This window comes from Acidovorax sp. FG27 (genome assembly GCF_040365715.1).
Classification (GTDB): Bacteria; Pseudomonadota; Gammaproteobacteria; order Burkholderiales; family Burkholderiaceae_C; genus Paracidovorax.
The window spans coordinates 320,001-406,315 of sequence record NZ_BAABVY010000012.1; the positions used below are offsets into that span (position 1 = coordinate 320,001).

Consider the following 86,315-nt stretch of genomic DNA (forward strand, 5'->3'; position numbering starts at 1 on the left):
CGGATCAATCGGCTGTTCTTTAAAAATTCATAGAGTCGAATCAGCGTTGTCAGAGGAAACTGCACAAACGTATAAGGTTTAGTGCAGACCGTGCCTCTGATGACAATTTTTTGATTGCGTCAAAACGAATATTCAATGAGCGAAAGCTAGTTGAAATTCAGTAATGACGAATGTTTCTTGATAGTGATATCGAGGAATTATTCACATTACGGCATAACGCGCGAGGTGAAAGACCTCGCAAGTCCAGACAACAGCGGAGACATCTCGCAAGAGAGGTCAAAGTTATAGGGTCAAGTGACTAAGAGCATGTGGTGGATGCCTTGGCGATGATAGGCGACGAAAGACGTGAAAGCCTGCGATAAGCTTCGGGGAGCTGGCAAATAAGCATTGATCCGGAGATTTCTGAATGGGGAAACCCACCTCGCAAGAGGTATCGCATGATGAATACATAGTCATGCGAGGCGAACCGGGTGAACTGAAACATCTCAGTAGCTCGAGGAAAAGACATCAACCGAGATTCCGAAAGTAGTGGCGAGCGAAATCGGAGGAGCCTTCTAGTGATAGCACGACTGTTAGCAAAACGGGATGGAAAGCCCGGCCATAGCAGGTGATAGCCCTGTATGCGAAAGCGGACGTGTGGTACTAAGTTAGAGAAAAGTAGGGCGGGGCACGAGAAACCCTGTCTGAATATGGGGGGACCATCCTCCAAGGCTAAATACTCATCATCGACCGATAGTGAACCAGTACCGTGAGGGAAAGGCGAAAAGAACCCCGGGAGGGGAGTGAAATAGATCCTGAAACCGCATGCTTACAAAAAGTAGGAGCCCGCAAGGGTGACTGCGTACCTTTTGTATAATGGGTCAGCGACTTACATTCAGTGGCAAGGTTAACCGAATAGGGAAGCCGTAGAGAAATCGAGTCCGAATAGGGCGTCCAGTCGCTGGGTGTAGACCCGAAACCAAGTGATCTATCCATGGCCAGGATGAAGGTGCCGTAACAGGTACTGGAGGTCCGAACCGACTAGTGTTGCAAAACTAGCGGATGAGCTGTGGATAGGGGTGAAAGGCTAAACAAACTTGGAAATAGCTGGTTCTCTCCGAAAACTATTTAGGTAGTGCCTCAAGTATTACCTTCGGGGGTAGAGCACTGTTTTGGCTAGGGGGTCATGGCGACTTACCAAACCAAGGCAAACTCCGAATACCGAAGAGTACAGCTTGGGAGACAGAGCACCGGGTGCTAACGTCCGGACTCAAGAGGGAAACAACCCAGACCGCCAGCTAAGGTCCCTAAAATTGGCTAAGTGGGAAACGAAGTGGGAAGGCTAAAACAGTCAGGATGTTGGCTTAGAAGCAGCCATCATTTAAAGAAAGCGTAATAGCTCACTGATCGAGTCGTCCTGCGCGGAAGATGTAACGGGGCTAAGCCAGTTACCGAAGCTGCGGATGTGCAATTTATTGCACGTGGTAGGAGAGCGTTCTGTAAGCCTGTGAAGGTGTCTGGTAACGGATGCTGGAGGTATCAGAAGTGCGAATGCTGACATGAGTAGCGTTAAAGGGGGTGAAAAGCCCCCTCGCCGTAAGCGCAAGGTTTTCTACGCAACGTTCATCGGCGTAGAGTGAGTCGGCCCCTAAGGCGAGGCAGAGATGCGTAGCTGATGGGAAACAGGTCAATATTCCTGTACCGATCAATAGTGCGATGTGGGGACGGAGAAGGTTAGCTCAGCCAACTGTTGGATATGTTGGTTCAAGCCTGTAGTCGTGCCTGGTAGGCAAATCCGCCGGGCTTAGATGAGGGGTGATAACGAGTCTGCTTGCAGACGAAGTGAGTGATACCCTGCTTCCAGGAAAAGCCACTAAGCTTCAGCTATTGACGACCGTACCGCAAACCGACACTGGTGCGCGAGATGAGTATTCTAAGGCGCTTGAGAGAACTCAGGAGAAGGAACTCGGCAAATTGATACCGTAACTTCGGGAGAAGGTATGCCCCTAGTCAGTGAAGTTGTACAAACGGAGCTAAACGGGGTTGCAAAAAATCGGTGGCTGCGACTGTTTAATAAAAACACAGCACTCTGCAAACACGAAAGTGGACGTATAGGGTGTGACGCCTGCCCGGTGCTGGAAGATTAAATGATGGGGTGCAAGCTCTTGATTGAAGTCCCAGTAAACGGCGGCCGTAACTATAACGGTCCTAAGGTAGCGAAATTCCTTGTCGGGTAAGTTCCGACCTGCACGAATGGCGTAACGATGGCCACACTGTCTCCTCCTGAGACTCAGCGAAGTTGAAATGTTTGTGATGATGCAATCTCCCCGCGGAAAGACGGAAAGACCCCATGAACCTTTACTGTAGCTTTGTATTGGACTTTGAACAGATCTGTGTAGGATAGGTGGGAGGCTTTGAAGTGAGGACGCTAGTTCTCATGGAGCCAACGTTGAAATACCACCCTGGTGTGTTTGAGGTTCTAACCTAGGTCCCTTATCGGGATCGGGGACAGTGCATGGTAGGCAGTTTGACTGGGGCGGTCTCCTCCCAAAGCGTAACGGAGGAGTTCGAAGGTACGCTAGTTACGGTCGGACATCGTGACGATAGTGCAATGGCATAAGCGTGCTTAACTGCGAGACTGACAAGTCGAGCAGATGCGAAAGCAGGACATAGTGATCCGGTGGTTCTGTATGGAAGGGCCATCGCTCAACGGATAAAAGGTACTCTGGGGATAACAGGCTGATACCGCCCAAGAGTTCATATCGACGGCGGTGTTTGGCACCTCGATGTCGGCTCATCTCATCCTGGGGCTGTAGCCGGTCCCAAGGGTATGGCTGTTCGCCATTTAAAGAGGTACGTGAGCTGGGTTTAAAACGTCGTGAGACAGTTTGGTCCCTATCTTCCGTGGGCGCTGCAGATTTGAGGAAGCCTGCTCCTAGTACGAGAGGACCGGAGTGGACACACCTCTGGTGTATCGGTTGTCACGCCAGTGGCATTGCCGAGTAGCTAAGTGTGGAAGAGATAACCGCTGAAAGCATCTAAGCGGGAAACTCGTTTCAAGATGAGATCTGCCGGGGCCTTGAGCCCCCTGAAGAGTCGTTCAAGACCAGGACGTTGATAGGCTGGGTGTGGAAGCGCAGTAATGCGTTAAGCTAACCAGTACTAATTGCTCGTGCGGCTTGACCCTATAACTTTGACTCAACACCACCCGCGTGTTGCAGACAAAGAGTTATGCCAGGTGACGCAGTCAAAAACACAAAAAGCTGATGACCACTCTATGAATTCGCCGCCCTGTCTCCAAACACGAGACTCGGCAGCAACCCTTTATGCCTGATGACCATAGCAAGTTGGCACCACTCCTTCCCATCCCGAACAGGACAGTGAAACGACTTCGCGCCGATGATAGTGCGGGTTCCCGTGTGAAAGTAGGTCATCGTCAGGCTCTTACAGCCCAATCCGCCCCGTGCACCGCAAGTGCTCGGGGCGGTTTGCTTTGGGGGAACGGTTTCAGTCGAGGTGATGGCGATTCTGCCTGGGATGGTGAATCTTTCATCGGCTCGAGAGGCTTGCGTTCTCTGATCGGTGTGTCGTGTGTCGTGTGTCGTGTGCCGCTTCTGCAAGGCGTAAGGCAGCGGCTATTGGGTGGCAGAGTGCAGTTGGACTGGCCTCGATCACTCGTACGGGGAAGGCTCGAAGGGTGAGGTTCTGTACTGCGATAGTAGGTGGGCCTCAGAGGGCCTATCCATGACGACGAGTCAGTGCAGCAGAAGATGTCCACTGCTCCAAGGCGGTCCCAAGCGCGCAGGTCGTGATCGATCAGCTATGGGCATCCTCGGGTCAAGCGCTCAGAAGAAAAAGTGCGAAATTTTGCGCGAGGCCTCGTTTTTGTCGCTATAATTTGAGATTCTCCGGAGGGGTGCCCGAGTGGCTAAAGGGGGCAGACTGTAAATCTGTTGGCTTACGCCTACACTGGTTCGAATCCAGTCCCCTCCACCAGATTTGAGTTGTGCGCTGGGCGCTGCTGTGAAGGCCTTTGGTCGATGCGGGAGTAGTTCAATGGTAGAACCCTAGCCTTCCAAGCTAATGACGCGGGTTCGATTCCCGTCTCCCGCTCCAGTCTGGTTAGGTAGAGAGATCGTTCGAGGCTTAGGCTGTCGAAACGCCCATGTGGCTCAGTGGTAGAGCACTCCCTTGGTAAGGGAGAGGTCGCGGGTCCGATTCCCGCCATGGGCACCAAATTTGCGGTGCGTCCGGTTGAGATTGCGCCAATATCCAAGTGTGTTGGTTGAGTTTTTTCGGAGTCGAAAATGGCAAAAGGTAAGTTCGAACGTACCAAGCCCCACGTCAACGTGGGCACCATCGGCCACGTGGACCATGGCAAGACGACGCTGACGGCAGCGATCGCCACCGTGCTGTCCGCCAAGTTCGGCGGCGAAGCCAAGAAGTACGACGAAATCGACGCAGCACCTGAAGAAAAGGCCCGCGGTATCACGATCAACACCGCGCACGTGGAATACGAAACGGCCAACCGCCACTACGCCCACGTGGACTGCCCCGGCCACGCCGACTACGTCAAGAACATGATCACCGGCGCCGCCCAGATGGACGGCGCCATCCTGGTGTGCTCGGCCGCCGACGGCCCGATGCCCCAGACCCGCGAGCACATCCTGCTGGCTCGCCAGGTGGGCGTGCCCTACATCATCGTGTTCCTGAACAAGTGCGACATGGTGGACGACGAAGAGCTGCTGGAGCTGGTGGAGATGGAAGTCCGCGAACTGCTGGACAAGTACAACTTCCCCGGCGATGACACCCCCATCGTGCGCGGCTCGGCCAAGCTGGCCCTCGAAGGCGACAAGGGCCCCCTGGGCGAGCAAGCCATCGACAAGCTGGCAGAAGCCCTGGACTCCTACATCCCCACGCCTGAGCGCGCCGTGGACGGCGCATTCCTGATGCCCGTGGAAGACGTGTTCTCCATCTCCGGCCGCGGCACCGTGGTGACCGGCCGTATCGAGCGCGGCATCATCAAGGTCGGCGAAGAAATCGAAATCGTCGGTATCCGCGACACGCAAAAGACCACCTGCACCGGCGTGGAAATGTTCCGCAAGCTGCTGGACCAGGGCCAAGCCGGCGACAACGTCGGCCTGCTGCTGCGCGGCACCAAGCGCGAAGACGTGGAACGCGGCCAGGTGCTGTGCAAGCCAGGCTCCATCAAGCCACACACCCACTTCACGGCTGAGGTGTATGTGCTGTCCAAGGACGAAGGCGGCCGCCACACCCCGTTCTTCAACAACTACCGTCCACAGTTCTACTTCCGCACGACCGACGTCACTGGCGCCATCGAGCTGCCAGAAGGCAAGGAAATGGTCATGCCCGGCGACAACGTGTCGATCACCGTCAAGCTGATCAACCCCATCGCCATGGAAGAAGGCCTGCGCTTCGCCATCCGTGAAGGCGGCCGTACCGTCGGCGCCGGCGTCGTGGCCAAGGTCATTGCTTAATTGATGTGCGAAGGGGTATAGCTCAATTGGCAGAGCGTCGGTCTCCAAAACCGAAGGTTGTAGGTTCGATTCCTACTGCCCCTGCCACCTGAGGTGGCGAAACCAAGCCCGCCAGACTCTGGCGGGCTTCGGTGTCTTCTGGATGCCGAAAGTCGAAGCAGGAAAATAGTCGGATATGGCCACTACTCAAGTCGAAACTGTCAGCACAGGCGCGGACAAGGCGAAGCTCGCCGCCGTTGCCCTGCTGGTGATTGCTTCCATCGGTGGGTTCTACCTGCTGTCCAAGCAGGGCCCGCTGGTTCAGTGGGTGGCCCTGCTGATCGGTCTGGCGGCGGCAGTAGGCGTGTTCCTGGTGTCGGAGCCTGGCAAGCAATTCGTGGGTTTCGCCCGGGATGCCTGGCGCGAAGTCAAGAAGGTCGTCTGGCCGACGCGCAAGGAGACGCTGCAGATGACGGCCTATGTGTTCGTCTTCGTGGTGGTGATGGCGCTGTTCCTGTGGTTTACGGACAAGACGCTCGAGTGGGTCTTGTATGACTTGATCTTGGGATGGAGAAAATAATGACAGATGCTGCGGAAGTCGGCGAAGCCGGCGCTCTCGGAACTCCGGCATCTGCCAATCCTGATCTGCGCTGGTACATCGTTCACGCCTATTCCGGCATGGAGAAGGCTGTGGAGCGCAACATCGTGGAGCGCATCGGGCGCGCAGGCATGACGGACAAGTTCGGTCGCATTCTGGTGCCGACCGAAGAAGTCGTGGAAATGAAGAATGGCCAGCGCAAGACCACCGAGCGTCGCCTGTTCCCCGGCTACGTCTTCGTGGAAATGGTCATGGACGACGACACTTGGCACTTGGTGAAGCACACCAACAAGGTGACGGGCTTCGTCGGTGGCGCGAAGAACAGGCCGGCTCCCATCTCGGAAGACGAAGTGCAGAAGATCGTCAGCCAGATGCAAGAGGGCACGGACAAGCCGCGGCATAAGGTGGAGTTCATGGTCGGCGAGCTGGTGCGCGTCAAGGAAGGCCCGTTCACCGACTTCAACGGCTCCGTCGAAGAAGTCAACTACGAAAAGAGCCGCGTTCGCGTCTCCGTGATGATTTTCGGACGTTCCACGCCAGTGGAGCTGGAGTTCGGTCAAGTCGAAAAGACCTGACGAATTGATCCAAAAAGCTGGCCTCGCGCTTTCCGACTCGGCGCGGGGTCTTTGGTTATGAGTCGTTAACCCCGGGGAGCCAAGTACTTTCAAGGCTTGGCGTTATGACCCGCAAGGAAGTCCATCATGGCGAAAAAAATCGTCGGCTTCGTCAAGCTGCAAGTCCCAGCTGGCAAGGCCAACCCCTCTCCACCCATCGGTCCCGCGCTGGGTCAGCGCGGCCTCAACATCATGGAGTTCTGCAAGGCATTCAATGCGCAGACCCAAGGCGTTGAGCCAGGCCTGCCGCTGCCCGTGGTCATCACGGCGTTTGCGGACAAGAGCTTCACCTTCATCATCAAGACGCCCCCTGCGACGACCTTGATCAAGAAGGCCATCAAGCTGGACAAGGGTTCGTCCAACGCCCTGAGCACCAAGGTCGGCAAGATCACCCGCGCCCAGCTGGAAGAGATCGCCAAGACCAAGATGAAGGACATGAACGCAGCAAACGTGGACGCCGCCGTCCGCACGCTGGCTGGTTCCGCACGCTCCATGGGCGTGACGGTGGAGGGTCTGTAAATGGCTAAATTGACCAAGAAGCAAAAGGCCCTGCAGGGCAAAGTCGACAGCACGAAGCTGTACGCCTTCACAGAGGCCGTGGCCATCGTCAAGGAAGCTGCTACCGCCAAGTTCGATGAATCCATCGACGTGGCCGTGCAACTGGGCATCGATGCCAAGAAGTCGGACCAAGTGGTGCGTGGCGCCGTCGTGCTGCCCAACGGCACCGGCAAGACCACCCGCGTGGCCGTGTTCGCCCAGGGCGCCAAGGCTGAAGAAGCCAAGGCCGCCGGTGCCGACGTGGTCGGCATGGACGATCTGGCTGCCATGGTCAAGGCGGGCGACATGCCTTTCGACATCGTGATCGCTGCCCCTGACGCGATGCGTGTCGTGGGTACGCTCGGTCAGATCCTGGGCCCACGCGGCCTGATGCCCAACCCCAAGGTGGGCACCGTGACTCCTGACGTCGCCACGGCCGTGAAGAACGCCAAGGCCGGTCAGGTGCAGTTCCGCGTCGACAAGGCCGGTATCGTCCACAGCACCATCGGTCGTCGCTCGTTCGACAACGAGAAGCTGCAAGGCAACCTGGCTGCGCTGATCGAAGCCCTGAACAAGGCCAAGCCAGCTACCAGCAAGGGTCTGTACCTGCGCAAGGTGGCCGTCTCTTCCACGATGGGCCTGGGTGTCCGCGTGGATACGCAATCCATCGCTGCTGCGTAATTGCTCAAAATCTTCGGCGCCTCTCGGGGCGTCGATGTGGTGGGCTGCCGGCGTGCAAATGCCGGCAGGCCATCCAAGACCGTTGGTGCGCAGGGTGATTGCGCTTAAATCCACGTGATGCCAACGCAGATGGCGATCCCGCTGCAGATGGAATTCATTCCTTTTCAGTTGGTCGCTGCAACAAGAGCGTACAGAAGGGGTTCGCCCCGGATGTGCAATTTAAGGAGTAGACCTTGAGTCTTAATCGCAGTGAGAAAGAAGCGGTCATCAATGAAGTGACCAGCCTCGCCGCTAAAGCTCAAACGCTCGTGATCGCGGAATACCGTGGCATCACGGTCGCTGACATGACCAAACTGCGCGTGGATGCTCGCAGCAAGGGCGTCACCCTGAGTGTTCTGAAGAACACCCTGGCTCGCCGTGCTGTCGCTGGCAGCGCGTTCGACGTCGTGTCCGACCAGATGACCGGTCCTCTGATCTATGGCTTCTCCGAAGACGCTGTGGCCGCCGCCAAGGTGGTGGCCGACTTCGCGAAGACCAACGACAAGTTGGTGATTCGCGGTGGCGCCTTCGCAGGCAAAGCCCTGGATGTGAACGGCGTGAAGCAACTGGCCAATATCCCTTCCAAGGAAGTGCTGTTGGCTCAGCTGTGTGGCTTGCTGATGTCCCCCATTTCGCGCACGGCCGTGGTGCTGGGCGCGTTGGCGGCAAAGAAGGGCGAGGGCGCTGCCGCCGAACCGGCAGCCGAGGCAGTTGCGGCCTGATTGGCCCTCTGTTAACCAACGTTATTGTTAGGAAATCAAAATGGCATTCGATAAAGACGCATTCTTGACCGCGCTGGACAGCATGACGGTCATGGAACTCAATGACCTGGTCAAGGCCATTGAAGAGAAGTTTGGCGTGAGCGCTGCCGCCATGGCCGCTCCTGCCGCCGCTGGCGGTGGTGCTGGCGCTGCTGCAGCCGAAGAAAAGACCGAATTCAACGTGGTGCTGCAAGAAGCCGGCGCCAACAAGGTTTCGGTCATCAAGGCTGTGCGCGAAATCACCGGCCTGGGCCTCAAGGAAGCCAAGGACCTGGTGGACGGCGCTCCGAAGAACGTCAAGGAAGGCATTGCCAAGGCCGACGCCGAAGCAGCCGTCAAGAAGCTGGTGGAAGCCGGCGCCAAGGCCGAACTCAAGTAATTCGGCCGGTCGCCAAGGCTGGGGGCTCCGCAAGGGCTCCCAGCCTTTGGCGCTTATGGAACGCAGTTCCAGAGCACACCAGAAAGCGGTCCGCATTGGCCGTTTTCTAGTGTCTTCTGAGCCCCCCGACAGCAGAAGACGCCTTGGTTCGGGTGATGTGCAACGCATCACCGTCCGCCATGGTTGGTAGTGGCCAACCGCCAAGCCTGCAAGGCATGCGCCCCTGCAGGTCAGTAGTCGTCGAAGACCCAGGACTCATGTCTTTGCCCGGAGATCTCATGGCCCCAACATCCACGTACAGCTATACCGAACGCAAGCGGATTCGCAAGAGTTTCGGCAGCCGCGACAGCGTGCTCGAAGTGCCTTACCTGCTGCAGATGCAAAAGGATGCGTACACCGCATTCCTGCAGGCAGACAAGGCCCCCCAGAAACGCACCATCGAAGGCCTGCAAGCCGCTTTCGATGCCGCTTTCCCCATCGTCTCGCACAACGGTTTCGTCGAGATGAAGTTCGTCGAGTACAACCTCGCGAAACCCGCGTTCGACGTGCGTGAATGCCAGACCCGTGGCCTGACGTTCGCGTCCGCCGTGCGGGCCAAGGTGCAACTGATCATCTACGACCGTGAGTCCTCGACGTCCCAGTCCAAGGTGGTCAAGGAAGTGAAGGAGCAAGAGGTCTACATGGGCGAGGTGCCCCTGATGACCGACAAGGGCTCGTTCATCATCAACGGGACCGAGCGCGTGATCGTCTCGCAGCTGCACCGTTCGCCAGGCGTGTTCTTCGAGCACGACAAGGGCAAGACCCACAGTTCGGGCAAGCTGCTGTTCTCGGCACGCATCATTCCTTACCGCGGCTCCTGGCTGGACTTCGAATTCGACCCGAAGGACATCCTCTACTTCCGCGTGGACCGTCGCCGCAAGATGCCGGTCACCATCCTGCTCAAGGCCATCGGCCTGAACCCCGAGTCCATCCTGGCGAACTTCTTCGTCAACGACAACTTCCGCCTGATGGACAGCGGCGCGCAGATGGAATTCGTCGCCGACCGCCTGAAGGGCGAAGTGGCGCGTTTCGACATCACCGACAAGTCGGGCAAGGTCGTCGTCGCCAAGGACAAGCGCATCACGGCTCGCCACACGCGTGAGCTGGAGCAGTCCGGCACCACGCACATCAGCGTGCCCGAAGACTTCCTGATCGGCCGCGTGGTGGCCCGCAACGTGGTGGACGGTGACACCGGCGAGATCGTGGCCAAGGCCAACGAAGAGCTGACCGAAGCCCTGCTGAAGAAGCTGCGGTCCGCCGGCGTGCAGGACCTGCAGGTCATCTACACGAACGAGCTGGACCAGGGCGCGTACATCTCGCAGACCCTGCGCATCGACGAAACCGTGGACGAGTTCGCCGCCCGCGTGGCCATCTACCGCATGATGCGCCCCGGCGAGCCGCCGACGGAAGACGCCGTGCAGGCTCTGTTCCAGCGCCTCTTCTACAACCCGGACACGTACGACCTGTCGCGCGTGGGCCGCATGAAGTTCAACGCCAAGATCGGCCGCGACGAATCGACCGGCCCCATGGTACTGTCGAACGAAGACATCCTCGCCGTCGTGAAGATCCTGGTGGACCTGCGCAACGGCAAGGGCGAAGTCGACGACATCGACCACCTGGGCAATCGCCGCGTGCGTTGCGTGGGCGAGCTGGCCGAGAACCAGTACCGCACCGGTCTGGCGCGTATCGAGAAGGCCGTGAAGGAACGTCTGGGCCAGGCCGAGCAAGAGCCGCTCATGCCGCACGACCTGATCAACAGCAAGCCGATCTCGGCCGCCCTGAAGGAATTCTTCGGCGCCTCGCAGCTGTCGCAGTTCATGGACCAGACCAACCCGCTGGCGGAAATCACCCACAAGCGCCGCGTCTCCGCACTCGGCCCGGGTGGTCTGACCCGCGAGCGTGCCGGCTTCGAAGTGCGCGACGTGCACGTGACCCACTACGGCCGCGTCTGCCCCATCGAAACGCCTGAAGGCCCGAACATCGGCCTGATCAACTCGCTGGCCCTGTACGCCCGCCTGAACGAGTACGGCTTCATCGAGACGCCGTACCGCCGCGTGGTGGACGGCAAGGTGACCGACCAGATCGACTACCTGTCCGCCATCGAGGAAGGCAAGTACGTCATCGCCCAGGCCAACGCCACGCTGGACGCCGAAGGCCGCCTGACCGGCGACCTGGTGTCGGCCCGCGAAAAGGGTGAATCCACGCTGCTGTCCGCCGACCGCGTGCAGTACATGGACGTGTCGCCCGCCCAGATCGTGTCGGTGGCCGCATCGCTCGTGCCCTTCCTCGAGCACGACGACGCGAACCGCGCACTGATGGGCGCCAACATGTCGCGCCAGGCCGTGCCCGTGCTGCGCCCGGAAAAGCCCATGGTGGGCACCGGTATCGAGCGCGTCGCAGCCGTGGACTCCGGCACCGTGGTGACGGCCAACCGTGGCGGTATCGTCGACTACGTCGACGCGACCCGCATCGTGGTGCGCGTGAACGACGCCGAAGCCGTGGCCGGTGAAGTGGGTGTGGACATCTACAACCTCATCAAGTACCAGCGTTCCAACCAGAACACCAACATCCACCAGCGTCCGATCGTCCAGCGCGGCGACGTGCTGGCCAAGGGTGACGTGATCGCCGACGGTGCCTCCACCGACCTGGGCGAGATCGCCATCGGCCAGAACATGCTGATCGCGTTCATGCCCTGGAACGGCTACAACTTCGAAGACTCGATCCTGATCTCCGAACGCGTGGTCGCCGAAGACCGCTACACCTCGATCCACATCGAGGAACTGGTGGTGATGGCCCGCGACACCAAGCTGGGCGCCGAAGAAATCACGCGCGACATTCCGAACCTGTCGGAACAGCAGCTGAACCGCCTGGACGAGTCCGGCATCATCTACGTGGGCGCCGAAGTGCAGCCCGGCGACACGCTGGTGGGCAAGGTCACGCCGAAGGGCGAGACCACGCTGACGCCGGAAGAGAAGCTGCTGCGCGCCATCTTCGGCGAGAAGGCGTCCGACGTGAAGGACACCTCGCTGCGCGTGGACCAGGGCTCGCAAGGCACCGTGATCGACGTGCAGGTCTTCACCCGCGAAGGCATCCAGCGCGACAAGCGCGCCCAGCAGATCATCGACGATGAGCTCAAGCGCTTCCGCCTCGACCTGAACGACCAGCTGCGCATCGTCGAAGCCGACGCGTTCGACCGGATCGAGAAGCTGCTGACCGGCCGCGTGGCCAACGGCGGCCCGCAGAAGCTCGCCAAGGGCACCAAGCTCGACAAGGCCTACCTGGCGTCCGTCGAGAAGTTCCACTGGTTCGACATCCGCCCCGCGGAAGACGAAGTGGCGACGCAGCTCGAGTCCATCAAGAACGCCCTGGAGCAGACGCGCCACAGCTTCGACCTGGCTTTCGAAGAGAAGCGCAAGAAGCTCACGCAAGGCGACGAGCTGCCGGCTGGCGTGCTGAAGATGGTCAAGGTGTACCTGGCCGTCAAGCGCCGCCTGCAGCCTGGCGACAAGATGGCCGGCCGCCACGGCAACAAGGGCGTGGTGTCCAAGATCGTTCCGGTCGAAGACATGCCCTACATGGCCGACGGCACCCCTGCCGACATCGTGCTGAACCCGCTGGGCGTGCCATCGCGCATGAACATCGGCCAGGTGCTGGAAGTCCACCTGGGCTGGGCCGGCAAGGGCATCGGCCAGCGCATCGGCGACATGCTGCGCGACCAGGCCAAGACGGCCGAAGTGCGCAAGTTCCTGGAAGAGGTCTACAACTCCAGCGGCCGCACGGAAGACCTGGCACAGCTGACCGACGACCAGGTGCTGTCGATGGCCGCCAACCTGACCAACGGTGTGCCGTATGCCACGCCGGTGTTCGATGGTGCCTCGGAAGCCGAGATCAAGGACATGCTGAAGCTGGCCTATCCGGACGACATCAAGGAGCGCAAGGGCCTCACGGACACCCGCACGCAGGCGTACCTGTTCGACGGCCGCACGGGCGAGCGCTTCGAGCGCCCGACGACCATCGGCTACATGCACTACCTGAAGCTGCACCATCTGGTGGACGACAAGATGCACGCCCGCTCGACCGGCCCGTACTCGCTCGTCACGCAGCAGCCGCTGGGCGGCAAGGCCCAGTTCGGTGGCCAGCGTTTCGGGGAAATGGAAGTGTGGGCGCTGGAAGCCTACGGCGCCGCCTACGTGCTGCAGGAAATGCTGACCGTGAAGTCCGACGACGTGGTGGGCCGTACCAAGGTGTACGAATCCATCGTCAAGGGCGAACACGCCATCGAGGCAGGGATGCCCGAATCGTTCAATGTGCTGGTCAAGGAAATCCGTTCCTTGGGCCTGGACATCGAACTGGAACGTTCTTAATCGAAGGGGACTAGGTTTATGAAGTCATTACTCGACCTGTTCAAGCAATTCACGCCCGACGAGCATTTCGATGCCATCCGCATCGGCATGGCTTCGCCCGAGAAGATCCGCTCGTGGTCCTTCGGCGAAGTGAAGAAGCCGGAAACCATCAACTACCGCACGTTCAAGCCCGAGCGCGACGGTCTCTTCTGCGCCAAGATCTTCGGCCCCATCAAGGACTACGAGTGCCTGTGCGGCAAGTACAAGCGCCTGAAGCACCGCGGCGTCATCTGCGAGAAGTGCGGCGTCGAAGTCACGCAGACCAAGGTGCGCCGCGAGCGCATGGGACACATCGACCTGGCCGCGCCCTGCGCGCACATCTGGTTCCTGAAGTCGCTGCCGTCGCGTCTGGGCCTGGTGCTCGACATGACGCTGCGCGACATCGAGCGCGTGCTGTACTTCGAAGCCTACGTGGTGACCGACCCCGGCATGACCCCGCTGAAGAAGTTCGGCATCATGTCCGAGGACGACTATGACGCCAAGCGCAAGGAATACGGCGACGAGTTCATCGCCAAGATGGGCGCCGAAGGCATCAAGGACCTGCTCGAATCCATCGACATCGACCTGGAAATCGAAAAGCTGCGTGGCGACCTGACCGGCTCCGAAGTCAAGGTCAAGAAGAACGCCAAGCGCCTGAAGGTGCTCGAAGCGTTCAAGAAGTCCGGCATCAAGCCCGAGTGGATGGTGCTCGACGTGCTGCCCGTGCTGCCACCGGACCTGCGTCCGCTGGTGCCGCTGGACGGCGGCCGCTTCGCGACCTCCGACCTGAACGACCTGTATCGCCGCGTCATCAACCGCAACTCGCGCCTGCGCCGCCTGCTGGAGCTGAAGGCTCCGGAAATCATCGCGCGCAACGAAAAGCGGATGCTGCAGGAAGCCGTCGATTCGCTGCTGGACAACGGCCGCCGTGGCAAGGCCATGACGGGCGCGAACAAGCGCGCCCTGAAGTCGCTGGCCGACATGATCAAGGGCAAGTCGGGCCGTTTCCGCCAGAACTTGCTGGGCAAGCGGGTGGACTACTCGGGCCGTTCCGTCATCACCGTGGGCCCGACGCTCAAGCTGCACCAGTGCGGCCTGCCCAAGCTGATGGCCCTGGAACTGTTCAAGCCGTTCATCTTCTCGCGCCTGGAAGCCATGGGCATCGCGACGACGATCAAGGCTGCCAAGAAGGAAGTCGAATCCGGCACCCCGGTGGTGTGGGACATCCTGGAAGAGGTCATCAAGGAACACCCGGTGATGCTGAACCGTGCGCCCACGCTGCACCGTTTGGGCATCCAGGCGTTCGAGCCCATTCTGATCGAAGGCAAGGCCATCCAGCTGCACCCCCTCGTCTGCGCGGCCTTCAACGCCGACTTCGACGGTGACCAGATGGCTGTCCACGTGCCGCTGTCGGTGGAAGCGCAGATGGAAGCCCGCACGCTGATGCTGGCCTCCAACAACGTGCTGTTCCCCGCCTCCGGCGAGCCTTCCATCGTCCCGTCGCAAGACGTGGTGCTGGGCCTCTACCACGCCACCCGCGACAAGGTGAACGGCATCGGCGAAGGCCTGGTGTTCGCCGACACGGGCGAAGTCCAGCGCGCGCTGGATGCCGGCCAGGCCGAGCTGCATGCCCGCATCAGCGTGCGCCTGACGGAATGGACCAAGGACAAGGCCACCGGCGAATTCGTGCCTTCGACCTCGCTGGTCGACACGACCGTCGGCCGTGCGCTGCTGTCCGAGATCCTGCCCAAGGGCCTGCCCTTCAGCAACATCAACAAGGCGCTGAAGAAGAAGGAAATCTCCAAGCTCATCAACGTGAGCTTCCGCAAGTGCGGCCTGAAGGAAACCGTGGTGTTCGCAGACAAGCTGCTGCAGAACGGCTTCCGCCTGGCCACGCGCGCCGGCTTCTCCGTGGCGATCGACGACATGCTGGTGCCGCCGCAAAAGGCCGACATCCTGGTGCGCGCCGAAGCCGAGGTGAAGGAGATCCAGCAGCAGTACGTCTCCGGTCTGGTGACCGCCGGCGAGCGCTACAACAAGGTGGTGGACATCTGGGGCAAGGCCGGCGACGACGTGTCCAAGGTCATGATGGACCAGCTCAAGGTCGAGAAGACCACCGACCGCAACGGCAAGGAAGTGACGCAGGAGTCCTTCAACGCCATCTACATGATGGCCGACTCCGGCGCCCGTGGCTCCGCCGCGCAGATCCGCCAGCTGGCCGGCATGCGCGGCCTGATGGCCAAGCCGGACGGCTCCATCATCGAGACCCCCATCACGGCGAATTTCCGTGAAGGTCTGAACGTGTTGCAGTACTTCATCTCCACCCACGGTGCCCGCAAAGGCCTGGCGGATACGGCGCTGAAGACCGCCAACTCCGGCTACCTCACCCGCCGCCTGGTGGACGTGACGCAGGATCTGGTGGTGACCGAGGACGACTGCGGCACGAGCAACGGCTCGGTGATGCGCGCCATCGTCGAAGGCGGTGAAGTGATCGAGTCCCTGCGTGACCGCGTGCTGGGCCGCACCACGGCCGAAGAGGTGCTGCACCCCGAAACCCGTGCCGTGCTGGTGCCGGCCGGCCAGATGCTGGAAGAGGACACCCTCGAAGAGCTGGAAGCCGCTGGCGTGGACGAGGTCAAGGTGCGCACCGCGCTGACCTGCGAGACTCGCTACGGCCTCTGCGCCAAGTGCTATGGCCGCGACCTGGGCCGTGGCGGCCTGATCAACCTCGGCGAAGCCGTGGGTGTGATCGCTGCCCAGTCCATCGGCGAACCCGGCACGCAGCTGACCATGCGCACGTTCCACATCGGCGGTGCCGCATCGCGCGCCGCCATCGCATCGAGCGTGGAAGCCAAATCCAACGGCGTGATCGGCTTCAACGCCACGATGCGCTACGTGAGCAACACCAAGGGCGAGCTGGTCGTCATCGCGCGTTCGGGTGAAGTCATCATCCAGGACGAGCATGGCCGCGAGCGCGAACGCCACAAGGTGCCTTACGGCGCCACGCTGACGGTGCAGGCCGACCAGACGGTCAAGGCCGGCACCATCCTCGCCAACTGGGATCCGCTGACGCGCCCGATCATCACGGAATTCGCCGGCCAGGTGAAGTTCGAGAACATCGAGGAAGGCCTCACGGTCGCCAAGCAGGTCGACGACGTGACGGGTCTGTCCACGCTGGTCGTGATCGATCCGAAGCGCCGCGGCTCCGCCAAGGTGGTGCGTCCGCAGGTCAAGCTGGTTGACGCACAAGGCCAGGAAGTGAAGATCCCTGGCACCGACCACTCGGTGACCATCGGCTTCCAGGTCGGCGCGCTGATCCAGGTGCGCGACGGCCAGGACGTGGGCCCCGGCGAAGTGCTGGCGCGTATTCCGGTCGAAGGCCAGAAGACCCGCGACATCACCGGCGGTCTGCCCCGCGTGGCCGAGCTGTTCGAAGCCCGTTCCCCCAAGGACAAGGGCATGCTGGCCGAAATCACCGGCACGGTGTCGTTCGGCAAGGAAACCAAGGGCAAGGTGCGCCTGCAGATCACCGATCCGGACGGCAAGGTCTGGGACGAACTGATCCCCAAGGAAAAGAACGTGCTGGTCCACGAAGGCCAGGTGGTCAACAAGGGCGAGTCCGTGGTGGACGGCCCGGCCGATCCGCAGGACATCCTGCGCCTGCTGGGCATCGAAGAGCTGGCGCGCTACATCGTCGATGAAGTGCAGGACGTGTACCGCCTGCAAGGCGTGAAGATCAACGACAAGCACATCGAGGTGATCGTTCGCCAGATGCTGCGCCGCGTGGTGGTCGAATCGACGGGCGAGTCCGGCTACATCGCCGGCGAGCAGGTCGAGCGCTCGGAGATCCTCAACACCAACGAGCGCCTGCAGGCCGAAGGGAAGATCCCTGCGACCTATACCAACGTGCTGCTGGGCATCACCAAGGCGTCGCTGTCCACCGATTCGTTCATCTCGGCCGCGTCGTTCCAGGAAACGACCCGCGTGCTCACCGAGGCTGCCATCATGGGCAAGCGCGACGAGCTGCGTGGCCTGAAGGAAAACGTGATCGTGGGTCGCCTGATCCCCGCCGGCACGGGCCTGGCCTACCACCAGGCACGCAAGGCCAAGGACGCCATGGACGACGCCGAGCGGCGCGCCATCGCCGAGTCGGAAGCCGCCGAAATGGGCGCTGCCGGCACGGAAGAAGCCGCCGAGATCGACGGCTCCATGGCAACGGGTGGCTCCGCGGCTGAATAAGCCGGCACGACGGTTGTCCGTTCGCCCCTGAAAAGCTCCCGCTCTGTCGAGACCCGGCAGGCCGGGAGCTTTTTCATGGGCTGGCCCCGGCCCGTGAAGCGCCTGGCGCCCACCCGGCGCCCTTTGCCGATTCCTCCATCGACCGAAACCATCGCGGCTGCCCGCGCGCAGCCACGCCGCCCTTGTCCGCCATGCTGATCACCTGGATTTCCCTGGCCGTGCTGCTCTTCTGGGCAGTGGGCGCCTACAACCGGCTGGTGCGCCTGCGCTCGGCCGCGCTGCAGGCGTTCGGCGCGCTGGACGCGCATCTGGTGCGCATGATCGCCATGCTGGGCGAGTACGAAGCCACCTTGCTGCCCGAGCGCGACCCGTCCGACGCCCGCGCCGCGCTCTGGGCCGCGACCACCCAGTTCGGCGCGTCGCTGGCCGCGGCGCGGGCCCGGCCCCTCGATGGCCAGGCGGCCGCTGCGCTGCAGACCGCCGACCAGGTGCTGGACACGGCCTGGCAGGCGGCGATGCGGGCGGGCTCGCCCGATGCGTCCGAACCTTCCGCCAGCGGCGGTGGGGCCGACGGTGCGCCGGCCCGGCCCAGCGATGCGCTGGCCGCCTGGGCCGCACTGCGCGAGCAACACGTCGCGCACAACGCGCTGGCCCGCCAGCAATTCAACGACGCGGTGGCGCACTACAACGGCGCCATCGCCCAATTCCCTGCCAGCGTTCTGGCGTGGCTGTTTGGCTTTCACAAGGCCCGCCCGCTGTGAACGAGGCTGTTTTTTGAAGATCCGCTCCCATGCCCCATGACCACGCCGGCGCCCGGCCGCGCTCCGACGACGACTCCGCCGCGCTGGCGCCCCCGCTCTGGAAGCTGCTGCAGGCCACGGCCGAGGCGCTGCACGCCGTGCGGGCGGGGCAGTCCGGCACGGCCGCGCTGGCCGGCGTCACGCCCGCGCTGCGGCCCGGCGTGCAGGCGCTACTGTTCCAGACGCTGCGCCACCTGGGCCGCGCGCAGGCCCTGCGCCGGCAACTGGCCCCGCGCAACCCGCCGCCGGCGGTGGACGCGCTGCTGTGCACCGCGCTCGCCCTGGCCTGGAACCCTGATGAGGCCCCGTACGAGCCCTTCACCCTGGTCAATCAGGCCGTCGAAGCCGCCAAGCGCCACCCGGCCACCAAGGCCCAGGCTGCCTTCGTCAACGCCTGCCTGCGCCGCTTCCTGCGCGAGCACGCCGCCTGCGTGGCCGCCACCGACGCCGACCCGGTCGCCCGCTGGAACCATCCGGCCTGGTGGATCGAGCAACTGCGCCGCGACCACCCGGAGGACTGGGAGCGCATCCTGCGGGCCAACAACGCCCATGCGCCCATGACGCTGCGCGTTTCAAGGCAAAAAAGCACGCCAGCGCTTTATTTGCAAGCGCTTTCAGCTATCAATATGGTAGCAAGCGCCGTGGGCAGGGACGGCGTGGAACTGGACCAGCCCCAGCCCGTGCAGCGCCTGCCCGGTTTTGCCGACGGCGTGGTGTCGGTGCAGGACGCCGCCGCCCAGCAGGCCGCCCCGCTGCTGCTGCAGGGCCTGGACCTGTCGGCGCCGCTGCGGCTGCTGGACGCCTGCGCCGCCCCGGGCGGCAAGACCGCCCATCTGGTGGACTGCCTGCCGCCGGGCGCCGCCTGGCAGGTCACCGCCCTGGAGATCGACCCGGCCCGCGCCGAACGCATTCACGACACCCTGCAGCGCCTGCAGATCCGCACCGCCCCGGGCACATCCACTGGCGCGAAGGCGGATCCGCCGCAGGGCGCCAGCGGCCAGCCAGTCTCCGGGGCGGTCCAGGTGCTGGTGGCCGACGCCGCCCGTCCGGGCGACTGGTTCGCCGCCAGCGGCGGCCAGCCGTTCGACGCCATCCTGCTCGACGCGCCCTGCACCGCGTCGGGCATCGTGCGCCGGCATCCGGACGTGCGCTGGCTGCGCCGCGCCTCCGACATTCCCCAGCTCGCGACGCTGCAGGCCCAGCTGCTGGCCACGCTGTGGCCCCTGGTGCGGCCGGGCGGGCGGCTGCTGTACTGCACCTGCTCGGTCTTTCGCGCCGAGGGCGATGCGCAGGTGCGATCGTTCCTCAAACGCAACACCGACGCGCGGCTATTGCCGTCGCCGGGCCATTTAATTCCCGGTGGAACGGACAAGGCCGGCGACGTCCGAGACAATCCGCCGGGTGACCACGACGGATTTTTCTACGCGCTCTTCCAGAAGGCCCCCGCTTGACGCCCGCCGCCGCCTGCCGTCGCGCCGGTGGAGCGGGCCGTGGCTGGCGCTGGTGCTGCTGCTGGCCGCGCTGACCGCCTTGCTGCCGGGGCCGGCGCACGCGCAGGCGGCCGGCTCCGTCACCGACCTTCAGCTGGACGCCACCGCCGACGGGCTGTTCCTCTCGGCCTACATGGACTTCGAGCTGCCCGCCCAGGCGCAGGAGGCACTGCACAAAGGCATTTCGGTCTTCTTCGTCGCCGAGGCGGAGGTGGTGCGCGAGCGCTGGTACTGGTCGGACAAGCCGGTCACCCATGCCGTGCGCTACCTGCGCCTGAGCTACCAGCCGTTGACCCGCCGCTGGCGCCTGAACCAGTCCTCGGTGCCGTTCACCGGCGTGGGCCTGGGCGTGGCCCTGGGCCAGACCTTCGACGACCTGGCCGACGCCCTGTCCGCCATGCAGCGCATCGCCCGCTGGCGCATCGCCGACACGGGCGTGCTGGAACCCGGCGCCCGCAACACCGTGCACTACCAGTTCCGGCTCGACATGTCGCAGCTGCCCCGGCCGTTCCAGATCGGCGCCATGGGGCGGTCCGGCTGGTCGCTGGCCATGTCGCGCAGCGCCGAGGTGTCGGTGGCGGAGCCCGCCCGATGACCGCACCCGGCCCCGGCACGCCGGGCGCGCCGCCCTCGGCAAGATCCCGCGCGGCCCGCCAGGCCCGTGCCGTGCGCTGGGTGGTGGGCGTGGGCGCGGCCGTGATGAGCGCCATCGGCTTGGTGCTGATGTTCTTGCTGACGCTGGCCACCAACAACCGCGCCCTCTACGAGCGCAACTACACCTGGCTGCTGGGCGTGAACGGCCTGGTCGCGCTGCTGCTGCTGGCCATTGTGGTGTGGGTGTCGGTGCGGCTGGCCATCCGGCTGCGGCGCGGGCGCTTTGGCAGCCGGCTGCTGATCAAGCTGGCCGGCATCTTCGCCGTGGTGGGGCTGGTGCCGGGGCTGGTGATCTACACCGTGTCGTACCAGTTCGTGTCCCGGTCGATCGAAAGCTGGTTCGACGTGAAGGTGGAAGGGGCGCTCTCGGCAGGCGTGAACCTGGCCCGCGTCACGCTCGACACTTTGGCCAGCGACTTGGCCAACAAGACCCGCGCCGCCAGCACGCCTCTGGCCGCCGTGCCCGACGCCGCGGCCGGCCTGGTGCTGGAGCGCGTGCGCGACCAGCTGGGCGCGGACGACGTCGTGCTGTGGGGTGCCTCGGGCCAGTTCCTGGCCAGTGCCGGCCAGTCGCGCTTCAGCCTGAACCCGGAGCGGCCCAGCCTGCAGCAGTTTCGCAATGCGCGGCAGCAGCGGCTGACGTTCCAGATCGAGGGCCTGGAAGACTTGAGCGACCCCACCGGCGCCGACCGGGTGCGGGTGAAGGCGCTGGTGGCGGTGGACAACCCCGCCGTCGGCGTGCTGTCCGAGCCGCGCTACCTGCAGGCCACGCTGCCGCTGCCCTCCGCCTTGGTCGCCAACGCCATCACCGTGCAGGAAGCCAACCGCGAATACCAGGAGCGCGCCCTGGCGCGGGGCGGCCTGCGGCGCATGTACATCGGCACGCTCACGCTCAGCCTGTTCCTGGCGGTGTTCGGCGCGGTGCTGCTGGCCGTGCTGCTGGGCAACCAGCTGGCGCGGCCGCTGCTGCTGCTGGCCGAGGGCGTGCGCGAAGTGGCCGCCGGCAACCTGAGCCCCAAGGCCGCGCTGCAAGCCAAGGACGAACTCAGCGGCCTGACACGGTCCTTTGCCATGATGACCCAGCAGCTGGCCGACGCACGGGGCGCCGTCGAGCAGAGCATGGAAGAGGTGACGGCAGCGCGGGCCAACCTGCAGACCATTCTGGACAACCTGACGGCCGGCGTCGTCGTGCTGGACGGGCAGGGCGTCATCGTTTCCTCCAACCCCGGCGCTACCCGCATCCTGCGCGCGCCCATGGCGGCCTATGAAGGGCGGCGCATGGTCGAAGTGCCGGGCCTGGCCGAATTCGCCGCCGCCGTCCAGGCGCAGTTCGACGTCTTCCTGGGCGACCGCGACCACCACAGCCTGGACCACTGGCAGCATTCCTTTGCGCTGCATGCGCCCGGCGGCGGCGTGGTGCCCAATGGCACCAGCCTGGTCGCGCGCGGGGCCGAGCTGCCCGACCGCTCCCGCCTGCTGGTGTTCGACGACATCTCGGAGATCGTCTCCGCCCAGCGCGCCCAGGCCTGGGGCGAGGTCGCCCGCCGCCTGGCCCATGAAATCAAGAACCCGCTCACGCCCATCCAGCTGTCGGCCGAGCGGCTGGAGATGAAGCTCTCCGGCAAGGTGGGCGAGGCCGAACAGGCCGTGCTGACCAAATCCGTGAAGACCATCGTCGACCAGGTCGACGCGATGAAGCGGCTGGTGAACGAATTCCGCGACTACGCCCGCCTGCCGGCCGCCGAGCTGGAGCAACTCGACCTGAACGCCTTGGTCACCGACCTGTTGCAGTTGTATGGGAATGAAAACGCCCACGTGCGGGTGGAAGCCGACCTGGACCCGCGCTGCCCGCCCATCGCCGGCGACGCGCAGCAGCTGCGGCAGGTGGTGCACAACCTGCTGCAAAACGCGCAAGACGCGACCGAGCTGGTCTGCGAGCAGGCCCAGCGGCCCCAGCCCTGGCCGGCCGTGCGCATCACCACCCGCTGGAGCGAGTCCTCCAGGCGCGTGCGGCTGGCCGTGCTGGACCACGGCAGCGGCTTTCCGGCACACATCCTGCAACGTGCTTTCGAGCCGTACGTGACCACCAAGCCGCGCGGCACCGGCCTGGGGCTGGCCGTGGTCAAGAAGATCGCCGACGAGCACGGCGCCCGCATCGACCTGCTCAACCGTACCGAAGACGGGGTGGTGACCGGTGCCCAAGTCTCGCTATCATTCGCGCCTGAACACGCGGTGGCGATTTAACAACACGCTGCGGCACACACAAGGCGCATTGACGGACATGGCAAACATTCTGGTGGTGGACGACGAACTGGGCATCCGGGATCTGCTGTCCGAAATCCTCAACGACGAAGGCCACAGCGTCGACCTGGCCGAGAACGCCACCCAGGCCCGCACCGCCCGCGCCGCGCAAGGCTACGACCTGGTGCTGCTCGACATCTGGATGCCCGACACCGACGGCGTCTCGCTGCTCAAGGAATGGGCCACCGCCGGCACACTGACCATGCCCGTCATCATGATGAGCGGCCACGCCACCATCGATACCGCCGTGGAAGCCACCCGCATCGGCGCCTTCTCGTTCCTGGAAAAGCCCATCACCCTGCAGAAGCTGCTGAAGGCCGTGGAGCAGGGCCTGGCCCGCAACGCCAACCAGCCGCCGCCTGCCGCGGCCCAGGCACCTGCGGCGCCCGCGATGGCTCAAACGGTTGCGGTGCCGATGCAATACGGCGGCGACCACGGCTCGCCCTCTCCAGCGGCCCCCACGGCCCCCCCGGCCAGCCCCGCGGCCGCGCCTGCAACCGCCGCTGCCGCCCCCGAACCCACCGGCCCCCAGGCCCGCCAAGGCTTCGATCTGGACCGCCCCCTGCGCGAAGCGCGCGACGGTTTCGAAAAGGCGTACTTCGAATTCCACCTGGCCCGCGAGGGCGGCTCCATGACCCGCGTCGCCGAGAAGACCGGCCTGGAGCGCACCCACCTCTACCGCAAGCTCCGCCAACTGGGTGTGGACCTGGGGCGCAGCAAGCGGGCGTGACCCCTCCAGAGAAGAAAAAACGGCGAAGTTCCAGGACGGCGCCTTTTCCTGGCTATAATTCGAGGCTCAGGCCCGGTAGCTCAGTCGGTAGAGCAGAGGATTGAAAATCCTTGTGTCGGCGGTTCGATTCCGTCCCAGGCCACCAAATCAAAGCCCTTGGTTCTTTCCGGAGCCAGGGGCTTTTGCTTTATGCGGGCCCAAGCTGCTGTCTTTAGAGCTGGACGGTTGGCACTCGGTGCGAGTTCGGCGGCCCACTTTTGACTGAAGCAGCTCCTCGGATCGTCATGGTGCTGCTTCGACTGGTGGTTGTGATTTGCCCTAACCTCGCATCGCAGTCGGTCAAAGCAACGGGCTCATGCCATCCAGTTCGCTTGCAGTTTCGCTCGCCGCCACTTCTGCGCGCAGGTATAGAACGGGCAGGTGCCCTAGCGACAACAAGTTCGAACCTAAGGGCCTTCTATAGAATGTCTGAGCCTACTTGCGGAGTCCATTTCTAACTCAAATAGAACCCCTCTCAATCCTTTCAAAATTTTTTTGGGGGCAAGAGGTCGCCGAATTTATGTCTAAGCAAGCGCTCTCACTGACCATGAAACGTTGTGTGAAAAATAGACGAAAATATTTTATATGACCAAGTGGTAGGCCAGGGATCCGGCATCAGTCAGCCCGATGAAGTTGGGCGCCTCCAATGAATAGCGGCCAAAAGCAAGAAACCATGTCAACAAGAAACACTGTCAAATCTATCCAGGACATCATGCGCAAAGACACTGGTGTCGACGGAGATGCTCAGCGCTTGTCCCAGCTCTGCTGGATGTTTTTCCTCAAAATCATCGACGATCAAGACAAGCACCTTGAAGCGATGAACGGGGCTCATCGCTCATCCATTCCGAAGCGTTTGCAATGGCGCACCTGGGCGGCCAACCCAGAGGGGATTACGGGAGCTGAGCTTCTACAGTTCGTGAACGGAGACCTCTTTCCGACCCTTAAAGAATTGCCAACTACAGGCAAAGCAGCTAACCGAGCTCGCGTTGTTCGAGGGGTGTTCGAGGACGCTTACAACTACATGAAAGATGGACAATTAATCCGGCAGGTTGTCAACAAAATTAGCGAAGTAAATTTCAACGATCTCGCCGAGCGGAAGCATTTTGGAGACATCTACGAGCAGTTGCTGAATGACCTGCAAGCTGCTGGCAATGCAGGAGAGTTTTACACACCTCGCGGTTTGACTGCTTTCATGGTAGACCGCATCGACCCTAAACCGGGCGAAATCATTATGGATCCATCTTGCGGAACTGGGGGGTTTCTAACCTGCAGCATCCGCTACATGCGTGACAAATATGTGAAGACCGTAGAAGATGAGGCGGCAATTCAAGCCAATTTACGCGCGGTAGAACTTAAGCCGTTGCCTCACATGCTGTGCGTCACAAACATGCTATTGCACGGAGTTGAAGACGCCAGCTTTGTCCGTCACGATAACACCCTCGCCCGCTCTTATGCGAGCTATACCAATGCTACGAGAGTTGATGTGATCCTCACGAATCCTCCTTTCGGCGCAACTGTGCAAGACGGCATTGAGGCCAACTTTCCCCGACACTTTCGGACTAAAGAGTCTGCTGACTTATTCCTAGCGCTCATCATCCGTCTGCTTAAATTTAACGGCCGGGCCGCGTTAGTGCTACCGGACGGGATTCTGTTTGGGGAAGGCGTCAAGACCCGCCTCAAAGAGCAGCTGATGAAAGAGTGTAACTTGCACACCATTGTGCGGCTGCCCAACAGCGTATTTAGGCCGTATGCAAATATTGGAACCAATTTGCTTTTTTTTGAGAAAGGCAAACCTACGAAGGAAATTTGGTACTACGAGCATCGCATACCTGCAGGTCAAAAAGCGTACTCCATGACCCGGCCCATCCGGGTGGAGCACATGCAGGAGTGTGTAGACTGGTGGGGCGGCCCTAGTCGAGCGAATCGAACTGAAACCGAGGTAGCCTGGAAAATAAGTGTTGATGAAGTAAAGGCCCGTGGCTTCAACTTGGACATAAAAAATCCACATACCGTAATGGAAGATCATGGCAATCCGGAAGAACTACTCGCTAGCCTCAACGAGGCCGAGGCAACGGCGCAAGTGTTGAGGAACCAACTCAAGAGTGTTCTACAAAAAGCTCTTCTGCGATGAAAGCTAAGCTACTAATCGAGCATTTTGACCGCTTGGTTGAAGCTCCAGATGCCATATCGCGCTTGCGTCGCTTCGTACTTGATTTGGCAGTGCGTGGAAAGCTAGTGGATCAAAGAGAAAAGGACGGGTCTACGCTCGACCTGTTGACGCAGATTGATGCTGAAAAAGCGAACCTGATCAGTACAGATCGTCAAAAAAAGGAAAAGTCTTTTTCTCCTGTTAATCCCAAGGAAATCCCTTTCCCAGTGCCCGCGTCGTGGACTTGGGTACGTCTTCAAGATATCACATCCTATATCCAGCGAGGAAAGTCTCCTAAGTATTCGACCGCCGCTGGATTGCCGGTTGTGTCACAAAAATGCGTCCAGTGGAGAGGGCTTGATCTTAGCGCCGCAAGGTTTATCACCAAAGAGTCGATAAAGGAATATGAGGAGGTTCGTTTCCTTCGGGAAAATGATCTTCTATGGAATTCGACCGGCACAGGAACGATCGGGCGCATAGTGAGGCTGAAGGCGCCGCCAAAGAACCTTGTTTGTGACAGTCATGTCACTGTAGTCCGTTGCATGCTAGTAAATCCGGAGTATGTACGCACTTGGTTGGCATCAGACCAAGTTTACCGCACTATCGAAGATCGGGCTGCTGGAGCAACAAGTCAAGTTGAATTGAACTTGACGATGGCTGCTCTGCAAGTAGTCCCCTTGCCGCCATTGGCAGAGCAACGCCGCATTGTTGCTCAGGTCGAAAAACTTATGAAACTGTGCGATCAATTCGAAGCTGCACAAAATGAGCGCAAGAGCCGCCGGGATTTGTTGGTTACCTCATGTACACAGAAGTTAACTCAGATTGGCGCGACTGATAGCTCTAAAGCTCAACTAGGATACACCTCCTTCCTTCTTGAGCATTTCCCACACTTCTCCACTTGTTTAGAGCACATAAAATCTGTGCGTCAGATAATTCTAAACTATGCTGTGTCTGGAGCGCTGTCGGAAAACAAGGACTGGACATTAGTACCCCGGCCCTTGAGAACTGCTGCAACACTGCAAAATGGTTACGCGTTTAAAAGCGAATGGTTTACAAAGACAGGAGTTAGACTGCTACGGAATAAAAACGTAAGTCATAATTCGATAAAGTGGGACGACGTGGTTTGTGTTTCAGCTGAGCGCGCTAAAGATTTTGAGCGCTTCGAGCTGATAGAAGGTGATGTAATACTCTCCTTGGATAGACCGTTCATAAGCACCGGCACGAAGGTGGCCAGGCTACTGGGCGCAGATATTCCTAGCTTACTACTCCAGCGGGTGGGGCGGTTTCAGTTGAATAAAAAATTGCTGACCCCTGAATTTTTACTTCTTTGGATTGAGTCACCACACTTTTCCAAACAAGTTGACCCTGGGAGAAGCAATGGTGTACCTCACATTTCATCAAAACAGGTTGAGGCCGCCGAGATATATCTACCCTCGATATCTGAGCAACGTCGCATCGTCGCCAAAGTTAACAAACTCATGCTAATTTGCGATCAGTTGGAATTTTCTTTGGGAGTTATTGAAAATGATAGTTTACGTTTTCTTTCAAATATTATTGAGGACATCCTCGGAGCTAAGCGGAAGCAATTCTTAAATAAAGCATCTCATAAAATAGAAAATCCAGACACAATCCTTGATCTCAAACCGGAGTCACGTTTTATGACAGCCAGCCCAATAAGCACTGTTGCTCAGCTTTTGGAGTGTGTCGATTACCTGGGTGGATTAACTACGCCCGAGCATTTATTGATGCAAACGGGACTTAGCGACGATATTGAAGCTTTTTATGATCTAATCCGCGCAGCGCGTGACGATGGGGGTCTGACTGCGCCGCTAGGCTCCGGCGAGGATATTAGGAGGATCGTCGATGCGAATTGACTATTTGGAGATCAAAAGCCCCTGGAAAAATCTTGGCGGGCTCAAAATTGACTTCGATGAAAGTTGTGATATCGCAGTGATCATTGGCAGGAATGGCTCAGCAAAAAGCAACCTTCTGGAAGCAATCATAACTATTTTCCGAAATATCGATTTAAGCGAAGCCTCTACATTTTCTTACGAAATTCGTTACCTTCTCCGCGATAAAGAAGTATTGGTCTACGCAGATTTGGGCCATCAACCCAAAGCTACGGTGGACGGTAGGAAGATCTCATTTTCTTCACTAAAGGCTGACTGGACGCCTAAGTATGTTGTCGGGTACTACTCGGGGGTGAGTGATCGTTTTGAAGAACTCTTCCGGCGTCACGACAGTCGAGCGCTCGACGCGACGCTGAAAGAACCAAGTAGCAAAGGTACCCCAGGCAAGCTGGAGTTCCGGCGCTTCATTTGTGCCCGCCCGGTCCACGGTCTGTTCGCTCTACTGGCATTCTATTTTTCTAACGATGCACAGATTGTCGAATTTTTGAAAAGTCATCCGAGAATCGAAAGCTTCGATTCAGCTTTGCTAACAGTGCGAAAGCCGGTTTGGGCAAAGAGAGGTACGACTGCCGATGACTTTTGGGGGGCTAAGGGACCGGTGAGAGATCTACTCGAAACGTTTCGTCAATATTCACTCGCTCCAATTTCAAAGAAGATTATTATCAAACCGGATTTCCGCACTAAGGAGACCCGTGAGGTGGTTTATCTCTTTATTCCAGACCTTAGCGCTCTGCACAGTCTTGCAAAAGTCTACGGCGCCGACCCTCGGGCTCTCTTTCAGGCTCTCGACACCATGCGCCTGAGTGGGCTTATAGAGGACTTTAGAGTTAGGGTTCGCGTCAGAGGCGCCATGTCGCCGATTCACACGCGTCAACTTAGTGAAGGCGAGCAGCAACTCCTCACTGTCTTAGGGCTAATGCGATTCACCCAAGATGCTTCGTCTCTGTACATTTTGGACGAACCAGATACCCACCTGAATCCTCGTTGGGGAATTGAGTACCTCGGACATCTTCGAAAAATCGGTGGGATACAACGTAACAGCCACACCATCCTTGCGACGCATCAGCCATTATTAGTTGCAGGTCTGCGTAAGGAGGAAATTCGCGTGATGTCCAGAAACGTGGATGGCCGCATATTTGCCCTCCAACCAGAAGAAAGTCCACGCGGCACAGGGGTAGCTGGCGTTCTCACGAGTCCTTTGTATGGGCTAGAGAGCCAGCTCGATGAATTCAGCCTGCGTGTGCTTCAGAGCATCTACCGGGTTTCAATATCTGAGAAAGGCGATAGGCGAAAGCTGAACCTTCAACGCTTGAGGAAACTAGTTCCCTCGTTAGAAACAATCGAATCCTCGCCAGACCCATATCGCAACATTGCCCGGGAAGCCTACACGCTAGCGCTTCAGAGCATATTGAGTTCTGACGGACTAGATGGCGAAGTTAGGCATCTTCAAGTTGAACGACTAGCTTCAAAGCTTTTCGATGATGTGAAAGCGGCATCCACATGATCTTTGTAAATCCCGCCAAGGTCTCACTTCCTCATGCTATGCGCACCACGCTCGCTCAAATAACAGCCGCGCTGCAATCCGTAGCTGAGACAGATAGAGCTGCCTATTTTAAGGCAAATCGCGCTAATACCTGGGGAAATTCAGTGGTGGTAGAAGCACTTAAAAAGGTTGTTGGAAACAAATGCTGGTATTCAGAGATTTCTCTTGGCGGTGCGGATCAAAATATCGACCACTTTCGACCCAAAGGGAGGGTCGTGGAAATCGACGATCAGATGGCAAAAACTGGTCAAAATTGTGAGGGATATTGGTGGCTAGCATTTGAGCCTCTGAATTTTCGCCTTACCTCACAACACTCCAATCAGCGACGTGTAGACGACACAACAGAAGGTGGAAAAGCCGACTTCTTTCCGATTCGTGGAATGCGTACGCCAGCAACGACGCCTTACGCACAAATATTTGAAGACGTATTACCTTTGGACCCATGCTCAGCATCCGACGTAAGCTTGATGTGGTTTGATCCTGATGGGAATCCAGTTTATCTTCCAAAAAAGAAGAGGATGGAGGAGGATGCACTTCGGATAAAAGCAACTATTTGGCTTTACCACCTCGACAAACGAGACACAGCCGCACCTAGGCGAAAAGCAGTTGAAAGTGTACAGTTGAAGCTCAAGCAGGCAGATACGTATCACCAGCTTTGGAACAGCCCTGTGCCATGCATGAAGTCGAAAGCTTCCTTTGATAAAGAGGTGGCAGAAATTGCGGAGCTGATCGCTGATGACTCTGAGTTTGCTGGCGCCAAGAGATGCACGGTACGACTGGAGTCCGCTAATTATCAGTGGATTGATGAGTGCCAGGCGTTGCGTATTTAGCGTGGCTGAAGTCTATTCTTGAGCGCTCACGCGATTTCTGGGAGTATCCGAGAATCCTGGAATCCAAAGTCCTACTGAATCCTGGTAACACGCTTTATCAACAGCTCGTCCTCAAGATAACTTGTAAAACTGACGATATCACGGATGCAAGATACACACCCGCTGCGCTCCGATCGATTTTTATAAACGTAACGTTGTGATTTTCTTTGTCGATCATATTTTCTGATAAATCCTTTCGGCGTCTTTGAGTTTGGATCGTAAACGCTAGCTTTATTGGCATAATAAAATACCGCTCGATAGAGGCGTTCAACTGCGAAGACTAGACGGGTGGCACAGTACAAAGCAGCAATCTTCTGGGAACGTGGAGCAGGCCAAGTGACGCTAAAAAGGTTTGGCTACCCTCTCATCCAACTCATCCAACTCATCCAACTCATCAAGTCATCTGGAAGCAGCCTGTCAGCGGATATCTGGCTTTAATTGGAAGCGAGCTATCAAGTCTCTTGCAAGGTAATAATCCTCGCAGTACAGATACTAGCAACGCGTACCCAAGACCTCGGCAATCTGCCTAGCTGTCTCCACTCGGAGTTCAGGTGTCCCAAGTTCATATCTGCTGACCCGTGCACGACTCGGCGACTCGTCCATGCCGACCCCCTACTTCTCGCGCCGTGACTCATCCCGAGACCTATGACGGTAGAAGGGCGGGAAGTCTCACAACCATGGCATGCGTTTTGTGACGTGGCGATAATTTTTAGTCACGAAAAACGCTGCGCGACCCACAAGCTTTCAGATCTCAGGGCTTGGACGCCTACTGGCTTTGATGCGCCACTCGGCGTCTTTGAGCAACTCGGAAGGTGCAACGTCCAGGGCATCACACAATTTGAACACCATCTTTACGCTTGGACTGTTTCGCCCAAGCTCCATTAAGGAGACGTAGTTGCGATCGACATCAGCGCGCAGCGCCAAGTCAGTCTGACTCCACTTTCGACGTATTCTGAGGCTGCGCAAGGCCTGCCCAAATGCCTGATCCGGTTCCAAATCTGCCTGCTCGATAAGTTGAGCAAGCTTCGTTCACAGAGCAGGCTTTTATGCCGCATATATACGGCAGAATTCCTCTATCGAAACTTTGTTGGTTCGCCCCAGACCAGTTGCACCAGCGTGTTTCATGACCCACGCAAACAACCCTCAACCACCACCAATGAAAGGATCCCTCCCATGAAATCCATGCTTTCCGTGCTGCTGCCCGTCGTGTGTTCATTCGTCTTATCCGGCTGCTCTGGTCCCTCGAAGGAAGACCTTGCCGCAGCCAAAGAGGAGTGCAAAGGCTTCTACAAACGCGAGCGAGCGAAGTACAGCGCCATCGTGGAGCCGGTCGATCACTGGACCAAAGACGGAGCCATCGTGATCGAACTAGCAGACAAGGCCAGCGAGTACGCCACCAGCTACACGGCCCACCTGTGCATCTACGACAAAGAGAAAGGAACGATCTCGTTGCCGGGTGCTTTGTACCAGGGCCGCTGGATGAAGTAGGGCATCGTCAGTGCGGCTCAACCATTTATCAACCCCACCCACCCATCAACCCACCATCAACTCTTAGAGGGAGACCCTATGGAATACGAATACAAAGTGATCGACGTGGCAGACGGTGCCGTCAGTTCTTTCCTGCTCGGGGAGGGACGCATCGAGACCGGCGTGCTGGAGGCGTACATCAACGCGATGGCCTCTGAAGGATGGCGCATGGTGTTCATGACCAAGGTGATGCAGCGGCACCTGCTGGTGTCCGACCGCGAAACCCTCATGGTTACCTTCGAGCGCCGTGTCCCTGAAGCAGAGCGAGCCGCGCGCGCCGCCCGGTGCATTGACGACGTGATCGCTGCTGAAGCCCAAGCAAAGAAGGTGGGCCGTAAAGCCGCTCTCGGGACCGCTGGCGTCGTCGTGGGCAGCGTGGCGATGGACGCCATCATCCAGAAGCTCGCCACTGAGGGTGAGCATGGACCTCAATGAAAAGATCGCCGCACGTCGCGCAGAGTTGGCACTCGAAGAAGAACGCCAGCGCCTGCAGCATGAGGCACTGCAGCGAGAAGAAGAGCGTGCCAAACAGGAAGCGGCTGAGATCGTCGCGCGAGATGCCGCTAAAGCCAGTGAGGCCGCAGAGCAGGTGAGGCTATCGCGACAGGCATCTTCCACGAAAGTGGTGGATCTGGACGGCGGCATGGCGCTGTTTGGACAGGCAGTCGAGCGGATCACCAAGCGACAAATGGTGCTTATTTTCTGCATGGCCGGCCTGACCGTGGTGAGCCTCACGCAAGACATGACCAAAGCACTGCTCTGGGCAGTCGGTGGCCTTGGCTATCTGGCTTTCATCCTCAACGGCTATGCCAACGACATCAAGAAATCCAACAAAGAACCCTAGACCATTCCATCCACCACCCCACTGGCGCCCTTGGAGCAATCCTCGGGCGCTTTTCTTTTGCCCAACTCAAGGAGAGACCTGCCTATGAAGATGTACCGCAACCCTGCCTCGATCAAAGCCTTCGCTGATCACGCGCATGGCTACGATCTGCAACGCCTCGTTCAGAACCGTTTAAAGAGCTTGCTCCAACCAGACCTTGACTACGCGGCGCTGCTATTGGCGGTCATGGTGGTGGAGGAGGGTGACACGACTGACGATCTCGAAAACGCGGTGGGCTTTTCGGTGGTGTGCAATCGCTGGAACAGCTTACCGCCTGGCAGCGAGCACTTCACGCCCTCATGGGATGCGCTGGATGAACACGCCGACTGGTTTGAACTGACCTTCATCCTCAGCGACGAAGGGGAGGGAATTGTTGTGTTCATTCCTAAGGCGATTGCCTGCCCGCTCGGCGATCTATGCCGGGCCTTCGCAACGGACCAGAAGGGAAAAAGTGAAAGCTAACCCAATCCCTGATGTTCACCACACAGCCACCTTCGGGTGGCATTTTTTTGCCCGAAAACTGAGGAAAACCGTGTATCTAACATGAGGAATCTTCCTCGGCAAACCAACCAAGGAGCTTTAAATCATGTCTAACCCACAGGAGAAATTAAAGGTATTGCGTACCGACCAGTGCCCGTCACTCTCAGGTCGATCCACATTGACCTATGAGCTGGGCACTGACCCGGCAGGGGGCATCCACATACGGGTGAACCACAACACCGGCAAAGGCCAGTTCAACGCGGGTTGGGTCGGTTATGACGCCATCGAGCCACTGCTGAAGCAGGCAAAGGTGTTGTCCTCAAGTGTTCTGACCGTGCTCTTCCCAGGCACCTCTGCGAACACGCCCGGCTTCATGCTCGCCGTCTTGAAACACCTCGGGATCATCCAAGCGGTGGTCGATCAGCGGCACGCCTATGCGTACTGTGACACAGGCGTGTGGAAGGTGGACCTCCAGCCTGAATCCGCGACGGCTAGACCAGCCAAAGACGACAAGCCAAAGTCCAAGCGCTAAGAGAGTTGGGTAGGTGAGGGCACTGCCCCGATCCAGCACCTCAGGGCTTCCATACAGACAGGGCGATCGACCGATGACAGGCCCCGCGCCGTTCATCACTTCCCTGTCCTTGTCTGGAGCTTTGATGGCCACCCTTCTCTTCATCACCCTGATCGCAGTTTCCTTTCTCCACTTTCTCGCATCCGGCGGTCGCTGGCTGTGCGTGGTGGGAGCGGGGCTGCTGATCTATGCCTTTCCCGTGCACTTCCTTGCGATCGCTTTGATTGCAAGTGGATTCGTGTACTACCTCGACACCCATCGAAAGAACTAACCATGACGTACCAAGACTGCTTCGCAACCGCCGCCAACGACCTGCTCGACTGGGACACCCCGGTGGAGTTGCTGCCGTTGACCATCACACGCCACGCCGCGAGCCTGGTGGGGTGGGAGGCTGACCGCCTGGGCTCCTCTGCCTGGGATTGATACCGCCTCCATCCCCCGCGCTTCCCCGGCCCGCCTGCGGCCAACCTGGGCACTTCCTGTGCCTGCCTCCCCCTGGTCAACGGCCTGCGCAGGCCCTGCCAGAACCTCCCCACCGTCACCCGCAACAAAGAGATTTCCGTGTTCGCACGGAGGCTCAGCGATGCGCGGAAGGGGAGCCCATGCGGGATGCCCCGGGGTGGTGCCGCAAGGTGCTGCTCCGGGGTACCTCGCTTCATTTTTTTCTTAACGCAACCTTCAAGACCGACGTCGCAGAGCACATTGGTTAGTACAAATATGGACAAAGACTGTGATGGCTTATGGGGGCTGACAACCTCATTTGAGAAAAATTGCATTGCTTACAGGGTAAGGCAACCCGCGCTGAAGAGCTTGCATCCAGAAAAATGCCCGTATAGTTAGTTCAACATTGCAACTAACATCCGGTCTGAAGCATACACTTCCGCCGGACGTTGCCCATGGGGGGCAGCGTGGTCACAAGGTCTACGCCCTCAAGCGGAGGCCAATGAGATGTTTAAGATGACACAGCAAAATTTGAATTCCCGGGGCAACTACAGCGATGCTGCTACAGGCCATGGCGTTACCGTCACGCGGCTGGTGGCAGCAGACAAAACGCGCCTCTCCTACCCGTCTGCTTATGACAGCCGAATCAGGAAGGCTCTTTCGAGGACCAAGGACGGAGCGATCTTCTCGGCCTTTCATCCTGCAGTGCTTGAAGCTCTGAAAGGCGAGTACATGAGTGGTCCGCAAGACTGGTTTGCGGTATGCGCTCGTTTCCAAGCCGCCGACGGAGCGGTGCCACTGAATGATTTGGATCGCGCAATGCGGACGCTGATCCCAACTACCGCGGCTCATGACACTTCGCCCAACCATTCGATTGTTATTGGTGGGGCATTCGCAGCAGCGAAAGCAGGTGATGACCGGGCGCCTTTTGCAGAGCCAGTTTTGGACGCGTTCGTAGCTCTTCAAGTGTTCGAGCGAGGCCGGCTTGAAACCTTGCGCCGATCATTCAGGCGCGTGAACACTCAGATTTCTTTGAGGGACCTTGATCGGGCCATTGACGCCCGGTTCTCTGCCTTGTTGAACTCCGAAGGTCCCGTAGGCCTCAGCCGTCTCAAAGCTTACCAATGGCTGCGACCGCTTACGTCCCCTGGAGAACTGATGTCCTATTGGCACCCGGTCCATACACAGATTCACTAATCTGTTTGATCCAATCTCAAGCTGAGATTAGAGAAGTCTTCAACCAACTGTTAATCGGTGATGGTGAGTTGCATGCAGATTGGCATTCACTTGCCGACCCCGCCTTCACTTGATTGACGTATCGAGTGGTGAATCCGCCGACCGAGAGTCTGTGAAACTGTCTTACCGCGCAAGCTTGCTTGTGTGGGCGCTCCACTCCGGGTAAAAAGAAACTACCTTCAGCAGCGTTGTCCGAGGCCGTGCCTCGTGCAACGTCGTTGTTTCGCGCTTATGACTGTTTCTCATGCTCTTGGTCTGCCGCCGACTTGGCATGCAACGAACTCAGGAGCAATTGATGAACAACCCAGACACACGGGACATTGACGACCTTGACTGCGCGCCCCCAACAGTGGCTGCGCCCTCAGACCTGCTAAATCCGGAGTGCACTAACTCAGAGGATGCCGCGACAACTATCACGTCGGAGGCGCAGGGAGATTGCCGCGGCACTGACGCTGAAGCACTTACGACCGATCTCTCCGAGGAGTTCGAGTTGGAAGAGATGACGGTGGACGGTGCTGTCTTGTCGTCCCAGGAACCGGTCGAGGACAGGGCGATGACCTCCAAGCGAGTGATCGAAGAAACCTTGCAGAAGGCTGCGCAGGGGGACTGCGGAGCGGCATTTGAGGAGGCACCGCTGATGGTTTTTCTGGCACTGCGCGACAACAACTATCCGGAATGGATGCGTGTGCGAGCTCAGATCAAAAATGCCAGCAAAGATATCTCTGTAGTCAAACTCGACAGAGCCATCGCGCGCCTCGGACTCAGACAACGAGAGATCCAACCGACCCATTACAGCTATGCCGCTGACGTCTGGCGGAAGATGGCTGTCGCCGGTCACTTCCCAGTTGCGGTTCATGGAGTCCTGTATCGGCCTCGGGGCTCTCAATTGTGGGAGGAGATGTCTTCTGGTCAGCTTCAAGCCAAGATCGCCAAGGAGCACGATGGGAAGTCAAACTGCTCCCGACAAGAGGACTACTTCAGTATCGCGAAGGTGGTGCTGTCGATTGCTGAAAAGCCGAACTTCTTTGACGAAGCACCCGAAGGGGTCGGGTGTTTGCGGACCTTTTACAGGGTGCAGAATGGGACGATTCACAAGGAGCCTTTAAGTCTTCGCCATCGGCAGTTGCAGGTGTTGGGCTTCGAGCCAGAAAACATCGACACCCCGCTCTACGATGCCTTTCGAGCCGAGACTTTTGAGTCGCCGCGTGAGGGCGAGGAGGCTGACCAGATCCGACTCCTGGACGAATTTGCGGGGGCAGCCATGTTGGGCATCGGGCATCGCTTTCAAAAGGCATTCGTCTGGATGGATCCCTACGGGCGCGCCGGCAAAGGAGCCATGCAGCAGATCCTCGGGCGGCTGGTTCATGCCGACCTCACCACCGCCATTTCGCCCCTTAACTGGGGACGCGGCAGCGAGTACTACATCGCGAGCCTGGCCTCCATGCGCCTGAACGTGGTGGGAGAACTGCCCGAAAACGCAGTGATCCCCGCTGCCGAATTCAAGTCTGTGCTTGGAGGCGACCTCTTGACGGGACGCATGCCCGGAGAGCCACCCTTTGCCTTTCGCAATCGCGCGACCCATCTGATGATGACCAACCACGCGATCAAGGCCAACGAGCACTCGGAAGCGTTTTATGCCCGCTGGAAGCTCATGGAGTTTCCCAACAGCCGGCTCAAGAGCGGCAAGCCGCTGGACCCCTCACTGCCCACGCGCATCGTGGATCAGGAGTTGGCCGGTATTGCTTACAAAGCGCTAGAGGGCGCGAAACGGTTGCTGAGTCAGAACGGGTTCTCGGAGTCCCGAGTGCATGACCGCCTCATGGCTCAGTGGCGCGTGTCCGCGAACTCGGTGCAGGAGTTTGTTAGTGAGGCGTGCGAACTCGGTGCGGACCAACTGAGGATCCGGCGATCGGCGTTTTACAAGACGTATGTGCAGTGGTGCAAGGACAACGGCCGGGTCGCGATATCCAACGCCCGGGTCAAAGAGATGCTGACCCATAACCTGAAGATGGGAATCAGGGCCTCTGTGTTGGACGGTCACGAGGTCTATCGCGGTATTCGGTTGAAGCCTGAAGTGGCCCCGGAATTCAACTCTGACTTAGACCGTCTGGATGACATGGCCCAGAGCGACCCACTGCAAACCACACCTGAAACGGCTTTGGCGACAGTGGACTTCTGAAGGTGTCCCGTTTTCCCGAAAAGTGGGAAAAGTGGCTGGTCGGGTGCGCCGGGTTTCTAAGGAGTGAAACCCAACGCCGGCCCGCCTATCCCTGCACAGCCCTTCGAGTTTTCCTCGGGCTGCTTGCCGCACCTTGCACAGGTCACCGCGCCATGCCGAGCGCTGGCCTAGTGGTTGCCCGCACTGCCCGTGCAGGCGCCGTGCCGTTTACACCGGCATATCTATGTCATGGGGACTGCATGTCCTCGTGCACACCCCCCCAATCCATCCCCATCACCACCCCTGTGTCCAGTTCGCTGCGGCACGTCCATCCACCCACCCAAAAGGAGCTTTCCTATGCCAGTCGTGAGTTTTACCCCTGCCTTTATGGCATCCGGTCTGGTGTGCCCGCCTGGGAAAACCAAGATCGAGTACAGCGTCGCGGACGAGCCCGGCTTGTTCGTCGAGTGCCGTGCCTCTCTCACTGCGGTTCCTACTTGGTATCTACGTCAAAAGAACGACAAGGGCACCAACAGCTACACCAAGCTGGGGACGATCAAAGAGGTGAGCCTTACCCAGGCCCGCAAGCAAGCCCGCGCGCTTAAGGCCGCACATGTGCTGGCTCCGAAGCCTGTGCTGACTGCAAAGACTTCACTACAGTCAATGACGCTCGATGTGTTCATGCGCGAGCACTACATGCCCCACGCGCTATCGCATAAGCGTTCGGCTAAGAAGGACGAGCAGCTGTACCGCTTGCACCTTGCGCCTGTGTTTAAAGACATCCCTTTGAGCGAAATCTCTCGCCTTGACGTCGAGGTGTTTCATCGGGACTTTAAGACCAAGCAAAGCCCAGCCTCAGCGGATCACTGCATCAAACTGATGCGGCGCGCATTGAATCTGGCCGTGCAGTGGGATTTCATGGAGAAGAACGTGCTTAAGGGCATCACGCTCTTCATGGAGGACAACAAGGTTGAAAACTATCTGGACGAAGAACAGCTCGAGCGCTTATTGAATGTTCTGCGCACCGATCGCAACCGCACGGTCTGCCTGATCCTGATGTTCCTGCTGAGCACGGGTGCCCGACTGAACGAGGGGCTGACGGCTACTTGGAATAACGTCAACGTCGAGCGGGGCGTTTGGAAGGTGGACGCCAGCCTATCCAAGTCTAAGAGGCCGCGTTCCATCCCCCTGAACGACTCCGCCCTGTGGGTGCTTGAACAGTTGGAATCGCAAGGGCGGTCGCAATACCTGTTCCCCTCGCCGGTGACAGGCAAGCCGTACACCGCCATCACCCGGGCGTGGTACCGGCTGCGCAAAAAGGCAGGCGTCAGTATTCGGATCCATGATCTGCGGCACACCTTTGCGTCGTTCCTGGTCTCGCGCGGGCGCACCTTGTTCGAGGTTCAGCAGATACTCGGGCACAGCGATCCCAAGGTGACCATGCGGTATGCGCACCTCTCGGCAAAGGCATTGCAGGAGGCGGCTAACGCGGGGTCGATGATCGTCAAGAAGGCCGCTTAAGAGCGGTGGGGCGCCCTGGCTTACTTGTGTGGGGCTGGGGCGCTCGATGATTCTGTTTGGAGGGGCGATGCAGGGGGAAAACAAAGCAAACGCAGATCAGGTCGCAGGTACGAACAGCGTTCTAAACATTGAGGACCTGCAAGAGCTTGTGCACCTGAGCTCCGGCCATGAAGCCAGCCTAGCGCCCAGAGCTACCGCTGAAGCTAGACTGCCGAGTGACTAGAAATGAATTAGGAGGCGATAGTGGGAGTTCTGTCGAAAGCTTTTGAGTTGCACAGCCACAAAACCATCGCGGCCATGACCGCTGCTGCATTGGCGAGCGGGCCGGTACTGGCCACGAAGGATGAGGCGAAGGCTGCGCTTGACGGATTGAAGGTCTACTTGGAGCGAAATGACCACCGGTGGTCTGTCGCGGTGATGCTCGCATTGCTTCTGTGGGACGCAGACAGCGCAGTTGCCCGCCTTCGACGCGATGGCCTGTTGCGGGCCTCACGTTATAAATTTCGGGCAGGTGCGATTGTCAAAGCCGTGGAAGCCAGTCTAGAACTCTTGCCAAAGGTCACCCTGCGGCCAGATCGGCAGGAATTCTTGCGCTCAGTTCGGCTGCTTCTCAATCTCGCGCCCGCTGCACGCCGCCTCCGTGAAGGCCTGATAGTGCGGCTAAAGTCTCGGCGTAAGATCGTTCAGAAAAGCTTACTGGTAATTGTCGATCAAGCTTTTGCCAATGGCTGGAGGGGAGGTAACCGGAACCTAGATTCCTCAATGCTCGAACATTGGTCGACTGAGGAAATCACGCAAGGTCTGTCTTTAATCCTCCACCTGATGCGAGAAGAAGTTGGCACCGTGCCGACAGACTGGCAACACGTCGACGAACTGCTCGTGTCTCCTCACCAGAGCGTGTATCCGGAGTTGCTCATGGACGCCGCACGGCTCAATGAGCTCTTTGAGGTCGAGGCGCTGCTCGATGGTCTGCCTTACAAGGTGGAGCAGATTGGCAAAGAGCTCAAGGTGCTGTCCATAGATGAAGCACTTGAAAAGTCTATTCGCTTGGGCTACATCCAGAGCACCTTACAACGACAGATTCAGGTAGACGGAGTTTTCCGGGAGTTTCAAAAGAACAACCAGCGGGTTCCTACCATGGAGTCGTTTATAGAAGCCGCCTTCAAGCATGGAGGGTTGGGTGAGTTCGTCGAGCTGCACGCCGAGCCCATCGAGAGGCTTGTGTTTCAAGTAGTTTATGACCCCGAATTTTTTGCACCGATAGCTGGGAACCACCTCTTCGCAGAGGAAGTCGCGGTATTGATTGGCCTGGGCATCGACAACTTTCGCCCTAGTGAGGCACCGTCGCTTCAGGTCACGGAGACACTCACCGCAGGCGATTTCATGAAGGTGCAACGCATGTTCGCATTTATCAGTGCGGTGTTCCAGCAAAAGCTCAAGGAGATTCAGCCACACGAGCTTCAGCAGCGCCTTAGGATCCGTTCTGTTCTGCCGGTGATGCGCGTCCGAGACATTGTGATGGTACTCGGCCAAGTGCTGCCGCCCGCGAAAGCACAAGAGATTGTCGACATCCTTACGTTGCGAACAGACCAGAAGTTCATAGACTTGCAGTACCGACCGTTCATCGAAGCTGCCGAATACTTGGTTATCGCCCCAGCAATGATCGCGTGTTCAAATCTCGTGCGAAACGTCGTTACAGCCAACAATCTACGAAGTGTTCAGCTCGCAGGCGAGGACCCGATGGAGCAGACCGTTGTGACTACTCTTGTGGACGCGGGCTTCAAGGTGCGAAGTAACTTCAATTTCAACATCGAAGGTAAGCGAGAAACGGACATAGTCGCGTGGCGAGATGGGCATCTCTTCATCTTCGAGTGCAAAAATTCATTCCTGCCGGTGTCGGCACATGAATTGCGAACGAGCTACGAGCACTTAAAGACTGCTCGCGACCAACTAGATATCCGTCTGCGCTGGATGAAAGTTCCAGCGAACCAGGAGAGACTGCTTAAGTGGCTAGGTTGGGATGTAGACGCCACAGCCCATGTCCATACCGGCATCATCACTGCTAACCGGGTGTTCAACGGGTACACCATGGGGGCACACCCAGTACGGCAGGCGCATGAACTCAACAATGTAGTAGCCCGCGGCTTTGTTCGGCTCGGGTATGAGGAGCAAGTGAGCTTCTGGCGAGATGAGAGTTTCCATGCGCTAGACTTAGTGGACTATCTGCAAGGCGGCAAAATTATCAAGCAGCAGATGGACTTCCTGCGACCATTTGATCGTCGAGTGCACTTCAAAGACATGACGCTCACATTTCAGAACTACTTTATAGATACGGAGGAAGCGTCGAAGCAGCTACGAACTGTGGGACATAGCGCAATTCGTGGATCTAAAGACCAAAAGACACCCTAGGCTCGAAGGACAGATTGGCTCTAGGAATTGCTGGGAGGTCGTCTTGACGAAGCCGGAACGAATTTCCGTTCTTGGATACTATGCCGACCCTGGCGGCCATTGCTTCAACACGAACTGGGCAGCGCCTGAGCAAATTGTCGCTCCGTCCAGATCATGCCGCAGGACTTGCGGCCGACGTTACGCTACGTTTTCCTGTACGCCATGAGCAATTGGTTCGAGTCATCCCCGGCACGGAGCGTCGTCATCCATACGCTCGTGGTCGGGGCCGCTGTTTGGGCGGCGTTCGCTTTCATCTTCGATGAAAACAAGGTAGCTGTCGTCCGCGCCCAAGCGGAGAGTGAGAAAGCGACCGCGAGCCAGTACAAGGCGAAGACCGAAGTGCTTGAGGTTGAGATCGCTCGGCTGCGCGACGAGAACAAGAAGTATCAGGACTGGCTTACCGCTGCTCCAACTACCATTCCGTTCTTTGAGTCACGGCTGAAGGCTGTAAGCGATGAGAATGCTACGCTTCGGCAAGAGCTCGCAGCAATCAAGGCTGGATCGACAAGCACTCCCGCTTTGGCTGCGGGTGGGCAACGTCAGACATACACCGCCGGTCGGACACTCTCTTTAGGCGAGGCGTTCGTCGATCCTAAAACCAACGCGACTATCGGCATCGGAACGATCACTTCTAACTTCACTGCTGACGGAAGCGTCACACTGCCTGGTCAGAAAGCCCAAGAACTTGGCGTAATCAAGCCGGGCGATAACTGGTTGTACACCCACGATGGGAAGAGGTATCAGCTAGTCGTTCTGAAGGTGGATTGGTTCTCCAACAAAGCAGAAGTTTTGGTCAAAGAACTCGGCGATGCGAAATGACATGAAAAATTTCACGAAGCCAGCTACTTAGGCACCTGGCACCATGTCATTTTTGCCCTAATGGTGCCCGATGCCCTGAATCCGGACACAACTGGGGGCTACGCAGGGCTTGCGCGGCAGCACTGGGGACGCTCGGTCGGCGGGGTCGGAGCATGCCGACCCAACCCATTGATTTTATTGGAAAAATTGGAGCGCAGCGAGTGGATCGGCCGACAGGTTCGGCTGGAGGTTCGGACGACCCCGACAAAGGCAGACTGTGGACCCAAAAAACCGTTACGTTTCTTGGATTTAGAGCGCGCGAGCCCAAAACCGAGCGTTGTCTTGAAAATCCTTGTGTCGGCGGTTCGATTCCGTCCCAGGCCACCAAATCGAAGCCCTTGGTTCTTGACGGAACCAGGGGCTTTTGCTTTGGGAGGGTGCGCTCCTTGCTTTCTGGACCCAGTGCTGGCGCACTGTCCGTGCGGCCTGAATCCTGTTGTGATCTCGAGAAGTCAGCTGCCGCAAAGGCGTCCGATCACCGGACCGCTGCTGACAGGATGCTCGGCAGTAATTGCCTCCCCAGCCGCTCACACCACCACTTGAGCGCCTCCCCCCGATGCTCCGGCCGCCACGCCAGCCAGAAGGTCTCATCCGCTCGCGGCTCCTCCACCGGCACCTCCACCAGCACACCCTTCTCCAGCGCCGCCCGCACGCACACGCGCGGCACGAACCCGTGCCCCAGCCCGGCAACTTGCGCGGCTATCTTTGCCTGCATGGTCGGCACCGTGATGCGGCGCTGGCCTGCCAGCAGGCCCACGGTGCGGTCGGTCAGCGACCGGGCGCCATCCCCCACCACCACCGCCGTATGTTCCAGCAAGTCGGCGCGGGTCAAGGGGCGTTGCAGCCGGGCCAGCGGGTGGGTGGCGGCGACGCAGAAGGCAAAGCTCAGGGTACCGACGGGCACGGCCTTGTAGCCGCCACCGGCCGGGCCTTCGCCTGCGGCCACGATGACGTCGGCGCGGCCTTCGCGCAGGGCTTCCCAGGTGCCGGTCATGGCTTCGCTGGCGATGCGCAGGCGGGTGCCGCATTGCAGGTCTTCGAACGCGCAGATGTCGTCGTTGAAGGCCTCGGTCGGTATCAGCGAGTCGTGCGTCAGCCGCAACTCCGATTCGAAGCCGGTGGCCACCTGCCGCATGCGCGATTCCAGCTGGCGCGCTGCGGCCAGCAGCCAGCGGCCCTCGCGGATCATTTCCTGCCCGGCGGGGGTCAGTGCCACGCGCGGGCCGTGGCGCGTGAACAGGGCCAGGCCCAGTTGCTCTTCCAGCTTGCTCACGGCGTAGGAAATGGTGGACGGCACCTTGTGCAACTGTTCGGAAGCCCCCGCGAAGGAGCCGTGCCGGGCGATGGCGTCCACCAGTTCGATGGCTTCCAGGGTCAGTTTCAGCATGGCTTCACGGCAGCAAATCGGATGATCGAGATTATCGATGATGCGAGCCGAAAACCTTCAGTTTGGCGTGGGGCGCAAAAGCAGATACTTGTTCCATCGCAGCACTGCATAGCAGCACCAAGCCACGAAGCGGCTCTACAAGCAGTGTGAATTCCATCGATGAAGAAAGGACGAAACCATGCTCGACATCCGCAAGGCCCAACACCGTGGCAACGCCAACCACGGCTGGCTGCAGTCGCGCCACACGTTTTCCTTTGGCCACTACCGCGATGCGGAGCAGCAGGGCTTTTCCGATCTGCTGGTGATCAACGACGACCGCGTGGCGCCGTCGCGGGGCTTCGGCACGCATGCTCACCGCGACATGGAGATCTTTTCGTACGTGCTGCAGGGCGCGCTGGAGCACAAGGACTCGATGGGCACCGGCTCGGTGATCGTGCCGGGCGACGTGCAGATGATGAGTGCCGGCAGCGGCGTGCAGCACAGTGAATTCAACCATTCGGCCGACCACGAAGTGCACTTCCTGCAGATCTGGATCGTGCCGAACCAGCGGGGCGCGGCGCCACGCTACCAGCAGGTGCATTTCAGCGAAGCCGACAAGCGCGGCCGCCTGCGCCAGATCATCTCGCCAGAGGGAGCCGACGGCGCGCTGGCGGTGCGACAGGACGCGCGGGTCTACGCCGGCCTGTTCGACGGTGACGAAGCCGCCGACCTGGCGGTAGGGCCCAACCGCCACGTGTACGTGCATGTGGCCCGGGGCAGCGTGGAGGTGAACGGCGAGCGGCTGGACGCGGGCGATGGCGCTCGCGTGCGCAACGCGGGGCCGCTGCGCTTTGCCAACGGGCAGGACGCCGAGGTGCTGGTGTTCGACCTGCGCCCGAACGAGCTGCCCACCATGCCGTGATGCGCAGCCGCCGCGGCGGGCTCGGGCCTGCCCATGACGAAGGGCCTGCCGTGCTGCGACTAGCACGTGCAGGCCCTTCTTATTTCTTCTTCTTCTTCTTGCGATCTCAGCCGTACAGCAGCCGCGCCGGCCAGATCACCAGCGCCGGGAAGGCCACCATCAGGAACATCATCGCGAACTCGGCCAGCATGAAGGGCCATACGCCGCGGATCACGTCGTCCATGCGGATGCGCGCCACGCCGGCCACCACGTTGAGCACCGTGCCCACCGGCGGCGTCACCAGGCCGATGGAGTTGTTGATGATGAACAGCACGCCGAAGTAGATCGGGTCGATGCCGGCCGCCTTCACCACCGGCATCAGCACCGGCGTCAGGATCAGGATGGTGGGCGTCATGTCCATCGCGGTGCCGACCACGATCACCAGCAGCATGATCATCACCATCAGCAGCATGGGGCTGCCGATGAAGGGCTCCAGCAGCGTCACCACCTTGCCGGGCAGGTCGGCCACGGTGATGAGCCAGGCCGACACCAGCGCGGCGGCCACCAGGAACATCACCACGCCGGTGGTGCGCGCGGCGGTCACGAACACGCCGTAGATCTGCGAGGGCTTGAGCTCGCGGTAGATGACCACGGCCACGAAGAGCGAATACACCGCCGCCACCACGGCCGCCTCCGTGGGCGTGAAGACGCCGAAGCGCAGGCCCACCAGGATGATGAGCGGCAGCATCAGCGCCCAGCCGGCGTGGCGCAGGGCGGCCCAGACCTCGCCGCGGGAGCGGCGCGGCGGCGGCACGATCTGTTCCTTGCGCACCAGCCACCACCAGGTGGCCCAGAGCGCTCCGGCGATCAGGATGCCGGGGAAGATGCCCGCCAGAAAGAGCTTGCTGATCGACAGGTTGGCCGCCACGCCGAAGATCACGAAGCCGATCGAAGGCGGGATGATCGGGCCGATCACGCCGGCCGCGGCGATCAGGCCGCCGGACCGCGCCTTGTCGTGGCCTGCGGCCACCATCATCGGGATCAGCAGGGCCGACAGCGCCGCCGCATCCGCCACCGCCGAGCCCGACAGCGCCGACAGCACGCAGGCCGCGACGATGGCGACATAGCCCAGCCCGCCGCGCACGTGCCCGACGAGCGTGAGCGCCAGGTCCACGATGCGCTTGGACAGCCCCCCGGTGTTCATGATCTCGCCGGCCAGCATGAAGAAGGGCACGGCCAGCAGCGGAAAGCTGTCGGCACCGTTGATCAGGTTCTGCGCCAGGATCTGCGCGTCGAACATGTCGAGGTGCCACATCAGCGCGACACCGCACAGCAGCAGCGAAAAGGCGATCGGAATGCCGATCGCCATGGCGCCCAGCAGGGAAACGAGGAAGACGGCGATGGTCATGGTGCGGCTCTCTTCCTCTCAGCGGGGCGTGTGGGGGGTGCCGGGGGCCGGCGCGCCGGCCTGCGCCGCCAGCCGGTCTTCTTCGGCCAGGCGCGCCTGCAGGGCGTCGAACTCCGCGGTCTCTTCCGAATCGGTGACCATCACCAGTTCGTCGCCACGCAGCTGGCCGCTCAGCACCCGCCACAGGTCATAGAGCAGAAACACCGCCGCCGACACGGCGAACACCACGCCCACGAAGTAGAAGTACCCCATCGACCAGCCGGTGGTGGGCGCGGTCACGTCCATGTTCAGCCGGGTCTGCGTCCAGCTGCCCGAGAAGATCAGCCAGCACACCCACAGCATCAGCACCTGGCCGACGACCACGCAGGCCTTCTTGGCCCCGTCGGGCAGCCGGCCGACCAGCATGTCCACGCCCAGGTGGCCGTGGTTCTTCATGGCCACGATGGCGCCCAGGAAGGTAAGCCACACGAAGAGCCACCGCGACACCTCTTCCGACACGGTGATGCCGGTGTTGAAGGCGTAGCGCAGCACGACGTTGCCGAACACCATCGCCACCATCACCGCCAGCGCACTGGCCATGAGGAAGTCCAGCATCCGGCAATAGCGATTCATCCACCGTTCCATGGTTCTGTCTCCTGATCGACCTGCGTCGTCTGTGTGTTGTTGTGGTTTATGGGTGGGGTGGGGCGGCGCGCCCCCAGGGTCAGAGCGGCCGCCCGCCCAGCAGGCCGCGCGCGGCCAGGTTGCCGATGAAGGCCCGCAGGCCGAAGCGCCAGGGCGGCGCGGTCTCGCTGTGTGTGACGCGGTTGCAGAGGGCACCCAGCCGGGCGCTGCGGATGGTGACCTCGTCGCCCAGTCGGTGGGTGAAGCCGGCCCCGGGTTCGCCCCGGTCCTCGATGGGCGCGAAGAGCGTGCCCAGAAACAGCATGAAGCCGTCCGGGTACTGGTGCGCGGCCAGGGTCTGCGCGACGATGTCCGCCGGGTCGCGGCTGATGCTGGACATGGTGTTGATGCCGCGCATGGTGAAGCCATCGGTGCCGCGCACGACCAGGTGCACCGTCTCACGGCGCACGTCGTCCATGCTGAAGCTGGCGTCGAAGAGCCGGATGAACGGGCCGATGGCGCAGGAGGCGTTGTTGTCCTTGGCCTTGCCCAGCAGCAGCGCGCTGCGGCCCTCGATGTCGCGCAGGTTGACGTCGTTGCCCAGCGTGGCGCCCACGATCTCTCCGCGCCCGTTCACGGCCAGCACCACTTCGGGCTCCGGATTGTTCCAGGCCGAATCGGCGCGAATGCCGATCTCCTGGCCCGTGCCGACGGACGACAGCACCGGCGCCTTGGTGAATACCTCGGCGTCGGGGCCGATGCCCACTTCCAGGTACTGCGACCAGAGCCCCTGCTGCTGCAGCAGCGCTTTCAGCGCCATCGCCTGTTCTGAGCCGGGGCGGATGGCCGCCAGGTTGTCGCCGATCAGCGCCTGCACCTTGCCGCGCAGTGCCTGCGCGCGCGATGCGTCGCCGCGCGCCTGCTCCTCGATCACCCGCTCGACCATGCTGGCCGCGAAGGTCACGCCGGCGGCCTTCACCACCTGCAGGTCGCAGGGCGCCAGCAGCCAGGGCCGCCCGGCATCGCGGTCGCCGAGCCGGCTGTTGGCCAGCAGATCGGCCACCGAACACAGGCGCTCGCCAGTCGCCTGGCGCGCCGCGTCGGCTGGCGCGGCGGCATCGAGCAAAGTGCTCATGGTGGGATAGGCGCGGCTGATGTCAAACACGCCGCCTTCGCGCAGCGCCACCACCGCCGGGCCGCCCTGCGGGCCGCTCGTCCAGACGCGGGCCACCAGCGTGCCGGCCACGCCGTCGTCGGGCAGCAGGCCGGCGTTCTTGTCGCCGTCGTTGTCGTTCTTCATGCTTCTCGTCCTCGAAATGGGAAGGCGCGGGGCTAAGGGGCGGCCCGGCGCTCAGTGGTTGTGGCGGGGCGTCTGTTCGGCGATGCGGCGGAACTGCAGCGCGAAGTCCAGCGTGGCGCCGTCCGCCAGCTGGCCGGTCTTCTCGCGGTAGAGCGCCTCCCAGGGCGATCGGCTGGCGGGCACGGGCGGCGGCGGCATCTCGCGGCGCCGGCGGGCGATTTCCTCTTCGGGGACCAGCGCGTTGCACCGGCCCTGTTTCAGGTCGATCAGGATCAGGTCGCCTGTCTGCAGCCAGCCCAGGCCGCCGCCCGCCGCGCTCTCGGGCGAGGCGTTCAGGATCGAGGGGCTGTCGGCCGTGCCCGACTGCCGGCCGTCGCCCAGCGTGGGCAGGGCGCGGATGCCGCGCTGGATCAGCGCGTCCGGCGGCTGCATGTTGACCACCTCGGCCGAGCCGGGCCAGCCCAGCGGGCCGGCGCCGCGCATCACCAGGATGCAGTCCTCGTCGATGCCGAGCGCGGGGTCGTTGATGCGGGTGTGATAGTCCTCGGCGCCGTCGAAGACGATGGCCCGGGCCGTGAACACGCCCTCGTTGCCCGGCTGGCACAGGTAGCGCGCACGGAAGGCCTCGGAGATCACCGAGGTCTTCATGATCCCGAAATCGAACAGGTTGCCCGAGAGCACCAGGAAGCCGGCGTTCTCCATCAGCGGCTCGGCGAAGGGCCGGATCACCTCGCGGTCCCTGGCCTCGCGGCCCTGCAGGTTCTCGGCGATGCTGCGGCCCGTGACGCTGGCGCAATCGCCGTGCAGCCGGCCGGCCTGCAGCAGCTCCCACATCACCGCCGGCACGCCGCCGGCGCGGAAGAACCTCTCGCCCAGGTACTTGCCGGCGGGCTGCATGTTCACAAGCAGCGGCAGGTCGTAGGCATGGTCCGTCCAGTCGCGTGGGTGCAGCTCCACGCCGGCATGGCGCGCCATCGCCTGGATGTGCACCTGCGCATTGCTGGAGCCACCCGCGCAGCTGACCACCGCCAGCGCGTTGAGAAAGCTCTCGCGGGTCAGCACGCGCGAGGGGCGCAGGTCTTCATGCGCCATCTCCACGATGCGCCGGCCGGTGGCATAGGCCATCTGGCCGCGCTCGCGGTAGGGCGCGGGGATGGCGGCGCAGCCCGGCAGTGACAGGCCCAGCGCCTCGGCCACCGCATTCATGGTGGAGGCCGTGCCCATGGTGTTGCAGTGGCCGGCCGAAGGCGCGCTGTCGCAGGCGCGCTGCAAAAATTCTTCTTCGTCGATCTCGCCCGCCGCCAGCATGCGGCGGCTGCGCCAGATCACGGTGCCCGAGCCAACCAGTTCGCCTTCATGCCAGCCGTCGAGCATCGGACCGCCCGACAGCACGATGGCGGGAATGTCCACGGTGGAGGCGGCCATGATGCCGGCCGGCGTGGTCTTGTCGCAGCCAGTCGTCAGCACCACCGCGTCGATGGGATAGCCGTAGAGGATCTCGACCAGGCCCAGGTAGGCCAGGTTGCGGTCCAGCGCGGCGGAAGGACGCCGGCAGTTCTCGAAGATCGGGTGGACGGGGAATTCCAGCGGAATGCCGCCCGCGTCGCGGATGCCCTCGCGCACCCGGCGCGCCAGCTCGACGTGGATGCGATTGCAGGGTGACAGGTCGCTGCCGGTCTGCGCGATGCCGATGATCGGCCGGCCCGAGCGCAGTTCTTCGGGCGTGAGCCCGTAGTTCATGAAGCGCTCGAGATAGAGCGCGGTCATGTCGGAACGGGCGGGGTCGGCGAACCAGTCGCGCGAGCGGAAGCGGCGGCCTTCGGGTGAGGTCATGTCGTTCTTTGGAAGAAGGGAGGCGAATGGCCCCAAGCCCACGGGTCTCGTCAGAGCCGTTCGGGCGCAGGCCACGGAAGCCGTTCTGGCGGGGCCGACGGCAACCGTTCGGAATGGGCATGGGCCGGTGCGCGGACCGGCCCTGCCTGGCCGCTTACTTGCGGCGGGCCTTCTCCAGCTCGGCCATCATTTCGCGGGTGGTGTCCTCGCCGAATTCCTTGCTGTACTTGGCGACCACCGGCTGCAGCTTGTCGCGCAGCTTGGCCTGGTCCGCTGCGGACAGCTCGGTCACCTGCATGCCCAGCTTCTTCAGCTCGCCCAGCGCCTTGGCTTCCAGTGCGCGGATGGCCTTGCGCTCGAACGCCGTGGCTTCCTTCGCGGCTTCCTGCACGATCTTCTGTTCTTCGGCGGAGAGGCCGTCCCACGCCTTCTTCGACATGAGGAACACCCAGGTGCTGTAGATGTGGCGCGACAGCACCAGGTTCTTCTGCACTTCGTAGAACTTGCTGGTGAGGATGGTCGCCGCGGGGTTCTCCTGGCCGTCCACCGCCTTTTGCTCCATCGCCGAATAGAGTTCGGTGAAAGGCATGGGCGTGGCGTTGGCGCCCAGGGCGTTGAAGCTGTCGATGAAGAGCTGGTTCTGGATCACCCGCAGCTTCAGCCCGGCGAAGTCCTCCGCCTTGTTGATGGGGCGGCGCGAATTGGTGGTCTGGCGGAAGCCGTTCTCCCAGTAGCCCAGGCCGACCAGGCCCTTCTCGGGCAGCTTGGCCAGCAGCTTCTGGCCGAAGGGGCTGTCCAGCACGGCGTCGGCCTCTTCGCTGTTGTTGAAGGTGAGCGGCAGGTTCAGCACGCCGAAGTCCTTGACCACCGAGACCAGCGTGGAGCTGTCGGGCACCGTCATCTCCAGCGTGCCGCCGCGCAGCGCCGAGATCATGGTCACGTCGTTGCCCAGCGTGCCGTTGGCGAACAGCTTGGCGCGCATCTTGCCGCCGCTTTTGGCCGCCAGCACCTCGCCGAAGTGGCGCGACGCCTGGGCCTGAGGGTGGTCGTCGGTGATGCCGGTGCCGATCTTGAAGGTGTGTTCGCGGACCTGCGCGATGGCCGGTGCGGCCAGCATGGCAGCCAGCGAGGCGGTCAGGGCCAGGGTCTTGAATGCGGTGCGGAAAGTCATGGCTTGTCTCCTGTGTGTTTTTGGGAACGGCTAAAGGTGCAGACTAGGGGGCTGCGCCGGCAGCGTCCAATCAGTGTTTTTCCGCCGGGCATTCCAAACCGTTATCGGTCCCCCAAAAATGCAGGGCAAACCCTTATCCATCGCCACCGCCTGCAGCCGCCTGCGCTCGCGGCACCTTCAGTTCCTGGACATCCTCGGGCGCACGCGCAACCTGCGGGTGACGGCCGAGCAGATGCACGTCACCCAGCCGGCGGCCACCAAGATCCTGCTGGACCTGGAGGAGATCTTCGACGCGCGCCTCTTCGAGCGCCTGCCGCGCGAGATGCGGCCCACCGAGCTGGGCCTGTTCGCGCTGGGCTACGCCGCGTCCGCCCTGGCGGGGCAGTCGCGCTTCGTGGACGAGTTCAACGCGCTCAAGCAGGGCGGGCACGGCCAGCTGTCGATCGGCGCCATCTCCGGCTCGGCCGCGCGCCTGCTCACCACCGCCATCGCCGAGATGCAGCGGCGCCGGCCGCTGCTGGTGCTGAAAGTGCGCGAGCAGAGCAGCGACCAGCTCATCGCCTGGCTGGGCGAGCGCAAGATCGACCTGATGATCGGCCGCTTCACCGACGAGGCGCAGCAGGCGCATTTCCAGTACGAGCGCCTTTCGGGCGAGACGCTGCAGGTGGTGGGCGGGCCGCACCATCCGCTGCGCGGCATCCAGGGGCTGGAGGCGGGGCGCCTGGCGCACTGGCCCTGGCTGCTCTATCCGGAATCGACCGCGCTGCGCAAGGTGTCGGACGACATCTTCCGCGCCATCGGCATGACGCCGACCTCGGGCGTGATGGAAACCCAGTCGTTCCTCTTCGCGCTGGAATCGCTGCGCATCACCGACATGCTCTCGCTGCAGCCCAGCGCCCTGGCCGAGCGGTACGTGGCCAAGGGGCTGCTGTCGTCCATCCAGGTGGACGTGCCCCGGGCCATGCCCGACTACGGCATGCTCGTGCGCCTGGGCGAGACGCCCACGCCGGCCGCGCAGGCCTTCATGGCGGTGCTGCGCGACGTGGCGCAAGGCCGCGTGGAAGCCACGCCGCGGCAGCGGTGAGCATCAGCCCGCCGGCTGGGGCTGGCCGGCCGCGCGCCGCAGGCACTGCACCAGCATCGCCGCCGCCGGCGTCAGGCGCGCGCCGCGCCGGGTGACGATGCCGAAGGGCTCGTGGCGCGAGCCGATGGCCAGCGGCAGCCGGCGGGCGATGCCGTGCTCTTCGCAGAACTCCATCGTCGCCGACGACATCAGCGCCACCAGGTGCGGGTCTTCCTTGAGCATCAGCATGGTCGCGAGCGACGAAGACGTCTCGATGGGGTAGGGCGGCAGCTCCAGCCCGGCCTCGCGGAATTCGCGCTCCAGCAGTTTGCGCAGCGGCATGTTGCCGGGGTAGAAGACCCAGCGGCAGCGCGCCAGCTGGGCGAGCGTGACGCGCCGCGCCTTCGCCAGCGCATGGCGGGTGCCCACGGCCACCGCCACCGCCTCGTCCATCAGCTCTTCGTAATCGAACTGCTCCACGTTGCTCGACACGGTGGTGCGGCCCACGGCCACGTCGAGCCGGCCCTCGTTGATGGCGTTGAGCAGCTCCAGGCTGGTGCTCTCGCGGATCTCGATGGACAGCGCGGGCTGCGTGCGCCGCAGCTCCGACACCGCCGCGACCAGCACCGAATGCAGCGCGCCGGTGATGGCGCCCACCGCCACCCGGCCGCCGGAGCCGCGCAGCACGCCGTTCATTTCCTCGCGCAGATGCTCCAGGTCGGCATCCATCAGCCGTGCATGGCGAATGAGGCACAGGCCCAGCTCGTTGGGCCGCACGCCCTGCTGGGTGCGCACGAAGAGCTCGGCGCCGAAGGTCGATTCGATCTCGCGCAGCGCCTTGGTCAGGCCCGGCTGGGTCATGCCCAGCCGCTCGGCCGCGCGGTGCAGGCTGCCGCATTCCTCCAGCGCCACCAGCAGGCTCAGCTGCCGAAACCGCAGGCGCGACGTGATCGAGGAAAGGCTGGGTATCACGGTGATTCCTCGGGGCTATCACCCCATGCGAAGCTTTCACTATGCAGCAAACCGGGGCCGCTCCAGAATTCGCCGCTCAAGGAGACACATTCGATGAAGTTGCTACGTTTCGGCCCCCCGGGCCAGGAAAAACCCGGACTGCTCGACGCCCAGGGCGTGATCCGCGACCTGTCCGCCCATGTGCGCGACATCGACGGCGATGCGATCGGCCCCGATGCGCTCGACCGGCTGCGCGCCATCGACCCGGCCACGCTGCCGGCCGTGCCCGGCACCCCCCGCATCGGCGCCTGCGTGGGCCGCATCGGCAAGTTCGTCTGCATCGGCCTCAACTACGCCGACCACGCGGCCGAGTCCAACATGCCGATCCCGGCCGAGCCCATCGTCTTCAACAAGTGGACCTCCGCCGTGGTCGGCCCGAACGACGACGTGAAGATTCCGCGCGGCTCGGAGAAGACCGACTGGGAGGTGGAACTCGGCGTGGTGATCGGCACGGCCGCGAGCTACGTGCAAGAGGCCGACGCCCTGAAGCATGTGGCCGGCTACTGCGTCATCAACGACGTCTCCGAGCGCAACTACCAGCTGGAGCGCGGCGGCTCCTGGGACAAGGGCAAGGGCTGCGACACCTTTGGCCCCACCGGCCCCTGGCTGGTGACGGCCGACGAAGTGCCCGACCCGCATGCGCTCGACATGTGGCTGGAGGTCGATGGCCGCATCTACCAGAACGGCAACACGCGCACCATGATCTTCAACGTGCCGCAGCTGGTCGCCTACCTCAGCCGCTTCATGACGCTGCAGCCCGGCGACGTGATCTCCACCGGCACGCCACCCGGCGTGGGCATGGGCACCAAGCCGCAGCCGGTGTATCTGCGCCCCGGCCAGACCATGCGGCTGGGGATCGCCGGGCTGGGCGAGCAGTGCCAGAAGACCGTCGCTGCCTGACAGGGGCCACTGCCATGATCCAGTACGACTACGACGGCCGCACCGCGGTCGTGACGGGCGGTGCCCAGGGCATCGGCTTCGCCATCGCCCGCCGCCTGCTGGCGGGCCATGCCAGGGTGTGCCTGTGGGACCGCGACGCCGAGGCCATCGCCGCCGCGCAGCAGGCCCTGGCCGGCGTGGGCGCCGCCGGCGCGCTGACCGGCGTGACGGTGGACGTCACCGACTTCGCGCAGGTCGAAGCCGCCGTCGCCCGCACCGAGAGCCTCTCGGGGCCCATCGCCATGCTGGTGCACAGCGCCGGCATCGCGGGCGCCAACCTGCCGCTCGGCGACTATCCGCTCGATGAGTGGCGCCGGGTGCTGTCGATCAACCTCGACGGCGCCTTCCACGTCAACAAGGCGGTGGTGCCCGGCATGGTGGCGCGCGACTACGGGCGGGTGGTCAACATCGCCTCCATCGCCGGCAAGGAAGGCAACCCCAATGCCTCGGCCTACAGCGCCTCCAAGGCGGGCGTGATCGCGCTTACCAAGAGCCTGGGCAAGGAAACGGCGGCCCGCAACGTCGCGGTGAACGCCATCACCCCGGCGGCGGCGCGCACGCGGATCTTCGAGCAGATGTCGCAGCAGCACATCGACTACATGCTCTCGAAGATCCCGCGCGCGCGCTTCGTCGAGGTGGAGGAGGTGGCGGCCATGGTGGCCTGGCTGGTGTCGGAGGAGAACTCGTTCACCACCGGCGCGGTGTTCGACCTCTCCGGCGGCCGGGCGACCTACTGACGCCCCTGCACCGGCGGCGCGCCAGGCGCCGCCCGGGCCTGAACGATGGCCGGGCCGGCCACGGCGCATCGATCGAGACAACACAACACAACACAACACACAACAGAGCAAAGGAGACAAGCACCATGCATTCCCATCTGAACAGGCGCCAGGTGATCGCCTCGGCCTGCGCCGTCGCCCTCGGCGGCACGGCCGCCCTGGCGCGGGCCAGCGACTACCCCAGCAAGCCCATCGAGCTGATCGTGCCGGTGGCGGCGGGCGGCGGCACCGACATCGTCGGGCGCGCCTTCGCCGAAGTGGGCAAGAAGTACCTGCCCCAGCAGCCGATGATCGTGGTCAACAAGCCCGGCGCCAGCGGCGCCATCGGCACGGCAGAGCTCATCAACGCCAAGCCCGACGGCTACAAGATCGGCATCGTGATCTGCGAGCTGACGATCATCCCGAACCTGGGCATCACCAAGTACACGGCGGCCGACCTGCGGCCCGTCGCCCGGCTCAACGCCGACCCGTCGGCCATCACGGTGCGGGCCGATGCACCCTGGCAGACCATCGAGGAATTCATCGCCGATGCCCGCAAGCGCAAGGAGCCGCTGTCCATCGCCAACGCGGGCGTGGGCTCCATCTGGCACATGGCGGCGGCCGCGTTCTCCGAGAAGCTCTCGCTGCCGGTGAACCACGTGCCCTTCCTAGGCGCGGCGCCGGCGGCGGTGGCGCTGCTGGGCGGCCATGTGGACGCCCTCGCCGTGAGCCCTGGCGAGGTGGCGCAGCACGTCGCCGCCGGCAAGATGCGCACCCTGGCCGTGATGGCGGACCAGCGCGTGGGCGGGGTGTTCGAGAAGGTGCCCACGCTCAAGGAGCGCGGCGTCGACCTGTCCATCGGCGTGTGGCGCGGCCTGGCCGTGCCGAAGGCCACGCCGCCGGACGTGGTGGCCACGCTCGGCACCGTCGCCGCCAAAACGGCCGACGACGCCGCGTTCCGCGAGGTGCTCGCCAAGGCCAACCTCGGCTGGGCGTACGCCGATGCGGCCGCCTTCCAGCAGCAGATCGACAAGGACCGCGCCTTCTACGCCGAACTCGTGCCCCGGCTGGGGCTGCAGAAATGAAGCGGCTCGCGGGCAAGACCGCGGTCGTCACCGCGGCGGGCCAGGGCATCGGCCGGGCGACCGCGCTGGCCATGGCCCGCGAGGGCGCGCAGGTCTGGGCCACCGACATCCGGGCCGACCTGCTGGCGTCGCTGGCGGGCACCGATGGCATCCGCACCTCGGAGCTGGACGTGCTCGACCGGGCGGCCATTGACGCGTTCTTCGCCGGGCTGGAGCGCATCGACGTGCTGTTCAACTGCGCGGGCGTGGTGCACGCCGGCACGGTGCTGCAGGCGAGCGACGACGACTGGTCGCTGGCCATGGACCTGAACGTGCGCTCGCAGTTCTGGACGATGCGCGCCGTGCTGCCCCGCATGGTGGGCGCCGGCGGCGGCAGCATCGTGAACATGGCCAGCGTGGCCAGCTCGCTCAAGGGGCTGCCGGGGCGCTGCGTCTATGGCGCCAGCAAGGCGGCGGTGATCGGGCTCACCAAGTCGGTGGCGGCGGACTTCGTGGGCGCGGGCGTGCGCTGCAACTGCGTGTCGCCCGGCACGGTGGACACGCCCTCGCTGGCGGACCGCATCGCCGCCACGGGCGATGCCGAGAACGCCCGCCGCGCCTTCGTGGCCCGCCAGCCCATGGGCCGGCTGGCGACGGCCGAGGAGATCGCGCCGCTGGTGGTGTTCCTGGCCAGCGACGAGTCGTCCTTCGTCACCGGCCAGAACTACGCCATCGACGGCGGCATCACCCTCTAGGGGAGCCTCTGCACGAATCACCGCGCCGTGTGCATCTGCGGACTCGGGCAGTCTGCGGCGTTGCCAATCCTCGCCATAGCCCCGCTATGGCTGCGGTTTGCGCCTTGCAGCCCCTCCCGATCCGCAGCGCCCACTTGCCGCTCGATTCGTGGAGAGCTTCCCTAGGGAACCTCTGCACGAATCACCGCGCCTTGTGCATCTGCGGGCTCGGGCAGTCTGCGGCGTTGCAAATTCTCGCCATAGCCGCGCTGAAAGCTGCGGTTTGCGCCTTGCAGCCCCTCCCGATCCGCAGCGCCCACTTGCCGCTCGATTCGTGCAGAGCTTCCGTGGTTTGAGGTCAAAACGGGCGCTGGCGCCCGTGGATCAAGCGCGTATAGCTATCAAATAAATAGCATCAAGCCACCTGGACCTCGATGCGCCGGGGCTGGGCATGCCGGGCTTTCGGAATGCGCAGCTTCAGCACGCCCTGGGCCAGCTCGGCCGACACGCGCTCGGTGTCCAGCTCCTTGCTGAGGGTGAACACGCGGCGAAAGCGCGCCAGGCCCACCTCGGTGTGGCTCGAGGTCAATCCTGCCGGCACCGACAGGTTCGACTCGGCCTCGATGGTCAGGGTGTCCGATTCGACCTGCAGGTTCAGCTGCTCGCGGCTCACGCCGGGCAGGTCGGCATAGAGCGTGATGCCGCCCGCATCTTCCAGCACGTCCACCGGCGGCGTCAGCGAGGCGTCGCCGTAGCGCGGCTGGTCGGCCGCTGGCGTGCCGGACTGGCGGGTGGTGGCAGGGGAGCGAGAAGTCGTCTGTACGTCGTTGCGCATGGTCGTTTCCTTTCTCTGGCGATGGGGTGTCGTGGTGATTCCCGGGGCGGGCGTTCAGTGGATGGCGATGCGCCGGGGCTGGGCCGAGGCGCGGCGCTGCACGGTGATGTGCAGCACGCCATCGCGCAGCCGAGCCTCCACGGCTTCCGGGTCGGCGTCGTCGGGCAGCGTCAGCACGCGGCGGAACCGACCGTCGAAGCGCTCGTGGATGTGGGCCGTCACCTTGGCATCGGCCTCCGCGTCCGCCAGCGCGCTCTTGCGCTCGCCGGCGATCGTCAGCAGCCCGCGTTCGAGCTGCACCTCGAGCGTGGCCGGGTCCACACCCGGCGCGAACACGTAGATCTCCACGGTCTGGGGCGTGCCGCCCACGTTGATGGCCGGAAAGCCGTTGCGGGCGACGCCGCGGATGGTGGGAGACAGATCGAGGGCCTGCTGCATCTCGCGTTGCAGGCGATCCATCTCGGCGAAAACGTCGCGGGGAAACAGGGATCGGTACATGGCGAAACCTCCTTGAAGACAGATGGACGATGACGGTCGTGGGGCGCCGGGACATGGCGCAGCGCCCTCGCATGGTGAATTGGTCGCGATTGCATTGTTTTCAAGAGGTATGGGTGGCGATGCGCGGCAAAGCGCGACGAAGCGCGCCACGCGTCGGTGGCGGCGTGCGTGGAAAGTCGCTTTCGGCGGGCCCCGCGCGATAGAAACCCTGCGTGGCGCAAATGTGAACCAATGCAAAATCCGCGCTCCGCGTCACATTCCGACCTTTTTTGTGAACCCTCCTGCCGAAAAGCTCCTGATCGTCCTGTCGGGCCAACACACCGTGCGCGGGGCGGAGGAGGTGCGGCCCCTGCACTTCAAGTACCGCAAGACGGCGGCACTGCTGGGGTACCTGGTCAGCCAGCCCAAGCGCGAGGTGCGGCGGGAGCTGCTGGCGCAGCTGCTCTGGCCCGATCTCGACCTGCAGGCGGGGCGCGCCAATCTGCGCGTGGTGCTGGCCGACCTGCAGGCCCAGTGGCGCAAGCTGGCCCTGCCCGACGCGATCCGGGTGGAGCGCGACTGGATCGCCTTCGCTCCGGGCGACACCCTGCTCACCGATTGGCAGCTGCTGACCTCCGCGCCCACCGGCGCCTCCTGGCCGCCCGCCTGGGAGACGGCGTTGCAGGCCGACCCCGGCCACTGGCTGGCGGGCGCCGACGAAGGCATGTCGGAGGAGTTCCAGAGCTGGCTGGCCGCGCAGCACCGCCGCATGGACGGCGTGCGCGGCGGCCCGGGCGGCCCGGGCGGCCCCGGTGGGGCTGCCGGCGGCGCGGCCACCGGCCCTTCCGGTGCGCCACAGGGCGGCGAGCCCGCCGCCGAGATGGCCGCGATCACGCTGCTCTACGTCCACCTGCCGTACCTGGATGCGCGCGACCGCCATCCCCGGGCGCCCGAACTGGCCGCCCTGCAGGCCTCCTTCGAGGCGGAGGCGCGGCGCTTTCACGGCGTGGTGCTGTCGGTGGACGACGCGGGCTGCACGCTCGGCTTCGGACTGGACAGCCGGCATACCGGCCAGCGCTGGCAGGCCCTGCGCTGCGCCGCCGCCCTGGCCGCCACCATGCCCGCCGGGCAGGCCCTGAGCGCCGGCGCCACCCACGGCTGGGTGCTGGTCGAGCGCTGGCCCACCTGCCGCGCCGTGGGCTGGCGGGTGCGCCTGGCCGAACGGCTGGCCCAGCGCGCCGAACCCGGCGAGATCGTGTGCGACGAGAGCATGGCCGACGTGGCCGCCAGCTTCGGCTGCGTGCCGATGGGTCAGCAGCGGTTCCGGGGCTGGGCGCGTGAATTCACCCTGCTGGGCGGCCGCCTGGACGAGCGCGGATCGGCCCTGCCGCCCGGGGGCGACTTCGCCGGCCACAGCTTCTTCGGCCGCGAGCCGCTCGTCGATGCGCTGATGGAGACCTTGCAGGCGCCGGCGGGCGGCGGCGGTGCCCAGGCCGTCTGCCTGGTCGGCGAGCCCGGCATCGGCAAGACCCGCACCGTGTGGGAATGCGCCCGCCGCTGGCAGGCCCGTGGCAGCGTGGTGTGGCTCGCGGCGCTGCCCGAAGGTGCGGCCACCTCCTGGCGCGCATTGCACGACCTGGTGGCGGGCATGCTGTCGGGCCGGGGCGAGGGCGGCGGCGATGCCCTGTCCGGCGACATGCCGGCTGCGGCCCGGCAGGCCCTGCGCGCCTTTCTCGCGACGCGCAACGTCAGCCGGCGCCAGCGCGCCGAGCTGGTGGACGGGCTGGGGCGGCTGCTGGGCGGCGTGGGCCCGGCGCCCCTGTTGATCGTGGTGGACGACGTGCAGTGGATCGACCCGGCCTCGGCGGAACTGCTGCAGGCCCTGGCCGACCTGCAGCCCGGGCTGCGCTGGCTGCTGAACCGGCGGCTCGACGAGCCCCAGCCGCTGGCCTTGCCGGGGTTGCGGGACATCGTGCTCGGGCCGCTGGACGACGAGGCCGCCCGCCGCGTGCTGCAAAGCCTGCCCGACGGCCCATCGCTCACGCCGGAGGCCCTGCGGGGCCGGGTGGCCAGCGCGCGCGGGCTGCCGCTCTATCTGCTGGCCGGCTCGGTCCATGCCGACGGTTCCAGCCATTTCAACGAGTTCTGCCAGGCCATGCTCAACCAACTGGGGCCTTTGCGCGAGGGCATGGAGGTTGCGGCCGTGCTGGGCATGCTGTTCTCGCGCGACGACCTGGCCGACGTGGTGGGCGAGGCGCAGGCCACGGCCGCCTTCGAGCAGGGCCTGCGCGCCGGCATGATCGTCTCGCGCGGGCTGGGCCATGCGGCCTTCTTCCATGCCCGGCTGCGCGAATACGTCCTCTCGGCCACGCTGCCCGCGCAATTGCAGCGCCACGCCCACCAGGCTGCGGGCCGGGCCTCGCAGCAGGGCCTGCATGCCCGGGCGGCCGGCCTGCTGGAGCAGGCGGGCGAGCCGGCCGCCGCCGCCGCCGCATGGTGGCAGGCGGTGCGGCAGGCGGTGGGCGAAGACGACATGGCCGCCGCCTGCGACAGCTGCGCCCGGCTGGCGGCGCTGGGCTATTTTCCCGGGGCGGCCGGCATCGAGGCGCGCATCGTCCATGGCCGCTGCCTAGTCGCGCGCTACGGCTACGGCTCCGACCAGGCGCACGCGGTGGTGCAGGAATTGGGCCGCATGCCCCTGCCGCCTTCGCTCGCGCCCGAGCTGCTGTTCGACATGCAGATGCTGGCGTACCTCGGGTCCAGCTCGCAGGGCTACACCCATGGGCTGGACCACGCGCGCCGGCTGCAGGCCATGGCCCGCAGTCCGGCGCAGCACTTCGCCGCCGCCTGGGCGCAGGGCAACACCCTGTTCTGGCTGGGCCGGCTGCAGGAGGCCACCCACTGGTTCGAAACCAACCTGCGCCTGGGCCGCATGCTGGACCTGCGCGAGCGCATGGCCCACCTCACCTGCGACCTGGCCGTGTTCTCCGGCGCGCAACTGGCCTGGCTGCTGTGGTTCACCGGCGACCAGGCCCGGTCGAAGGAGGTCCTTACCCAGGCGCTGGCCGCCGCCCAGCAGTCGGCGGCGCGGCAGGACCTGTGCATCGTGCGCTGCTTCCAGTCGCTCATCGTGTGGTGCGCGCGCGACAAGGAGCGCATGGTGCCCGCCGCCGAGAGCGCCTGGGTCGTGGCCGAGGCCGAGGGGCTGCAGTTCTGGCTGGGCCTGGCCCACATGCTGGTGGTGCTGGCGCGGGTGCATGCCGGCGTGCCGGTCGATGTGCAGGCGGTGCTCTCGGGCATGACGGCGCTGCAGATCGGCTACCGCGCCGCCGCCACCACCGAGGCCTGGTTCGCCATCTCGGTGCTGGCGGCCAGCGGGCAACCCGAAGCCGCACTGGCGCTGGCGGAGCAGGCGCTCGCCACCGCGCACCTGAGCGAACACCAGTACTGCTGCATGGACATCTGGCGCATCCGGGCCGAATCGCTGGACCTGCTAGGCCGGCCGCAGGAGGCCACCCATGCCGCGCTGGAGGCGGTGGCCTTCGCCCGCAAGGCCGGCGCCCACGGGTGGATCGCCCAGTGGGCGGCGTCGCTCCAACGGTTCGGCGCGATGTGAACCGGTGCGCGGGAGGGCGGCCGGCCGGTAGCGGGCCGGCGGCGGCCCGCCATCTGGTATCCGCCCAAATAACAACAAACGTTGCCTACCGTAAAACAGGTTTTTCGCCTACAAGTTACGACTTGAAATGTTTCTAACGGTCTGCTAACGGTGCGCTCGTAGCATGCGCTGACCTCCCGTTTATCGGGCTGGGTCCATTTCCCCATTGCTAAAGGGTACGCATGTCTGCACACCACATTCCCCGTTCCGCCGGCCGTGCCCGTGCGGGCCTTCCGCGTCGTATCCAGAAGGGTTTCACCCTGGTGGAAATGGCCATCGTCTTGGCCGTGATCGGACTGATCATCGGCGCCATCGCCATCGGCAAGGACGTCCAGCGCAACGCGGAATACACCAAGATCAAGAACAAGTTCATCGACCAGTGGGAGCAGGCGTACAACGCCTACTACCAGCGCACCGGCGGCGTGCTGGGTGATTCGCAGACGGCACCCCGCCTGATGGTGAACGGGGCCAACTTCAACGCGGGGACCGGCGCCTCCATCTCGGGCGGCAACATGACGGCCGCCACCGCGCCCAATGCCATCTGCCACGGCGCGAAGGGCCCCAACATGGCGCGCGACATGCAGGGAGCAGCCGATGCCAACGCCGCCAACGGCTTCGACCTGCGCCTGCTGATGAACCGCGCCGGCGTGCGCATGCCGCCGGGCCGTGCCGAAGGCGCCGAAGACCGCTACGTCTATCTGGACACCAACGGCAACCCGCAGGAAATCCAGGTCTGCTTCCAGTGGAACGCACCGGGCACCGCGGCCAACTCGGGCAACGTGATGGTCATCACGGGCCTCACGCCCGACCTGGCCCGCATGCTCGACCAGATGATCGACGGCAAGCCCGACGCGCAGGAAGGCCGCTTCCGCCAGCAGGGCGTTCAAAACGGCACTCCCAACGCGGCCGGCGTCGAATGGTCGGCCAACAACACCTACCAGGACGGTGCCACCGACACGGTCGCCGGCCAGGCCGGCCGCACGCAGGACGAAGACCAAGTGATCCGCATGGTCGCCATCTACAAGATGAACCAGTGATGCGCCGCATCGCCCCCGCAGGAACCCCTCCCATGCGCACCCATCGCACCCCGCTCGCCCGCCGCATCCAGCGCGGCTTCACGCTGGTCGAAATGGCCATCGTGCTGGCCGTCATCGGCCTGATCATCGGCGCCATCGCCGTCGGCAAGGACGTTCAGCGCAACGCCGAGTACCAGAAGATCGCCAACAAGTTCGCCATGCAGTGGAAGGCGGCCTACGACCAGTACTACCAGCGCAACGGCGGCGTGTTGGGCGACTGCCAGCAGGCACCGACCTACATGGTCAACGGCGCGCAGACCACGTTCGCGGGCGCCGCCGCCGTGTGCACCCGCACGGGCGGCTCGGCCGTGGCCGGCATTCCGGAGAACTTTGCCAACACCGGCTTCAAGATCTGCAACGGCCAGGGCTACGCTCCCGGCCAGACCGGCGCGGGCGACACCACCCTCTCATCGCAGAACCTGCGCGAGCTGTTCAACCGTGCCGGCGTGCGCATGCCCCCGGGCCGCGGCGAGGGTCAGGAAGACCGCTACCTCTACCAGGACACGAACGGCAACGCGACCGAAGTGCAGGTGTGCTTCCAGTGGAACCCGCCGGGCACCACCAGCGGCGCCGGCAACGTGATGGTGCTGCGCGGCCTCACGCCCGATCTGGCCCGCTTCATGGACCAGGTGATCGACGGCAAGCCCGACTCCCGTGAAGGCCGCTTCCGCATCCAGGGCCGCGTGGCGCACAACGGCGGCGCCGCCGACGCGAACGCACCCGGCACCGCGTGGGAAGCCAACAACACCATCGCCAGCAGCATCCAGACGTCGGACGCCGCCACCGGCGCGGCCACCCCCGCCGCCGCGACCGCGACGGGCCGCCAGTTCGACGAAGACCGCGTGGTGCTGCTGACGGCCCACTGGATCATGGAAGAGTGAGCGTGTCCCAGTCCAAGCGCGCGGCCCGCCTGGTCGCCCTGGCCGTCGCCACGGTGCTGCTGGCCGTCGGCGCCTGGATCGCCCGCGACGGGCTGCAGCAACTGGCGGCCGAGCGGCGCGAGGCGGTGCAGGTCGCGGCGCGCACCGGCGCGCTGCGCGCCGTGATGCCCGAGGTCGCGCGGCGCGAGGAATACGCCCGCCTGGCCAGCCAGGCCCAGCAGGCGGCCGACCACCTGGGGTTCGACCCGGCCGGCTGGGCGCAGCGCCGCATCAACCGCAACGCCACGCCCGTCTCCCGCACCGAGGCCGCCGAGCTGCTGCGCCAGATGGGCGCGGGCGGCGGCGAGCGGTTCTTCTCGGCCGAGAGTTTCGAGCTGGCCGTGCTGTCGCGCGAAGCCGGCCTGTTCACGCCGCCTGCCGCCGACGACAAGGGCTTGCTGCTCGCCGTCAACGGCACGCTGTACTTCCCCCTGGCACGCAAGCCATGAGCACCGACAACCTCCTACTGGTCACCCGCGACGGGTGGCGGCACCTGAGCGGCGGCAGCTGGGCCGACGTGGCGCCCTGGCCCACGCTGAGCGAATCCACCCTCGTGGTGACCGACTTCGAAGACGCGGCCCTGGGCAGCTACCGCTTCGACGGCGGCCGGCGCGCCTATGCGGCGGCCCTCGTCGAGAAGCGCGCCCGCACCGAAGGCCTGACCGACGGCGCGGCCCACGTCATCCTGCACCGGGTGCTGGCGCAAAGCGGTGGGCTGCAGACCTTCCATACCGTCGTGCCGCTGGAGCTCTGGCAGCGCACGCAGCAGTGGGCCGCCCAGCAGCGCGACCATTGCATCGTGCTGCCGCTCGGCGGCCTGCTCGCGGCGGGCGTGGGCGTGGGCGATGCCCGCGTGCTGCGCGCCGGCCGCGCGCTGCACTGCTTCGGCCAGACCAAGGCGGGGCTGCACTACCACAGCGTCAACGCCATGGGCCGCACGGGCGACGACCTGCTGAGCGCCGTGCGCGCGCTGGCGGGCCTGGCGCGTGCCGACATCGCCAAGGGCATCGTCCATCCGGTCGAGTTCGGCAGCCTCTGGGCGGTCGATCCGGCGCTGGAAACCGAGCTGGTGAACCATTGGTCGGCCCAGACCGGCAGCGGCGCGGCCGCCTTGCCGGTGGAAACGGCGGGCACCGCCGTGACGGCGCTGCCGGGCCTGGTCGAGCGCGAGGGCGTGGGCGCGGCCGTGAACCCGCCGCTGGCCCGCATGGCCTGGTGGAGCGAGCGCCTGGTGCCTGGCGTGGCGACGGCCGTGGGCGTGCTGGCCCTGGCGCTCGGGGGCTTCGGCCTCTACGTGAAGGGCCAGGCCCGCGCCGAGCACGACAGCGCGGCCGACGGCCGCCGCGAAGCCACGGCGCTGGAAGCGCGCATCGCGGCGACCAACGTGGCGGAGATTCCGCAGACCTTCGCCCCCGTCGCCCAGCTGGCGCGCACGCTGGGCGACGGCGCGCGCTACGACCCGGTCGCCATGCTGGGCCTGCTGCGCGACATCGCCGGCCCGGGCGTGCGCATCCAGCGCCTGCGCCTGGACCCGCCCGCCGTGGGCGCCTCGGGTCTCGGCGAGCGCAGCTTCCAGGTGGACGGCGTGGCCGAGGCCGGCAGCGTCGGCGCCATCAGCCGGCTGCTGGCCGCGCTGCGCGACGCCGGCTGGACGGCCCAGCCGGTCAACGCGGCCGACGCGGCGGCGGGCGCCTTCTCGTACCGCCTGACGGCGACCCCCGGCCCGCGCGGCTGAACCAGAAGAAACGAACGGCAGACCCATGAAGTACGCAGCAATCGTGCTGAACGCCCTGGCGGCGCTGCTCCTCGGCTGGGGCGCGGCCGGCATCTACGCGCTGCTGGCCCAGCGCCCGGCGCAGGTGCGCCCCGCGGTGGTGGAGCTCAAGCCCCTGCCCCCCACGGCCGTCACCGACCGCCAGCAGGTGGAAGGCACGCTGGCCGCCATCGGCCGCATCAACGCGGCCCTGCAAACCATGGGCACGGCGGGCAGCCGGGCCCTCGTCGCCGAGCCCGCGCCCGGTACGCCCGGCGTGGTCGGCGGCCCGGTCATGCCCCAGCGCACCGTCACGCTGCTGATGCAGCAGGGCGATGGCTACGTGGCGATGATCGACGACCAGCTGGTGCGCCCAGGCGCGCGCCTGCGCGACGGCGGCCGGGTGATCCAGATCGGCCCCGACAAGGTGGTGGTGCGTGAAACCACCGGCCGCCAGACGCTGTCGGTGCCCGTGGGCCAGCTGCGCGTGGGCACGCTGCGCTCGGCCGACGCGCCCAGCGCCACCGGCACCCGCCAGCAGTTCAACGCCACGCCCCCCAGCCTGGTGGGCGCGCCATGATCAATCGCGGAATCCTCACCGGTCTCGCCGTCGCTGTCGGCGCGATGGCCATCGGCGCGGCGCTCTGGATGCGCACGGCCGCTCCCACCGCGGTCGACAGCGCAGCGCCGGCAATGCCATCCGCGCCGGTGACGGTCGGTCCGGGTGGCGTCAGCCAGGGTGCCGGGTTGCCGCAGACCGTGCCCCAGGCGCCACAGGCGCCGTGGCTGGCCGCGCCCGGCGGGCCTGGCATGGCCCAGACGCCGGCCTCGCCTGCCGCACCGGGCGGCCAGGCTGGCTCGGCGACGCTGCAGGACATCCAGGCGCGGGCGCAGGCACTCTCCACCAACAAGCAGCCCAGCGCCCGCGAAGTGGATGCATTGCTGAGCGATCTGCAGAAGAGCCAGGGCAACAACGTGGTGGCCGGCGTCAACCTGCAGGTGCTGCGCAACAACCTCGCCGCTGCCGACCGCATGCAGCAGCTCGCCAAGGAAATGCAGGTGCTGGCCGCGACGCCCGGGCCTGCGGCAGCCCAGGAAATACAGACGCGCCTGGCGGAGATCCAGCGCTTGCAAGCCCAGCTGAGCGCCAACGTCACCGCACCCGCGGGGGCCGCCCGGTGAGACTTCGCACATCTCGTCCGGGCACCGGGCGCAGGGCGCATCAGCGCGGCTTCTCGCTCGTCGAACTGAGCGTCGTGCTGCTGGTGGCTGGTGTCGTGGGCTGGGCGGTGGTGGGGGGCTACGAAAACAGCGCCACCCTGCGCGACCGGGACCGTGCCACGCAGACGGCCGAGAACCTGCGCGATGCCCTGCGTGCCTTTGCGCTGCGTAACGGTCGCCTGCCGTGCCCCGACAGTTCCGGCTCCGGCTGGGAGGGCGATGGCACCGGGGCATGCGCCGAAGGCATCGAGGCTGGCTGGCTGCCCTACCGCGCATTGGGGCTGGACGTGCCCCAGGACACCCTGCACGCCAGCTACGGCGTCTATCGCAACCGGGCCGCGACGGGCGGCGATGCCGATCTGGCTGTCGCCACCGAACGCACGGGCGACCTGCCTGGCTCGCCCGGCTATCGCAATGCCCGCGACCTGATGACTGGCCTGGTCACTGCGGGCAACGAGCCGCTCGTGGCGACCCACGCCCGCCTGACCGGCGACGACGCTGCGGAAGGCGCCATCGATTGCACCACCAACGTACGCTCCCACCCTGCCTTCTTCATCGTCATGCCGCTGAACGACCGCAATGCGGACGGCCGCCGGCTGGACTCGCCTCACGCCGTGGACACCGCCTGCGCCTATGCCCCGGGCACCGCGCTGCGGCTGGACCGCGACGACGTGGTCGCCGCCGAATCGCTGGCCGCCCTGACCGGCTGGCTCGGGGCCCATGCCCCTTAAGAACACGCCACGAGACACCACAGATATGGAAACCGTTATGCCCATCCTCCGTGCCATGGCGCAGCTGCGCCTCAGCCCCCGGCGCGCCCTGCCAGCCCTGGCCGCCGCGGCCTTGCTGGCCGGCTGCAGCAGTGGCCCCGCGCCCCGCAGCCTGCAGAGCCTGCGCCCCGCCGACCTGGAAACGCCGGACCGGCTGCGCGAGCAGATGGTGGCCGAGTCGCAGAAGCTGCTGGCGCACCAGATGGCCTTGAACCAGCAACTGCGCCAGACCGCGCCCGCGCCCGAGATCGTGCCCGTGGCGCCCAAGTTCGACCCGCTGGAGGGCCGCATGATCACCGTCGCCATGTCGCGCGCCAGCATCAGCCAGGTGCTGGCGGCGTTCGCCGACAGCGCGCAGATCAACCTGATCGTCGATCCGGCGGTGGTCAAGGTGGGGCAGCTCTCCGACATGTACCTGCGCAACGTGTCGCTGCGCGATGCCTTCGCCGAGGTGCTGCGCGCCTACAACGTCTCGGGCGAGATCCAGGGCAACACGCTGCGCGTGGCGCTGAACGAGGAGAAGTTCTTCAACCTCGACTTCCTCAACAGCAACACCTCGCTCGATCTGTCCTCGGGCGGCAACGTGTTCGGCAATTCGACGGGCGGGGGCGCCGGCGGCGGCAGCTCCAACGCGCTGCGCGGCAACCTGGCCATCAGCGGCAGCGGCGGCACCAAGTCCGACCCTTACCAGGAGATCGAGAACAACCTGCGCGTCATCCTGGGCGACGACATGCGCCGCACCGCGGCCCAGCCGGCGGCGCCGGCGCCGCTGCGTGTGTCGGCGACCGGCGCGGTGCTGCCGGAGGCCGCGTCCGCCGCCGCCTTCAGCGCCGACCTGGCCGAGACGCCGGGCCTGGACTCGGGCTTCAGCGTCAACCGCATGACCGGCACCCTCTACGTGAAGGCCCGCCCCGCCAAGATGCGGGCGGTCGAGAAGATGCTGGCCAAGGTGCAGGGCATGCTGCGCCAGCAGGTCTACATCGAGGCCCAGCTGATCGACGTGCAGCTGTCCGACAGCTTCGAGTTCGGCGTGGACTGGAGCATCCTGCGCGGCCGGCTGGCCAGCGGCTTCGGCACCTCGCCGATCTCGCTGTCCGAAGTCGGCGGCGTGCTGCCCAACACCGGTCCGGCGCTCGCGCGCAGCGTCACGCTGCCGGCCACGCTGATCGGCAGCCTGGCCGGCCCGGCCCTGGGCGTGGGCTACCAGGGCAGCACCTCGAGCGTGGTGCTGAACGCGCTGCGCTCCTTCGGCAACCTCAAGGTGCTGTCCAACCCCAACGTGCAGGTGCGCAACGGCACGCCGGCCCTGCTGTCGGTGGGCAGCAGCATCCGCTACGTCTCGCGCGCGTCCTCGACCCAGATCGCGCCCGGCGGCGGCGCCAGCACCACCACGTCGGACGTGCAGACTGACTCGGTCTTCTCCGGCGTGATGGTCGGCGTGCTGCCCTACATGCGCGACGACGGCCGCATCGAGCTCATGATCAACCCGATGCAGAGCGAGGTCGACCCCGCCAGCCTGGCGCTGGTGCAGGTCAATTCCACCAACCGCGTGACGCTGCCGGTCGTGAACTACAAGGGCCTGACCACCACGCTCAACGTGGGCGACGGCGACGTGGTGGTGGTCGGCGGCCTGATCGACCAGCGCACCACCGACCGCGACCGGGGCGCGCCCGGCGTGTCCGACGTGCCCGTGCTGGGCAAGCTGGTCGGCAACCAGTCCGATTCCCATGCCAGCCGCGAGCTGGTGATCGTCATGCGGGTGCGCAAGCTATGAGCCTCATCCACCAAGCCCTGCGCGAGATCGACGCGCCTTCCGCCGCCAGCACGGCCGCCGTCATGCCGCGTCCTCCACGCCGCGCCCAGCGCCGCAACACAGTGGCCTGGGGCGTGGGCCTTGCGCTCGCGGCTGCGGGCGCGGGCCTGGCCGGCTGGCATGCCGGCCCCCGGCTGAAAGCCGCGCTCTCGCCCTCGGCGGCATCGCCCTCGCTGATGGCTCAGGCCGTGGCTGCGCCGGTGCCAGCGGCTCCCGCGCCGGCCATCGTCGCCGCGCCCGCCGCCGTGCCGGCACCCGTGACGGCCGTGTCCGCAGTGCCTGCGCCCGCGCCTGCCGTGGTCGCAGTGCCGGACGTGCCGGCCCGTTCGGCCGCGCCCGCCGCCACCGCCGCCGTGGCCGCCCCGGCCCCGGTGCGCCGCGCGGCGCCGCAGCCCGCCCCCGTGGCGGTGAACACGCCTGCGCCCGTGACCGCCGACGTGCTGGTGGCCGATGCCGCCGTGGACGTGCCGCCCCGCGCCGCGCCACGGGCCTCTGCCCGCCAGGCGGCCACCCCGGCGCAGCCGGCGGTGCGCACCGCCCCGCCGGCTGCGGCCATGCCGGTCGAGCAGCGCTTCAACCTCTTCCTGCAGGGCATGCGTGCCAACGACCTGGTGGCGGCGGAACAGCACCTGGCCGCCCTGCGGCGCGAGCTGCCCGCCGGCAGCCTGTCGCTGCTGCGCGCCGAAGGTTGGTTCGCGCTGGCCCGGGGCGACGCCGACGCGGCGGCCGCCACCTACCAGAACATCCTCAACCGCCTGCCGGGCGACGAGGAAGCCAGCATCAACCTGGCCAGCATCGAGGCGCGCCGCCAGCGCACCGAGGCAGCCCGCCAGGTGCTGGCCGAGGCCGTGCGCCTGCACCCCGAGTCGGAAAGCCTGAAGGCGGCGCTCGCGCGCTTCCGGAGCGCGCCCTGATGTCGCTCGCCCCGCTCCACGCCCGGCTGGGCCTGGCCCGCAGCCCGTTCCCGCCCACGCCGGACGCCAGTGCGTACTTCTTCACCCCGGCGCTGCAGGAGCAGTTCGCCGAGGTGGTGCACTGCATCCAGGCGCGCAAGGGCTTCGTGCTGCTGACCGGTGAAGTGGGGCTGGGCAAGAGCACGTTCGTGCGGCGGCTGCTCGACACGCTGCCCGAGGACGCCGTGCGCTCGGCGCTGGTATTCAACACCTTCCTGCAGCGCGAGGCCCTGCTGTCGGCCGTGCTGCGCGACTTCGGCCTGGAGCCCTCCAGCGACATCGACGAGGCACTCACCCGCCTCAACGGCTTCCTGCTGGACGAGCACCGCGCCGGCCGCACCTGCCTGCTGGTCATCGACGACGCTCAGAACCTGCAGCCCGCCTCGCTCGAGCTGGTCCGCCTGCTGTGCAACCTGGAGACCGGGCAGGAAAAGCTGCTGCAGATCGTGCTGGCGGGCCAGCCCGAACTGGAGGCCCTGCTGGGCGGGCAGGACCTGCGCCAGCTCCAGAGCCGCATCGTCAAGCACGTGCGCCTCGCCGGCCTGCAGGCCGACCAGGTGCTGCGCTACTTCGAGATGCGCGTGTCGGCCGCCAGCGCCAGCGGCCGCATCGCGCTGCAGCCCCGGGCCGCCCGGGCACTGCACCGCGCCACGGGCGGCAACCTGCGGCGCATCCACCTGGTGCTCGACCGCTGCATGTACGGCCTCGCCGCCCAGGGCGGCGGCACCATCGACACGCAGCTGCTGCGCTCGGCGCTCGACGACCTGGAGACCGGCCCGCCCGCACGCCGTTCGCGCACCGGCTGGTACGCAATGCTCGCGGCCAGCGGGCTGGGCATGGCGGCACTGGGCGTGGGCGCGTCCTACGTCTGGCCCACGGACTCCCCGGCCCCGGTGGCGCAACCCGCCGGCCCGGCGGCGCCTGCCGCCACCGCGAAGGCCGTGGAGGCGCCAGGCCCTTCGGCCGCCCCTGCCGCTGCCGCGCCGGCCCCCGCCGCCACCGCCAGCGCGCCGGCCGCCCAGGCGGTGGCCGGGCCGGACGAGCCCGCCTGCCTCGCACGCGTCGCGGCCGAGGCGCAGGGCCGGCCACTGGCCAGCCGGGCCTTGCCCGCGCGGGCCGCCGGCCTGCTGCAGCCCTCGGCCGCGCTGTGCCTTTTCGATCGTGGCGGCGAGCGCTGGGCCTTCTGGCGCGACACGCTCGACAAGTCCGCCTACGCCGTCACGCCGCGCGCCACGCCGGCCAGCACGGCGCTGCAGCGGCTGCTGGTGCGCCAGGGCGCGCTGGACGCGGCGCAGGTGGACGGCTTCTACGGCCCGCAGACCGTGGCCGCGCTCGCCACCTTCCAAGGCCGGCTCGGCCTGCCGGCCACGCCGGTGCCCGACGAATTGACCTACATGCTTCTGGAGAACATGAATGCAGCCCCCGCTTCCGCCGCACGCAGTGAATGACGGCCTGCTGGCCCCGGCCGGCGGGGCGGCCGCGCAGCTGATCGGCGAACAGCTGATCGCCGACGGCGTGGTGACGCCCGTGGTGATCGAGTACGCGCTGCGCAAGCAGAAGATCGAGAACGTGCCGCTGGGCCGGCTGCTGATGGAGCTGGGCTTCGCCAGCGGCAAGGACGTGGCGCGCTACCTGTCGGTGCAGCGCGGCATTCCGTTCGTGAACGTCTCCGACCTGCCGCCGCCCGACCCGGACGTGGCGGCCGCCTTCAACCGCAACGTCTGCCTGAACCACGCCTTCCTGCCGCTGCGCCGTGACGGAGACGTGGTGGAGGTGGTGCTGGGCGATGCCGTTCCAGCCAGCGTGTCCGAGCTGGTGGAGCGCCGCATCGGCATGCGCGCGCGCTTCGTGCAGGGCGAATTCGACAAGGTGGCCCGCGCCACCCAGCAGCACTATTACTTCGCCGAGAACCCGGCCGACAAGCTGATCGCCAGCGAGGTGCGGCGCCTGGAAGCCGACGTGGACCGGGCCTACAGCCCGGCCCGGCTGCTCGACTACGTGCTGCACCTGGGCGTGCGCGAGCGCGCCACCGACATCCACATCGCGCCCACCGCTCGCAGCAGCGCGGTGCTGATGCGCATCGACGGCGTGATGCGCCCGATGTTCGCGCTCTCGCGCGCGCTCGACCGGCTGGTGAGCTTCGTCAAGCTGCAGGCGCAGATGGACGCGAGCGAACAGCGCCTGCCGCAGGACGGCAGCTTCACCGCGACGGTGCTCGAGTCGGCCTACACGGTGCGCGTCTCCACGCTGATCTCCGAGCAGGGCGAGCGCATGGTCATGCGCCTCCTGCCCGAGCGCGGCGAGCTCGACAAGCTCGAGGACCTGGGCTTCCTGCCCGAAGACGTGCAGCGCATGACGCGGGTCTTCGCCCGGCCGCACGGCCTGATCCTGATCACCGGCCCCACCGGCTCGGGCAAGAGCACCACGCTGCACGCGGCGCTGCGCATGCAGCCCGTGGTGGAGCGCAACGTGGTCACCGTGGAAGACCCGGTGGAATACCGGGTGCCCGTGGCTTGCCAGACCGAGGTGAACCGGCGCGCCGGCTACGACTTCGCCACGGCCATGCGGCACTTCCTGCGGCACGACCCGGACATCATCCTGGTGGGCGAAATCCGCGACGGCGAAACCGCGCGTGCCGCGCTGGATGCGTCCTCCACCGGCCACCTGGTGCTCTCCACCCTGCATGTGGGCGGCATCTTCGGCGTCGTGCCCCGGCTCAAGCTGCTGGGCGTGGACGCCGACAGCATCGCCGAGAACCTGGTCGCCGTCATCAACCAGCGCCTGGTGCGCCGCATCTGCCCCGACTGCCGCACCGAGCGCGACGCCACCGAGGCCGAGCAGCACTGGCTGGGCCAGCCCGTCGCGCGCGTGTTCCACGGCGCGGGCTGCAAGCATTGCCGCAACACCGGCTTCCTGGGCCGGCTGCCGGTCTATGAAATGCTGATCGTGCAGCGCGAGCTGGCCGATGCCATCGCCGCCGACGCGCCGCGCGGCGTGCTGCGCGAGATCGCCGAGCGCGGCGGCCTGCGCCCGATCATCGAGCTGGCGCGCCACCGCGTGCTGGCGGGCGAGACCACGGTCGAAGAGATCGAGCGCGCCGTGGGCGGGTACTGAAGCGGGGCCGCCACACCATGAGCCAGATGCGCCTCTACTACTACCGCGTGCTGCTGCCGCACGGCGCCCTCAAGCAGGGGCTGCTGCAGCTCATGGTGGAGCGCGACCATTCCGCGCGCCTGCGCATCGAGCAGGAAACGGAAGGCACCGTGCTCACGCTGCGGCGCCTGCCGGGCTGGATGCTTGACGCCGGCTCCGCCCTGCGCCGCCTGGGCGGGCGCGGCGTGCGGCTGGAAGACCTGGCCGGCCTGCTGCGCGACCTGAGCCTGATGCTGGGCGCGGGCGTGCCCGCCATCGAGGCGCTGCGCACGCTGGTGGAAGAGGGCGGCCAGACCGGCAACCATGCGGCCGGCCGCGTCGCCAGGCGCCTGGCGGACGACCTGTCCAAGGGCATTCCGATGGCGGCGGCCTTCGCGCGCCAGCCCGACGTGTTCCCCGAGACCGTGCGCAACCTGGTGGACATCGGCGACCAGACCGGCACGCTCGACCGCATGCTGGCCGAGAGCGCGGCGCACGTGGAGCGGGTGGTGTCGATCCGCCGCGACATCCGCACCGCGATGATCTACCCGCTGTTCGTCTTCGGCACCATCTTCGCCGTGGCGGGCTTCTGGATCTACTACGTCGTGCCGAACATGTCACGGCTCTTTCGGCAGCTCAACGTCAAGCAGCCGCCGCTCACCGAGGCGCTGGTGCGCTTTTCCAACGCGGTGGTGGACCATGCCCTGGTCACCTTCCTGCTGGTGGCGGCGCTGGCGGCGCTCATCGCCTACCTGTTCCTGCGGGTGCCGAAGGTGCGGGTGGCCTGGCACGAGCTGCTGCACCGCCTGCCCATCACGCGGGTGCTGATGACGGCCTCCGGCATGGCGCACCTCACCGAGCACCTGGCCATCCTGGTGCGCGCGGGGCTGGACTTCGTCTCCAGTCTCGACATCCTGGAGCGCTCCACCCGCGATCGCTACTACCGCCGCCGGCTGCGCCGCGTGCGCGAAGCGGTGGCGCGCGGCGAGCGCATCTCGCAGGCCATGCGGCGCGTGGGCGGCTTTCCGCCCATGGCGGTGCGCATGATCGCCGTGGGCGAGGAATCGGGGAGCCTGGACGACCAGCTCGAACACCTGGCGGTGGAATACCGCAAGCGGCTGGACACGCTGGTCAAGTCGCTCTCGGAGATCATCAAGCCGGCCGTGATCCTGCTGGCCGGCGCGCTGTTCCTGTTCCTCATCGTCGCGCTGCTGCTGCCGGTCTACGACCTGGTGCAGCAGTCGGTGCAGCAGTCGCTGGGAGGCCGTTGATGCACCCCCGCAGTGGCCTCTCCGCCAGCTTCCATATCGCCACCGCCCTGCGCCAGCGCGGTCTGGCGTTGCTGGAGGTGACCCTGCTCACGCTGGTCGTGGCGGGAGCCTTGGCGGCCGGGCTGATCGCGCTCAAGAGCCGCCAGGCGTCGAACGCGGCCCAGGCCGAGCTGGCCGCGCTGACGCAGGCCGACAGCTATCTGCAGGGCTTCGTCGCCGGGCGCGGCCGCCTGCCGTGCCCCGACACCGACGGCGACGGCTTCGAGAACTGCAACGGCACGCAAAAGGGCAAGCTCCCCTACCGCACGCTGGGGCTGGAGGGCAGCACGGCGGCTGCGGGCGTGGGCTCTCTGGCTTACTTGGTGCAGATGAGCGCGGCCAACCTCACCGCCATCGAGGCCGCCACCTTCGAGCCGGTTGCCTGGAGCGATCCCAACTACAACGGCCGCCGCAACCTGGCGACGCTGGGCACCGCCGACTTCTGTCAGGCGCTGATCAACGCCGCGGCGGTGACTCCCGCCGTGGGCCAGGCCCACGTGGGCGACGTGGCCGCCGGCGGCTATCCCGTCGCCTACGCCCTGGCGCACCCCGGCCTGCGCCAGGCCGGCACCACGGCGGCGGGCGGCTTCGACGGGCTCAATGGCTCGGGCGCCAACGCCATGGAGCTGCCCGAGACGGGCGGGCTGCTGGGCAGCTACGACGACCGTGTGGTCGTGCGCACCTACCAGGGGCTGGGCCAGTCGCTGGACTGCGACCGCTGGCGCAAGGCGCTCGACACCCTCTCGCTCGCCACCGCGGTGATCGAGGAAGTGGAATCCCAACGCACGTCGATCACGCTGTCCGCCGGCGTGCTGACCACCATCAGCGGCATCAAGGCCATCGTCTTCGGCATCAAGACCTATGGCGCCGCATCGAGCCTCGGCGTGGCGACGACCGGCCTGGGCACCGCCAGCGCCTTGCTCGCCAGTGCCATTGCCTCTTGCGCCGTGCTGGTCGGCTGCTTCGAGATTCCGCACGCGGCCGCTTCCGTGGCCGCCTTTGCCGTGGCCGTGGGCGCGGCGGTGGCGGCCATCGCGCTCAATGTTGCGGGCGCCGTCGCCTCCGTGGTCGCGTTCGGCATCACTACGGCTGCTGCCGTCGCGGCCGGCAACCAGGTCGGCGCCAACACCATCGACCTGAGCAGTGCCCGCACCAGCGCCAAGGCCAGCTGGGACCAGGCCGTTATCGACACCGGCAAGGCCAAGACAGCGCTGGACCAGAACGCCGCCGCTCTGACCAACGCCAGCACCGACAAGGACGCCCGCTGGAATAGCCTGATCGCCGCTTCCCACGCCATCGTGGCCCGGGCCAACAGCCTGAACCAGCCCAACGCAGGCACGCTGGCCCAGGACATGCTGGACAACGAATTCGTCTCGGTGCGCGACAAGGTCGATGCCTGGAAGCTGGCGGAGGAAAGCCTGCGCGCCGCCGAGGCCGACCTGAAGCTCGCGCAGGACAGCGCCAAGAACAACAACGCGAACGCCTCCGCCGGCACGGCTTCGGCCATCAAGGCCATCCAGGACAAGCTGGGCACGGAGAGCGACCCCGCCAAGCGCGCGCAGCTCGCGGAGCAGCTACGGACCGAGACCGACCCTGCCAAACGCGCGGCGCTGCAGGCACAACTGGGCACGGAAAGCGATCCCCAGAAACGCAAGGAACTGCAGGACGCGCTGGACACGCTGACGACAGGCCGGTCGGCCAGCACGAACGCGGCCATCAAGGCGCTCGAAGACCAGTTGGCCACGGAAACCGATCCCGCCAAGCGCGCCGATCTGCAGGCCAGCATAGCCCGGCTGAAGGCGCCGCAGAGCACGTCCAGCAACGCCGATCAGATCGCGCAGCTCAAGCAGCAGATCGACGGCATCGCCGCCCAGATCGCCCAGATGGACGCGCGGATCGCGGCCCTGCCGGTGGGCAGCGCGGAGCGCGCCGACCTGATCGCCCAGCGCGATGCGCTGAGGGCCCAGAGCGCCGACCTGACGCAGCAGTTGAAGGTCATTTCACTCACCGTGGCCGAGGCGCAGGCGAACATGGATGCGGCCAAGGGCGTGGTCAGTACCGCCAAGCAGGCCTTCGAGACGGCCTATGCGCACGCCATCAACCAGTTCAAGCCGGAGAGCAAGCGGCTGCCCTATGCCCGGTGCCGGGACGAGAAGATCGAGCCACCGCCCAAGGACCCGCCCTTGACCCGGCAGGTGTGCGAGACGAACTACCTCGATGGACTGAACGTCTACGTGGGTTCCGATGGTCCCGATGCCATCTCGCCCAAGGTGTATGGCCTCTTCAACATCAATTTCACGCAGTTCTACTGGGGCCCTTTCAGCCCCTATCCGCAATGGATGACGGGGGCCAAGGGCGCGTACTTCACGTGGTGGGACTACAAGCAGCGTACGGCGCAGTTGCAGTTGCGCTACGACGACGCGGTGACGAAGGAAGCAAGCGCGAAGAGTTCCTATGAAACCTTGCTCAACATGAGCGCCACCTCGGCGGGTGGCAGCGGCACCAACGCCATCTGGGGCGCGCCCCTGGACATGCTCAAGCAGATCGAGCAGAACGGAGCGATCCGATGAAACGCCAATCGGCAGGTTTTTCCTTGCTGGAACTGACCTTGGGCCTGGCCGTGACCGGGATGGTCGGCCTTGCCGCCTGGCAGCTGATACCGGCCAGCCGCTCGGTGGCGACTGGCGATACCCCCGCCCAGCAGCTGCGCACGGCGCAGGACGCGGTGGAAGGCTTCGCCCTGCGCCGCAGCCGCCTGCCGTGCCCGGCCACTGCGGGGGGCGACGGCCAGGAGCAATGCGGCACGGCGCGCGTCGGCGAGCTGCCCTGGCGCACGCTGGGCGTGCCGCGCGGCGACACGCCGCTGCGCTACGGTGTCTATCGATCGACAGCTGCCGACCTGCTGGTGGCGAGCAACACCTACGTGCCCTACCTGCCGATCATCGCCGTGCTGCCCGCCGGTTACTCGGCCGTGCAGATCAACGGGCTGGATCTGTGCCAGTCGCTGCGCACGGCGGCCGCGTCGCCGTCGGTGTCGCCCGATGGGCTGGACGCGGGCGGCGTGCCCGTCGCCTATGCGCTGGCGCATCCGGGCGCGAACCGCCAGTTCGACGGCGGCAACGTGGGCACGGCGTTCGCCCTGCCCAATCAGGCCAGCACCACGGGGTTCGACGACCGCACCGTCGCGACCGGGCTGGGCGAACTGGCCAGCCGGCTGAACTGTCCTGTGCGGCTGGCCGAGGCCTCGGGCAGCGCCCGCTCGGCCTTTGCCGCCTACGATCTCGACCGTGACGCGGAGATGTTCCTGCAGTTCCGCAGGTTCGCCTACGACGTGCGCGTCACCAACCGCAAGCTGGCCGAATCGGCGCTGGGCCTGGCCACGGCAGACCTGGCCATCGCCATCGGCTCCAGTGCCAGCGCCATCTCGCTGGCCGCCAACAGCCTCGGGGTGGAAACGGGGCTGGTCGTCGCGGCCGTGCTGGGGGTCACCGCCGCCACGGGCGGGGTGGTGGCCGCTTCCGTGCTGCTGGTGCAGGCGCAGGCCGACGAAGCGCTGGCGGGCCGCCAGGCCGCCTCCGCCCAGACCGTGCGCAACCAGTACAGCGTGGACTATCAGGCGGCCTTCGCTGCCGCGGCTGCTTCGGACCGCAAGGGGCTGATTCCATGAGCACCCTGACACGCATGATGGGCGCGCTGCGTATCCGCGCCCGGCAAAACCAGCGCGGTTTCTCCCTGGTGGAGCTGGCCGTGGTGCTATTGGTGCTGGGCCTGCTGGCGCTGGCCTTCGTCGCCTACTGGCGCAGCGCCACCGAGCAGAAGACGCAAGCGGCCGAGCGCGAACTGATGGGCGCGGTGGAGCGCGCGCTCGTCGGCTTCGCCCAGGCCCATTCGCGGCTGCCATGCCCTGCGGCCGATGGCAGTGGCGAGGAGAGCTGCGCGAGCGGCCAGGTCGGCTTCGTACCCTGGCGCACTCTGGGCGTGGCCGACGACGGCGCGCGGCGCATGCGTTATGGCGTCTACCGGGCCGCCGCCCCCGCCGCCACCCCCTGGCTGGACATGGACCTCGCCGTCCGAGCCGACCGGCTGATTCCGAAATTCACCGTCGGCCTGCCGCCGGTATTGCCGCAACAGCCGCAGCTGACCGAGATGTTGGGCGCGGCCAACCTGCTGGACTTCTGCCATGCCGTGAACCGCGCAGCCACCACCACGCCGGTGGACGGCGCGGCGCTGGCCGTGCGCGACGTGCCGGGCGGCGACCGCCGGGCGGTGGCCGCGGTGCTGGCCATGCCGGGATTGCGGGATGCCGACGGCAACGGAGGTGGCGGTTTCGACGGTGCGCAAGGCACCGCCAGCGCGACCGATCCCACTTTCGATGCCGCCAACCGGCCGCGCTCTGCGGGTTATGACGACCAGGTCGTCGCCGTCTCGTTCGATGCGCTCTTCGCGCAACTGGGCTGCGGCAAGGCGCTGTCGGCCATCAGCCATTCGCATGTGGCTGCCGCCACGTCGGCGGTCTTCATGCAGCAGGGCCTGATCAATTACCACCGCCAGATGGAGATCAACAAGATGATCGCCGACGGCGGTGTGGCGCAGGCTGCCGCCAGCATCGCAGGGGCGGCCGCCGGCCTGGCGGACGCCATCGCCAACGTAGCCATCGCCACCGGCTTCACCGTGCTGAGCTACGGCTCCACCGGTGCGCTGCTGGCGCCGGCCGTGGCCTCCATTGCCTTCAACACGCTGGCGGTGGCCTCCGCCGCCGGCACCATGGCCCAGGCCGTGGCAGTGCAGACCGAAGCCGCCAGCCGGGTCACCCGGGCGGCGGAACTGGTCACCACCACTGCCACACTGGCCACATCCATCAAGAGCAACGCCGTCGCGGCGGACACCCGGGGTTTCTGACACCATGCCCAACACTCCGAACACTGCCGCCACCGGCTTTTCCCCGCGCCCATCGTGGCCTCGTCGGCCCACCGCCCGGGGCTTCACCCTGGTCGAGATGTCCGTCGTGCTGGTCGTCATCGGCCTCATCATCGGCGCCGTGGCCGTGGGGCGCGACCTGCAGCGCAACGCGAGCTACCAGCGCATCGCCTCCAATTTCGTGCAGGGCTGGCTGATGGCGTACGACGCCTACGCCACGGGCACCGGCATCGTGCCGGGCGACTCCGCCACGGCGCCCACGGGGCTGGTCAACGGCAACACGACGGCGCTCTGCGGCGCCGCCCTGCTCAACACCTTCCTGGCCGCCGGCATCCGCCTGCCCGAGGGCCGCACCGAGGGCCAGGCCGACCGCTACGCCTACCTCGACTCCAACGGCAACCCACAGGAAGTGCAGGTGTGCTTCCAGAACGTGACCTGGGCCGAGCCCGGCGCCTCGGTGGGCACCTACGTGGCGCGCCAGCGCAACGTGATGGTGCTGCGCCAGCTCACCCCCGCGCTGGCCACGCTGGTCGACTCGCAGGTCGACGGCAGCGCCGACGCCCGCTTCGGCCGCATGCGCGAAGACAGCCAGGCCGGCCTTACGGCGGTGGTGGCCAACGTGCCCTGGAGCGTGGACGAGCGCATGGCCATCGGCAGCAACACCCCCACGGCACTGGACGAGAGCCAGGTGGCGGTGGTCAACGGCTGGGTGCTGATGAGCCGCTGAAAGGCTGGGTTTTTCTGGTCAAAATGGCCGCTGGCGCTTGATGCGCCTGGGCCTGCTGCTATCAAATCAATAGTTTCAGGCTGGCCTGCGCCCCGGCATCAGGCGCCGTGCTGCAGGGCGGTGGATGCCGCCTCCACCTGCACCACGCAGTCGTAGAACGTGGGCGCCGCGCCCAGGTCGGTCAGCGCCTGGCCGGTGAGCTCGTTCACGTTGGTGCCGTTCACGCCGAACTTGCGCCACCAGATGCCCAGGCCGTTGACCACGCCCGGCCGGGCGCGCTGGCTGACGGCGGCGTGGCATTCGTAGCTGCCGCGGTCGTTGAACACGCGCACCAGGGCGCCGTCGGCGATGCCGCGCGGGCCCGCATCCTCGGGGTGGATCTCCAGCACCGGCTGGGTCTCGATGTGGCGCAGGCTCTTCACGTTCACGAAGGTGGAATTGAGAAAGTTGCGCGCCGGCGGCGAGATCATCGCCAGCGGGTAGGCGGACGACATGCCCGGCCGCTCGCGGTTGGGCAGGTGGTCGGGCAGCGGGTCCAGGCCCTGCGCCGACAGGCGTTCGCTGTGGAATTCGCACCGGCCCGAGGGCGTGGGAAAGCCGCCCTCGGCATAGGGCGCGTTGGGCACGGGCAGGCTGGCGAAGCCCTGGTCCAGCAGCTGCTGGAAGTCCACGTGGCTGCCGTACGCCTGGCGGCACAGGTCTTCGTCGCTGTCGGCGAAGCAGGCATCCCGCAGCCCCATGCGCGCGGCCAGGTCGCGGAAGACCTGCGTGTTGGGCCGGGCCTGGCCCACAGGCGCGATGGCCGGGCGGTTGAGCAGCACGTCGGTGTGGCCGTAGGAGACGTGCACGTCCCAGTGTTCCAGCTGCGTGGTGGCGGGCAGCACGTAGTCGGCGTAGTCGGCCGTGTCGGTCTGGAAGTGCTCCAGCACCACGGTGAACAGGTCTTCGCGCCCGAAGCCGGCCACCACCTTGGCCGATTCGGGCGCCACCGCCACCGGGTTGCTGTTGTAGACCACCAGGGCCTCGATGCGCGGGCCGAAGTCGGCCGACGCGGGCCGCAGCAGGTCGTCGCCGATGGTGGACATGTTCACCGTGCGCGGCGTGATGCCGCCGGGCACCAGGTCGGGCCGCTGCAGCGCGGCGCGCTGGATGGGGAACATGCCGGAACTGGACATCAGCAGCCCACCGGCGCGGTGCCGCCAGGCGCCCACCAGCGCGGGCAGGCAGGCGACGGCGCGGGTGGCGTTGCCGCCGCCGCGCACGCGCTGCATGCCGTAGTTGAGCCGGATGGCGGCCGGGCTGGTGGTGCCGTAGTCGCGCGCCAGGCGGCGGATCTGCTCCACCGGCAGACCGCAGACCTCGGCGGCGCGCTCGGGCGGCCATTCCAGGGCGCGGGCGCGCAGGCCCTCCCAGCCCAGGGTGTGGCGGGCGATGTAGTCGTGGTCCAGCCAGTCGTTGGCGATGAGCTCGTGCATCAGCGCCAGCGCCAGGGCGCCGTCGGTGCCGGGCAGCAGCTGCAGGTGCTCGTGGCACTTGTCGGCCGTCTCGCTCTTGCGCGGGTCGATGCACACCAGCCGGGCGCCGTCCCTCTTGGCCTGCTGGGCGTAGCGCCAGAAGTGCAGGTTGCTACCGATGGAGTTGCTGCCCCAGATGAGGATGAGCTTGGATTCCGCGAACCATTCCACCTTCATGCCCACCTTGCCGCCGAGGGTCTGCGTCAGGCCCTCGCCGCCCGCCGACGCGCAGATGGTGCGGCCCAGCAGCGAAGCGCCCAGGCGGTGGAAGAAGCGCCGGTCCATGCTTTCGCCCTGCACCAGGCCCATGGTGCCGGCGTAGCTGTAGGGCAGGATGGCCTGCGGGTCGCGGGCGGCGATGGCGCCCAGGCGCTGCGCGATGTCGTCCAGGGCCTCGTCCCAGGTGACCGGCGTGAACCGCCCGCTGCCCTTGGGGCCGCTGCGCTTCAGGGGCATGAGCAGGCGTTCCGGGTGGTGGGTGCGCTCGGCGTACTTGGACACCTTGGCGCACAGCACGCCGTCGGTGTGGCCGTGGGCCGGGTTGCCCTGCACGCGGATGGCGACGCCGTTCTCCACGGTGGTCAGCAGGGCGCAGGTGTCGGGGCAGTCGTGCGGGCAGGCGCCGCGCACCTGGTGCGTGGCGGGCAGGGAGGCAGTGGCGTCGGGCATCGCGGTCAAGGTGGGGAAAGGACGTGGAAGGATTGTGAACGCTCGTTAAACTCGCCGCGTCGGGGAGGCCGTATCGGTGGCGGCGGCGATCGGCCGCGGGCGCCATTCGGTGAGCAGTAAAACCATCGCAATCGGGGGATTTCATCATGAAGCACAAGCCGCTGTGGGACCGCAGGCAGTTTTCCATCGGCATCGGGACGGCTGCACTGGCCGGCTTTCCGGCCGTGCGCGCGCAGGGCGATTCGCCCCTGGTGCTGGGCCAGTCGTGCGCCCTGTCCGGCCCGTCGGGCCAGCTGGGCACGCAGTACCAGCTGGGCGCCAAGCTGTGCTTCGACCAGCACAACGCCCAGTCCGGGCGCCGCCCGATCGAGCTGCGCACCCTGGACGACGGCTACGAGCCCGAGCGCTGCGCCGCCAACACCCGCAGGTTCATCGCCGAGGACGTGTTCGCGCTCTTTGGCTACGTGGGCACGCCCACCAGCCTGGCGGCGCTGCCCCTGGCCACGCAGGCGCGGCTGCCCTTCTTCGCCCCGCTCACGGGCGCGGAGTCGCTGCGCCAGCCCTTCAACCGGCTGGTGTTCCATGTGCGCGCCTCGTACAACGACGAAACCGCGCTGATCACGCGCCAACTCACCAACCTCAACCTGCGCAAGATCGCCGTGTTGCACCAGAACGATGCCTACGGCCGCGCGGGGCTGGACGGCATGACCCGCGCACTGGCCGAGCAGCAGCTGGCCCCCGTAGCGCAAGCCACGGTGGAGCGCAATTCGGTCGACGTGGATGCCGCCGTGAAGACGCTGGTGGCGGCCATGCCCGAGGCCATGGTCATGGTGTGCACCTACGCGGCGGCGGCCGCGTTCATTCGCGCCGCGCGCAAGGCCGGCTACGGCGGCACCTTCTACAACCTGTCGTTCGTGGGCACCAAGGCGCTGTCCGATGCGCTGGGCAAGGAAGCCGCGGGCGTGGTGGTGTCGCAGGTCGTGCCGTCGCCTTTCCAGACCACGCGGCAGATCACCCGCGAGTTCCAGGAAGCGCTCAAGAAGGACGGCAAGGTGCAGGCCAACTATTCCAGCCTGGAGGGCTACCTGGCCGCCCGCGTGTTCACCGACGCGCTGCGCCGCGCGGGCGACCGTCCCACCCGCGAGTCGCTCGTCACAGCGCTCGAGGGCATGCCGTCGCAAGGCGTGGGGGGCTTCGCGCTGGCCTACGGGCCGGGCAGCCACGCGGGCTCGCGCTTCGTCGAGATGTCCATGCTGACCGGCGATGGGCGGGTGCGCGTCTGAGCTTCCAGGGATTCAAAGGCGACTGGGGGCCGGGCGGCGTGCCGTGGGCCCGGGCCGGCGCTGGCCCGGTGCGTGCTTGTCTGTTTGCCTGCCGTCCGCGCCGGTACGAATAACCCCGCATGGCATGCAGCCGGCCCGGCGCCTAGACTCGACGCTTCAAGCCAAGGAACATCGCCCATGAAAGTCATCGACTCCATCGTCACCGAAGCGGCCTCCATCGCGGCGCTGCGGCGCGACATCCACGCCCACCCCGAGCTGTGCTTCCAGGAAGTGCGCACTGCCGACCTGGTGGCCGCCAAGCTGACCGAGTGGGGCATTCCCATCCACCGCGGCATGGGCACGACCGGCGTGGTGGGCATCGTGCACGGACGCGACGGCGGCGCCTCGGGCCACGGCATCGGACTCAGGGCCGACATCGACGCGCTGCCCATCACCGAATTCAACACCTTCGCGCATGCCAGCAAGCACGCCGGCAAGATGCACGCCTGCGGCCACGACGGCCACACCGCCATGCTGCTGGCGGCGGCGCAGCACTTCGCCAGACACCGCGATTTCGACGGCACCGTGTACCTCATCTTCCAGCCGGCGGAAGAGGGCGGCGGCGGCGCGCGCGAGATGATCAAGGACGGCCTGTTCGAGCAGTTCCCCATGCAGGCCGTATTCGGCATGCACAACTGGCCCGGCATGAAGGCCGGCCAGTTCGCCGTCAGCCCCGGCCCGGTGATGGCCTCCAGCAACGAATTCAAGATCACCATCCGCGGCAAGGGCAGCCATGCCGCCATGCCGCACATGGGCATCGACCCGGTGCCGGTCGCCTGCCTGATGGTGCAGACCTTCCAGAACATCATCAGCCGCAACAAGAAGCCGGTGGACGCGGGCGTGATCTCGGTCACCATGATCCACACCGGCGAAGCCACCAACGTGGTGCCCGACAGCTGCGAGCTGCAGGGCACGGTGCGCACCTTCAGCATCGAAGTGCTCGACATGATCGAGCGCCGCATGAAGCAGGTGGCCGAGCACACCTGCGCGGCGCACGACGCCACCTGCGAGTTCGAATTCGTGCGCAACTACCCGCCCACGGTCAACTCGCCCGCCGAGGCCGAGTTCGCCCGCAAGGTGATGCAGGGCATCGTGGGCGAGGGCAACGTGGTCCCGCAGGAGCCCACCATGGGCGCGGAGGACTTCGCCTTCATGCTCCAGGCCAAGCCGGGCGCCTATTGCTTCATCGCCAACGGCGACGGCGACCACCGGGCCATGGGCCATGGCGGCGGCCCTTGCACCCTGCACAACCCGAGCTACGACTTCAACGACGACCTGATCCCGCTGGGAGGCACCTTCTGGGTGCAGCTGGCGCAAGAGTGGCTGGCCGCGAGAAAGGGCTGAATCCCCGTATCCGGCGTCGCGCAGGCGACAGCCAACGAAGGGGCGGTGGCGCAGGGCGCTACCGCCCTTTTTTCATCGGGCCTTCATAAAGATTCGCGCTTTCCGGCATGCGGCACCCACCCCTGCGATCAGGGATGGATTTTTCGAGCCGCCCCTCCAACAATGGGAACAACATGTAAACCGAGCCGGTGAGACGACGGCAGAGTGGCCGGGTGTCGACGGGAGGCGCACAGGGTGGGAGCCTGAAAGTGATGGGTGCCTGCCCGATGCAGGTTCCCCGCTGGCAGGGACAACGGAGAGGACGCCCATGACCCAGGTTCCGCCCCGCGCGACGCTTGCTCGCCGGCTCACCGCGATCAACATCGCCCTCCTGCTGCTGCTGGCGGCGATGACGGTCGCCATCTGGCTGATGATGGGTCGGCTCATCAGCGACGCGGAGATCGTGCGCTCCTCCAACGTGCCGCAGCTGCAGCGCATCGCGGCCATGGAGCTGAACGTCACCCGCGTCTCGCTGCAGGTGCGCCATGCCATCCTGGCGCGCAACCCGCAGGAGCTGGACGCGACCCTGGCCGACATCGCCGAAAAGCGCCAGCTGCTGCAGAGCACGCTCCAGTCCCTGGGCGAGAGCATGACGTCGGACGAGGGCCGCCGCGCCTACGCGCCGCTGCCCGGGCTGCTGCAGGCCTTCTGGACCGCCGGCGAGCGCAACCTCCAGCTCATCCGCGAAGGCCGCAAGGACGACGCCTTCGCCTACCTCGTCTCCGACACCATCCCGGCGCGCAACCGGCTGCTCGCGCCCCTGGGCGCCGAGAAGGACCGGCAGGGCGAGCGCCTGTCCGCCCGCATCAACGAGGTGAAGGAACTGGCCGGCGACAACCGCGCGCTGACTGCCGCCGCCATGCTGCTGCTGGCCGCCTGCCTCGTGGGCCTGGCGCTCTACCTGCGCTCGGTGGTGCGGCAGCTGGGCGGCGACCCGTCGCAGCTGCGGCATGCGGCCAATGCGGTCGCGGCCGGCGACCTGGCCGCCCGCATGCCGCTGCGCCCGGGCGACAGCGCCAGCATCATGGCCGCCATGTCGGCGATGAGCGGGCAGCTGTCGGAGGTGGTGCGCACGGTGCGCACCAGCGCGCACGGCGTGTCGGGCGCCAGCAGCGAGATCGATGCGGGCAACCACGATCTGTCCGTGCGCACCGAGCGGCAGGCCGCTGCGCTGCAGCAGACCGCCGCGTCGATGGAGCAGATGGGCTCCACCGTGCGCCAGAACGCCGACACCGCCCGCCGCGCCAACGAGCTGGCGCGCAACGCGTCGCAGGTGGCCGAGCAGGGCGGCGCGGTGGTGTCCGAAGTAGTGCAGACCATGCGCGGCATCCAGGACAGCAGCAACCGCATCGGCGAGATCATCGGCGTGATCGACGGCATCGCGTTC

Annotated in this window: 68 protein-coding genes, 5 tRNA genes and 2 rRNA genes; 63 read left to right on the forward strand and 12 right to left on the reverse strand. The window is 64.9% G+C overall.

Going from position 1 to position 86,315, the window contains the following annotated elements:
• Positions 1-288 precede the first annotated feature (288 nt).
• From ABWV53_RS17420 to ABWV53_RS17540, 25 genes are all read left to right on the forward strand, one after another.
• Positions 289-3,166 (forward strand): 23S ribosomal RNA (locus ABWV53_RS17420).
• A 142-nt stretch (positions 3,167-3,308) separates the two neighbouring features.
• Positions 3,309-3,421 (forward strand): 5S ribosomal RNA (rrf, locus tag ABWV53_RS17425).
• Between the two features lie 468 nt (positions 3,422-3,889).
• A tRNA-Tyr gene (locus tag ABWV53_RS17430) sits at positions 3,890-3,975 on the forward strand.
• 46 nt (positions 3,976-4,021) lie between these two features.
• Positions 4,022-4,095: transfer RNA gene (locus ABWV53_RS17435), tRNA-Gly, on the forward strand.
• Between the two features lie 45 nt (positions 4,096-4,140).
• Positions 4,141-4,215 (forward strand) — tRNA-Thr (locus tag ABWV53_RS17440).
• 71 nt (positions 4,216-4,286) lie between these two features.
• On the forward strand, positions 4,287-5,477 hold the full coding sequence (gene tuf, locus ABWV53_RS17445; RefSeq protein WP_353363402.1) for an elongation factor Tu: 1,191 nt from the start codon (positions 4,287-4,289) through the stop codon (positions 5,475-5,477).
• 11 nt (positions 5,478-5,488) lie between these two features.
• Positions 5,489-5,564, forward strand: a tRNA-Trp gene (locus tag ABWV53_RS17450).
• Between the two features lie 88 nt (positions 5,565-5,652).
• Complete coding sequence (gene secE, locus ABWV53_RS17455; RefSeq protein ID WP_056659729.1) at positions 5,653-6,036, forward strand: preprotein translocase subunit SecE; 384 nt, start codon at positions 5,653-5,655, stop codon at positions 6,034-6,036.
• Positions 6,036-6,629 (forward strand): transcription termination/antitermination protein NusG, encoded by a 594-nt coding sequence (nusG, locus tag ABWV53_RS17460; RefSeq protein ID WP_353367408.1) that lies wholly within the window; start codon positions 6,036-6,038, stop codon positions 6,627-6,629. The genes secE and nusG overlap by 1 nt, the downstream gene beginning before the upstream one ends.
• 126 nt (positions 6,630-6,755) lie before the next feature.
• Positions 6,756-7,187: a 50S ribosomal protein L11 gene (gene rplK, locus ABWV53_RS17465; protein WP_056659735.1), complete on the forward strand. Its 432-nt coding sequence runs from the start codon at positions 6,756-6,758 to the stop codon at positions 7,185-7,187.
• Positions 7,188-7,886 (forward strand): 50S ribosomal protein L1, encoded by a 699-nt coding sequence (gene rplA / locus ABWV53_RS17470; protein ID WP_353367409.1) that lies wholly within the window; start codon positions 7,188-7,190, stop codon positions 7,884-7,886.
• Positions 7,887-8,119: 233 nt separating this feature from the next.
• Complete coding sequence (gene rplJ, locus ABWV53_RS17475) at positions 8,120-8,647, forward strand: 50S ribosomal protein L10 (RefSeq protein ID WP_353367410.1); 528 nt, start codon at positions 8,120-8,122, stop codon at positions 8,645-8,647.
• A gap of 40 nt (positions 8,648-8,687) precedes the next feature.
• Complete coding sequence (rplL, locus tag ABWV53_RS17480; protein ID WP_056659739.1) at positions 8,688-9,065, forward strand: 50S ribosomal protein L7/L12; 378 nt, start codon at positions 8,688-8,690, stop codon at positions 9,063-9,065.
• Between the two features lie 278 nt (positions 9,066-9,343).
• Entirely contained in the window at positions 9,344-13,468 is a 4,125-nt protein-coding gene (gene rpoB, locus ABWV53_RS17485) for a DNA-directed RNA polymerase subunit beta (protein ID WP_353367411.1), read from the forward strand.
• Between the two features lie 18 nt (positions 13,469-13,486).
• On the forward strand, positions 13,487-17,725 hold the full coding sequence (gene rpoC / locus ABWV53_RS17490) for a DNA-directed RNA polymerase subunit beta' (protein ID WP_353367412.1): 4,239 nt from the start codon (positions 13,487-13,489) through the stop codon (positions 17,723-17,725).
• Positions 17,726-17,916: 191 nt separating this feature from the next.
• On the forward strand, positions 17,917-18,486 hold the full coding sequence (locus tag ABWV53_RS17495; RefSeq protein WP_353367413.1) for a LemA family protein: 570 nt from the start codon (positions 17,917-17,919) through the stop codon (positions 18,484-18,486).
• A gap of 29 nt (positions 18,487-18,515) precedes the next feature.
• Positions 18,516-19,976 carry a 16S rRNA (cytosine(967)-C(5))-methyltransferase RsmB gene (gene rsmB / locus ABWV53_RS17500; RefSeq protein WP_353367414.1) on the forward strand — a complete coding sequence of 487 codons (1,461 nt, stop codon included), beginning with the start codon at positions 18,516-18,518 and terminating at the stop codon, positions 19,974-19,976.
• Positions 19,977-20,034: 58 nt separating this feature from the next.
• On the forward strand, positions 20,035-20,610 hold the full coding sequence (locus tag ABWV53_RS17505; RefSeq protein ID WP_353367477.1) for a DUF4390 domain-containing protein: 576 nt from the start codon (positions 20,035-20,037) through the stop codon (positions 20,608-20,610).
• Positions 20,607-22,913 (forward strand): sensor histidine kinase, encoded by a 2,307-nt coding sequence (locus ABWV53_RS17510; RefSeq protein WP_353367415.1) that lies wholly within the window; start codon positions 20,607-20,609, stop codon positions 22,911-22,913. The genes ABWV53_RS17505 and ABWV53_RS17510 overlap by 4 nt, the downstream gene beginning before the upstream one ends.
• 37 nt (positions 22,914-22,950) lie before the next feature.
• On the forward strand, positions 22,951-23,700 hold the full coding sequence (locus tag ABWV53_RS17515; RefSeq protein ID WP_353367416.1) for a response regulator: 750 nt from the start codon (positions 22,951-22,953) through the stop codon (positions 23,698-23,700).
• A 69-nt stretch (positions 23,701-23,769) separates the two neighbouring features.
• Positions 23,770-23,845 (forward strand) — tRNA-Phe (locus tag ABWV53_RS17520).
• A 567-nt stretch (positions 23,846-24,412) separates the two neighbouring features.
• Complete coding sequence (locus ABWV53_RS17525; protein WP_353367478.1) at positions 24,413-25,870, forward strand: class I SAM-dependent DNA methyltransferase; 1,458 nt, start codon at positions 24,413-24,415, stop codon at positions 25,868-25,870.
• Entirely contained in the window at positions 25,867-27,762 is a 1,896-nt protein-coding gene (locus tag ABWV53_RS17530; protein ID WP_353367417.1) for a restriction endonuclease subunit S, read from the forward strand. The genes ABWV53_RS17525 and ABWV53_RS17530 overlap by 4 nt, the downstream gene beginning before the upstream one ends.
• On the forward strand, positions 27,752-29,302 hold the full coding sequence (locus ABWV53_RS17535) for an AAA family ATPase (RefSeq protein ID WP_353367418.1): 1,551 nt from the start codon (positions 27,752-27,754) through the stop codon (positions 29,300-29,302). Before ABWV53_RS17530 ends, ABWV53_RS17535 begins: the two co-directional genes overlap by 11 nt.
• 38 nt (positions 29,303-29,340) lie before the next feature.
• Positions 29,341-30,171 carry a hypothetical protein gene (locus ABWV53_RS17540; RefSeq protein ID WP_353367419.1) on the forward strand — a complete coding sequence of 277 codons (831 nt, stop codon included), beginning with the start codon at positions 29,341-29,343 and terminating at the stop codon, positions 30,169-30,171.
• A gap of 531 nt (positions 30,172-30,702) precedes the next feature.
• Here the strand turns inward: ABWV53_RS17540 and ABWV53_RS17545 are convergent.
• Positions 30,703-30,813, reverse strand: a complete 111-nt coding sequence (locus ABWV53_RS17545) for a helix-turn-helix domain-containing protein (protein WP_353367420.1) — start codon at positions 30,811-30,813, stop codon at positions 30,703-30,705.
• 141 nt (positions 30,814-30,954) lie between these two features.
• Positions 30,955-31,206 (reverse strand): helix-turn-helix domain-containing protein, encoded by a 252-nt coding sequence (locus ABWV53_RS17550; protein ID WP_353367421.1) that lies wholly within the window; start codon positions 31,204-31,206, stop codon positions 30,955-30,957.
• 177 nt (positions 31,207-31,383) lie between these two features.
• Between ABWV53_RS17550 and ABWV53_RS17555 the strand changes: the two genes are divergently transcribed.
• The 12 genes from ABWV53_RS17555 to ABWV53_RS17610 all read left to right on the forward strand — a co-directional run bounded on the left by ABWV53_RS17555 (position 31,384) and on the right by ABWV53_RS17610 (position 42,294).
• Positions 31,384-31,698, forward strand: coding sequence for a hypothetical protein (locus tag ABWV53_RS17555; RefSeq protein ID WP_353367422.1), 315 nt, complete (start codon positions 31,384-31,386; stop codon positions 31,696-31,698).
• Positions 31,699-31,776: 78 nt separating this feature from the next.
• On the forward strand, positions 31,777-32,172 hold the full coding sequence (locus ABWV53_RS17560; protein WP_353367423.1) for a DUF4177 domain-containing protein: 396 nt from the start codon (positions 31,777-31,779) through the stop codon (positions 32,170-32,172).
• Positions 32,159-32,581, forward strand: coding sequence for a hypothetical protein (locus ABWV53_RS17565; RefSeq protein WP_353367424.1), 423 nt, complete (start codon positions 32,159-32,161; stop codon positions 32,579-32,581). Before ABWV53_RS17560 ends, ABWV53_RS17565 begins: the two co-directional genes overlap by 14 nt.
• A gap of 84 nt (positions 32,582-32,665) precedes the next feature.
• Positions 32,666-33,082: a hypothetical protein gene (locus ABWV53_RS17570; protein WP_353367425.1), complete on the forward strand. Its 417-nt coding sequence runs from the start codon at positions 32,666-32,668 to the stop codon at positions 33,080-33,082.
• 124 nt (positions 33,083-33,206) lie between these two features.
• Positions 33,207-33,632: a hypothetical protein gene (locus ABWV53_RS17575; RefSeq protein ID WP_353367426.1), complete on the forward strand. Its 426-nt coding sequence runs from the start codon at positions 33,207-33,209 to the stop codon at positions 33,630-33,632.
• Between the two features lie 124 nt (positions 33,633-33,756).
• Positions 33,757-33,942, forward strand: coding sequence for a hypothetical protein (locus tag ABWV53_RS17580; protein WP_353367427.1), 186 nt, complete (start codon positions 33,757-33,759; stop codon positions 33,940-33,942).
• Positions 33,943-33,944: 2 nt separating this feature from the next.
• The gene (locus tag ABWV53_RS17585; RefSeq protein WP_353367428.1) at positions 33,945-34,094 is read left to right on the forward strand and encodes a hypothetical protein; all 150 of its coding nucleotides are present in this window, start codon (positions 33,945-33,947) and stop codon (positions 34,092-34,094) included.
• A gap of 534 nt (positions 34,095-34,628) precedes the next feature.
• Entirely contained in the window at positions 34,629-35,309 is a 681-nt protein-coding gene (locus tag ABWV53_RS17590; RefSeq protein ID WP_353367429.1) for a hypothetical protein, read from the forward strand.
• A gap of 334 nt (positions 35,310-35,643) precedes the next feature.
• Positions 35,644-37,527: a DNA primase family protein gene (locus ABWV53_RS17595; RefSeq protein WP_353367430.1), complete on the forward strand. Its 1,884-nt coding sequence runs from the start codon at positions 35,644-35,646 to the stop codon at positions 37,525-37,527.
• A 336-nt stretch (positions 37,528-37,863) separates the two neighbouring features.
• Positions 37,864-39,027: a site-specific integrase gene (locus tag ABWV53_RS17600; protein WP_353367431.1), complete on the forward strand. Its 1,164-nt coding sequence runs from the start codon at positions 37,864-37,866 to the stop codon at positions 39,025-39,027.
• 243 nt (positions 39,028-39,270) lie between these two features.
• Complete coding sequence (locus ABWV53_RS17605; RefSeq protein WP_353367432.1) at positions 39,271-41,436, forward strand: endonuclease; 2,166 nt, start codon at positions 39,271-39,273, stop codon at positions 41,434-41,436.
• Between the two features lie 201 nt (positions 41,437-41,637).
• On the forward strand, positions 41,638-42,294 hold the full coding sequence (locus ABWV53_RS17610) for a hypothetical protein (protein WP_353367433.1): 657 nt from the start codon (positions 41,638-41,640) through the stop codon (positions 42,292-42,294).
• A gap of 514 nt (positions 42,295-42,808) precedes the next feature.
• Here the strand turns inward: ABWV53_RS17610 and ABWV53_RS17615 are convergent.
• On the reverse strand, positions 42,809-43,720 hold the full coding sequence (locus ABWV53_RS17615; protein WP_353367434.1) for a LysR family transcriptional regulator: 912 nt from the start codon (positions 43,718-43,720) through the stop codon (positions 42,809-42,811).
• Positions 43,721-43,898: 178 nt separating this feature from the next.
• On the opposite strand from ABWV53_RS17615, the gene ABWV53_RS17620 reads away from it, so the two are divergent.
• Positions 43,899-44,621: a pirin family protein gene (locus tag ABWV53_RS17620; RefSeq protein ID WP_353367435.1), complete on the forward strand. Its 723-nt coding sequence runs from the start codon at positions 43,899-43,901 to the stop codon at positions 44,619-44,621.
• Positions 44,622-44,727: 106 nt separating this feature from the next.
• Here ABWV53_RS17620 and ABWV53_RS17625 read toward each other — a convergent pair whose 3' ends face one another.
• The 5 genes from ABWV53_RS17625 to ABWV53_RS17645 form a co-directional block, all read right to left on the reverse strand.
• On the reverse strand, positions 44,728-46,008 hold the full coding sequence (locus ABWV53_RS17625) for a TRAP transporter large permease subunit (RefSeq protein ID WP_353367436.1): 1,281 nt from the start codon (positions 46,006-46,008) through the stop codon (positions 44,728-44,730).
• Positions 46,009-46,026: 18 nt separating this feature from the next.
• Entirely contained in the window at positions 46,027-46,632 is a 606-nt protein-coding gene (locus tag ABWV53_RS17630) for a TRAP transporter small permease (RefSeq protein ID WP_353367437.1), read from the reverse strand.
• Between the two features lie 79 nt (positions 46,633-46,711).
• A complete protein-coding gene (locus ABWV53_RS17635) occupies positions 46,712-47,911 on the reverse strand; it encodes a fumarylacetoacetate hydrolase family protein (RefSeq protein ID WP_353367438.1) in 1,200 nt (399 codons plus the stop codon).
• A 51-nt stretch (positions 47,912-47,962) separates the two neighbouring features.
• Entirely contained in the window at positions 47,963-49,744 is a 1,782-nt protein-coding gene (locus tag ABWV53_RS17640) for an IlvD/Edd family dehydratase (protein ID WP_353367439.1), read from the reverse strand.
• Between the two features lie 154 nt (positions 49,745-49,898).
• Positions 49,899-50,915, reverse strand: coding sequence for a TRAP transporter substrate-binding protein (locus tag ABWV53_RS17645; RefSeq protein WP_353367440.1), 1,017 nt, complete (start codon positions 50,913-50,915; stop codon positions 49,899-49,901).
• A 118-nt stretch (positions 50,916-51,033) separates the two neighbouring features.
• Here ABWV53_RS17645 and ABWV53_RS17650 point away from each other — a divergent pair, with 118 nt between their 5' ends.
• Positions 51,034-51,999 carry a LysR substrate-binding domain-containing protein gene (locus tag ABWV53_RS17650; protein ID WP_353367441.1) on the forward strand — a complete coding sequence of 322 codons (966 nt, stop codon included), beginning with the start codon at positions 51,034-51,036 and terminating at the stop codon, positions 51,997-51,999.
• 3 nt (positions 52,000-52,002) lie between these two features.
• Here ABWV53_RS17650 and ABWV53_RS17655 read toward each other — a convergent pair whose 3' ends face one another.
• Positions 52,003-52,950 (reverse strand): LysR family transcriptional regulator, encoded by a 948-nt coding sequence (locus ABWV53_RS17655; protein ID WP_353367442.1) that lies wholly within the window; start codon positions 52,948-52,950, stop codon positions 52,003-52,005.
• 93 nt (positions 52,951-53,043) lie between these two features.
• Between ABWV53_RS17655 and ABWV53_RS17660 the strand changes: the two genes are divergently transcribed.
• The 4 genes from ABWV53_RS17660 (at position 53,044) to ABWV53_RS17675 (ending at position 56,502) form a co-directional block, all read left to right on the forward strand.
• Positions 53,044-53,889: an ureidoglycolate lyase gene (locus ABWV53_RS17660; RefSeq protein ID WP_353367443.1), complete on the forward strand. Its 846-nt coding sequence runs from the start codon at positions 53,044-53,046 to the stop codon at positions 53,887-53,889.
• Between the two features lie 14 nt (positions 53,890-53,903).
• Positions 53,904-54,665 carry an SDR family NAD(P)-dependent oxidoreductase gene (locus tag ABWV53_RS17665; protein ID WP_353367444.1) on the forward strand — a complete coding sequence of 254 codons (762 nt, stop codon included), beginning with the start codon at positions 53,904-53,906 and terminating at the stop codon, positions 54,663-54,665.
• Positions 54,666-54,790: 125 nt separating this feature from the next.
• Complete coding sequence (locus tag ABWV53_RS17670) at positions 54,791-55,768, forward strand: Bug family tripartite tricarboxylate transporter substrate binding protein (RefSeq protein ID WP_353367445.1); 978 nt, start codon at positions 54,791-54,793, stop codon at positions 55,766-55,768.
• Positions 55,765-56,502: an SDR family oxidoreductase gene (locus ABWV53_RS17675; protein ID WP_353367446.1), complete on the forward strand. Its 738-nt coding sequence runs from the start codon at positions 55,765-55,767 to the stop codon at positions 56,500-56,502. The genes ABWV53_RS17670 and ABWV53_RS17675 overlap by 4 nt, the downstream gene beginning before the upstream one ends.
• 394 nt (positions 56,503-56,896) lie before the next feature.
• On the opposite strand, the gene ABWV53_RS17680 is transcribed toward ABWV53_RS17675, so the two are convergent.
• Together ABWV53_RS17680 and ABWV53_RS17685 are read right to left on the reverse strand one after the other, a co-directional pair.
• Complete coding sequence (locus ABWV53_RS17680) at positions 56,897-57,316, reverse strand: Hsp20/alpha crystallin family protein (protein WP_353367447.1); 420 nt, start codon at positions 57,314-57,316, stop codon at positions 56,897-56,899.
• Positions 57,317-57,370: 54 nt separating this feature from the next.
• Positions 57,371-57,814 (reverse strand): Hsp20/alpha crystallin family protein, encoded by a 444-nt coding sequence (locus ABWV53_RS17685; RefSeq protein WP_353367448.1) that lies wholly within the window; start codon positions 57,812-57,814, stop codon positions 57,371-57,373.
• A gap of 271 nt (positions 57,815-58,085) precedes the next feature.
• Between ABWV53_RS17685 and ABWV53_RS17690 the strand changes: the two genes are divergently transcribed.
• The 17 genes from ABWV53_RS17690 (at position 58,086) to ABWV53_RS17770 (ending at position 80,040) form a co-directional block, all read left to right on the forward strand.
• A complete protein-coding gene (locus ABWV53_RS17690; RefSeq protein WP_353367449.1) occupies positions 58,086-61,409 on the forward strand; it encodes an AAA family ATPase in 3,324 nt (1,107 codons plus the stop codon).
• A 221-nt stretch (positions 61,410-61,630) separates the two neighbouring features.
• A complete protein-coding gene (locus tag ABWV53_RS17695; protein WP_353367450.1) occupies positions 61,631-62,485 on the forward strand; it encodes a prepilin-type N-terminal cleavage/methylation domain-containing protein in 855 nt (284 codons plus the stop codon).
• A gap of 32 nt (positions 62,486-62,517) precedes the next feature.
• Entirely contained in the window at positions 62,518-63,405 is an 888-nt protein-coding gene (locus tag ABWV53_RS17700; protein WP_353367451.1) for a type II secretion system protein, read from the forward strand.
• Positions 63,406-63,407: 2 nt separating this feature from the next.
• Entirely contained in the window at positions 63,408-63,893 is a 486-nt protein-coding gene (locus tag ABWV53_RS17705) for a hypothetical protein (RefSeq protein WP_353367452.1), read from the forward strand.
• Positions 63,890-65,179, forward strand: coding sequence for a hypothetical protein (locus tag ABWV53_RS17710; RefSeq protein ID WP_353367453.1), 1,290 nt, complete (start codon positions 63,890-63,892; stop codon positions 65,177-65,179). Before ABWV53_RS17705 ends, ABWV53_RS17710 begins: the two co-directional genes overlap by 4 nt.
• 25 nt (positions 65,180-65,204) lie before the next feature.
• Positions 65,205-65,777, forward strand: coding sequence for a hypothetical protein (locus tag ABWV53_RS17715; RefSeq protein WP_353367454.1), 573 nt, complete (start codon positions 65,205-65,207; stop codon positions 65,775-65,777).
• A complete protein-coding gene (locus ABWV53_RS17720; RefSeq protein ID WP_353367455.1) occupies positions 65,774-66,379 on the forward strand; it encodes a polyadenylate binding domain-containing protein in 606 nt (201 codons plus the stop codon). Before ABWV53_RS17715 ends, ABWV53_RS17720 begins: the two co-directional genes overlap by 4 nt.
• On the forward strand, positions 66,376-67,149 hold the full coding sequence (locus ABWV53_RS17725; RefSeq protein WP_353367456.1) for a prepilin-type N-terminal cleavage/methylation domain-containing protein: 774 nt from the start codon (positions 66,376-66,378) through the stop codon (positions 67,147-67,149). The genes ABWV53_RS17720 and ABWV53_RS17725 overlap by 4 nt, the downstream gene beginning before the upstream one ends.
• Positions 67,150-67,186: 37 nt before the next feature.
• Positions 67,187-68,962, forward strand: coding sequence for a pilus (MSHA type) biogenesis protein MshL (gene mshL, locus ABWV53_RS17730; RefSeq protein ID WP_353367457.1), 1,776 nt, complete (start codon positions 67,187-67,189; stop codon positions 68,960-68,962).
• On the forward strand, positions 68,959-69,915 hold the full coding sequence (locus ABWV53_RS17735) for a tetratricopeptide repeat protein (RefSeq protein ID WP_353367458.1): 957 nt from the start codon (positions 68,959-68,961) through the stop codon (positions 69,913-69,915). Before mshL ends, ABWV53_RS17735 begins: the two co-directional genes overlap by 4 nt.
• Positions 69,915-71,402, forward strand: a complete 1,488-nt coding sequence (locus ABWV53_RS17740; RefSeq protein ID WP_353367459.1) for an AAA family ATPase — start codon at positions 69,915-69,917, stop codon at positions 71,400-71,402. Before ABWV53_RS17735 ends, ABWV53_RS17740 begins: the two co-directional genes overlap by 1 nt.
• Entirely contained in the window at positions 71,368-73,068 is a 1,701-nt protein-coding gene (locus tag ABWV53_RS17745) for a GspE/PulE family protein (RefSeq protein WP_353367460.1), read from the forward strand. The genes ABWV53_RS17740 and ABWV53_RS17745 overlap by 35 nt, the downstream gene beginning before the upstream one ends.
• A gap of 17 nt (positions 73,069-73,085) precedes the next feature.
• Complete coding sequence (locus ABWV53_RS17750; RefSeq protein ID WP_353367461.1) at positions 73,086-74,357, forward strand: type II secretion system F family protein; 1,272 nt, start codon at positions 73,086-73,088, stop codon at positions 74,355-74,357.
• Positions 74,357-76,966, forward strand: a complete 2,610-nt coding sequence (locus ABWV53_RS17755) for a coiled-coil domain-containing protein (RefSeq protein WP_353367462.1) — start codon at positions 74,357-74,359, stop codon at positions 76,964-76,966. The genes ABWV53_RS17750 and ABWV53_RS17755 overlap by 1 nt, the downstream gene beginning before the upstream one ends.
• Complete coding sequence (locus ABWV53_RS17760) at positions 76,963-78,063, forward strand: PulJ/GspJ family protein (protein ID WP_353367463.1); 1,101 nt, start codon at positions 76,963-76,965, stop codon at positions 78,061-78,063. The genes ABWV53_RS17755 and ABWV53_RS17760 overlap by 4 nt, the downstream gene beginning before the upstream one ends.
• Positions 78,060-79,295 carry a prepilin-type N-terminal cleavage/methylation domain-containing protein gene (locus ABWV53_RS17765; protein ID WP_353367464.1) on the forward strand — a complete coding sequence of 412 codons (1,236 nt, stop codon included), beginning with the start codon at positions 78,060-78,062 and terminating at the stop codon, positions 79,293-79,295. Before ABWV53_RS17760 ends, ABWV53_RS17765 begins: the two co-directional genes overlap by 4 nt.
• A 4-nt stretch (positions 79,296-79,299) precedes the next feature.
• The gene (locus ABWV53_RS17770; protein WP_353367465.1) at positions 79,300-80,040 is read left to right on the forward strand and encodes a type II secretion system protein; all 741 of its coding nucleotides are present in this window, start codon (positions 79,300-79,302) and stop codon (positions 80,038-80,040) included.
• Between the two features lie 98 nt (positions 80,041-80,138).
• Here the strand turns inward: ABWV53_RS17770 and ABWV53_RS17775 are convergent, their stop codons facing one another.
• Positions 80,139-82,223 carry a molybdopterin-containing oxidoreductase family protein gene (locus ABWV53_RS17775; RefSeq protein ID WP_353367466.1) on the reverse strand — a complete coding sequence of 695 codons (2,085 nt, stop codon included), beginning with the start codon at positions 82,221-82,223 and terminating at the stop codon, positions 80,139-80,141.
• Between the two features lie 146 nt (positions 82,224-82,369).
• On the opposite strand from ABWV53_RS17775, the gene ABWV53_RS17780 reads away from it, so the two are divergent.
• The 3 genes from ABWV53_RS17780 to ABWV53_RS17790 all read left to right on the forward strand — a co-directional run.
• Positions 82,370-83,506, forward strand: a complete 1,137-nt coding sequence (locus ABWV53_RS17780; protein WP_353367467.1) for an ABC transporter substrate-binding protein — start codon at positions 82,370-82,372, stop codon at positions 83,504-83,506.
• A 177-nt stretch (positions 83,507-83,683) separates the two neighbouring features.
• Complete coding sequence (locus ABWV53_RS17785) at positions 83,684-84,889, forward strand: M20 aminoacylase family protein (RefSeq protein ID WP_353367468.1); 1,206 nt, start codon at positions 83,684-83,686, stop codon at positions 84,887-84,889.
• A gap of 307 nt (positions 84,890-85,196) precedes the next feature.
• Positions 85,197-86,315 (forward strand): methyl-accepting chemotaxis protein (locus ABWV53_RS17790; RefSeq protein WP_353367469.1); only part of this gene is annotated, 1,119 nt, incomplete at its 3' end.

Coding starts and splice junctions, on each gene's coding strand:
- tuf (WP_353363402.1), top strand. CDS start 4,287: ATGGCAAAAGGTAAGTTCGAACGTACCAAGCCCCACGTCAACGTGGGC.
- secE (WP_056659729.1), top strand. CDS start 5,653: ATGGCCACTACTCAAGTCGAAACTGTCAGCACAGGCGCGGACAAGGCG.
- nusG (WP_353367408.1), top strand. CDS start 6,036: ATGACAGATGCTGCGGAAGTCGGCGAAGCCGGCGCTCTCGGAACTCCG.
- rplK (WP_056659735.1), top strand. CDS start 6,756: ATGGCGAAAAAAATCGTCGGCTTCGTCAAGCTGCAAGTCCCAGCTGGC.
- rplA (WP_353367409.1), top strand. CDS start 7,188: ATGGCTAAATTGACCAAGAAGCAAAAGGCCCTGCAGGGCAAAGTCGAC.
- rplL (WP_056659739.1), top strand. CDS start 8,688: ATGGCATTCGATAAAGACGCATTCTTGACCGCGCTGGACAGCATGACG.
- rpoB (WP_353367411.1), top strand. CDS start 9,344: ATGGCCCCAACATCCACGTACAGCTATACCGAACGCAAGCGGATTCGC.
- rpoC (WP_353367412.1), top strand. CDS start 13,487: ATGAAGTCATTACTCGACCTGTTCAAGCAATTCACGCCCGACGAGCAT.
- ABWV53_RS17495 (WP_353367413.1), top strand. CDS start 17,917: ATGCTGATCACCTGGATTTCCCTGGCCGTGCTGCTCTTCTGGGCAGTG.
- rsmB (WP_353367414.1), top strand. CDS start 18,516: ATGCCCCATGACCACGCCGGCGCCCGGCCGCGCTCCGACGACGACTCC.
- ABWV53_RS17510 (WP_353367415.1), top strand. CDS start 20,607: ATGACCGCACCCGGCCCCGGCACGCCGGGCGCGCCGCCCTCGGCAAGA.
- ABWV53_RS17515 (WP_353367416.1), top strand. CDS start 22,951: ATGGCAAACATTCTGGTGGTGGACGACGAACTGGGCATCCGGGATCTG.
- ABWV53_RS17525 (WP_353367478.1), top strand. CDS start 24,413: ATGTCAACAAGAAACACTGTCAAATCTATCCAGGACATCATGCGCAAA.
- ABWV53_RS17530 (WP_353367417.1), top strand. CDS start 25,867: ATGAAAGCTAAGCTACTAATCGAGCATTTTGACCGCTTGGTTGAAGCT.
- ABWV53_RS17535 (WP_353367418.1), top strand. CDS start 27,752: ATGCGAATTGACTATTTGGAGATCAAAAGCCCCTGGAAAAATCTTGGC.
- ABWV53_RS17540 (WP_353367419.1), top strand. CDS start 29,341: ATGCGCACCACGCTCGCTCAAATAACAGCCGCGCTGCAATCCGTAGCT.
- ABWV53_RS17545 (WP_353367420.1), bottom strand. CDS start 30,813: ATGGACGAGTCGCCGAGTCGTGCACGGGTCAGCAGATATGAACTTGGG.
- ABWV53_RS17555 (WP_353367422.1), top strand. CDS start 31,384: ATGAAATCCATGCTTTCCGTGCTGCTGCCCGTCGTGTGTTCATTCGTC.
- ABWV53_RS17560 (WP_353367423.1), top strand. CDS start 31,777: ATGGAATACGAATACAAAGTGATCGACGTGGCAGACGGTGCCGTCAGT.
- ABWV53_RS17565 (WP_353367424.1), top strand. CDS start 32,159: ATGGACCTCAATGAAAAGATCGCCGCACGTCGCGCAGAGTTGGCACTC.
- ABWV53_RS17570 (WP_353367425.1), top strand. CDS start 32,666: ATGAAGATGTACCGCAACCCTGCCTCGATCAAAGCCTTCGCTGATCAC.
- ABWV53_RS17575 (WP_353367426.1), top strand. CDS start 33,207: ATGTCTAACCCACAGGAGAAATTAAAGGTATTGCGTACCGACCAGTGC.
- ABWV53_RS17580 (WP_353367427.1), top strand. CDS start 33,757: ATGGCCACCCTTCTCTTCATCACCCTGATCGCAGTTTCCTTTCTCCAC.
- ABWV53_RS17585 (WP_353367428.1), top strand. CDS start 33,945: ATGACGTACCAAGACTGCTTCGCAACCGCCGCCAACGACCTGCTCGAC.
- ABWV53_RS17590 (WP_353367429.1), top strand. CDS start 34,629: ATGACACAGCAAAATTTGAATTCCCGGGGCAACTACAGCGATGCTGCT.
- ABWV53_RS17595 (WP_353367430.1), top strand. CDS start 35,644: ATGAACAACCCAGACACACGGGACATTGACGACCTTGACTGCGCGCCC.
- ABWV53_RS17600 (WP_353367431.1), top strand. CDS start 37,864: ATGCCAGTCGTGAGTTTTACCCCTGCCTTTATGGCATCCGGTCTGGTG.
- ABWV53_RS17610 (WP_353367433.1), top strand. CDS start 41,638: ATGAGCAATTGGTTCGAGTCATCCCCGGCACGGAGCGTCGTCATCCAT.
- ABWV53_RS17615 (WP_353367434.1), bottom strand. CDS start 43,720: ATGCTGAAACTGACCCTGGAAGCCATCGAACTGGTGGACGCCATCGCC.
- ABWV53_RS17620 (WP_353367435.1), top strand. CDS start 43,899: ATGCTCGACATCCGCAAGGCCCAACACCGTGGCAACGCCAACCACGGC.
- ABWV53_RS17625 (WP_353367436.1), bottom strand. CDS start 46,008: ATGACCATCGCCGTCTTCCTCGTTTCCCTGCTGGGCGCCATGGCGATC.
- ABWV53_RS17630 (WP_353367437.1), bottom strand. CDS start 46,632: ATGGAACGGTGGATGAATCGCTATTGCCGGATGCTGGACTTCCTCATG.
- ABWV53_RS17635 (WP_353367438.1), bottom strand. CDS start 47,911: ATGAAGAACGACAACGACGGCGACAAGAACGCCGGCCTGCTGCCCGAC.
- ABWV53_RS17640 (WP_353367439.1), bottom strand. CDS start 49,744: ATGACCTCACCCGAAGGCCGCCGCTTCCGCTCGCGCGACTGGTTCGCC.
- ABWV53_RS17645 (WP_353367440.1), bottom strand. CDS start 50,915: ATGACTTTCCGCACCGCATTCAAGACCCTGGCCCTGACCGCCTCGCTG.
- ABWV53_RS17650 (WP_353367441.1), top strand. CDS start 51,034: ATGCAGGGCAAACCCTTATCCATCGCCACCGCCTGCAGCCGCCTGCGC.
- ABWV53_RS17660 (WP_353367443.1), top strand. CDS start 53,044: ATGAAGTTGCTACGTTTCGGCCCCCCGGGCCAGGAAAAACCCGGACTG.
- ABWV53_RS17665 (WP_353367444.1), top strand. CDS start 53,904: ATGATCCAGTACGACTACGACGGCCGCACCGCGGTCGTGACGGGCGGT.
- ABWV53_RS17670 (WP_353367445.1), top strand. CDS start 54,791: ATGCATTCCCATCTGAACAGGCGCCAGGTGATCGCCTCGGCCTGCGCC.
- ABWV53_RS17675 (WP_353367446.1), top strand. CDS start 55,765: ATGAAGCGGCTCGCGGGCAAGACCGCGGTCGTCACCGCGGCGGGCCAG.
- ABWV53_RS17680 (WP_353367447.1), bottom strand. CDS start 57,316: ATGCGCAACGACGTACAGACGACTTCTCGCTCCCCTGCCACCACCCGC.
- ABWV53_RS17685 (WP_353367448.1), bottom strand. CDS start 57,814: ATGTACCGATCCCTGTTTCCCCGCGACGTTTTCGCCGAGATGGATCGC.
- ABWV53_RS17695 (WP_353367450.1), top strand. CDS start 61,631: ATGTCTGCACACCACATTCCCCGTTCCGCCGGCCGTGCCCGTGCGGGC.
- ABWV53_RS17700 (WP_353367451.1), top strand. CDS start 62,518: ATGCGCACCCATCGCACCCCGCTCGCCCGCCGCATCCAGCGCGGCTTC.
- ABWV53_RS17710 (WP_353367453.1), top strand. CDS start 63,890: ATGAGCACCGACAACCTCCTACTGGTCACCCGCGACGGGTGGCGGCAC.
- ABWV53_RS17715 (WP_353367454.1), top strand. CDS start 65,205: ATGAAGTACGCAGCAATCGTGCTGAACGCCCTGGCGGCGCTGCTCCTC.
- ABWV53_RS17720 (WP_353367455.1), top strand. CDS start 65,774: ATGATCAATCGCGGAATCCTCACCGGTCTCGCCGTCGCTGTCGGCGCG.
- mshL (WP_353367457.1), top strand. CDS start 67,187: ATGCCCATCCTCCGTGCCATGGCGCAGCTGCGCCTCAGCCCCCGGCGC.
- ABWV53_RS17735 (WP_353367458.1), top strand. CDS start 68,959: ATGAGCCTCATCCACCAAGCCCTGCGCGAGATCGACGCGCCTTCCGCC.
- ABWV53_RS17740 (WP_353367459.1), top strand. CDS start 69,915: ATGTCGCTCGCCCCGCTCCACGCCCGGCTGGGCCTGGCCCGCAGCCCG.
- ABWV53_RS17745 (WP_353367460.1), top strand. CDS start 71,368: ATGCAGCCCCCGCTTCCGCCGCACGCAGTGAATGACGGCCTGCTGGCC.
- ABWV53_RS17750 (WP_353367461.1), top strand. CDS start 73,086: ATGAGCCAGATGCGCCTCTACTACTACCGCGTGCTGCTGCCGCACGGC.
- ABWV53_RS17755 (WP_353367462.1), top strand. CDS start 74,357: ATGCACCCCCGCAGTGGCCTCTCCGCCAGCTTCCATATCGCCACCGCC.
- ABWV53_RS17760 (WP_353367463.1), top strand. CDS start 76,963: ATGAAACGCCAATCGGCAGGTTTTTCCTTGCTGGAACTGACCTTGGGC.
- ABWV53_RS17765 (WP_353367464.1), top strand. CDS start 78,060: ATGAGCACCCTGACACGCATGATGGGCGCGCTGCGTATCCGCGCCCGG.
- ABWV53_RS17770 (WP_353367465.1), top strand. CDS start 79,300: ATGCCCAACACTCCGAACACTGCCGCCACCGGCTTTTCCCCGCGCCCA.
- ABWV53_RS17775 (WP_353367466.1), bottom strand. CDS start 82,223: ATGCCCGACGCCACTGCCTCCCTGCCCGCCACGCACCAGGTGCGCGGC.
- ABWV53_RS17780 (WP_353367467.1), top strand. CDS start 82,370: ATGAAGCACAAGCCGCTGTGGGACCGCAGGCAGTTTTCCATCGGCATC.
- ABWV53_RS17785 (WP_353367468.1), top strand. CDS start 83,684: ATGAAAGTCATCGACTCCATCGTCACCGAAGCGGCCTCCATCGCGGCG.